The organism is Glutamicibacter sp. (genome assembly GCF_032154645.1).
Classification (GTDB): Bacteria; Actinomycetota; Actinomycetes; order Actinomycetales; family Micrococcaceae; genus Glutamicibacter.
In genome coordinates, this window is record NZ_JALDXV010000001.1 from 287460 (window position 1) to 401676 (window position 114217).

General features: G+C 61.2%; 105 protein-coding genes (2 of these 105 only partly in view). 67 read left to right on the forward strand and 38 right to left on the reverse strand.

Translation table 11 applies throughout. From position 1 onward, the window contains the following. Together RUH64_RS01320 and RUH64_RS01325 are read right to left on the reverse strand one after the other, a co-directional pair. Nucleotides 1-144, reverse strand: the 5' end (the start) of a protein-coding gene (locus RUH64_RS01320) for a response regulator transcription factor (protein ID WP_313810713.1). Its footprint begins 546 nt before the window's first position; the window shows 144 of its 690 coding nt (coding positions 1-144); the start codon lies at nucleotides 142-144; its stop codon lies off the left edge, out of view. After that, on the reverse strand, nucleotides 132-1409 hold the full coding sequence (locus tag RUH64_RS01325; protein ID WP_313810714.1) for a histidine kinase: 1278 nt from the start codon (nucleotides 1407-1409) through the stop codon (nucleotides 132-134). The genes RUH64_RS01320 and RUH64_RS01325 overlap by 13 nt, the downstream gene beginning before the upstream one ends. 146 nt (nucleotides 1410-1555) lie before the next feature. Between RUH64_RS01325 and RUH64_RS01330 the strand changes: the two genes are divergently transcribed. Next, entirely contained in the window at nucleotides 1556-2377 is an 822-nt protein-coding gene (locus RUH64_RS01330; protein ID WP_313810716.1) for an SGNH/GDSL hydrolase family protein, read from the forward strand. An 8-nt stretch (nucleotides 2378-2385) separates the two neighbouring features. On the opposite strand, the gene RUH64_RS01335 is transcribed toward RUH64_RS01330, so the two are convergent. Next, nucleotides 2386-2808, reverse strand: coding sequence for a VOC family protein (locus RUH64_RS01335; RefSeq protein WP_313810717.1), 423 nt, complete (start codon nucleotides 2806-2808; stop codon nucleotides 2386-2388). Between the two features lie 200 nt (nucleotides 2809-3008). Beyond that, nucleotides 3009-3431 (reverse strand): hotdog domain-containing protein, encoded by a 423-nt coding sequence (locus RUH64_RS01340; protein ID WP_313810718.1) that lies wholly within the window; start codon nucleotides 3429-3431, stop codon nucleotides 3009-3011. Nucleotides 3432-3619: 188 nt separating this feature from the next. Between RUH64_RS01340 and glsA the strand changes: the two genes are divergently transcribed. The 8 genes from glsA to RUH64_RS01380 all read left to right on the forward strand — a co-directional run bounded on the left by glsA (nucleotide 3620) and on the right by RUH64_RS01380 (nucleotide 9637). Continuing rightward, complete coding sequence (glsA, locus tag RUH64_RS01345; RefSeq protein WP_313810719.1) at nucleotides 3620-4645, forward strand: glutaminase A; 1026 nt, start codon at nucleotides 3620-3622, stop codon at nucleotides 4643-4645. Between the two features lie 13 nt (nucleotides 4646-4658). Beyond that, the gene (locus RUH64_RS01350) at nucleotides 4659-5207 is read left to right on the forward strand and encodes a hypothetical protein (RefSeq protein WP_313810720.1); all 549 of its coding nucleotides are present in this window, start codon (nucleotides 4659-4661) and stop codon (nucleotides 5205-5207) included. Between the two features lie 438 nt (nucleotides 5208-5645). Further along, the gene (locus RUH64_RS01355; protein WP_313810721.1) at nucleotides 5646-6200 is read left to right on the forward strand and encodes an alternate-type signal peptide domain-containing protein; all 555 of its coding nucleotides are present in this window, start codon (nucleotides 5646-5648) and stop codon (nucleotides 6198-6200) included. Nucleotides 6201-6213: 13 nt separating this feature from the next. Then, complete coding sequence (locus RUH64_RS01360; RefSeq protein WP_313810722.1) at nucleotides 6214-6813, forward strand: hypothetical protein; 600 nt, start codon at nucleotides 6214-6216, stop codon at nucleotides 6811-6813. Then, nucleotides 6810-7379, forward strand: coding sequence for a signal peptidase I (locus RUH64_RS01365; protein WP_313810723.1), 570 nt, complete (start codon nucleotides 6810-6812; stop codon nucleotides 7377-7379). The genes RUH64_RS01360 and RUH64_RS01365 overlap by 4 nt, the downstream gene beginning before the upstream one ends. Before the next feature lie 23 nt (nucleotides 7380-7402). Next, entirely contained in the window at nucleotides 7403-7984 is a 582-nt protein-coding gene (locus tag RUH64_RS01370) for a hypothetical protein (protein ID WP_313810724.1), read from the forward strand. Next, the gene (locus RUH64_RS01375; protein WP_313810726.1) at nucleotides 7981-8559 is read left to right on the forward strand and encodes a hypothetical protein; all 579 of its coding nucleotides are present in this window, start codon (nucleotides 7981-7983) and stop codon (nucleotides 8557-8559) included. Before RUH64_RS01370 ends, RUH64_RS01375 begins: the two co-directional genes overlap by 4 nt. A 1-nt stretch (nucleotide 8560) precedes the next feature. Further along, nucleotides 8561-9637, forward strand: coding sequence for a signal peptidase I (locus RUH64_RS01380; protein ID WP_313810728.1), 1077 nt, complete (start codon nucleotides 8561-8563; stop codon nucleotides 9635-9637). Here RUH64_RS01380 and RUH64_RS01385 read toward each other — a convergent pair. Continuing rightward, on the reverse strand, nucleotides 9634-10242 hold the full coding sequence (locus tag RUH64_RS01385; protein ID WP_313810729.1) for a TetR/AcrR family transcriptional regulator: 609 nt from the start codon (nucleotides 10240-10242) through the stop codon (nucleotides 9634-9636). The two genes, RUH64_RS01380 and RUH64_RS01385, sit on opposite strands and share 4 nt — an antisense overlap. Before the next feature lie 146 nt (nucleotides 10243-10388). On the opposite strand from RUH64_RS01385, the gene RUH64_RS01390 reads away from it, so the two are divergent. The 3 genes from RUH64_RS01390 to RUH64_RS01400 all read left to right on the forward strand — a co-directional run bounded on the left by RUH64_RS01390 (nucleotide 10389) and on the right by RUH64_RS01400 (nucleotide 14217). Continuing rightward, nucleotides 10389-11369: a nitrilase-related carbon-nitrogen hydrolase gene (locus RUH64_RS01390; RefSeq protein WP_313810730.1), complete on the forward strand. Its 981-nt coding sequence runs from the start codon at nucleotides 10389-10391 to the stop codon at nucleotides 11367-11369. Continuing rightward, nucleotides 11362-12384 carry an agmatine deiminase family protein gene (locus tag RUH64_RS01395; protein ID WP_313810732.1) on the forward strand — a complete coding sequence of 341 codons (1023 nt, stop codon included), beginning with the start codon at nucleotides 11362-11364 and terminating at the stop codon, nucleotides 12382-12384. Before RUH64_RS01390 ends, RUH64_RS01395 begins: the two co-directional genes overlap by 8 nt. Nucleotides 12385-12693: 309 nt before the next feature. Then, nucleotides 12694-14217, forward strand: coding sequence for an APC family permease (locus RUH64_RS01400; protein ID WP_313810733.1), 1524 nt, complete (start codon nucleotides 12694-12696; stop codon nucleotides 14215-14217). Between the two features lie 57 nt (nucleotides 14218-14274). On the opposite strand, the gene RUH64_RS01405 is transcribed toward RUH64_RS01400, so the two are convergent. After that, nucleotides 14275-15450, reverse strand: coding sequence for an FAD-dependent oxidoreductase (locus tag RUH64_RS01405; protein ID WP_313810734.1), 1176 nt, complete (start codon nucleotides 15448-15450; stop codon nucleotides 14275-14277). A gap of 103 nt (nucleotides 15451-15553) precedes the next feature. Between RUH64_RS01405 and RUH64_RS01410 the strand changes: the two genes are divergently transcribed. Beyond that, nucleotides 15554-16297, forward strand: a complete 744-nt coding sequence (locus RUH64_RS01410; protein ID WP_313810735.1) for a sulfite exporter TauE/SafE family protein — start codon at nucleotides 15554-15556, stop codon at nucleotides 16295-16297. A 28-nt stretch (nucleotides 16298-16325) separates the two neighbouring features. Then, complete coding sequence (locus RUH64_RS01415; protein WP_313810737.1) at nucleotides 16326-17498, forward strand: hypothetical protein; 1173 nt, start codon at nucleotides 16326-16328, stop codon at nucleotides 17496-17498. A gap of 386 nt (nucleotides 17499-17884) precedes the next feature. Here the strand turns inward: RUH64_RS01415 and RUH64_RS01420 are convergent, their stop codons facing one another. Both RUH64_RS01420 and RUH64_RS01425 read right to left on the reverse strand, forming a co-directional pair. Next, nucleotides 17885-19504, reverse strand: a complete 1620-nt coding sequence (locus RUH64_RS01420) for an amidohydrolase (RefSeq protein ID WP_313810738.1) — start codon at nucleotides 19502-19504, stop codon at nucleotides 17885-17887. A 14-nt stretch (nucleotides 19505-19518) separates the two neighbouring features. After that, nucleotides 19519-20727, reverse strand: a complete 1209-nt coding sequence (locus RUH64_RS01425) for an MFS transporter (protein ID WP_313810739.1) — start codon at nucleotides 20725-20727, stop codon at nucleotides 19519-19521. A gap of 114 nt (nucleotides 20728-20841) precedes the next feature. On the opposite strand from RUH64_RS01425, the gene RUH64_RS01430 reads away from it, so the two are divergent. Further along, complete coding sequence (locus RUH64_RS01430; RefSeq protein ID WP_313810740.1) at nucleotides 20842-21828, forward strand: LacI family DNA-binding transcriptional regulator; 987 nt, start codon at nucleotides 20842-20844, stop codon at nucleotides 21826-21828. Between the two features lie 330 nt (nucleotides 21829-22158). Here the strand turns inward: RUH64_RS01430 and ald are convergent, their stop codons facing one another. The 5 genes from ald to RUH64_RS01455 form a co-directional block, all read right to left on the reverse strand. Beyond that, nucleotides 22159-23271 (reverse strand): alanine dehydrogenase, encoded by a 1113-nt coding sequence (ald, locus tag RUH64_RS01435; RefSeq protein ID WP_313810741.1) that lies wholly within the window; start codon nucleotides 23269-23271, stop codon nucleotides 22159-22161. Between the two features lie 51 nt (nucleotides 23272-23322). Then, nucleotides 23323-24810 (reverse strand): NAD-dependent succinate-semialdehyde dehydrogenase, encoded by a 1488-nt coding sequence (locus RUH64_RS01440; protein WP_313810742.1) that lies wholly within the window; start codon nucleotides 24808-24810, stop codon nucleotides 23323-23325. Continuing rightward, on the reverse strand, nucleotides 24807-26108 hold the full coding sequence (locus RUH64_RS01445; protein ID WP_313810744.1) for an aminotransferase class III-fold pyridoxal phosphate-dependent enzyme: 1302 nt from the start codon (nucleotides 26106-26108) through the stop codon (nucleotides 24807-24809). Before RUH64_RS01445 ends, RUH64_RS01440 begins: the two co-directional genes overlap by 4 nt. A 108-nt stretch (nucleotides 26109-26216) precedes the next feature. Further along, nucleotides 26217-27113, reverse strand: a complete 897-nt coding sequence (locus tag RUH64_RS01450; protein WP_313810745.1) for a LysR family transcriptional regulator — start codon at nucleotides 27111-27113, stop codon at nucleotides 26217-26219. Between the two features lie 22 nt (nucleotides 27114-27135). Then, entirely contained in the window at nucleotides 27136-28032 is an 897-nt protein-coding gene (locus RUH64_RS01455; RefSeq protein WP_313810747.1) for a LysR family transcriptional regulator, read from the reverse strand. 143 nt (nucleotides 28033-28175) lie between these two features. Between RUH64_RS01455 and RUH64_RS01460 the strand changes: the two genes are divergently transcribed. The 10 genes from RUH64_RS01460 to rlmN all read left to right on the forward strand — a co-directional run bounded on the left by RUH64_RS01460 (nucleotide 28176) and on the right by rlmN (nucleotide 39665). Beyond that, the gene (locus RUH64_RS01460) at nucleotides 28176-29462 is read left to right on the forward strand and encodes a Xaa-Pro peptidase family protein (RefSeq protein ID WP_313810749.1); all 1287 of its coding nucleotides are present in this window, start codon (nucleotides 28176-28178) and stop codon (nucleotides 29460-29462) included. Then, nucleotides 29398-30633 carry a PLP-dependent aminotransferase family protein gene (locus RUH64_RS01465; RefSeq protein WP_313810750.1) on the forward strand — a complete coding sequence of 412 codons (1236 nt, stop codon included), beginning with the start codon at nucleotides 29398-29400 and terminating at the stop codon, nucleotides 30631-30633. The genes RUH64_RS01460 and RUH64_RS01465 overlap by 65 nt, the downstream gene beginning before the upstream one ends. After that, nucleotides 30630-31853 carry a M20 family metallopeptidase gene (locus RUH64_RS01470; RefSeq protein ID WP_313810751.1) on the forward strand — a complete coding sequence of 408 codons (1224 nt, stop codon included), beginning with the start codon at nucleotides 30630-30632 and terminating at the stop codon, nucleotides 31851-31853. Before RUH64_RS01465 ends, RUH64_RS01470 begins: the two co-directional genes overlap by 4 nt. Before the next feature lie 10 nt (nucleotides 31854-31863). After that, nucleotides 31864-33276, forward strand: coding sequence for an MFS transporter (locus RUH64_RS01475; protein WP_313810752.1), 1413 nt, complete (start codon nucleotides 31864-31866; stop codon nucleotides 33274-33276). 48 nt (nucleotides 33277-33324) lie between these two features. Continuing rightward, complete coding sequence (locus RUH64_RS01480) at nucleotides 33325-34074, forward strand: SDR family oxidoreductase (RefSeq protein ID WP_313810753.1); 750 nt, start codon at nucleotides 33325-33327, stop codon at nucleotides 34072-34074. Between the two features lie 263 nt (nucleotides 34075-34337). After that, nucleotides 34338-35453, forward strand: a complete 1116-nt coding sequence (locus tag RUH64_RS01485; protein ID WP_313810754.1) for a type III polyketide synthase — start codon at nucleotides 34338-34340, stop codon at nucleotides 35451-35453. A 3-nt stretch (nucleotides 35454-35456) separates the two neighbouring features. Then, the gene (locus RUH64_RS01490; RefSeq protein ID WP_313810756.1) at nucleotides 35457-36170 is read left to right on the forward strand and encodes a methyltransferase domain-containing protein; all 714 of its coding nucleotides are present in this window, start codon (nucleotides 35457-35459) and stop codon (nucleotides 36168-36170) included. Beyond that, nucleotides 36163-37269, forward strand: a complete 1107-nt coding sequence (locus RUH64_RS01495) for an NAD(P)/FAD-dependent oxidoreductase (protein WP_313810758.1) — start codon at nucleotides 36163-36165, stop codon at nucleotides 37267-37269. Before RUH64_RS01490 ends, RUH64_RS01495 begins: the two co-directional genes overlap by 8 nt. Nucleotides 37270-37646: 377 nt before the next feature. Then, on the forward strand, nucleotides 37647-38261 hold the full coding sequence (locus tag RUH64_RS01500; RefSeq protein ID WP_313810759.1) for a hypothetical protein: 615 nt from the start codon (nucleotides 37647-37649) through the stop codon (nucleotides 38259-38261). A gap of 105 nt (nucleotides 38262-38366) precedes the next feature. Next, nucleotides 38367-39665 (forward strand): 23S rRNA (adenine(2503)-C(2))-methyltransferase RlmN, encoded by a 1299-nt coding sequence (gene rlmN / locus RUH64_RS01505; RefSeq protein WP_313810760.1) that lies wholly within the window; start codon nucleotides 38367-38369, stop codon nucleotides 39663-39665. A 66-nt stretch (nucleotides 39666-39731) separates the two neighbouring features. Here rlmN and RUH64_RS01510 read toward each other — a convergent pair whose 3' ends face one another. Beyond that, complete coding sequence (locus RUH64_RS01510) at nucleotides 39732-40421, reverse strand: hypothetical protein (RefSeq protein WP_313810762.1); 690 nt, start codon at nucleotides 40419-40421, stop codon at nucleotides 39732-39734. A 174-nt stretch (nucleotides 40422-40595) separates the two neighbouring features. After that, a complete protein-coding gene (locus RUH64_RS01515; protein WP_313810764.1) occupies nucleotides 40596-40955 on the reverse strand; it encodes an SdpI family protein in 360 nt (119 codons plus the stop codon). A gap of 127 nt (nucleotides 40956-41082) precedes the next feature. Here RUH64_RS01515 and RUH64_RS01520 point away from each other — a divergent pair, with 127 nt between their 5' ends. The 11 genes from RUH64_RS01520 (at nucleotide 41083) to RUH64_RS01570 (ending at nucleotide 52597) form a co-directional block, all read left to right on the forward strand. Then, nucleotides 41083-41571, forward strand: a complete 489-nt coding sequence (locus RUH64_RS01520; RefSeq protein WP_313810766.1) for a carboxymuconolactone decarboxylase family protein — start codon at nucleotides 41083-41085, stop codon at nucleotides 41569-41571. Further along, the gene (locus RUH64_RS01525) at nucleotides 41568-42764 is read left to right on the forward strand and encodes an aminotransferase class I/II-fold pyridoxal phosphate-dependent enzyme (protein WP_313810767.1); all 1197 of its coding nucleotides are present in this window, start codon (nucleotides 41568-41570) and stop codon (nucleotides 42762-42764) included. The genes RUH64_RS01520 and RUH64_RS01525 overlap by 4 nt, the downstream gene beginning before the upstream one ends. Before the next feature lie 187 nt (nucleotides 42765-42951). Beyond that, nucleotides 42952-44454: an alanine/glycine:cation symporter family protein gene (locus RUH64_RS01530; protein WP_313810768.1), complete on the forward strand. Its 1503-nt coding sequence runs from the start codon at nucleotides 42952-42954 to the stop codon at nucleotides 44452-44454. Between the two features lie 135 nt (nucleotides 44455-44589). Further along, nucleotides 44590-45495, forward strand: coding sequence for a dihydrodipicolinate synthase family protein (locus RUH64_RS01535; protein WP_313810769.1), 906 nt, complete (start codon nucleotides 44590-44592; stop codon nucleotides 45493-45495). Between the two features lie 84 nt (nucleotides 45496-45579). After that, nucleotides 45580-46581, forward strand: coding sequence for a proline racemase family protein (locus RUH64_RS01540; RefSeq protein ID WP_313810770.1), 1002 nt, complete (start codon nucleotides 45580-45582; stop codon nucleotides 46579-46581). Continuing rightward, nucleotides 46578-47525 (forward strand): ornithine cyclodeaminase family protein, encoded by a 948-nt coding sequence (locus RUH64_RS01545; RefSeq protein WP_313810772.1) that lies wholly within the window; start codon nucleotides 46578-46580, stop codon nucleotides 47523-47525. The genes RUH64_RS01540 and RUH64_RS01545 overlap by 4 nt, the downstream gene beginning before the upstream one ends. A 27-nt stretch (nucleotides 47526-47552) precedes the next feature. Then, nucleotides 47553-48242, forward strand: coding sequence for a GntR family transcriptional regulator (locus RUH64_RS01550; protein ID WP_313810774.1), 690 nt, complete (start codon nucleotides 47553-47555; stop codon nucleotides 48240-48242). Nucleotides 48243-48245: 3 nt separating this feature from the next. Then, a complete protein-coding gene (locus RUH64_RS01555; protein WP_313810776.1) occupies nucleotides 48246-49412 on the forward strand; it encodes an FAD-dependent oxidoreductase in 1167 nt (388 codons plus the stop codon). After that, nucleotides 49409-49684 (forward strand): (2Fe-2S)-binding protein, encoded by a 276-nt coding sequence (locus RUH64_RS01560; RefSeq protein ID WP_313810778.1) that lies wholly within the window; start codon nucleotides 49409-49411, stop codon nucleotides 49682-49684. The genes RUH64_RS01555 and RUH64_RS01560 overlap by 4 nt, the downstream gene beginning before the upstream one ends. After that, complete coding sequence (locus RUH64_RS01565; RefSeq protein WP_313810780.1) at nucleotides 49681-51135, forward strand: FAD-dependent oxidoreductase; 1455 nt, start codon at nucleotides 49681-49683, stop codon at nucleotides 51133-51135. The genes RUH64_RS01560 and RUH64_RS01565 overlap by 4 nt, the downstream gene beginning before the upstream one ends. Nucleotides 51136-51139: 4 nt before the next feature. Then, nucleotides 51140-52597, forward strand: coding sequence for an aldehyde dehydrogenase (NADP(+)) (locus tag RUH64_RS01570; protein WP_313810781.1), 1458 nt, complete (start codon nucleotides 51140-51142; stop codon nucleotides 52595-52597). 202 nt (nucleotides 52598-52799) lie between these two features. Here RUH64_RS01570 and RUH64_RS01575 read toward each other — a convergent pair whose 3' ends face one another. From RUH64_RS01575 to RUH64_RS01595, 5 genes are all read right to left on the reverse strand, one after another. After that, entirely contained in the window at nucleotides 52800-53078 is a 279-nt protein-coding gene (locus RUH64_RS01575) for a hypothetical protein (RefSeq protein WP_313810782.1), read from the reverse strand. Nucleotides 53079-53324: 246 nt separating this feature from the next. After that, on the reverse strand, nucleotides 53325-54884 hold the full coding sequence (locus RUH64_RS01580) for a molybdopterin-dependent oxidoreductase (RefSeq protein WP_313810783.1): 1560 nt from the start codon (nucleotides 54882-54884) through the stop codon (nucleotides 53325-53327). A gap of 134 nt (nucleotides 54885-55018) precedes the next feature. Further along, on the reverse strand, nucleotides 55019-55822 hold the full coding sequence (locus RUH64_RS01585; RefSeq protein ID WP_313810784.1) for an anti-sigma factor: 804 nt from the start codon (nucleotides 55820-55822) through the stop codon (nucleotides 55019-55021). Beyond that, nucleotides 55822-56400, reverse strand: a complete 579-nt coding sequence (gene sigK / locus RUH64_RS01590; RefSeq protein WP_313810785.1) for an ECF RNA polymerase sigma factor SigK — start codon at nucleotides 56398-56400, stop codon at nucleotides 55822-55824. Before sigK ends, RUH64_RS01585 begins: the two co-directional genes overlap by 1 nt. A gap of 153 nt (nucleotides 56401-56553) precedes the next feature. Beyond that, nucleotides 56554-57243: a fasciclin domain-containing protein gene (locus RUH64_RS01595; RefSeq protein ID WP_396275967.1), complete on the reverse strand. Its 690-nt coding sequence runs from the start codon at nucleotides 57241-57243 to the stop codon at nucleotides 56554-56556. Here RUH64_RS01595 and RUH64_RS01600 point away from each other — a divergent pair. Together RUH64_RS01600 and RUH64_RS01605 are read left to right on the forward strand one after the other, a co-directional pair. After that, entirely contained in the window at nucleotides 57143-57358 is a 216-nt protein-coding gene (locus RUH64_RS01600; protein ID WP_313810879.1) for a hypothetical protein, read from the forward strand. The two genes, RUH64_RS01595 and RUH64_RS01600, sit on opposite strands and share 101 nt — an antisense overlap. A 196-nt stretch (nucleotides 57359-57554) precedes the next feature. Next, nucleotides 57555-58787 carry an FAD-dependent oxidoreductase gene (locus tag RUH64_RS01605; RefSeq protein WP_313810786.1) on the forward strand — a complete coding sequence of 411 codons (1233 nt, stop codon included), beginning with the start codon at nucleotides 57555-57557 and terminating at the stop codon, nucleotides 58785-58787. 71 nt (nucleotides 58788-58858) lie between these two features. Here RUH64_RS01605 and RUH64_RS01610 read toward each other — a convergent pair whose 3' ends face one another. From RUH64_RS01610 to RUH64_RS01625, 4 genes are read right to left on the reverse strand one after another with little or no spacing between them, the layout of a single operon-like run. Then, the gene (locus RUH64_RS01610; protein ID WP_313810787.1) at nucleotides 58859-59818 is read right to left on the reverse strand and encodes an ABC transporter permease; all 960 of its coding nucleotides are present in this window, start codon (nucleotides 59816-59818) and stop codon (nucleotides 58859-58861) included. A gap of 2 nt (nucleotides 59819-59820) precedes the next feature. Beyond that, the gene (locus RUH64_RS01615) at nucleotides 59821-60756 is read right to left on the reverse strand and encodes an ABC transporter permease (protein WP_313810788.1); all 936 of its coding nucleotides are present in this window, start codon (nucleotides 60754-60756) and stop codon (nucleotides 59821-59823) included. Between the two features lie 2 nt (nucleotides 60757-60758). Then, a complete protein-coding gene (locus RUH64_RS01620) occupies nucleotides 60759-62543 on the reverse strand; it encodes an ABC transporter ATP-binding protein (protein ID WP_313810789.1) in 1785 nt (594 codons plus the stop codon). 2 nt (nucleotides 62544-62545) lie between these two features. Beyond that, nucleotides 62546-64315, reverse strand: a complete 1770-nt coding sequence (locus tag RUH64_RS01625; RefSeq protein WP_313810790.1) for an ABC transporter substrate-binding protein — start codon at nucleotides 64313-64315, stop codon at nucleotides 62546-62548. Nucleotides 64316-64559: 244 nt separating this feature from the next. Here RUH64_RS01625 and RUH64_RS01630 point away from each other — a divergent pair, with 244 nt between their 5' ends. Both RUH64_RS01630 and RUH64_RS01635 read left to right on the forward strand, forming a co-directional pair. Next, a complete protein-coding gene (locus RUH64_RS01630; RefSeq protein ID WP_313810792.1) occupies nucleotides 64560-66899 on the forward strand; it encodes a M9 family metallopeptidase in 2340 nt (779 codons plus the stop codon). Nucleotides 66900-67235: 336 nt separating this feature from the next. Then, nucleotides 67236-67778 carry a dihydrofolate reductase family protein gene (locus RUH64_RS01635; protein WP_313810794.1) on the forward strand — a complete coding sequence of 181 codons (543 nt, stop codon included), beginning with the start codon at nucleotides 67236-67238 and terminating at the stop codon, nucleotides 67776-67778. Between the two features lie 204 nt (nucleotides 67779-67982). Here RUH64_RS01635 and RUH64_RS01640 read toward each other — a convergent pair whose 3' ends face one another. The 4 genes from RUH64_RS01640 to RUH64_RS01655 all read right to left on the reverse strand — a co-directional run bounded on the left by RUH64_RS01640 (nucleotide 67983) and on the right by RUH64_RS01655 (nucleotide 72838). Continuing rightward, entirely contained in the window at nucleotides 67983-69281 is a 1299-nt protein-coding gene (locus RUH64_RS01640) for an alpha/beta fold hydrolase (RefSeq protein WP_313810796.1), read from the reverse strand. Further along, nucleotides 69278-70495, reverse strand: a complete 1218-nt coding sequence (locus tag RUH64_RS01645; protein WP_313810798.1) for an amidohydrolase family protein — start codon at nucleotides 70493-70495, stop codon at nucleotides 69278-69280. The genes RUH64_RS01640 and RUH64_RS01645 overlap by 4 nt, the downstream gene beginning before the upstream one ends. Further along, on the reverse strand, nucleotides 70492-71943 hold the full coding sequence (locus tag RUH64_RS01650) for an aminopeptidase P family protein (RefSeq protein WP_313810799.1): 1452 nt from the start codon (nucleotides 71941-71943) through the stop codon (nucleotides 70492-70494). The genes RUH64_RS01645 and RUH64_RS01650 overlap by 4 nt, the downstream gene beginning before the upstream one ends. 139 nt (nucleotides 71944-72082) lie before the next feature. Beyond that, nucleotides 72083-72838: a helix-turn-helix transcriptional regulator gene (locus RUH64_RS01655; RefSeq protein WP_313810801.1), complete on the reverse strand. Its 756-nt coding sequence runs from the start codon at nucleotides 72836-72838 to the stop codon at nucleotides 72083-72085. Nucleotides 72839-73050: 212 nt separating this feature from the next. Between RUH64_RS01655 and RUH64_RS01660 the strand changes: the two genes are divergently transcribed. Together RUH64_RS01660 and RUH64_RS01665 are read left to right on the forward strand one after the other, a co-directional pair. After that, entirely contained in the window at nucleotides 73051-73407 is a 357-nt protein-coding gene (locus RUH64_RS01660) for a DUF2695 domain-containing protein (protein WP_313810803.1), read from the forward strand. Nucleotides 73408-73839: 432 nt separating this feature from the next. Continuing rightward, nucleotides 73840-73998, forward strand: coding sequence for a hypothetical protein (locus RUH64_RS01665; RefSeq protein ID WP_313810805.1), 159 nt, complete (start codon nucleotides 73840-73842; stop codon nucleotides 73996-73998). Nucleotides 73999-74658: 660 nt separating this feature from the next. On the opposite strand, the gene RUH64_RS01670 is transcribed toward RUH64_RS01665, so the two are convergent. Next, nucleotides 74659-75369: a VTT domain-containing protein gene (locus tag RUH64_RS01670; RefSeq protein ID WP_313810807.1), complete on the reverse strand. Its 711-nt coding sequence runs from the start codon at nucleotides 75367-75369 to the stop codon at nucleotides 74659-74661. Between the two features lie 277 nt (nucleotides 75370-75646). On the opposite strand from RUH64_RS01670, the gene RUH64_RS01675 reads away from it, so the two are divergent. From RUH64_RS01675 to RUH64_RS01690, 4 genes are read left to right on the forward strand one after another with little or no spacing between them, the layout of a single operon-like run. Further along, nucleotides 75647-76564 carry an ABC transporter ATP-binding protein gene (locus RUH64_RS01675; protein WP_313810808.1) on the forward strand — a complete coding sequence of 306 codons (918 nt, stop codon included), beginning with the start codon at nucleotides 75647-75649 and terminating at the stop codon, nucleotides 76562-76564. Continuing rightward, complete coding sequence (locus RUH64_RS01680) at nucleotides 76561-77316, forward strand: ABC transporter permease (protein WP_313810809.1); 756 nt, start codon at nucleotides 76561-76563, stop codon at nucleotides 77314-77316. The genes RUH64_RS01675 and RUH64_RS01680 overlap by 4 nt, the downstream gene beginning before the upstream one ends. Beyond that, the gene (locus RUH64_RS01685; RefSeq protein WP_313810810.1) at nucleotides 77316-78467 is read left to right on the forward strand and encodes a histidine kinase; all 1152 of its coding nucleotides are present in this window, start codon (nucleotides 77316-77318) and stop codon (nucleotides 78465-78467) included. The genes RUH64_RS01680 and RUH64_RS01685 overlap by 1 nt, the downstream gene beginning before the upstream one ends. Continuing rightward, complete coding sequence (locus tag RUH64_RS01690; RefSeq protein WP_313810811.1) at nucleotides 78464-79069, forward strand: response regulator transcription factor; 606 nt, start codon at nucleotides 78464-78466, stop codon at nucleotides 79067-79069. Before RUH64_RS01685 ends, RUH64_RS01690 begins: the two co-directional genes overlap by 4 nt. On the opposite strand, the gene RUH64_RS01695 is transcribed toward RUH64_RS01690, so the two are convergent. Beyond that, a complete protein-coding gene (locus RUH64_RS01695) occupies nucleotides 79066-79566 on the reverse strand; it encodes a DUF456 domain-containing protein (RefSeq protein ID WP_313810813.1) in 501 nt (166 codons plus the stop codon). The two genes, RUH64_RS01690 and RUH64_RS01695, sit on opposite strands and share 4 nt — an antisense overlap. 57 nt (nucleotides 79567-79623) lie before the next feature. On the opposite strand from RUH64_RS01695, the gene RUH64_RS01700 reads away from it, so the two are divergent. Further along, nucleotides 79624-80424, forward strand: coding sequence for an enoyl-CoA hydratase/isomerase family protein (locus tag RUH64_RS01700; RefSeq protein ID WP_313810814.1), 801 nt, complete (start codon nucleotides 79624-79626; stop codon nucleotides 80422-80424). A 57-nt stretch (nucleotides 80425-80481) separates the two neighbouring features. Here RUH64_RS01700 and RUH64_RS01705 read toward each other — a convergent pair whose 3' ends face one another. Continuing rightward, the gene (locus RUH64_RS01705; protein ID WP_313810816.1) at nucleotides 80482-82035 is read right to left on the reverse strand and encodes a long-chain fatty acid--CoA ligase; all 1554 of its coding nucleotides are present in this window, start codon (nucleotides 82033-82035) and stop codon (nucleotides 80482-80484) included. 116 nt (nucleotides 82036-82151) lie between these two features. Here RUH64_RS01705 and RUH64_RS01710 point away from each other — a divergent pair, with 116 nt between their 5' ends. Continuing rightward, nucleotides 82152-82994 (forward strand): VOC family protein, encoded by an 843-nt coding sequence (locus tag RUH64_RS01710; protein ID WP_313810817.1) that lies wholly within the window; start codon nucleotides 82152-82154, stop codon nucleotides 82992-82994. Here the strand turns inward: RUH64_RS01710 and RUH64_RS01715 are convergent. Then, entirely contained in the window at nucleotides 82991-83782 is a 792-nt protein-coding gene (locus RUH64_RS01715) for a GNAT family N-acetyltransferase (protein WP_313810818.1), read from the reverse strand. The two genes, RUH64_RS01710 and RUH64_RS01715, sit on opposite strands and share 4 nt — an antisense overlap. Nucleotides 83783-83885: 103 nt before the next feature. Here RUH64_RS01715 and fdhD point away from each other — a divergent pair, with 103 nt between their 5' ends. From fdhD to RUH64_RS01735, 4 genes are all read left to right on the forward strand, one after another. Next, nucleotides 83886-84716 carry a formate dehydrogenase accessory sulfurtransferase FdhD gene (gene fdhD / locus RUH64_RS01720; protein ID WP_313810820.1) on the forward strand — a complete coding sequence of 277 codons (831 nt, stop codon included), beginning with the start codon at nucleotides 83886-83888 and terminating at the stop codon, nucleotides 84714-84716. Between the two features lie 63 nt (nucleotides 84717-84779). Further along, the gene (locus RUH64_RS01725) at nucleotides 84780-87104 is read left to right on the forward strand and encodes an FdhF/YdeP family oxidoreductase (RefSeq protein WP_313810822.1); all 2325 of its coding nucleotides are present in this window, start codon (nucleotides 84780-84782) and stop codon (nucleotides 87102-87104) included. Nucleotides 87105-87211: 107 nt separating this feature from the next. Then, complete coding sequence (locus RUH64_RS01730) at nucleotides 87212-87964, forward strand: hypothetical protein (RefSeq protein WP_313810878.1); 753 nt, start codon at nucleotides 87212-87214, stop codon at nucleotides 87962-87964. Between the two features lie 195 nt (nucleotides 87965-88159). Then, on the forward strand, nucleotides 88160-89641 hold the full coding sequence (locus RUH64_RS01735; protein WP_313810824.1) for a nucleobase:cation symporter-2 family protein: 1482 nt from the start codon (nucleotides 88160-88162) through the stop codon (nucleotides 89639-89641). Nucleotides 89642-89718: 77 nt separating this feature from the next. Here RUH64_RS01735 and RUH64_RS01740 read toward each other — a convergent pair whose 3' ends face one another. Further along, nucleotides 89719-90267, reverse strand: coding sequence for a hypothetical protein (locus RUH64_RS01740; protein ID WP_313810826.1), 549 nt, complete (start codon nucleotides 90265-90267; stop codon nucleotides 89719-89721). A 539-nt stretch (nucleotides 90268-90806) separates the two neighbouring features. On the opposite strand from RUH64_RS01740, the gene RUH64_RS01745 reads away from it, so the two are divergent. The 5 genes from RUH64_RS01745 (at nucleotide 90807) to xdhC (ending at nucleotide 97740) form a co-directional block, all read left to right on the forward strand. Then, on the forward strand, nucleotides 90807-91292 hold the full coding sequence (locus tag RUH64_RS01745; RefSeq protein WP_313810828.1) for a nucleoside deaminase: 486 nt from the start codon (nucleotides 90807-90809) through the stop codon (nucleotides 91290-91292). 12 nt (nucleotides 91293-91304) lie between these two features. After that, nucleotides 91305-92810 (forward strand): NCS2 family permease, encoded by a 1506-nt coding sequence (locus tag RUH64_RS01750; RefSeq protein ID WP_313810829.1) that lies wholly within the window; start codon nucleotides 91305-91307, stop codon nucleotides 92808-92810. Nucleotides 92811-93083: 273 nt separating this feature from the next. Continuing rightward, nucleotides 93084-94556: an FAD binding domain-containing protein gene (locus RUH64_RS01755; protein ID WP_313810830.1), complete on the forward strand. Its 1473-nt coding sequence runs from the start codon at nucleotides 93084-93086 to the stop codon at nucleotides 94554-94556. Nucleotides 94557-94558: 2 nt separating this feature from the next. Continuing rightward, nucleotides 94559-96913: a xanthine dehydrogenase molybdopterin binding subunit gene (gene xdhB / locus RUH64_RS01760; RefSeq protein WP_313810831.1), complete on the forward strand. Its 2355-nt coding sequence runs from the start codon at nucleotides 94559-94561 to the stop codon at nucleotides 96911-96913. Further along, entirely contained in the window at nucleotides 96910-97740 is an 831-nt protein-coding gene (gene xdhC, locus RUH64_RS01765; RefSeq protein WP_313810833.1) for a xanthine dehydrogenase accessory protein XdhC, read from the forward strand. The genes xdhB and xdhC overlap by 4 nt, the downstream gene beginning before the upstream one ends. A gap of 78 nt (nucleotides 97741-97818) precedes the next feature. Here the strand turns inward: xdhC and RUH64_RS01770 are convergent, their stop codons facing one another. The 3 genes from RUH64_RS01770 to RUH64_RS01780 form a co-directional block, all read right to left on the reverse strand. Then, nucleotides 97819-98430 carry a DUF4822 domain-containing protein gene (locus tag RUH64_RS01770; RefSeq protein WP_313810835.1) on the reverse strand — a complete coding sequence of 204 codons (612 nt, stop codon included), beginning with the start codon at nucleotides 98428-98430 and terminating at the stop codon, nucleotides 97819-97821. 114 nt (nucleotides 98431-98544) lie between these two features. After that, on the reverse strand, nucleotides 98545-102999 hold the full coding sequence (locus tag RUH64_RS01775; protein WP_313810837.1) for an FtsK/SpoIIIE domain-containing protein: 4455 nt from the start codon (nucleotides 102997-102999) through the stop codon (nucleotides 98545-98547). Beyond that, on the reverse strand, nucleotides 102996-104057 hold the full coding sequence (locus RUH64_RS01780; RefSeq protein WP_313810839.1) for an RDD family protein: 1062 nt from the start codon (nucleotides 104055-104057) through the stop codon (nucleotides 102996-102998). Before RUH64_RS01780 ends, RUH64_RS01775 begins: the two co-directional genes overlap by 4 nt. A 144-nt stretch (nucleotides 104058-104201) precedes the next feature. Between RUH64_RS01780 and RUH64_RS01785 the strand changes: the two genes are divergently transcribed. The 6 genes from RUH64_RS01785 to RUH64_RS01810 all read left to right on the forward strand — a co-directional run bounded on the left by RUH64_RS01785 (nucleotide 104202) and on the right by RUH64_RS01810 (nucleotide 108225). Next, entirely contained in the window at nucleotides 104202-104489 is a 288-nt protein-coding gene (locus RUH64_RS01785) for a WXG100 family type VII secretion target (RefSeq protein WP_313810841.1), read from the forward strand. A 113-nt stretch (nucleotides 104490-104602) separates the two neighbouring features. Beyond that, nucleotides 104603-104917, forward strand: coding sequence for a hypothetical protein (locus RUH64_RS01790; protein ID WP_313810843.1), 315 nt, complete (start codon nucleotides 104603-104605; stop codon nucleotides 104915-104917). Nucleotides 104918-104938: 21 nt separating this feature from the next. Then, nucleotides 104939-106345, forward strand: coding sequence for a putative T7SS-secreted protein (locus RUH64_RS01795; RefSeq protein ID WP_313810845.1), 1407 nt, complete (start codon nucleotides 104939-104941; stop codon nucleotides 106343-106345). A 52-nt stretch (nucleotides 106346-106397) separates the two neighbouring features. After that, nucleotides 106398-107021, forward strand: coding sequence for a hypothetical protein (locus RUH64_RS01800; protein WP_313810847.1), 624 nt, complete (start codon nucleotides 106398-106400; stop codon nucleotides 107019-107021). Next, nucleotides 107003-107608: a hypothetical protein gene (locus tag RUH64_RS01805; RefSeq protein WP_313810849.1), complete on the forward strand. Its 606-nt coding sequence runs from the start codon at nucleotides 107003-107005 to the stop codon at nucleotides 107606-107608. The genes RUH64_RS01800 and RUH64_RS01805 overlap by 19 nt, the downstream gene beginning before the upstream one ends. Further along, complete coding sequence (locus tag RUH64_RS01810; RefSeq protein ID WP_313810851.1) at nucleotides 107605-108225, forward strand: hypothetical protein; 621 nt, start codon at nucleotides 107605-107607, stop codon at nucleotides 108223-108225. Before RUH64_RS01805 ends, RUH64_RS01810 begins: the two co-directional genes overlap by 4 nt. Nucleotides 108226-108285: 60 nt before the next feature. Here the strand turns inward: RUH64_RS01810 and purB are convergent, their stop codons facing one another. Next, on the reverse strand, nucleotides 108286-109692 hold the full coding sequence (purB, locus tag RUH64_RS01815; protein ID WP_313810853.1) for an adenylosuccinate lyase: 1407 nt from the start codon (nucleotides 109690-109692) through the stop codon (nucleotides 108286-108288). A gap of 136 nt (nucleotides 109693-109828) precedes the next feature. On the opposite strand from purB, the gene RUH64_RS01820 reads away from it, so the two are divergent. Beyond that, nucleotides 109829-110125, forward strand: a complete 297-nt coding sequence (locus tag RUH64_RS01820; RefSeq protein ID WP_313810855.1) for a hypothetical protein — start codon at nucleotides 109829-109831, stop codon at nucleotides 110123-110125. A gap of 2 nt (nucleotides 110126-110127) precedes the next feature. Next, complete coding sequence (locus RUH64_RS01825) at nucleotides 110128-111477, forward strand: hypothetical protein (protein WP_313810857.1); 1350 nt, start codon at nucleotides 110128-110130, stop codon at nucleotides 111475-111477. 15 nt (nucleotides 111478-111492) lie between these two features. Here RUH64_RS01825 and RUH64_RS01830 read toward each other — a convergent pair whose 3' ends face one another. Then, entirely contained in the window at nucleotides 111493-111876 is a 384-nt protein-coding gene (locus tag RUH64_RS01830) for a phage holin family protein (RefSeq protein WP_313810859.1), read from the reverse strand. Nucleotides 111877-111950: 74 nt separating this feature from the next. Between RUH64_RS01830 and RUH64_RS01835 the strand changes: the two genes are divergently transcribed. Both RUH64_RS01835 and pdhA read left to right on the forward strand, forming a co-directional pair. Beyond that, the gene (locus RUH64_RS01835; protein WP_313810861.1) at nucleotides 111951-113066 is read left to right on the forward strand and encodes a histidinol-phosphate transaminase; all 1116 of its coding nucleotides are present in this window, start codon (nucleotides 111951-111953) and stop codon (nucleotides 113064-113066) included. 122 nt (nucleotides 113067-113188) lie between these two features. Next, nucleotides 113189-114217: the 5' portion of a pyruvate dehydrogenase (acetyl-transferring) E1 component subunit alpha gene (pdhA, locus tag RUH64_RS01840; protein ID WP_313810863.1), read on the forward strand. It continues 102 nt past the right edge of the window; the window shows 1029 of its 1131 coding nt (coding positions 1-1029); the start codon lies at nucleotides 113189-113191; its stop codon lies off the right edge, out of view.

The following is a 114217-nucleotide window of genomic DNA, read 5'->3' on the forward strand; positions in this document are numbered from 1 at the left end:
GCTGTCTTGGTCGGCCTGCTCCAAAAAATCCATCAGCCCGCTGGTGTCCGGCAGGTCTGCCACCACCTGATGGCCGGTGTGGGCCAACAGGCGGACCAGCCCTTCGCGCAGCAGGACCGAGTCTTCGCAGATTAAGACGCGCATGGGACGCTGACCTCCAGTGCAGTGGGACCGCCCTGCGGGCTGTCGAGGGTGAATGTTCCGCCGGCTGCGGCGACCCTGTTGGTGATGCCGTCAAGTCCGCCGCCGGGGGTGATCCTTGCGCCACCGGTGCCGTTGTCCTCGATGCGCGCCCAGAGGGTGCGCTGAGCGTTCTCACCGGTGCGCTCGCGCACGGTGACCCGGCAACTTGACGCCCGAGAATGCTTGGCTGCGTTGGTCAGGGCTTCGGCGATGGCGAAGTACACCGCGGCTTCGGCATGGCGAGGATAGCGTCCGGCAAGCTGTACATCGAGCTGCACTGGAATGTGGGAGCGACCGGCGATGGCAGAGAGTGCTGCATCAAGTCCGCGGTCATCAAGCACCGAGGCGTAGATTCCCCGGGTGAGCTGGCGCAGCTCGGTAATTGCCGACTTCGTGGAAGCGTGCGCCTCGGCTACCAGGGCCTTTGCCTGCTGCGGGTCGGTATCGATTTGCTGGTGGGCGAGCCCCAGGGTCATTGCCACCGACACCAATCGGGGCTGGACGCCATCGTGCAGGTCGCGTTCGATGCGGGTGCGCTCAAGCTCTGCTGCACGCATCGCCCCTTCACGCTGCACCGTCGTGGTGCGTACGCGTTCGGTCAGCTCTGTCTGCAGGGCGCTGGTGCCGACGATCGACACGGTGATGACGCGGTGCAGGAAGATCATTCCCACCGCCAAGGCGGCACCGAGAATCGCCACGAGGAACATCCACGGGGCATCGCTGGCAGGCACCGTCAATCCGAACGGTCCGCTGATGCTTTCCGATTCGGTCAACGGGGCAAAGGAGGTGATGCTCAGGCGGATCATCCATTCCAGTCCGCCCAGCATCGTGGTGCCGAGGAAACAGGAGACCGCGAAGCTGCCGAACGCAGCCCACATCCTTCCATGCCCGAGATTCTTGAGCAGCGAGCGGACCCACGCGCCAAAGCCGGGCGCCTGCTGACGGATCCAGTAGAGGTCCGGAACTTGCAGCCGGTAGAGGTCTGCGACGCGTCGGACTTCCATACGGGCGGTGCCGAAGACGACGTAGAGCAGACCCGTGAGAAGTATCAGGCCGAAGCCCAGCAGGAACGTCAACGCCACCCCGGCGGCGAACCATGCGGCAAGCACCGAAATAAATACCATGCCGAAGGTACCCAGGGCTGCCATTTGAAGGAGGGTGGACCATAGTCTCAGGCCCGGCCGAGCTGGCAGCATGCCCGGGTGTCCCTGCTGTGTTGAAGTCATATCTCAACCCTAATCAGGGCCGTAAACTTCGAACACCGAGGGTTCCGTAGTAGTTAATTATGGAAAACCCGAAACCCCGCACGGATTCACCGGCAGTTTGATTTTCGTCAACGAGAAAGTTGCAAACCTTACCTAGCCTGAACCCCATGGGCAGACTATTTGTTGCGCTGGGTGATTCCTTTACCGAAGGCGTGGGCGACTGGGAAACACGCCTGCCCAATGGGGTTCGCGGCTGGGCCGACAGGGTTGCCAAGCAGCTGTCGAAAATCGATCCGAGTTGGCAATACGCGAATCTCGCACTGCGCAGCCGGCGTCTGGACGGCATCGTTGATGAACAGATTGATGCGGCGATTGCGATGAATCCTACGGTGATCAGCTTCTACGCCGGCGGCAACGACATCCTGGAACTGCGGCAGGACATGGAGAATTTTCTGGACCGCTACGAGGCGGCGGTGGACCGCTTGGCTGCCAGCGGGGCACAGATCCTGTTGTTCACCGGTTTCGACATCCCGGTGCATCCGGCACTGGCCCCATTTAAGCGCCGTAATTGGAAGTTCAACGATCGCGTTCGGCTGATTGCCGCAAAACATCCCAAGTCCGTCGTCTTGGTCGATTACTGGTCTTGGGATATCTACCGCGATCACCGCATGTGGGATGTGGACAAGCTGCATATGAACCGCGCCGGCCACCGCTACATGGCCATCAGAATTCTGGAAATCCTCGGGGCCAAGCATCAACTGGTCTTTGAACCTCTGGGACTTTCCGAACGCATGGGACCGATCCAGATGATGCGGCGGGATGTCGAATGGATGCAGCAGTGGGTGCTGCCGATGTTCGGGCGCCGACTGCGCGGGGTGACCTTGGGGGATGAGCTTGAGCCGCGCTGGCCGACTCCGATCTACCCTGCGAAGGGCATGAAAAAACAGTTCCGCAGACGCCATAGGGCGACTGCGGAACTGCATAGCTAGGAGCTGACCTACGCGCCCGGGTTTTCTATAGCCTCAGGGCTCATCCATGCGATTTCCCAAACATGGCCGTCGGGGTCCTGCACGGCCGCCTGATACATGCCCGGGAACGGTTCGTCGGCGGGGCGGTAAATTTCGCCGCCGCCCGCCAGGGCATTGGCAACAAACTGGTCCACACCTTCACGGGTCTCGGCGGAGAGAGCGTTGAGGCATTCGCGCCGCCCGCTACCGGTGACAGCAACGTCGCCGTTGACTAGGAACCCTGAGAAGAATTCCTCGCGCAGCACCATGACGAGGATGTTCTCCGCAATGAACCATGAGGTTGCGTTTTCATCGGAGAAGGTGTCGTTCTTGGTGAAGCCCAGGGACGAGTAGAACTTATCTGCCCGATCAAGGTCCGACGTCGGGAGATTGACGAAAATCATTTGACTCATGAATAGTCCTTTGCTGTGGCCAGACGGCGCTTATGAGGTCGGGCAACACTCTGCTAGAAGAACTCGTCGAGCGCAATGCTTTGGGGGAAATTGGTTGTTAAAGTTTTTCGCCCATTGTCTAAGCAGAAAATTGCAAAGACAACGGGCGAAGAAACAGCTCAATCCAATATTTGGAGCGGCTGAGGATATCGGAGGTAAACCTAGATCAGTGCCTTGGTGATTTCCAGCGGGATGCGATCCCGGGTGTAGGTGATCTGGTCATAGCCGTGCGGCTGTGGTTTGCCGTCTTCGCCCATGTTCACGAAGACCAATTTTTCGATGGTCAGGATGGATTCCTGGGTAAAGATGTTGCGAACCTCTGCCCGCAGGGTGATTGAGGTGCGGCCAAAGTCGATGGCCGTCAAACCCATTTCAATCAAATCACCTTCGCGGGCCGAAGCGATGAAGTTGATCTCGGACATGAACTTGGTTACTACGTGCTTGTTGCCCAGCTGGATGATCGAGTAGATCGCCGCTTCTTCGTCAATCCAACGCAGCAGGCTACCGCCGAACAGCGTGCCATTGGCGTTCAAGTCTTCTGGGCGAACCCACTTGCGCGTGTGAAAAGTAATACCCTTAGCCATAGAAGAAATGCTAAGTCAGGCAAGCCTCGCATTGCAGTAAGCTCCTGCACAATGTCGGTGAAAACACATGTGACGCAACCGTTGCAGTTCAGAGCGTTAACCGTGAGAAAACGCGTGTCAACTTGGGTCGTTGTTGATAGTGTCAATGCGTTGGCGAATTGAACGTACTAGCGGAGAAACAGGTGATCATGAGCTACACCTCGGACGGGAATGAAAGCATTCCTACCGATTTCGATGACGTTGTCCAGCAGGTATCCACCGGTACCCTGGCACATAACCGCATTGACGAGCTATTGCTTGAAGCTCATGACCGCTATGCAGATGTCGACGACGGTCTGCTGGCCCACTACATTCCTGTACTCGGCCAAGCCAATCCAGAAACATTCGCCATTGCCATGTCCCACGTCGGTGGTTCGCTGCACGGTGTAGGGGACTGCCAGCACCAGTTCTCCATCCAGTCGATCTCCAAGATGTTCGTCTACGCGCTGGTACTACAAGAACATGGGCATGAGGCGGTGCACGAGCGCATCGGCGTGAACAACACGGGAATGTCGTTCAATTCGGTGATGGCAGTTGAACTGAACAACGGGCATCCGATGAATCCGATGGTCAACGCTGGCGCCATCGCGACCACCGAAATGATCCCCGGCAAGAGCTCAGCCAAAAAGTGGGAGAACGTACGTGAGGGCCTGTCCGCCTTCGCCGGACGTTCCCTGAGCCTAGACGACGAGGTCTACGAATCCGAGTCCGAGGCGAACGAACGCAACAAGGCGCTAGGACGGCTCCTCAAGAGCTACGGCCGACTGGATGGAGATCCGCTGAACGCGGTGGACGTGTACACCAAGCAGTGCTCGTTGAACGTCACGGCGAACGACCTTGCGGTGATGGGTGCAACGCTCGCCGATGGTGGGATCAACCCGGTGACTGGCCAGCGAGTAGTCAGTGCGGATGTCTGCCGCGATACCCTGGCTACGGTCGCCACCAACGGATTGTACGAACGCTCGGGAGACTGGCTCTTCGAAATCGGAATCCCGGCGAAGTCCGGGGTGTCGGGTGGCATCGTGGCGGTGGCTCCGGGCAAGGGCGCGATTGGCGCGTTCTCGCCTCTGCTGGACATGGCAGGCAACTCGGTGCGTGGGCAGCTTGCCATCGGCCATCTGTCGCGAGCCATGGGATTGAACCTCTTCGCATCCGCACCCGAACGCGGGCACTGATCGGGTGCTCCCGGTGAATCTCTTTGGGAAGGCGAAGCGCGAAGTTCAGCAGCTGCGACGGGCGCTGTTCACGGAACGGTTGAAGAAGATCGAACTTGCTGCGCCGGAGAACTCAAACCTCGGGCCAGCTGAATGGAACATCAGCAGGTGGCAATCCGATCTTATGGGGTTCGCCAATGACGGAGATTTCAAGAACCACTATGTGGTTGTCGAGGTTCAAGATCTTCCAACTCTTGAACAGAAACGTGAAATATCTTCCGAATGGGTAGAGCCGACGAGGGCTCAAATGTTTGCCGCAGCTACTGGCTATTGGGCGGCATTCCTGCGCAGCACGGAATCTCAATCAGCTCAATCCTCGTCTCATACCGAGCGGATGTTCGATACCCTCGACGAACTACACCAGTTGCTCAATCCGTTGAATATCATCTGGTATCCGGCGCTTCAAGCGGACAGCATGCTTGACGGGGTAGGCTTCTTTTCGCCCGACTGGCGGTGTGGAGCCGAACCGTTACCCCCGACAACCGTTATTCCGGGCGCTGAGTTGCAGGCCCCGTATCGATGAAGTTAAAGCGACACCGAGAAGCTTTCGCTGAACGGAGTCTGCGGAATTTTTGAAAGATACGCACTCTCGTGAAAGTTTGGGGATCTCCGCTCCTTGGGAACTCACGGACAGTGTGTGGACGTTCGTTAGTTTTCCTGCTCCTTGAATTTTATTTATTAAAATTAATTACTATTTTCATCGGAATATAGATTTGTCTCGAATGTAACAATGCTAATGGTTGAAGGAATACTATTCTGGCGATAACGCAATTTCGTCTCTGGCAAGTAGATAGCTGTCGATCGAATAGTCCACAGTTGATAGTTACCTGCGGTGGCCCATCGAGTTCTTCTGAGCTTACGAAGGTTGTGATGGTTTAGTAATCTATTGACCTTAAATAAGTGATGCGCTGTACTGGAAGGAGTGTCAGCGGGACACACTTATCTTGAGGATGCATTTCTTATGAAGAAAGTAACCAAAGCGACTATTGCCGCGGTAGCTGCCGGCGCATTGCTGCTGGGAGGCGCAGGAACTATTGCACTCTGGCAGAGCACCGACACTGTTGATGCAGGACAGATCAACACAGGACACCTAAATCTCACCCTCGGTGCCGACGGGCAGTGGAGCGACGTCAGCGATGCTGCTGCACCGGAACCAATTGCCAATGTGTCGGAGTTCAAGTTGGTTCCAGGCGATACGGTCAAGTTCACCCAGACCGCCAGCATTGCCGCCGCAGGAAAGAACCTGCAGGGAGCCCTGACTGTGGGAACGCTGGACGCCATTCCTGCGTCATTGACTGGCCAGGTCACCGTGACTGTCGACGCGGATGCGAGCGCTGCAGGGCTGGAGAAAAACGGGAACGTCATTTCCTTTGCCGACGAGGGCAACTACAACGTACCTGTCAGCATCACCGTAGCGTTTGCCGAAGGGACTACCGGTTCAACACCGTCGTCCACCATGGACCAGAGCATTGACCTCTCCAACCTGTCATTGACACTTGATCAGGTGCGCCCATAAGCAGACTGTTCTCGTGAGAGTAATGCCGAAACAGCTTAAAGTTCTCTTCGTCGCGGCCGTGATCCTGGTGCTTGGTTTGAGTGCGCAGGGCACGGTCGCGTCGTGGCGCGTCAATAATGAAATTGACGCCGGCGCGATGACGACAGGATCTTTGAAGCTGATGCTGGCATCCGGAGGTCAGAGCAGCGCCACTTTGAACTTCAGCCAATTGGAGGAGAGCAACATTTTGCCTGGAAAGTTCGCTCAGGCACCCTTGGAAGTTCTCAATACCGGTTCGGTGGACCTGAGCTACAACCTCGCGGATGCTGTGAGCGCCCCGGCCAATGCTACTGCGGCGGACAGGTCGCTTGCTGAGCAGAGTCTGCTGTCAATCTATACGGGAATGAACCCGCAGGATTGCGCCGCCGACGCGGCCCTCACCGGTCAACTTCTTTATTCCGGACCACTCGGAACCGGTGCGAAGTTCGGCCAGAACCGAGTCCTCGCAGCCGGGCCAGGGGCAAGCTCTGCTGAATCTCTTTGCGTCCGCGTGGCGCTTCCTTCGAATGCTTCACAACAAGCCTCCGGCGGAAAGCTCAGCCTCGTCCTGAGATTTGTAGGGCAGCAATCGTGAACACCTCAACGCGGCGACAGCACCACGGCAAGCGAGCCAAAACAGGGGTCTTCTGGTGGATCGGGCAGATCGTTTCTTGGCTTGCCCTGTTCGTCGTTGTCCTACTGATCGCGGTGATGATTGTGGTCCCGAAGATCGGCGGGGCCGCAACCTACACCGTGCTGACAGGATCCATGCGCCCCACCTATCCGCCAGGGGAGTTCATAGTGGTCAAGCCGGTGCCCTTCGACCAGATTCAATCCGGGGATGTAGTGACCTATCAGTTGGAATCCGGAAAGCCGGCGGTCGTGACGCATCGAGTTGTAGGCATTGATGTGAAGGTCGACGGCAGCAAGCGGCTGATAGCGCGTGGAGACGCGAACAACGTTGATGATGCACCGGTGCAAAGCGAACAGGTGCGGGGCCGGCTTTGGTACTCGCTGCCGTGGTTAGGTTATCTGAATTCGGCCCTCACCGGACAGCAGCGTACCTGGCTCACGTGGACAGCTGTTATCGGTTTGTCTGCCTATTCATTGGTGATGTTTACCGGCGCAATTCGCGATCGCCGTAAGCAGGTGAAGTCGTGATTCTTCGGGCGAGGCTGAGCAAAATGGGTGTTGGTACTGCGCTAGCCATGGCTGCCGTTGGCATTACCGCCGTGCCGAGCGCGGCAGACGAGGTCGAGCATGATTCATTTAGTTTCAGCACAGATGGACGCAGCTTTACCCACCACCCGGCTCCAATTTTTGACGATGCGGTACGGATGATTCCGGGGGACCGGCGTGTTGGAGGGATCTGGATCCGCAATGATCATTCAGCTGGGGTAGAAATGGCAGTGACTCCCAAGGTCTTGGAGGAAGAATCAGCATTGCAGTTCACGACCATCGGAGAGTCGAGCTTCCGGCTAGCCCCGCAGGAAAAGACTTGGATTGCACTGCAGGTCGAGTTGCCGAAGGGCGCCGGGAACCTGTCGGCTGGCAGGACCGAGCTACTGCAACTTCAGGTGAGATTCAGTGAACTTGCCGCCGAGGGCGAATCACCTTCGCCTACTCCAGATCAACTGCCTGATACCGGTTTTGGGTCCTGGCCGCTGTTCGCGGGCCTGGCGCTGGTGGTCGCCGGAATGGTCGGCCGAACGATCCTTAGCCGCATGAGCGGCGCCAATTCCAACGAGGAAGGAAGCCACCAGTGAGCAACCGATCGACAAAGATTAAGGCGTTGCTGTCCTTGGGCCTGCTCGCTGGCTTTGGAACTGTGACCACACTTGCTGCCTGGACTGGCACCGCAACAGCAACCACCAGCATTACCTCCGCGACGGTGCAGTTGGGCGTGGGAGCCAACGCCACGTCCGCAACCACCAGTACCTACACCGTGCCGCTCTCAGGCACCGCTTGGTATCCGGGATCAAGCGCCGCGGCCCTGGTGACGGTCAAGAACAACAGTTCGGTGGCGGTCTCCTACTCCATGCAGGGTGCCATCACCGAGTCCTCCCAATATGAATTGGGGAAGGCAATGCAGGTCTCGGTGCGCAGCGGGGGAACCGTCACCGGCACCGCCCCTGCAGCAACATGCACCGGCGGAACGTCTGTTATTTCCAAGGCCGCCGGAGCGGCATTCGACGCGCCGGTCGCCAGACCCACCCAACTAGCACCCAATGGGTCGGAATCTTTCTGCGTGCAATACACGCTGCCCACGACCGCGGTCAGCAATTTGCAGGGCGTGACGACAAAGATCGACGTCGTCTTCACCGCTTCGGTCGGGTCATAAGATGGTCGGAAAAAGAACAACATTCCAATCGGCGGCGCTGAACGTCGGTGCCGTGCTGGGAGCCGTGTGCCTGATCTTTGCCCTGGCCGCGGTGCTCTTTGGACTGAAGCCACTGATATTCGTCAGCGGTTCAATGGGCCCGACGATTCCCACCGGTGCGCTTGGCATCGCGGTGCCGGTAAACATAGATGAGGTCGCAGTCGGGGATGTTGTTTCGGTCCAGACCAGCGAGGATGTGCGAATTACTCACCGGGTGGTCGAGGTTCTGCCCGAAGGCCTGGTGCTGAAGGGCGATGCCAACCCGGTTGCCGACCTGCAACCATATCACGTTGCTTCGGTCGAGAAGCTGATCTTCAGCGTTCCTTTGCTGGGCTATGTCGTGTCCTGGATGAGCCAGCCGTGGGCGTATTTTCTAGGTGGGCTGCTGTGCGCCTACCTATTATTTGTGGCTTTCGGTTCCACGGGGCAGAAGAAGGGGCCCTCCGGCGGCGGCAACGGTGGCCCTCAGGGAAAAAAGAGCAAGGGCTCTACAGTACCCCGCGCATCCGGGAAATCGGACGCGACCAAGCCCTCGGCTCTGGGGCGAGTAGTGCTGATCGGCGTGCTCGCCTCCTGCTTACTCGGTCTGGGACTTATGGCTCCCTCGCCTGTTTCCACCGAGGCGGCATTCTTGGGCAGTGCAAGGGCCGCAGGATCTCCGCAGGCGGCAACGCTCGCGCCGCCAGCCAACGTGACCTGCACGAATGTTCAAGGCAACGGCGAAACCATCAGGTTCAACTGGGGAACGACGGGAATTGCTCCCACGGGTTTCACGGTGACCGGACAGCTCAACGGAAGCTCAACGGTCAAGAGTGAAGCTCTGGCGGCTTCTGCGCGCAGCTACAGCACGAGCATCACTTCCAGCAACAGCCTGCTTGGAGCACTGCTTGACCTATTGGTTGGTTTCGACCGCACGTTCACCGTGGCCATTTACGCAAATTACAATTCTTGGCAGTCGGTGCCGGTGAGCTTCACCCAGGTCCATGCGACGGCAGGACTCCTGGGCGCCAACAAGAGGTTGACCTGTACTCCGCACTAGGAACGGGGGATGGACGACAGCCCATCGAGGATGACGTCCAGGCCCAGTGTGAACGTCACCTCGGCGCGTTGCTCCATGGGCAGGCCCGCATCAAGCGCTTCCTTGAACTGCTGGCTTGAGGTGTCGTCTGCCTCCCACACAAGTTGTGGAGCGGCGGCGTCCAGTGCCGAACCGAGCACGAAGGAATCGACAATCGTGATTGCCTGCAATCGCTGCGCGGCCCCGAAGCCTGCCTGCGCGAACGCCTCGGCCAGCGCGTCGTAGACTCTCAAGGTGGTGCGGTCGCGCACCGTATGGCTGGTGAGCAGCGGGATCAGCCGCGGGTGCTTTGAATAGGAGTTCCAGTAGGCGGTGGCGATCAAACACACCGTCTGCTGCCAGCTTTCGCTCTCGCCCTGCGGCAGTTCGATGGCGGACATGGCCCGTCCGCGCATGAGCTCAACGATCTCATCCTTGCCCTGCACGTGGTTGTAGAGCGATGAGGCGCTGACGGAAAGCGCCTTGGCCAGCTGCGGGAGGGTGAATTCACCGTGCTTGTCTACCAGCGTCAGCGCGGCCTTGGCGATGACGTCGGTATTGAGCTTTGGCTTTGAGGGGCGTGCCATGGTGAAAGCGACCTTCCTGGAATTCTGTCTGATTAGAGCATATCGAACTTAAACGAAAAACATTCGTTTTAGCCTTGCGCGAGCGGCGGAACACTGCCTATAGTTTTAAACGAATCTCATTCGTTTATTTTCTTGGAGAGCACCCCATGAAGGAAGTACTCGCACTTTCGGCCCCCACCTCGCTGGCCCGTGTCGACGCACCTGAGCGCGGCGAAATTACCATTGCGCTGGTCCAGCACCGCTGGCATGAAGATCCACAGGCGCTGCGCGATGAGTTGGAAGACGGCATTGCCCGTGCCGCCTCCCACGGTGCACAGATCGTCTACCTGCCAGAGGTTACGCTGAGCAAGTACCCGGCCTTCGTGGTGCCGAACCCGGAAGCCGCCGACGAGACCGCCGAAGATCTCGAGACCGGCCCCACCGTGGCCTTCGCCCGTGAAATGGCTGCCAAGTACAACCTGCACGTGCACATCTCGCTGTTCCGCAAGGCTCCCGCCGAGGATGGCCTGGGCCTGAACACCGCAGTGGTCGTCTCCCCGGAGGGCGAGATCGTCGCGCTGACCAACAAGCTGCACATCCCGCGCACCGCCGGTTACTACGAGGACAAGTACTTCCGCGAGGGTCCGGCCGAAGATCCATACCCGGTCCACAAGATCGAGGCCCTGGGCGACCTGGCCATGGGCCTGCCGACCTGCTGGGACGAATGGTTCAGCGAGCCGCCGCGCATCTACTCGCTGGCGGGCGCCGACCTGCTGGCCTACCCGACCGCCATCGGCTCCGAGCCTGACCATCCGGACTTCGACACCGAACCGCTGTGGCGCCAGACCATCATCGGCAACGGCATCGCCAACGGCCTGTTCATGGTCGTTCCCAACCGCTGGGGCGACGAGGGCGCGCTGACCTTCTACGGCTCCTCCTTCATCTCCGACCCCTATGGCCGCGTGCTGGCCCGCGCCCCGCGCGACGAGTCGGCGGTGCTGGTGGCAACCCTTGACCTGGATGCCCGCCGCGACTGGCTGACACTCTTCCCATTCCTGCGCACCCGCCGCCCTGAAACCTACGCGGCGATGACCCAGCAGCGCAATGACTCGGCCTTGGGCGAGCAGGAGGAAGGTGCACATGTCTAAGTTCTTCATGCCGGCCGAAACCGAGGCGCATCAGCGCATCTACATGGCCTTCCCCTCAAGCGGCTACACCCTGGGGGACACCGAAGAAGACGCTGAGGCGGCCCGCACTACCTGGGCCAACGTCGCCCGTGCGGTGGCAGCCTTCACCCCCGTGACCATGGTGGTTGACCCGTCGGCCGAGGCCGACGCCCGCCGCCACCTGGGAGATGCGGTGGCCTATGAGCTGCACGAGCTGGACGACGCGTGGATGCGCGACATCGGCCCGACCTTTGTGCGCGATGAAAACGGCGCACTGTCGGCCATCGACTGGAACTTCAACGGCTGGGGCGCCCAGTCATGGGCGGCCTGGGGCAAGGACTCGAAGATCGCCGCCGCGGTGGCCGGCCTCGAGGACACCACCCGCGTACAGGCGTCGATCACCAACGAAGGCGGCGGCATCCATGTGGACGGCGAAGGCACCATGCTCGCCACCCGCAGCGTGCAGCTGGACCCGGGGCGCAACCCGAACGCCACCGAGGCTGACATCGAGGCGGAATTTGCCAAGCAGCTCGGCGTCTCCAAGGTCATCTGGCTCGATCGCGGCCTGACCCGCGACAACGAGGAGTTCGGCACCCGCGGGCACGTGGACATTGTGGCCTGCTTCCCGGCTCCCGGTGTGGCGCTCTACCACGACCAGCAGAACCCGGAGCACCCGGACTTTGAAATCTCCGCCCAGGTGCGCGCCACCCTGGAAGCCGCGGTTGACGCCAAGGGTCGCAAGCTGCAGCTGATCGGCGTTCCAGCGCCGAAGACCCTGCGCGACGAGGAGGGGTGGGTGGACTACTCCTACATCAACCACCTGGTTACCAATGGCGGCGTGATTGCCTGCTCCTTCAATGATGAGAACGACGCGGTGGCGGCCAAGATCCTGGCTGATGCCTATCCGGGGCGCGAGGTCGTGGCGGTTGACGCCACCGAGCTCTACGCTCGCGGCGGCGGTATCCACTGCATTACCCAGCAGGTGCCTGCAAACTAGCGGCGGCTGGAAAACCTCACCCAGAATGCCCCTGAGCTACTGCAGCTCGGGGGCATTCTGCATTTAATTTTCTGTGTGCGATTCCTGTGCCGGTTGCCGTGCAATGCGGCGGTGAGGTGTGCCTTTTAATGACGGGTCGTGGAGCGTTGGTTCCTTTAGGCCCCGGATATATGAAAGTCGTTCATTTTTCCCTTGCGTGAGAGCTGGGTCACTCTCTATCATCTTAAATGAATTTCATTCGTTTTAGTTTCTGGAGGGTTCAATGATGGACGCACTCGCGCTCTGCGCCGAAGACAAGGCACCGGTGATATGAACGGCGGCACCAAGACCAGCACCCTGAGCACCAGCCCCGTCACCGAGACCGGCAAGGGCCTGACCGCGGGACAGATCGGCCTGTTTACCGCGATCGTCATCGGCGTCTCCACCATCGCACCCAGCTATGTGCTGGCAAGTACGCTCGGACCCACCGCCGAGGCGGTAGGCACCCACCTGCCGGCGATCTTCATCCTCGGCTTCATCCCGATGTTCCTGGTGGCCCTGGGCTACCGCGAGCTGAACCGCGCGATGCCGGACAACGGCACCACCTTCACCTGGGTGTGGCGGGCCTTCGGGCCGCGCGCCGGCTGGATGGGCGGCTGGGGCATGCTCGCCGCAAACATCATCGTGCTCTCAAACCTTGCAGGCGTGGCGGTGGACTTCTTCTACCTGTTCCTCGCGCAGCTGACCGGCAATGATTCGCTGGCCGAGCTCGCCTCCAACCCGTGGATCAACGTGGCCACCTGCCTGGTGTTCATGTTCGGGGCCACCTGGGTCTCGGTGCGCGGCCTGCATGCTGCCTCGCTGGTGCAGTACCTGCTGGTTGGATTCCAGGTAGTGCTGCTGGTGTGGTTCTCCATCGCCGCCTTCGCCAAGGCCGCCCCGGCCGTCGACTTCTCCTTCGAGTGGTTCAACCCGATGGGCATTGACTCCTTCTCCGCCATGGCCATCGGCCTGAGCCTGTCGATCTTCGCCTTCTGGGGCTGGGATGTCTGCCTGTCAATGAACGAGGAAACCAAGAACGGCGAGCGCACTTCCGGCCTGGCCGCAGGATTCACCGCGGTGATCGTGCTCGGCATCTACCTGCTCACCTCCGTGGCCGCGACCGTGTACGCGGGCGTGGGGGACACCGGGCTGGGCCTTGCCAATCCTGACAGCATCGGCAACGTGTTCGCCTCGCTGGGCGGCCCGGTGCTCGGCCCGGCGGCGATCCTGCTGTCGCTGGCCACCCTCGCCTCCTGCGCCGCCTCGCTGCAGTCCACGATGATCTCGCCTGCCCGCTCGATGCTCGCCATGGGCCACCACGGTGCGCTGCCCGAGGTGTTCACCCGGATCCACCCGAAGTTCGGCACCCCGGCGTTCTCCACGATCGTTGCTGCGGTGATCTCCACCGTGTTTTATGCGCTGATGCGCTTCGTCTCCACGAACGTGCTCAACGATACGATCCTGGCCCTGGGCATGATGATCTGCTTCTACTACGGCATCACCGCGTTCGCCTGCGTCTGGTACTTCCGGCACACGCTGTTCGCCTCGGCGCGCAACTTCTTCACCCGCGGACTGGCCCCGCTGCTGGGCGGCATTGCCCTGGTGGCGGTGTTCGCACAGACCATCATCGACTCGCTGGATCCTGCCTACGGTTCGGGCACCGAGATTGCCGGCATGGGACTGGTGTTCCTGGTGGGCGCCGGCATCCTGCTGCTCGGCGCGGTGTTCCTGATCGGTGCACGCAAGCGCCGCTCGGAGTTCTACAGCTCACGGCCTGAAACCAGGTACCTGAAGGTGGAGGAACACTCCTAAACGCCGCTTCATCCCGCATCTGCCGTTGCTTCTCTCGGCGGATGCGGGATGCTGCATTTAAGCCAGCCCAGCCTGGGCCCGCCGGTTGAGGAAGATCGGGGTGTCGATGGTGCGTCCGGCGCTGAATGCGGGAATGGTTCCGGTGCGGCCGCTGGCCAGCAGGGCAAGGTGTTCGCCGATGGCCGGGACGAACTTGAAGCCCTGGCCGCTGAAGCCGGCGCCCACGGTGACCGGGCCGAAGCGGTCGAGAATGAAATGCTCGTCCTCGGTGTTCGCATAGGTGCAGGAGACCGGTTCGAAGAGCTGCGGGTCAACCCCCGGCAGCCAGCGCGCGGCATAGTCCTGCAGCGCGGAAAGCTGTTCCTCGATCACCAGGTGCGGGCGGTGTTCCGGGTCGATGACCGCTCCCGAACCGTGCCATCCGACCTTGATGCCTTCACCCGGGGTGTGCATTCCGTACACCGGGGCGAAGACCCTTGAGCCGGTCCTCCGCGCCGGATCGAGGGTGTGGTTGAATCCCGGCCAGAAGGCATCGCGATCCTTCAGCGCAAAGTGCACCGGATGCTCCTCGGTGACGTGGATCCTCGGCAGCTCAAGGGTGGTTCCGAGCAGAGCCTGCGTCCACGCACCAGCGGTGACAACAACATGCCGCGCGGTGATCATGTGCTCGCCGGAGGCATCCTGCACCGTGACCGAGGCCAATTCGTCGCCGAGCACCTCGATGCGCAGCACCCGGGCTCCGTGCCGGATTTCGGCGCCATTCGCCGCGGCCAGCTGCTGGAAGGCACTGACCGCCTTATCGGCGTTGAGCTGTCCGCCCTGCGGTATATACAGTGTTTCGGTTTCAAAGCGCATTCCGGAGAAGCGCTCCTGCGCCTCGGAGATGCTCAGCAGTTCGCTGTCGAACCCCGCTCGACCCAACACCCGGTGGATGACCCGCTGGCCGGGAACGTCGCCGTGGTTGACCAGTCCCGTGCGGTGCAGCAGCTGCACCCCTGCTTGCTGCGACACTTCGTCCCAGAGCAGCTGCGAGCGCTGCAGGAAGCGCACATATTCGGGGTGGTCATAGGCCGGGTTGAAGTTGCGGGTGCTGCCGTGGGAGGCTCCCTGCACGTGGCCGGGATCAAACCGTTCAAGCAGCACCACCTCATGGCCGGCCGCAGCAAGGAAATGGGAGGTGGCCGAACCCATGGCTCCGCCGCCGATGACCAGATAATCAGTGTGTGCGCTCATGAACCAAGCCTATTTCTGGATGCCGAAAATTTTCCATTCGAAGACTATGCACCATCTCGACTAACGTAATAGTGGTGAGTTTTTCAAGGGAATCGGAGGCCGCGTGGATCAGGCAGTACATCTAGGCGCAGTGTTTGGCCTTGCGGCTGCAGTCTTCCTCGGCGCATCCACCCAGCGGATCTCCGGGATGGGCTTCGCTATGGTTTCATCGCCGTTCATCGTCATGGCGCTGGGCCCCTACCACGGCATCATGGTGGTGAACTTGCTCGGCGCCTTCAGCAGCCTGCTGATCTTCCTGCAGGTATTCAGGCAAGTCGAATACAAAAAGGTTGCACTGCTGCTGATCCCCGCCGTACTGATGACCTTCCCCGGCGCCTGGGTTGCATCATGGATGGATGGGCCGTGGCTGTCCATTGGCATCGCCATCATGGTGATCCTGGCACTGGGCTCCAGCTTCCTGATCCGCAACCTGCCTGCCGCGCAGAGCAATGGGCTGGCCATCGGCGCCGGTGCCGTCTCCGGCTTTATGTCGGTGACAGCCGGAGTGTCCGGGCCTGCCATTGCCGGCTACGCGGTGGCAAGCCGCTGGCCGCAGTCGAAGTTCGCAATCTCCGTGCAGTTGTACTTCCTGGTGGTGTCCTCCTCCTCGATCATCGCCAAGGGCGGCATCCCGGACCTATCGCTGGCGCAGTGGATCGCCTGCGTCGGTGCATTGATCCTGGGCATCTTGTTGGGCAACTTCCTAGCACCCAAGATCCCGCCGAAGTTCAGCCGCGCCTTCGTCGTGTTCGTCGCCTTCACTGGAGCGATCAGCCTGCTGATCAACGGAATCCTGAACCTGAACTAGACCAGGTACCCGTGGAAGAATGAGACCCGTGCAGTCACCAGTAGAAAAGAACCTCCGGGCCAAGCGCATTTCAGAGCTAGACATTGAACGCTATGCGCTGTGGGCGGGCCTGTTCTGTGCGCTCTTCGGCCTGAGCACGGGGCTGATTATCTTTGCCGGGCAGCGGCCGGCGCTCTTCGGCGGGCTCTCGGTGGGAAGCGTTGCCTCGGTGACCGCCGGGGTGTCGGCCGGCACCGCCAGCGCCTATGCGTTCCGCCGGCTGCTGCGCCACCGCGAAACCTGGCTGCGGGACATCCCCAAATGGCGGCAGTACGTGGTGGGGCTGGGCCTGGTCGTGGTGCATGTTGCCAGTACGGTGATGATCACGCTGGTCGTCTCCTACTTGTTCCAGCAGGCTTTCTTCGGCCTTCATATGGATGTGCTGGCGGCCTCGCTGTCGGTCGCTGCAATTTCGGGGCTGAGCGCGTACCTGTCGCTGGTGGCTACCGCGCGCACCAACGCCGAGAACCTCTCGATCGTCCTAGGCATCTATATGGCCGCCGGGGTGCTGATCAGCATGCTGCTGGCCGAAAACCAGATCTGGTGGCAGGGCATGTTCTCCACCCTTGGCACCTCTGGTTCGGGAATGGGATCCTTCTGGACCTTCAACACCACCATGGTGATCTCCGGACTGGTGCTCGCCGCCTTCGCAGAATTCCTCACCCGCGACCTTGCAGTGCTCTCGCAGACCTACCGCTGCCGGCCGAGCCTTGAACGCTACCCGATGATCCGCAGGCTGCGACCCCGCCCGCGCGTGGTGCGCTGGTGCCTGATCGCGGTGTCCATTGGGGTGATCGGTGTGGGCAGCATCCCGATGGACCTTGCTCCGCAGGTGCATTCGGCCTTCGTACAGCTTGCCTCCGGTGCCATGGTGATCCTGCTGCTCGGAACCTGGGTACTGCTGCCCGGGCACCCGGCGGTGTTCCACCTGATGTCGCTGTCTGCGGTGGGTGCGCTGTGGCTGGCGTTCTTGTTGTGGAACTCCTGGGGCTACTACAACCTGACCGGCTTTGAACTCTCTGCGGTGGCGATCCTCTTTACCTGGATTTCGGTGTTCATCCGCACCACCGCGGCGATGATCAGGGACCGGCAACGGCCGCATCGACCACACGCGGGCGGTGTCCAAGATCCATACCTGAACAAGGACAAGCAAAACCACTAGCTGAATTGTTGGTAGTTGCTGGTGCGAGCCTAACTGGTAGGGGAGATATTTGTTCCGCGGCTCCGGGACGGCTTATTTCCGACAGACCTGCTGAGTCGAAAGGAGAGTGCCGGCCTGAGAAATCAGGCCGGCACTTTCTGCAATTGCTTCGTCATGAACGAGGAATTTTGCGTTGTTCGAGGCAACTTCCAGTGATATTGCCGTAGAAAGTATGAACAATCATGGCTGCCATATATATGTTTTCCGCGGTATCAAGATGGCCGTAGGAAACGATGTTATTGTCGCTTCGTGACACCTGCTATGCATAGACCGTAGTGGATTGGTCGTGAGCCTTTAGGCGCTGCAAAGTAGTAAACCATCTTCTGAGGTTCTGCGAATGGTGGGGTCTAGTTGATTGCGGCCGACTGCTTGAGCTTTTTGGTGTCTTTCCCTTTGATGAATGTCGTCAGTACTTCGATGTCGGCGATGCTTTGTCCGGTTTGCTCTAGTGGGTCCTGTGCGAACACGGTGAGGTTGGCGTACAAGTCAGTGGCGAGGGTGCCTACGCTATGTTGCAAGTTGGATGCGCGGGCCGCGTGTGAAGTATAGCCTTCCAGTGCTTGGAGGACGTTCAATCCTTGATCCGGTTGTACTGGTGCCACCTCGGCCTTGCGTGCAGGACGACGCAGAATTGAATCAGACATCATTTCTCGCGGATCGTAGGGGGTGATGGGCCAGTCGGACCCCAGCGCCAAGGTGGCTCCGGATTCTCTTAGGTCGCGGCAGCGCCAACCGTGTTCGGCCCGTTCGGCGCCCAGACGTTGTGACCAGTTGTCGCTTTGGTCGGCTTTGGTGTGGTGGGTTCCGTGGATCGGTTGCATACTAGCGGCGACACCCAATTGGGCGAAGCGTGCAACCGTCTCATCCGGGATGGTTTCGATGTGCTCGATGCGGTGGGCTGCCAGACCGCGATTTTCGCCGAGTTCTTCAAGGCAGTCGAGGACGAATTCCACCCCGCGGTCGCCGATGGCGTGGGTAGCGGTACTGACGCCGCGGTTGGCAAAGAATTTCAAAGCCTGGCGGTAGTCGTCGGTGTTGGTCCAAATGGATTTGGTTCCTTCACCGAAGTGGTCTGGGCGTTGCAGCCAAGCTGAGCCGTTGTCGATGGTCCCGTCGATCATGAACTTGACCCCTTCGATGCGCCAGCGCCGTCCATGGGTTCCTTGCAATGCGGCCAGCTGCTCCCACTGAGGCGCCTTGGTTCCCGGGTGGATCATGGGCGAAAAGCGCAGTTCGATGGGCAGCTCATGATTCTCCTCAATCCACTGCACTACTTCCAATGCCGGTGATTCCAAGTCCAAAACATGGGTGGCGGTCAGGCCGCAGGCGGCCATGTCTTCGAGCCGTTCAAGCAGGCGTGTGCCTATTTCAGGGATAGATTCCTCTGGGCAGTGGGCAAGCACCGTAGCCATAGCGGCAAATTCTAGTAAATAGCCGGTGGGTGCACCGTCAGAATCTACTCCTACGGCTGATTCGTCTTCAAACATTTCGGCGCCGGTCAACCCGGCGGTGGCGATGGCAGTGGAGTTCACTACCGCCGAGTGGCCGTCGCGCATTCGCAGGAATGCGTTGAAGTCGGCAGTGTATTCGTCGAAAACGCGGCCGTCGAATTGTTCGGTGAAGATGTTTGGATCCAGGCCCCAACCCATAAGCCAAGCGCCTTTCTCGGTCCGTGCGGCTTGTTCGGATAGTGCGGTGCAGACTTCCTCGCGGCTTAGGTCTGTGAGGTTGATGCCGCGGGTCCAGATGGTTCCCATTACAACGTGAGTGTGTGCATCGATGAGGCCGGGGGTGACGACTCCGTTGATGCTGATAATTTCGGTGTCGGAATCCGCGAATTCGGCAGTGTCGTTTGTGGTGCCAAGCGCCAGAAGTTTTCCTTCGGAGATGGCTAGGGACTGCACCGAGGTGCCGGCGAGGGTGTGGATTTTGGTTGCGTTGATGATCAGATCAGCTGCGTTTTTCATAGTTACGTGTCTTTCTAGCTGTTCACTGCGGCATTGGTTTGCCGGGCGGTTGTGGTTCTTTCGTTGTGCTGACAACGGCGGGCGATATAGGCAATGACGAGTCCAAAGATGACTGCCGGAAGGCAAACCAGTAGGGCGTAGGCGCTGAATGTCATGGTCGGTTGCAACCGACCGCCTACCATGGGGCCCAGGGCGATCCCGATCACGTAGATGCTGTTCACGAACACTCCTGTGCGTCCGGAGATGTCGATGCTGGAGGCCAGTCCGAGAACGAGGATCACGATGGCGATATAGACGATGCCCCAGACCACGATGGAAGTCATGTAAACCCATGGGGTCGTAGTAGTGATCATCAGATATTTGGTGATGGTGCTGACGGCGACGATGCCCAGGATGGATGCCGGGCGGCCGAACTTCTTTAGTGCTAGTGGGGCGAGCACAGTTCCAAGTAAGCCACCAAGTACCTTGTAGGCCAGCATGGACGTGGAGGCTTCTTCGCTCAGTCCAGCGTGGATGCCTAAGACGGCAGAGGTCAGCGAGTAGACCATGTCCTCGGTCATGGACCAGGCACCGAAGGCTAATGCGAGGACGATGCCTACAGGGCGCAGGGCGGCGACGCGGTCGGTAGGCTCGGAGGATTTGTGGCTGAGCAGTCCTTGCGGCATGTTCGGCAGGCCACGTACCAGTGTGGCTCCTACTAGGCCCAAGATGCATAGAACAACGAAGACCTGGCGCAGGTCGTTGAAGTAGATCGGTGCGAGTAGAAACAGTGCCGAGACCGCGGCCCGATTGATGACGGCTACGACAGTGGTGGCCCGGTCCGGATTCTCGGTGGAGGACACTGCTGCCATGCTGGCAGCTCCCATGACGCCGCAACCTGCTCCGGCAATCAGTAGACCGATGCAGACCCCAGCCGCTGTGTAGAACAGGGCTGCTGTGCCGAAGCCAGCCACCATGGCAGCGATGCCGATCAGGGCAATCAATGCACGGCTGCGGGTTGCGACGAAGAGATTAGAAATCCACATGGCCGCGACCGAGGCTAGGGACATTCCGGTGGCAACCAGTCCGGCGTTGCCTAGGCTGAATCCCAGATCGTTGGTCATTCCGGACATAAATACCGGGACGAAGTTTGCGGCCACCAAAGAAATGACGCCGCTGCCAATGAATCCACCGATCACCTTGGGCGTGAGTCTGGCACGGTTTGATAGAGAAGAGGTGGGCATGTGGTTCTCCTGCGAGTCTTTATGCTGGAACGTTCCAGCAATATAAAATTGTGACTGCAGTTACAGCTCGCGTCAAGAGTCAATTCCTAAATTGCGCTTGCGTAGACTGATGCCATGGAGAAAAAACGTGTGACCATCGTGGACATTGCGAAAGAGATCGGTGTCTCAAAAACTCTGGTCTCCAACGCACTGCACGGCCGTGGCCGCGTCTCCGAAGAGACCCGCACAGCAGTGCTTCAAGCTGCTGCAAGCATGGGGTACGTCTCCAATAAGGCCGCCCAGCAACTGCGTGCGGACAAGTATGGAACCATTGGGCTGGTCATCCCTAAAGATGTGCGCTCCTTGTCCTTCTACATGCAGTTGGTACTCGGAGTTTCCGAGGCCTGTGCTCAGCGCAAAAGCAATCTGATGTTGTACACGAGCGTCGACGAAACATCCGAAGTGACCCTCAATGCCCCGGTGGACGGGGTGATCATTTGCGACCCCACCTCGCGGGACCGCACCATCGAGCAAATGGCTCAGGAAAAAATTCCTGTCGTCACCGTTGGCAATGTCGATGCAGAACAGGCGGAGAAGATTTGCGGAACCGTCAGTATTGATTATCAGGAATGCATTGGACGTATTTTTGAAGCGGCCGAACGCACAGGTGAATTGAGCTCGGTTTTCTTGGTCGGTGCGAGTCTGGAGCAGAAGCCCATCTGGGTCCAAGAGATCAGGGAAGCATTCTCTGCCCAAGCTGCGCAACGTACCGTCCAAGCTCACCTGCACGCAGTACCTGCTGCCGCCGGCACGGAGTTGGACGGTGTTATCGACGCCATGATTGACAGCGCACCTCAGCTGGTAGTCGTTGCTTATCAAGGATTAGCTTCTTCTCTGCGCAAAGCCTGGCACTCCCGCAGCGCTGCCGAGCAGACTCTGCCGTTATTCGCTGCACTGCCTGGAGATCCAATCAGTGACGCGGCGGATCCGGACATCATCAGCGTGGATCTCGGAGCCGGAGACTATGGAGCCGCTGCGGTGGATCTGCTGGACGTGGTGCTCGGCTCTGATAAGCAAGAAGTTCTCCATCGGCAGCTGTTGGCCCAATTTAACGCGCACTAGCTACGATGCGATGAAAAGCCGAGACCAGCAGCTCGCCTAATCTCCAAATACAAAGTCTCTTCAACTTCTTGAGTAAATTTATTCTGCTCTATTTCTCTCTATGATCCACGCCTCTAACGCAAACTTGGAAAGGACTCTCAACGGAAACAATGGCAATGAGACGAAAATTTGTCCGCTGATCTCTGGTGTCCTGCGGAAAGAAAAGGGTTCGGATGCGGCAACTGGCACTGTCGAGCGACAGTGCCAGTTGCTACGTCTTCACTTGTAACTCTAAGGGGTGCCTACCAACCTAGGTCCTCTGTTCGGACACCTCATGGGCGAGCAACAAGCTCAGACCAGCAGCGATGATGATGTGGTGTTCGGCAAATCTGCGAAAGCCGTCGCCACGCCCGGGTAGACAATGTATCCGTCCTTCGTATTGACGCCTTTCGCCAACGCAGGATTCGATTCCAGTGAAGCCTCGACGCCTTGATTCGCCAATTGCAAAACGTACGGCAAGGTGGCGTTGGTCAGGGCCTTGGTCGAGGTCTGGGGTACGCCGCCTGGCATGTTAGCCACGCAGTAGTGGCGGACCCCGTCGACTTCGAAGATGGGATCCTGGTATGTCGTGGCGTGCGAGGTTTCGAAAGCTCCTCCTTGGTCGATGGCCACATCGACCAGCAATGATCCGGGCTTGAGCAGACCGAGCTGTTCACGGGTCACGACCTTCGGAGCGGCCCGCCCTGGTATAAGCACGGCACCGATGACCACGTCTGACTGAGCTAATTCGCTTTCCAGGGTCAGCGGATCGTTCATCAGCACGCGAGCGCGGTTGCCTAACAGGTCATTGAGCTGGCGGATCCGGGCTGGCGACATTTCAAGAATGGTGACCTCCGCCTGCATGCCGAGAGCCAGTTGTGCAGCTTGAGTGCCTACCACGCCGCCGCCGATGACCAGTACGCGGCTCGGGGCGACTCCCGGTGAACCGCCCAACAGCTTTCCTGGACCGCCTTCCGGGCCGGTGAGGTAAGTGGCCGCCGCATGGGCGGCCAGGCGGCCAGCGATTTCGCTCATCGGGGTCAAGAGCGGCAAACCGGTGTGGTCTTGGACAGTTTCGTAGGCAATTGACAGGGTTCGAGCCTGCAGCAGGGCTTCAGTCAGCGGACGATCTGCCGCCAGATGCAGATAGGTGAACAGTACCAAGTCCTCGCGGAGGAATTGGTACTCGCTGGCGATGGGCTCCTTGACCTTGACCAGTAATTCGGCCGCTGCCCAGGCCTCGGCCTGATTCACGAGGATCGCTCCAGCAGCGGCGTACTGCTCGTCGCTAAAGCCGGCGTTGGCTCCGGCGGCGAATTCGACGCGAACCGTGTGACCCTCGGCAATTAGTGCGGCGACCCCGGCTGGGGTGATGGCAACGCGCTGTTCTGCGGGCTTGATTTCTTTGACAACGGAGACGTGCATCGGTGGACTCTCTTCTCTGGTAATGCTGTGGACCTGAATGTCCATGAACAATTAGCGGGTGGAACGGCGTGAAATATTGTAGAAACGGATGGACTGGTATTCTTCGAGACCTTCACTGGCCCCTTCGCGGCCCAGTCCGGACTGCTTGACACCGCCGAATGGTGCGGCGGCGTTGGAGGGGACGCCCTGATTGATGCCCACGATGCCGGTCTGCAATCGGTCGGCGACATTCAAAGCACGGTCCACGTCCTGGGTGAATACATAGCCGGCCAAGCCGAACTCGGTGTCATTGGCCCAGTCCAGCACCTGCTGTTCGCTGTCAAAGCGGCGGATTGCGGCGATCGGCCCGAAAATCTCCTCACGGGAGACCCGCGCCAGCGGGGCGACATGGTCCAGCACTGTCGGGGCGTAAAAGTGCCCTGCCTCCGAGTAGCCATGCCCGCCGACCAGTAAGTGAGCGCCGCCGTTGAGGGCATCCTGGACCAGCTCCTGCATCTGATCCACCGCCCGCTGATCGATCAGCGGGCCGAGCTGCGCGCTGTCGCTCAGTCCGGCTCCGACCTCGACCTCGGCAAAGCGGCGGGCCAGTTCGGCGGCGAACTCATCGGCGATGCCAGACTGCACGTAAATCCGGTTGGCTCCGATGCAGGATTGACCGCCATTGCGTAGCTTTGCTGCGATCGTACCCTCGATGGCCCGCTCGAAATCGGCGTCGTTGAATACCAAGAGTGGAGCATTGCCGCCTAACTCCATGGAACTGCGCAGCACATTCTTCGAAGCGAGTTCCAGCAGCGTGCGGCCAACTGGTGTGGATCCCGTGAAGGAAATCTTTCGCACGCGCGGATCGGCGAGAACCGCTTGGCTGAAGGCGGCGGAGCCAGAGGTGGAAACCACCTGAATCAGGTCTTCGGGGACTCCTGCTTCCACGGCCAACTTTACAGCGTAGTAAGTGGTCAGCGGTGTCGCGGTCGCCGGCTTGATGACGACGGGGCAGCCTGCGGCCAGCGCGGGGGCGATCTTGCGGGTGGCCATAGCCAACGGGAAGTTCCAGGGAGTGATCAACACCGCCAGGCCCACCGGGGCGCGGCGGGTGAGGATATCAGCTCCACCGTCGGGAGCTGGCTGGAAATTACCGCCAGGGCGGACCGCTTCCTCTGCATACCAGCGCACGAAGTCGGTTCCGTACTTCACCTCGCCACGGGCTTCGGCCAGCGGCTTGCCCATCTCCCGGGAGATCAGCTTGGCGAGCTGATCGCCATGATCGATGAGCAGCTCGTACCAGCGGTGCAAGATACTGGCGCGGTGCCTGGCGCTCTGCTCGGCCCAGGCAACCCCGGTCGTTTGTGCTCGGCCCACTGCGGCGAGCGCTTCCTCCGGCGTCGAATCGGGCACGAAGGCGATCTTCTCACCGGTGGATGGATCGTGGACTGCGATGCCTGAGGCAGGACCGTGCAGGGCGGCGATGGAGGAATCGGCATCGGCGACATATTGCGGGTTCGCGGCCAGCGGCCTGGTGCTGTGCTGAACAGTCGTGTTCACTTGCCGCTCCTAGCGTCGATGGCTTCGCCGATGGCGTTGATGAAATTGGACAGTTCAGCCTCGGTGACGATGAATGGCGGGCTGATTTGGATGGTGTTGCCGCGCAGTGGCCGGCCTATGAAGCCCAGTTCGACCAGGTCGTCGCAGATCTGCTCAGCGGAAAGTGATTCGTGCAGTGAGACGCCGCCGAGCAAACCAGCGCTGCGCACCTCGGTGATCGCTGCGCGACCGGCGGTTAGGGCGTCGAGCTCGCGGCGCAGCTGCGGGGCGAGCTGCGCCACCCGGTCCACGAGCTGTTCGCGCTCCAAGAGCTCCAGATGCTTTAGCGCCACTGCGCTGGCTGTTGCGTGTCCGGCATAAGTGGCCCCGTGTCGGAAGATCGGAGTGTCAGGGGAATCGACGTAGAACGGCTCCCAAATCCGCGGTGCGACCATGACCCCGCCCAGCGGTGCGTAGCCGCTGGTCACGCCCTTGGCGAAGGTGATCATGTCTGGTTCCAGGCCGTAGTATTCGGCCGCGAACATTGTGCCCATGCGGCCAAAGCCGGTGATGACCTCGTCGAGGATGAACAAGATGTCTTTCTCGCGACAGATCCGGGCGATGGCTTCCAGATAGCCCGGAGCCGGAGGGTTGACCCCGCCGGTGCCCTGTACGGCCTCGGTGACGAAGGCCGCGATATTTTCGGCCCCGATACGCTCGATGGCCTTTTCGACCTCGGCCGGGTCGTTGAAGCTGACGCGTGCGGTTTCCGGTACCAACGAGTCGCTGCCGTAGCCTTCGCGGTTGAATTCAAGTCCCGCAATGGAAGTGCCGTAGGCGTGCAAGCCGTGGTAGGCGAACTCGCGGGAGAGGATGATCTTCTTAGTGCCGCGGCCTTCGCGCTGCCAGTGTCTGCGGGCGAGTTTGCAGGCGACGTCGATAGCGTCAGAACCGCCCGAGTTTAGGATGATCTTGGCGCGTTCGATGGGGCTGAGCTCTGCCAGCTTTTCGCCCAGCGCTATGGCCTTGTCGTTCGAGTAGCGAGCGAAGATGTGATAGGTCTCCAGCTGCAGCATTTGCTCATATGCGGCCTGCGCCAGCTCGGCGTTGCCATGCCCGACATTCGCGTGCCATAGTCCGGCGGTGCCGTCGAAGAGCTTGCGGCCATTTGAGGTGTAGAGCCAAGCTCCTTCGCCGCGCTCGATGACCAACTGGCGTCCGTTCACGGTAGGAGTGTGGGCCTGAGCTGGCCACAGGGAGGGCGCGTCCAGAATGTTGTTGGTGGGGGAGTCCGACAGGGCCAGGTCGTTGGCGGTCATGTGGATCCGCTCCTTTCAGATACTCGATCAGTGGTGTTGAGTACCAATTTAGGAAGCAAATCCCGTTATGAAAAGCGATAGATCTAGACAGTTTTATGTCAGTTTTACTTACAGTTTGTCGACATGCCGAAGTTCGTCTTCTAAGGCTTGCCGTACGGCTGTAAGGGCCAGGTTGCGCTCCGATCCCTTGCGGGCGATGAGCAGTAGGGTGCGACGTTGGTCGGCAGGCAACCAGTTGCTTGGCTGCAGCCGACTGCCTGTTTCGGCAATGAGCATGTCCGGCAGGAAGGCAGCCGCCAGTCCGCGTTCGACCATGCGCAGATGGAAGAGTACGTCCGAGGAGACATGTAGAACTCGTGGTTCGAAGCCACGTTCCCGGCACATCCGCAGGGCCCATTGCGCGGCGGCGGATTCGGCGGGCTCCATGACCCAAGGAATGGTCGCGGCAGCCTGCTCATCGGAGACTTCCAGCCCTGCCGGCAGGTAACCGCGGATCGGGTCCTGCCCAAGAATCGTGGTGTGCAGGCCGTTGGCGCTGCCCGAAGAGGTCCCGGGGAAAGAGTCCGTGATGATCGCGTCAACCTGTCGAGAGGCCAACCGTACGATGGCGTCTTCGGGTTCGTAGCGCTGGATTCGTACTTCGAGGTCGGGATGCTCTTGGGCGATGCGCACCAGTGCAGCGGGGATAACCGCGCGGCTGATGCTCGCGAACGCCGCAACGGTGAACGCACCTTGAGCTCGCCCATGGGAGGCGGCCAGATCTGACTCAGCCTTTTCCATGGCGGCGAGCACCGTTTCGGTATTTCGTACCAGTTCGCGGCCCGCTGCGGTCAGTTGTACATTGCGGCCCGCGCGTTCCAATAGCTTGACGCCCGTTTCTCGTTCCAGCAGGGAGAGCTGCTGGGAGATGGCTGAATGGCTATAGGACAGGCTTCGCGCCGCGGCGCTCATGCTGCCGTGCAGGCTGACTTCGCGCAGCAGGCGAATGCGATTTAGATCGAGCATGGTTCTCCTTTGGGGCGTGCGCTTAACGGGCAACGTCCTGCAAGACCTGCAGGAAGCTCTTGGCGGCCGGTCGGAGGTTGCTGCTGCGTCGGCCTACGGCGTGGATTTCGCGGAACATCGGAGGCGCGTTCAGCCCTGCCGGCGGCTCAAACCGGGTGATGTTTCCGGGGCGTGGGCCGAAACTGTTGAAGACCATTTGAGGTAGGAACGCCGCGGCTACCCCGGCGGCAACCAGTTCGCAGTGCAGCCGAGGATCGGGGGAATCGAAAAGCACCCGCGGCTCGAAGCCCAGCGCTCGGCAGTAGTTGCGCGAAAACACATAGGCATCGGTGCCGCGCGGTTCGAAAGCCCAGTTCAGTTCCGCCAATTCAGCCACCGAGGAAACCGGATGCGGCAAGTAGATGTCCAATTGGTCGGTCGTGACTAAAGTGCGGACGAGTCCGGAATCGGCACGGCGCGGCACGTGGGTGAACTCGTCGACTATCGCGATGTCCGCCCGACGGCTGGTTACCGCATCCAATGCTTCGCTGGGTTCGAGCTGCGTAAATTCAATGGCCACGTCAGGGTGGATTGCCGCCATACTCCGCAAGGTTTCGGGTAGATAAGTGCGCGCGAAGGTACTGAAGGCCGCGAAGCGGATGACGCCCTGAATCCGGCTGCGCCGGTTTTCCAATTCGGCGCTGGCCGTTTCGAGCAGCGACACTGCCTCATCCACACGGGCAATCAGTTGCTGCGCGGCAGGGGTGAGTCGGATGCTGCGCCCCACCTGTTCCAGTAACGGCAGCCCGGCTTCCGCTTCCAGCTTGGCTAACTGCTGGGACACGGCCGAGGCGCTGACGCCAAGCATGCGCGCGGTGCTGGCGATGCTTCCGCGCAAGTGCAATTCCCGCAGTAGCGTCAGTCTCTTGAAGTCGAGCATGCGGTTCTCCTTACTGGGCGGGGTTTGCGGCATTATCCGTAAGTTCTACTTAACGATACGAACAAGATTCACCTACTTTATCTGATAGAACGTCGGTCATATGGTTTAGATCACACGAAAAACTCCATTGATCCGCAAGGAGCATGAAAACCGAAATGGTGCAGCCCTCAGCAGGCCACGTCAGCCTGGAAATCGCCGAGTTCGCAATCCGCCAGCAACGAGTCAAGGAGCGCATGGCCGAGCAAGGCTTAGAGCTGTTGCTAATCACCGATCCTGCGAATCTGAACTACTTGACTGGTTATAACGCTTGGTCGTTCTATACAGCGCAGATGCTGGTGCTGCCCCTCGAAGGACAACCGCTGCTTTATATGCGCCATATGGATGCCCGGGGCGCACACCGGACTGCGGTCGGAATCAACCCGCATCGGATCTTCGGGTATCCCGAGGAACTGGTCCACCAACCCCAAGCTCACCCCGGCGACTGGGTTGCCCAACATCTGCGGGACTGTGGCTATGGGCGAAAGCTCGCAGTTGGCTACGAAGGAGATTCACACTTTTTCTCCGTCCGCATGTACCAAGCACTGTCAGCGACGTTGGGCGAATGGGAACTGCGCGAATCTCGCGAACTGGTCAATTGGGTCAGGCTGATCAAGTCTCCCTACGAGATCGAGCTGATGCGCATTGCTGGCAAGGTCGCCTCGCAGTCCATGCGTACCGCTCTCGGTGCGCTGGCGCCGGGCAGGCCGCAGAACCACGTAGCCGCTGAGATCATGGCGGCACAGGCCCGGGGTGTAGCTGGCTATGCAGGGGACTACCCCTCGATCGTGCCGATGCTGCCCACCGGGGCAGGAGCAGACACGCCGCATCTGACCTGGAACGAAGACCCAATGCCGGCCGATGCCCCGATCTCCATTGAGCTCGCCGGGGTGCATCGACGCTACCACGCGCCGATCGCCCGCACCGCGGTGCTGGGCAGGCCGAGCTCATCGCTGCAGCGGGTGGCCGCGGCGACCATCGAGGGCATCGAGGCAGCCTTCGATCAAGTTCGCCCGGGAGCGACGCCTGACGAGGTCACTCGGGCTTTCACACGGGTGATCAACGCCCGCGGATTCGAAAAGGAATCTCGGCTGGGCTACTCGATCGGCGTCGGCTTCCCGCCGGACTGGGGCGAACGAACGATTAGTTTCCGCAGTGGCGAATACACGTTGTTGCAGGAGAACATGACCTTCCACTTGATCGCGGGCATGTGGCTCGACGGCTTCGGCTTCGAGGTTTCCGAACCGATCCGGGTGGCGGCCAACGGCATTGAATTTCTCGCCGACCTTCCTCGTGAACTGACCATCATCAATCCAAGGAGCTTTACCGATGACTACGCAATCTTTTCTGACACCAGTTTCAACGCGGCTTGCAGCCCGAGCCAGCCAGCTTAAAGGCTCGGTGATTGATTCTTCGACCTCGCTGCTTGCCAGCCAGACCCACGATATCGTCCGGTTTGCCATGGGTGCACCCAACGCGGAACTGATTCCCGAAGCCGAGCTGGCAGAACTCTACGGACAGCCGACTGAGGGACGTTACGACTACGCTGCCACCGAAGGCAATCCTCAACTGATCGAACAGATCGTCGCCTATCAGGCACGGCTGTCTCGGCATATCGACGCAGAGCGGATCCTTGTCACTACAGGAGGCATGCAGGGTCTGGACATCGCATTCAAGCTCATGGTGGATCCTGGAGACCTTGTCATTGTCGAATCCCCGACCTACACCAATGGCATAGCCACGGCGTTGAGCTATCAGGGACAGATCCTCGAAGCACCGGTAGACGACGACGGTTTGGTGGTGGAGGCGCTACCGGGGCTCGTCGAAGCTACGGGAAAGATCCCCAAAGTCATCTATGTGATCCCGAACTTCCAGAACCCCTCCGGGCGGACCATGAGCAAAGCTCGTCGGCAGAAGCTGATCGAACTCGCCGAACAATGGGATGCCTTCATCATCGATGACGATCCCTATGGGGCGTTGCGCTTTGCCGGTGAGTATGTGCCAGGCTTCGACGAGCTGAGTCCGGGCAACCAGCGCATCGTATCGGTGCGCACCTTCTCCAAGGTGCTTGCTCCTGGTCTGCGGGTGGGCTGGATTGAACTGGACCCTGCGCTACGCGCCCTGGCAATCAGCGCCAAGCAATCCATGGATACCTGTACGAATGCCCCGCTGCAGCAGCTGGTGGCCGACTACTTAGCTCAGGGGCGCCTAGAAAGCCATCTCGAGACGCTGCGCAGCGTCTATGCTGAACGCAAACAGGCCATGGTGCAGTCGCTACAGCGCACTTTCGGCGACCAGGTGGAAACCACTGATCCGGAAGGCGGTTTTTTCCTCTGGCTCACGCTGCGCGGCCGTTACGCGCAGATCAATACGGAAGAGCTTTTTCCACTCGCCCTCGAACATGGGGTCGCCTACATTCCGGGCCCAGCTTTCGCGGATTCCGGTACTTTCACCGATGCGCTGCGTCTGTGCTTTGCGACCTCCACGCCTGCGCGAATCGAACTGGGCGTCCAACGGCTGCACGACGCCTTGGAAGCTATGCTCCTGCGCGGTGTTGCAGTATGAGATCAGCGATGGCGCCGGCCAACGAACTGGAGCATTCGGTACTGGCACATGTCGACCGGGAGCAGATAGTGGAGATGTGCGGTCAGTTGATTCAAGCGTCAAGCGAGAATCCAGGCGGCACCGAAGAACGAACAGTGTTGCTTCTGCAAGGCGTGCTTCAAAATTTGGGAGCCACGGTGCATCTTCAGCAGGTGGAGCCGGGACGGCCTAACCTGATTGCCCACCTGGGCGGGGGAAATGCCGGTGGCGGCGTGCTCTTTCTGGGTCACAGCGATGTGGTGCCAGCGGGCAGCGGCTGGGATGCCGATCCCTTCATGGTCCGACGTGAAGGGGACCGGCTGATAGGCCGCGGCGCCACGGATATGAAAGGCGGCCTGTCTGCAGTCATCGCGGCCATGGCCGCGGTCAATAGACATGCGCCCCATATCCCTTTGACCCTGATCTGCACCGTGGATGAGGAAGCCGATGCACTCGGGATCGAGAACTACATCAGCTCCGTTGACGGCACGCCATATTCCGCGTGCATTGTTGCGGAACCGACTGATCTGACGGCGATCATCGGGTGTCGTGCTGCAGCGAATCTTCAGGTGCAGATCAGCGGGGCCAGCGCGCATGCCGGACGTCCGGCGGATGGCGCCAGCGCCATCGAAGCCGCGGCGGAGCTGGTGGCTCTGATCGGGGATGACAAACAGCGGCTGGCGGCTGAGCCGCACCCGGTGCTTGGTCCAGCTACCTGGAATGTGGGAACCCTGAAGGCGGGGCATGGGACTTCAATCGTTCCGGATCACGCAGTGTTGGGTGTCGACCGCAGGCTGCTGCCTGGTGAGGATCCTCAGCAAGTCCTCGACGCCCTACTTTCTGCAGTCCGGAACCGGATTGACGGCACCGAAACCCTCGATGCGCGGAAGCTTCAGTTTCACGGGTCCGTAGAGATGTTCATGCCCGGATTCCTGACCGAGCCCCAGGCTCCGTTGGTGCGGCGGGTCTGTGCGGCGCTGCAGGACCTCGGGGCAGCAGGCGAGCACGGAATCTGGACGGCTTCTTGTGAAGGAGGCTTCATTGCCGAGCACCACCATGTGCCTACCGTGGTGCTTGGGCCCGGTGAAATCAATACGCAGGCGCATCAGCCCAACGAGAGCGTGTCCATCAGTGATCTGCACACCGCGGCGTGCGCCTACGCGCTGATCGCCCTACGCCAGTACGAAACATCCCAGAGCTAAGGATCAGCCAATGACTACCCACGCACAGTTGCCGGCGATCCGCTATGAAGCGGAATTCACCGCAGCAGAAAAGAAACAGGCCCGTCAATCGGTGGCTGGCTCGGCCATCGGAAATGCCATCGAGTGGTTCGACTACGGAATCTATGGATACCTGATCGTTTACATCTCTCAGTTGTTCTTCACCTTCGGGGAAAGCGACGGTGCGGTGCCGCGGATTCTGGCCTTTTCAACCTTCGCAATCTCGTTCATCGTGCGTCCTCTGGGAGGCATGGTATTGGGGCCTCTAGGCGACCGAATTGGGCGCCGCACCATCTTGATCTTCACCATCGTGATGATCAGTTTGTCGACAGCCTGCATATCTGTGCTTCCGACCTTCGAGACAGCAGGCTATATGGCTCCCGCGCTGTTGGTGCTGCTGCGGATGATCCAGGGATTCTCCGCCGGCGGCGAATATGCCGGCGCAGCGGTCTTTATGAGCGAGCACGCGCCGGACAACAAGCGCGGTAAGTACGGGTCCTTTCTCGAATTTGGAACACTGGCTGGATTCAGTGCGGCAGCAATACTGTGCACCGTACTGACCATGGCAGTCGGCGAAGACGGAATGATGGCGGGATGGTGGCGCCTGCCTTTCGCGCTAACTCTGGTGCTGGGGGGCATCGCCTTGTGGATGCGGCGGCATCTGGAAGAATCCGAGACCTTCACCGATGATGCTGGCAAAGACAATGCCGTGCATTCGGCGCCTCAGGCCCTGCGTTCACTGCTGCTACGGTACCCGGGGCAGTTGCTTAAACTCTTCGGCTTCATCGTGTTGGTCAATGTGGCCTTCTATCTGGTTCTGACCTACATGCCCAGTTATCTGACTGCCACGTTGGGTCACGATGCAACGCAGGCGAACCTGACCCTGGTGCTTATCCAACTGATCATGATGGCGCTGATCGTCCCCCTTGGAGCTTTAAGCGACAGGATCGGGCGCAAGCCGCTGCTGCTTACGGCAAGCATAGGATTCGTCGTGTTGTCGGTTCCTGCAGTGAAGCTGCTGCAGACCGGCGGGCTCTGGGGCCAAATTGCCGGCATCGGTACCCTGGGGTTACTGTTGGTGACTTTGCTATCCACGATTTCCTCCACGCTGCCCGCACTATTCCCTACATCGGTGCGATACTCCGGCTTCGCGATCGGTTACAACCTGTCCACCGCGATTTTCGGCGGCACCGCTGCAGTGGCCAATGAAGCGATCATCGGAGCTACCGGCAACGAACTAGTTCCCGGCTGGTATCTGATGGGAGCAGGCATCATTGGACTGGTGTCGGTGTTGACCTTCCGAGAAACCGCGGGACGGTCGCTGCGAGGAAACGTGATCCCCGGCAGCGATGACCAGTTGCGACTCGAACGCGGAGAAACCCTGATCGGCCGGATCAACCGATAATTCGGCGGGATAACGAACTGCCCCGCAGACTCACAAGGAGAGACATTTATGGATTCGAAGCGCGTTGCCTTGGTGACTGGCGCAACCTCAGGAATTGGGATCGCCATTGCCCGGCGTCTGATTAAAGAAGGGTTCTTCGTCGTGATCAGCGGAAGGAGCACCGAGCGCGGCGGGGCGGTGGCTGCGGAGCTCGGCGACAGCGGTTGCTTCATCCAAGCCGATCTCACGCAGCCCGGCGCTCCACAGCGTCTAGTTGATGCGGTAGTGGAACACACCGGGAAACTCGATGTGCTGGTCAACAATGCGGCCATCGACCATATCAATTGGATTCTAAAAACGCCCGAAGAAGAAATCCGCGAGGCGTTCGAAATCAACACATTTGCCGCCATCTACTGCCTGCAGGCCGCAGCGCGGATCATGGCCGCGGCCGATGGTGGGTCCATCATCAACATCACCTCTCGTCTAGCGAGCATCGGCGTTCCGACGATGAGCCTGTACAGCGCAAGCAAGGGCGCGATGCTGGCGCTGACTAAAGCTGCATCAGTTGAGCTGGCCGAAAACAATATCCGGGTCAACGCCGTCGCACCGGGCATGACCAGGACTCAGATGTTCGAGGACTGGCTAGCTTCACAGGACAACCCCGAAGCGACCGAACGCGAAGTCTCAGCGGCAATTCCGCTGGGAAGAGTCGCGCTCCCTGAGGACGTTGCCGGAGCTGTTGCTTATTTCGCAGATCCACGGAACAGCTACATCACGGGAACTTCGCTCCCGGTAGACGGCGGGTATTTGGCCAAGTAAGCCAGTGCCGGCTGCAGACTGCAAGGGTTTGGCACCGAATTTCCATTGGTGCTGAACCCTTGCAGCCGTAGCTGCTGGGGCTTTGTATCGTACTGAAGGCTAGCTGGCACCGAGGAAAGAACCTGCTGATCGCATTCGATGACGTATATCCTCACAGGCCTTGCAATCTTTGAACCACGTACGGCCCCGCCAACGGCTGCCGGGATCACTGGTAATTCACCCCAGCTATTCCCGTCGCGGGCAACACGTCGTAGGCTCGGGGCATGCCAGTGACGATTCGCACGATTCAGACCAGCACACCTTCCGTGAAGCTTGAACAGAACGACATCCGCGATGTCTTTGCGGCCCAGGAACACCTGACGCGGCTGGGCCAGCGGCTGATCCAAACTTCCTTTGATTCAGCGGCGATCAGCACGCGCTACAGCTGCGTCACCGAGTTCGACCTGAACACGCCCGCACCGCAACAGCCGCTCTTCTACGACCGCTCCACCGGTGCCCTGCTTTCACCGAGCACCGGGGCGCGCAACCAGCACTATGTACAGCACGCGCCCGACCTCTTCATTTCGACGGCGCGCAGTGCCCTGGAAGCCTGTGAAGACCTGTCACCCGAGGACATCACCCACGTCATCACGGTGTCCTGCACTGGCTTCTACAACCCGGGGCCCGACTATCAGATTGTCCGCGAACTCGGATTGAAGCCAAGCACGGTGCGCCACCACCTGGGATTCATGGGCTGCTACGCGGCCTTCCCGGCGCTGCGCGCGGCCAGGGATTTCTGCCTGGCCGACCCGGAGGCGAAGGTGCTGGTGGTCAGCGTGGAGCTGTGCACGCTGCATGTCCACAGCTCGAATGACCCGGACACCATCATGGGCTCCGCGATATTCGCCGACGGGGCGGCCGCTGCCATCGTGTCCAGCGGGGAGTATCCGGGCCTGGTAATCGACGATTTTCAGACCACGCTCACGCCGGTGGGGGAGGACGCCATGGCCTGGAACATCGGCGACAACGGCTTCGAGATGGTGCTGGGCACCTACGTCCCACACATCATCGACGAAAACATCACCGACGCCCTGCAGCCCCTGCTGCGCGGCGGCCAGCGCGAGTTGAACGCATCCGAGATTCCCCACTGGGGCATCCACCCCGGAGGCAGGGCCATCCTTGACCGCATCCAGAAGAGGCTCGACCTCAGCGACGAGCAGCTGGACCCGGCCCGCAGGGTGCTGCGCGACTATGGCAACATGTCCAGCGCCACCGTCCTGTTCGTGCTGAAAGACATCGTCGAGTCGGCGTCGGCGGCACAAGGCGAAAAGGTGTGCGCCATGGCTTTCGGCCCGGGACTGACAGTGGAAACCGGATTATTCACGCTGGCGCGGGAGTAGCCGATGGGCGCGCTACAGCGAGATGATGCCGCGCGGGAGGAGATGGACCGGCCCGACTGCGATGCCTTGCTGCTGCGGCGCACCTATGCCCAGTTCCCGTTGGTGAACCGTGCAGTCAGCGGGTGGCGGAAGAACTATGAACAATTCATCCGCCCGGTGCTGCGCAAACAAGGACACAGCAGAATCCTCGACATCGGCTGCGGCGGCGGAGATATCGCCGTGAACCTGTACCGCTGGGCGCTCGCCGACGGGCTGCAGGTAACCGTGTGCGGCATCGATCCGGATCAACGGGCAATAGATTTCGCGCGTGCGGCGGGCCGCCGCCGCGGAATTCCCGAGTCGGTCGTGGAGTTTCTCCCCGTGGGAAGTTCGCAGCTGGCAGCCGACGGGGAGCGCTTCGATGTGGTGCTCTCCAATCATCTGCTGCACCATCTGACCCCGTCCGAGCTGCAGCAGCTCATGGCGGATACCGAAAAGCTGTGTCCGGCGGTGGCCCTGCACAGCGACATCCGGCGCTCTCGGCTGGCGCTGGTGCTTTTCGGGGCAGCCACCCTGCCGCTGGCTGGGACCTCCTTCATCCGGCGCGACGGGCTGGTTTCCATCCGCCGCAGTTTCACCGCCGAGGAACTCGCCCAGAGGGCCCGCCCAGGGTGGGAGGTCGAGGCGGCCAGCCCCTACCGCAACCTGTTGATCTGGCGGTCCGAAAGCGATGGATGATGTAGCAATTATCGGGGCCGGTCCGGTGGGCCTGTGCCTCGCGGTGCTGTTGGCCCAGCGCGGAAAGAGCGTTCGCGTGTTCGAGCAGCGCAGCGCGCCAAGTTCCCATTCGCGGGCCATCGGACTGCATCCGCCGGCGCAGAGGATTCTTGATGTGGCGGGGGTAGGGCGGCAGGCGCAGGAACAGGGCGTGCCGATCATGCGGGGCCTTGGCATTTCCCGCGGCCGAATTGTGGGGTCCATGGATTTTGGCGTTGTCGGCGGCAGCTACCCACAGATCCTCTCCCTGCCGCAGGCCGCGACCGAGGATCTGCTGCGTGAGAGGCTAGCCCAACTGGCGCCCGGGGCATTGTCGGTCGGCTGCGCATTTGAACGGGTGTTGGACGCCTCGGAGCCCCACGTGGAATTCACCGCAGGCGGCGCGACCCACAGCGCACGCTGGCTTGTCGGCGCCGATGGGGTGCATTCAACGGTCCGCACCCAGTTGGCAGCGGCATTTACGGGCAAGGAGCACCAAGACCACTACAGCATGGGAGATTTTCCCGATGCCACGGATCTGCGGCACACGGCGGCGTTGTTTCTCCACTCTTCGGGCATCGTTGAATCCTTCCCGTTGCCCGGCGGCCTGCGCAGATGGGTGGTGCGCACCGGGGGCGGCGGGCCGAGCCGGGGGACCGCTCAGCAGCTTGCCCAGGACGTGGCGCGGCGTACCGGCTTCATAGTTGATCCAGAAGACTGCAGCATGTTCAGCGAATTCGCCACAGCCTCGCGCTTTGTCTCTTCCATGGTCCACGGCCGGGTAGTTCTGTTGGGTGATGCTGCCCATCAGATCAGTCCCATTGGTGGTCAGGGCCTCTGCCTGGGTTTGGCCGATGCGCAGAGATTCTCCGAGGTCGTCGCCGGAGTGCGGCAGGTTGAGGGTTTTTCGACAATGCAGCTTCGGGCCGCCCGTGCTGCGGCGCACCGGGCGCGGCTCAATATGTTTCTGGGCCGCCCCGTTCCTTCCTGGATGCTTCCGCTGCGTGATGCGGTGTTCCAATTGGCGTCGTCTACTCCGCGCATCCATGATGCGGTAGCCAGAAGCTTCACCATGTCCTGAGCGCAGTGCGCCAGCGGTGGATCACAGATCCATTACAGGCTGAGCACGGCCCGATGACTGGTGCGTTGCGCGCCAACTTCACTGCCGACCCCTGCTGCCCATGGCGGCTGTCCATCGATGCTGACTAGTTGAAATGGCTAGATCAGTTTTCGCTATTTGGTGCCGCCGGTGGCGCTGGCCGGCAGCTTGCACCTTGGCGAAGTAGCAGCTGACTGGTAGTCATGGCGTGCGGCGGGCCAGTACAGCGGCATGTCGTGGCATAACACTTGGATAACCATTATTTCCATCTATGGGATTAAAGGTATTTGAGCCGCACACTGGTTGGGTCCTCACACTTTATGCACCACACGCATGGTGCGCAGAAAGGAGAACCAATCATGGGAAAAAACAGCAGAAGCCTAGTGGCTGTCGTCGGCGTCGGGGCCTTAGCGGTCGCTGCGGTACCGCCTGCCTCGGCAGCCGCAGCGGAGAAAACCGCCAGATCGCTGATGGAAGCCGAACAGCCGGTTATTGGTGAAATGGAGGGTTTTGACGGCAATGCGCACTTCATTTCATTCATGGCAGGCAACACCGGAAAGGGCGACCTAGCAGTAGTCAACTTCGACTGCCTCGAAGGTGCTCCACCATCGTGGGACTCCGACAGCGGATGCGAAGTCTTGGATATCGTCGGCATGTATGGATATAACCTCGATGTCGACATCAACAAGAAATTGACCTCAGGAACCCTGAGCGGAGAGTTCCAGGTGTATCTCGGTGAAGCAGAGGATGGCTCACCGATCTGGGGCAAAACCTACAACGTCGATGTAGTCATGAAAGGCTACGGCGAAGTAGAGAGGACCGACGATCGACAGGAAGGATATAGGGACCTGCGTAAAACTCGCTCAGCGAACGTTGAATCGGGAACGCTGCACGATTCCGAGCTGGGTCATGAATTCGATTTGACGGGTGCCGAGGGTGCGCTGCTGCGTCAACGGACCTGGTCGCAGTACTGAAAATAACTTCACTGCCCCGGTGTTCTTCTCCGAGCACCGGGGCAGTGCTGTGCGTGCCCAAACTCACCGAGAGATCTAAGCGAATACATGAAACAATGGATGGTGATGACTTCCAGCAACTCCACCACACTTTCCGCCGACGAGCGCAAGGCCCTGCGTCAAGAGCAGGCCGCCGCTCAGCGCGCCCAGCAGCTGCGCATTTCCAAGTCCCGCGCCGAGGCCGAAGGCCGTGCGCAGGTAATCCCGACGGCTGAAGGCTGGAAGCAGGAAATGGGTGCCGACGGCCGCCCCGAACTGCAGTTCTCCACCAAGCGCCGCGTTTCGCAGCCGCCGGTGCACCTTGCAGACCTGACCCTGGCAGAACGTCAGGAGAAGCTGAAGGAACTCGGACTTCCGGCCTTCCGCGCCAAGCAGCTGTCGGTGCACTACTTCCAGCACTACACCACCGACCCCGCCAAGATGAGCGATCTGCCGAAGAACGGCCGCGAGGAACTGGTCGACGCCATGTTCCCGAAGCTGCTCACCGAGGTCAAGCGACTGACCACCGATGACGGCAAGACCATCAAGTTCCTCTGGCGCCTGTTCGACGGCTCGCTGGTCGAGTCGGTGCTGATGCGCTACCCGAACCGCATCACCCTGTGCATCTCCTCGCAGTGCGGCTGCGGCATGAACTGCCCGTTCTGCGCCACCGGACAAGCGGGGCTGACCCGCAACATGTCCACCGCCGAGATCCTGGACCAGATCGTCCAGGCCAACCGCGTGATCGCCGAAGGCGGTCTGGGCGGACAGAAGCACCCGGATGAGCGCGTGGGCAACATTGTGTTCATGGGCATGGGTGAACCACTGGCCAACTACAAGCGCGTCATGAACGCCGTGCACCGCATGGTTGCCGAGGTTCCGGAGGGCCTGGGCATGAGCGCCCGCGGCATCACCGTTTCCACCGTGGGTCTGGTTCCTGCAATCCGCAAGCTGGCCGATGAGAACGTTCCCGTCACCTTTGCGCTGTCGCTGCACGCACCGGACGACGAACTGCGCGACGAGCTGATCCCGGTGAACTCCCGCTGGAAGGTCGACGAGGCACTGGATGCCGCCTACGACTACTACGTGAAGACTGGTCGCCGCGTCTCCATCGAATACGCGCTGATCAAGGACATGAATGATCACGAGTGGCGTGCAGAAATGCTAGCCAAGAAGCTCAATGCCCGCGGCCGCGGCTGGGTGCACGTGAACCCGATCCCGCTGAACCCGGTGCCCGGTTCCATCTGGACCCGCAGCGAATCTGACATCACCTCGAAGTTCGTGCGCCGCCTGGATGAGCTGGGAGTTCCCACGACCCTGCGCGATACCCGCGGCAAGGAAATCGACGGAGCCTGCGGCCAGCTGGCAGCCGACGGCGACAAATAGCACCAAAGTTTGAGGGACGGATCAACTGATCCGTCCCTCAAACATTTTTAGTTGTGGCCCTCGACCCTACTTTTCCACGGTGATCTTCAGATCCTTGGACTCTTCCTTATAGGTTTTGTCCCCGTCCTTCATGGGCAGGCGCTGGTAGGTTGCTGTCAGGTTGTCCAGCGTTGGATTCGGGACGTAGTAAAGGCACCATCCCTCGGTGCTTTCGCCCTGGCGAACGTCTTCCATGGGGTCGATTCCGGCCTTTTCCATGGCCTTTTTCTGCAGGCTATTGGTGTCGCCGGTGGGAGTGCTCGAATCTGCGGAAGACAGTCGGGTGTTTGAGCAGGAGGTTCCATTGAAGTACTTGTCGCCGGCGCTTGCCTTGTACTTGACGGCGACATAAGTATTGTCGCCAGGCGCCTCGGCGAATTCCCCTTCGCCGGTGAAGCCCATCGCGACCCCGGTGACCTCGAATTCGTGGTCCATGACGGTGTCGGTGTAGCTAGGGGAGCTTGCCTTGTAGATCTTGAGCTCGCCGGAGTCGGCCTGAGCTGATTCGGTGCTCGATTCGCTTGCCGATCCGGTGGCGGAGGCGGTGCTGTCGGTTGCCGAGGCCTCAGCGGTTGACGACTCGGTGGCGGTTGAGCTGACGGTCGGCGAAGGGGAGGTGCTGTCCTCGGACTGGTTGTCTGAACCTGAACAACCTGCCAGAGCCAACGCCGAGGCGACGGCCAACGATGTGAATCCTAGAACTTTCGTACTTTTCATTCTTCCTCCAACGAGCGAGATCGCACTTCAATAAATCATCCGAATGGATGGAAGTGACAGGTTGATCTTACACAACGTGGAGCGGCGAATCATACATTTTGAGGATGTATTAATTACGAGGGATTTATGCCGAGTTGGCTGTCGCAAAATATGCGCAGGTCAGTGGGTGAGTGCTTATAAATATTCGCTTCCTGCCGCCCGTAGGGCAGAGGTGATTGCCGTGCCAAGACCGATGATGAAGCACAGTATTTCGACGAGGATCATGAGCGGACTCAGCGTAAAGATCGCGATAGAGGACAGGAGTGTTCCGATGAATCCAAAGAGCGAGGGCCTGTAGGCCGCTTCATGGCCAGCTTGCCAGGATCTGTCGGAGGCCAGTAGCGACGGAAAGCGATACCCAAGCAGGTGATTTCGCGTCAATCTTCCAGCGGCCGCAGACCGGCAGGTAACAGTGGAGAAAAGGAGCACCAGCGGCATGATCATGATCAACGGGAAGAGTCCGCTTGGAACCCGCACCTTACCCGCCAGCTTCATCGTTGTGCTTCGACTAATGCCACGGTACACCTGCTGGTAGTAAATAGGCTGTGGAAATGAACTGCAGGTTTTGGTGCAGGTGAATGCTAAATGGGTGGAACCTCCGACCGGCAGGTAAGGTTCAGATATGGCAGTCTCAGACCCACTATTTCTCGACAAGACCAATCCCGAATTGTGGAACTCCATTGGCAAGTTCGCCAAACAGGTCACCAAGTCATACCAGGCAGCGGGTATCAGCGACCGCACCGCTGAATTGGTCAATCTCAGGGTGTCACAGATCAACGGCTGCGCATTCTGCCTAGACCTGCATGCCCGGCGCGCGCTCGAAGCCGGAGAGAGCATGCAGCGAATCAATCTGCTGCGGACCTGGAACGAATGCGGCGGGCTGTTCAATGAGGAGGAATGCGCCGCACTGGCCATCGCCGAGGCCGCCACCGACCTGCCAACTCCAGAGGAGCGTATTGCAGCAGTGGCCTCAGCGCGCCTGGTACTCAACGATGAGCAGGTGGCCGCCATTCAATGGATTGCTGTGGCAATGAACGCCTTCAACCGTGTATCGATTCTCTCCCGCCACCCCGTGAAGGAACGAGAGCTGGGGGAATCGGTCGGAAAATGAAGGTTTCACAGCGCGGCCAGGTGCCTCCCTTCGAGGTGATGCAGATCGTCGAGGAAGTAGCAAGACTGCGCGCGGCCGGTCACGACGTCATCTCGCTGTGCGTGGGCGAACCCGGAGGCGGGGCGCCCAGCGCTGTCAACGAGCTGGCGTCGCGGCTACACGGTGAGGATGCCGATTTCGGATATACCGCTACCGCCGGTCTGCAGGCGACGCGTGAAGCTCTGGCAGCCCATTATTCTCGAACCTATGGGGTCGAGGTTCCCGCAAAGAACTTCGTCATGACCACGGGGTCCTCGGGGGCGTTTCAGCTGGCATTCCTTGCAGCCTTCGACGCCGGGGACAAGGTGGCGTTGGCCCGACCCGGCTATCCCGCCTACGCGAATATTCTTGGAGCACTGGGGCTGGAAGTCATCGACATTCCCACCGGTCCCGCGCAAAGATTCCAGCCCTCCGTAGAGCTTCTTGAGCAGGCCTGGGCCGAGCATGGACGCTTCGAAGGCCTGATAATCGCCTCGCCGAACAACCCCACGGGAACCATGTTCAGCGCTCGGGAGCTGGAAGAACTGAGCTCATGGTGCGTGAAACACCAGGTGCGGATGATCAGCGATGAAATCTACCACGGGATCGAATTCGTTCCCGACCGCCGCGGCCACACCTCGTGGGAGTTCACCGATTCCTCCATCGTCGTTTCGTCATTCTCCAAATATTGGGGGATGACCGGGTGGAGGCTTGGCTGGATGATCGTTCCCGACCAATTGTTGCCAACGGTGGATGCGCTGGCCTCAAATCTCGCGCTGTGCGCTCCGGCCCCGGCGCAGCGCGCGGTCATCGCCGCCTTTGAACCGCAGAGCATCGCCGAGGCGCAGCGGCGCGTGGAAGAGTTCGCCAGAACCCGCGAACTGGTACTGGCACATTTGGACAAGCTGGGCATCGAGCAGGCGGCCCCTGCCGATGGGGCGTTCTACCTGTACGGGAAGCTGAGTGAACCGCTCCTTGAGCACTTCGGCAGCGCTGGCCAGTTCTGCCGCGCCGTCCTGGATACGGCCTTTGTGGCATTGACTCCCGGGGGAGACTTCGATCCCTTCGAAGGACAGCACTTCATCCGGCTGTCATTTGCCGCCGGATACGACCGTGTGGCGCAGGCACTGGACCGCGTCGACACGGTAATTCGCAGGTCACTACCCATTTCCTAGCGATCACGCTGGACCATCTTGAAGAGCCAACTGCCCGAGCGGCGGTTGGCTCTGGCGTTTTAAAGAATCTTCTGGGGACCATTGTCAGCATCAGTAGTGTTATGTACCATTTTACATTGTTGTGATCCAACTTACTTTTCAAGCGTCTTACCTCGATGCGACATCTTCGAATGCTCAGAGGAAATCAATGGAAACACTTACCGCGATCAGCGACGGACTATGGAACCCCATGGCGTATTTCGCCTTGGCTGTGGGGTTGTTCTTCACGATTCTTACCTACGGAGCCCAGTTTAGGCTGCTGCCGCATACGCTGACACTGATCTTCAAGCCCAAGGTTGACGACGCGGGCATCGCACCACTTCAAGCGCTGCTGCTGACTATCGCCTCGAGGGTCGGCGTTGGAAATATTGCCGGCGTTGGAACCGCCATCGCTGCCGGGGGACCCGGTGCGCTGTTCTGGATGGTGGTCTGCGCGCTGCTCGGAGCCGCAAGCTCCTTCGCCGAGTCGTCCATGGCCCAGGTCTTCAAGCGGAAGATCAACGGTGAACACCGCGGCGGCATGCCCTTCTACGTCAAATTTGGTCTGCGCATCAAATGGCTGGCCGCGGTGCTGGCAGTCATGACCGCCGTCGGCTACGGTCTGGTCTTTCCCGGGGTGCAGTCGAACAACATCGCCGCCGGCATGAAAAACGCCTTCGGAATCTCCCCGTGGGTCAGTGCCGTAGTGGTCACCGGAATCCTCGGCGTCGTCATCTTCGGGGGCACCAAGCGACTAGTCAAGGCCGTGGACCTGATGGTTCCCTTTATGGCGCTGGGCTATATCCTCGTCGCCCTTGTGGTGGTCTTTGCCAACTTCACCCAGATCATTCCGGCCCTGCAGTTGATCCTTGAAAGTGCCTTCGGCCTGCATGAAATCTTCGGCGGCATGGCGGGTGCCGCGGTTGCCTGGGGTGTGCGCCGCGCGGTGTTCTCAAATGTCGCCGGTGTGGGCGAGGGGACCTACGGCTCGGCCGCCGCCTCGGCAAACCACCCTGCCACCCAGGGTCTGCTGCAGGGATTCTCCATCTTCATCGACACCGTCGTTGTCTGCTTCGCCACGGGCATCATGATTGTGATTACCGGCTCCTACAACGTCTTCGCCTCCGACGGCAGTGCGGTCGTTGAAAATCTTCCGGGCGTTGAAGCTGGCGCTGGCTACACCCAAACCGCGGTGGACCAGGTGCTCCCGGGCTTTGGCCCAGGGTTTGTTGCAATAGCGTTGTTCTTCTTTGCCTTCACCACGCTCGTGGCGTTCTTCTATATTGCCCACACCAATCTGGTGTTCCTCTTTGGGAGGGAGCCGGGGAAGGTGATGTCGCTACTGCTCAAGGTCGGCATGCTCGCCATGACCTTCTACGGCTCGGTGGAATCCGCGGCCGTGATTTGGACGCTGGGCGACATCGGCTATGCCTCACTTGGCTGGGTCAACATGGTGTGCCTGCTCTTCCTGGCACCCATCGTGCGCAAGGTGATCCGAGACTATGACCGTCGGCGCAAGCTGGGTGGGGAGATCCACTTCGACCCGCGCCCACTGGGCATTCATGGGGCGGAGTACTGGAAGGTGCGCGCCATTGAGCTTGAGCGCGGCTACGCAACCACCGAACACGCGCCCCTGATGGAGGGTGAGCGTGGCGATGGGTTCAGAAGCTAGAAAATATTTAGCTTTTTCTATTGCACTGTAAAATTGTACATAGTACCTTTGGTGTAGCGGATCACAACGAAACTTCAGGTGGCGAGGTCTTACCCCACCGTCCGCAGCACGAACTTCATTGAAAGGAAGAACAAGATGTCTCAGAGTCGGAAGCCATGGCAGGGTGTACACGTTGCCTCCTCGCTGCAGTTCAACGACGACTTCAGCATTGACTACGACGGCTTCGCGGAGCACGTGGCATTTTTGGCGGCCAACGGCTGCGACGGCATTGCACCGAACGGTTCGCTGGGCGAGTACCAGGCGCTGAGCGAAGAGGAGCGCGCCCGCGTCATCACCACCGCCATCGATGCAGCACCGGATGGCTTCACCGTCATGGCAGGCATTGGCTCCTATGGCGGCCTGCAGGCCCGCCACTGGGCCAACCAGGCGGCGGAAGCTGGGGCTTCCTCGGTCATGTTGCTGCCGCCGAACATCTACCGCGCCAACGATGACGAAGTGGTGGAGCACTACCGCCTGGTCGCCGAGGTGGGCATCCCGGTGGTCGCCTACAACAATCCCATCGACACCAAGGTGGATCTGACCCCGAAGCTGATCGCCCGCCTGTTCGAGGCCGGCTACATCGTCGGCGTCAAGGAATTCACCGGAGATGTGCGCCGCGCCTACGAGATCAGCGAGCTGGTCCCCGAGCTGGACCTGCTGATCGGCACCGACGACAGCGTGCTTGAAATGGGCGTCGCGGGCGCCGTGGGCTGGGTTTCGGGCTACACCAACGCCTTCCCGCAGACCATGATGGAGCTCTACCGCCTGTCCACCAGCGGAGATTTGAACGACCTGGAGCAGGCCAAGTCCCTGTATCGTGAGTCGCACTCGCTGCTGCGCTGGGACACCAAGACCGAATTCGTTCAGGCCATCAAGTTGTCCATGGATCTGGCGGGCCTGAAGGGCGGCACCTGCCGTCCGCCGCGCGGTCCGCTGAGCGCCGAGTACCACGCTGCGATCACCGCAGACACCGAGGCGGCCCTGTCCCGCGGCTACAAGTAAAGTGCAGTACAGCTAAGCAGGTGCCGCGGGGAATGAGAATTCTTCGCGGCACCGGCAACGCCCAATCTATTTCGAAGGACTTCAATGCGCACCACCCGTGTATTCCACGCCGTTGATTCCCACACCGAAGGCATGCCCACCCGGGTCATCACCGGGGGAGTGGGAACCATCCCGGGCAAGACCATGGCCGAACGCCGGCTGTGGTTTATGGAAAACAGCGATCACATCCGCAAACTGCTGATGAATGAACCACGCGGCCACGCATCCATGAGCGGGGCGATCCTGCAGCCTCCCACCCGGGAGGACGCAGACTACGGCGTGCTCTACATTGAGGTCTCCGGCCTGCTGCCCATGTGCGGACACGGCACCATCGGCGTGGCCACGGTGCTGGTGGAAACCGGCATGGTTGAAGTGGTTGAGCCGGTCACCGAGATCCGGTTGGATACCCCGGCGGGCCTGGTGATCGCCTCGGTGCAGGTGGAAGACGGACACGCAACGGCCGTCACCATCCGCAACGTGCCATCCTTCGTGGACCGGCTGGATGCCACGGTCCAGGTTCCCGGCTTCGGGCAGGTGGGCTACGACCTGGCCTTCGGCGGAAATTTCTACGCGGTGGTGGACCTGGAATCCCTGGGCCTGCCCTTTGACCGCGAGAGCAAGCAGCAGCTGATCGAGGCGGGCCTTGCCATCATGGAGGCGATCAATCAGCAGGACGAGCCGGTGCACCCGGAGCGCGGCGACATCCGCGGCTGCCACCACGTGTACCTGAAGGCACCGGGCTCCACCGCCGAACACTCCCGCCACGCGATGGCCATCCACCCGGGCTGGTTCGACCGTTCGCCCTGTGGCACCGGAACCAGCGCGCGCATGGCGCAGCTGCACGCCCGCGGCGAACTGGCGCTGGAGGCAGACTTCATCAACGAGTCCTTCATTGGTTCGCAGTTCACCGGCCGGCTGGTCGGCACCACCACCGTGGGGGATAAGGAAGCGGTGATCCCCACCGTCACCGGCCGCGCCTGGGTCACCGGCACCGCCCAGTACTTCTTGGATCCCACCGATCCGTTCCCGGAAGGATTCATCTTATGAGCCTGCCCTACCTCGACGCAGACACCCTGTACTCCCAGATCAGCCCCGCCACCGCGGTGCAGATCCTCGGCGATGCCCTGGCCGGAGGGCTGGATCCGGAAGCCGATTCGCCGCGGCTGTTCGCGCCCACCCAGCGCGGAGAATTCCTGATCATGCCGGCCCTGGGCGCCGCACGCAACGGCGTGAAGGTGCTGACAGTCGACCCGCAGAACACCGCCGTGGGGCTGCCGAAGATCCAGGGCTCTTACCTGCTCTTCGACGCCGCCACCAGCGCGGTGATCGCGGTGCTCGACGGGACCGCACTCACCGCACTGCGCACCCCGGGCACCACGGTGCTGGCGCTGCGCGAAATGGCCAGGGCCACGCAGTCCTTCAGCGACGCGCCCCTGATCTTGGTCTACGGCACCGGCATCCAGGCGAAGAACCATATCCGCTACGCCCACGCGCTGTTCGAATCGGCCCGGTTCGTGCTGGTGGGGCGCGGCTTGGACAAGGCCCGGGCCGCCGCGGCGGAACTGGCAGCCGAGGGGATTGCGATCCGCGCCGAGCAGGAGCCTCAGATCGAGCAGGCGGATGTGATCATCTGCGCCAGCTCCTCACCGGATCCGCTGTTCGACGGATCTAGGGTCGCCGGCCACGCCCTGGTGGCGGCCATCGGCCAGCACGGGCTGGAACGCCGCGAACTCGACGCCCAGCTGATGCTGCGTGCCGAGGTGGTGGTGGAGGGTCGGGCCTCGGCGCTGCGCGAAAACGGCAACACCGTGGACCTGCACGCGGACGGGGCATGGCATGCTGCGCCGCCAGTGAATCTCAGGGAGCTGGTGGAAGGCAAGTTCACCCGCACCCCGGGCAGGCCTGCGGTCTACACGGGGGTGGGCATGGCCTGGGAGGACCTGGCGATGGCCAGTGCCGCCGTCGATTTATGCAATGTAGCATTGCAGTAACTCGATAGTACCTATGGATGGGGAGCCATGAACGCCTTAGCACTGGAACCACTGAACGAGCGCCGCAGCCTGCGTGACACCGTGGCCGAAAAACTGCGTGCCGCCATCATCTCAGGCGACCTTGTGGAAGGACAACTGTACTCTGCGCCGGTGCTGGGCGAGGCGCTGGGAGTCTCCGCCACCCCGGTGCGCGAGGCGATGATGGACCTGACCCGCGAGGGCCTGGTGGAGACCATCAAGAACAAGGGATTCCGTGTCACCGGAATGACCGACAAGGAACTTGAGGACATCGCGGCGATCCGCCTGCTCATCGAACCGGAAGCCACCAAGCTTGCGGCGCAGAACCACAAGGCGGCCGACATCGCCAAGCTCACCGCAATGGCCCAGGAGATCATCGCGGCGGCGGCGGCGGATGACATCGACGGCTACCTCAGCGCGGACCGGGATTTCCACCACGAACTGATGGGACCCTGCGGCAACGCCGAACTGGTCGAGCTTGCCACCAGCTACCGCATGCGCACCCGCCAGTACGGGCTGAAGTCGCTGATGCGCGAACGCAAGCTGACCACCATGGCCGCCGAACACCTGGACATGGTCAAGCTCATGAAAAAGGGCGACAGCGACGCCCTGCACACCTTATTGATCAAGCACATCTCGCACGCCCGCGGTTTCTGGAATGTCGGAGACCCGAACGACGAGGTCAAACCCAAGGAATAGTGAATGGCACAAGGCAGTGACGTTCTAGTCATCGGCGCAGGAATCATCGGCAGCGCCATCGCCTACTTCGCGGCCCGGCAGGGGCTGAGCGTCACGGTGGTGGACCGGGCAGGCCCGGCCTCCGGCACCAGCTCCAAGTGCGAGGGAAACATCCTGCTGTCCGATAAGGAACTGGGCCCGGAGCTTGAGCTCTCACAGTACTCACTGGGGGTCTGGAAGAACGACCTGGCGGAATTCGCGCAGCTGTGGGAATTCGAAGCCAAGGGCGGCCTGGTGGTCGCCTCCAGAGAATCTTCCATAACCTCGCTGGACCGTCTGACCGCCGCCCAGCGCAGCAACGGAGTCACCGCCGAAATCCTTGACCGCGACCAACTGCTAGACGCCGAACCGCACATCAGCCCCGAGGCGCTGGCCGCCGCCTACTACCCGCAGGACAGCCAGGTCCAGCCGATGCTCGCAGCCTCCTGGCTGCTACGCCTTGCCTGCGATGCGGGAGCTCGATTCGTTCCCAACGCCCAGGTCACCGCGCTGCGCAGGGAGCGCGGACGGGTGGCTGGGGTGCACACCACCGCCGGTCACTTCGCCGCAGACAACATCGTGAACGCCACCGGAACCTGGGCCTCGAACATCGCCGAACTGGCCGACGTGCAGGTGCCGGTGAACCCGCGCAAGGGCTTCGTCATGGTCACCGAACCGCTGCCGCCGAAAATCTTCCACAAGGTCTACGCCGCCGAATATGTGGACAACGTCGGCAGCTCCGATGCGGGCCTGCAAAGCTCCCCGGTGGTGGAGGGCACCCCCGCCGGCTCCATCCTGATCGGCTCCAGCCGCGAACGCGTGGGCTTCGACGGCTCGGTGAACCTTGAGGCACTCAAAGCAATGGCGAACAACGCTATCAACCTCTTCCCCTTCCTGCGCGATGTCAAGATCCTGCGCCACTACCACGGCTTCCGCCCCTACTGCCCGGACCACCTGCCGGTGATCGGCCACGACGAACGCGCCCCGGGCCTGTGGCACGCAGCGGGGCATGAGGGAGCGGGCATCGGCTTGTCGGTGGGCACCGGAAAGCTGCTGGCCCAGGCGCTGGTAGGCACAACCACCGATCTCGACCTCAGCCCCTTTGCACCCCACCGATTTTCCAACCAGCCGTTAGTGAACCAGGAGTCGTGAAGCCAGTGCAGCATCCCATCACCCTGAACATCGACGACGCCCAGCTCACCGTCGAGGCCGGCACCACCGTGGCGGGTGCCATGATCGCCCACGGCATCACCGCTTGGCGCAGCACCCGCAAGAACGAACGCCCCCGCGGGCTGTTCTGCGGCATCGGCGCCTGCTTCGACTGCCTGGTCACCGTCGACGGTCAGCCGAACCAGCGCGCCTGCATGGTGCGGGCGAGCGAAGGCCAGCAGGTAGACACTCAGACCGCCAAGGAGCGCCCATGAGCCCCATAATTCATGTGGCAGTCATCGGCGCCGGACCCGCGGGGCTGGCGGCGGTAGCCAACGCCCTGGCCCACGGCGCGCAGGTGACCTGCATCGACGCCAACGACCAGCCCGGAGGCCAATACTGGCGCCACCGATTGGAGCAGCCCGGGGCGCCGACGGACTCCACCGGACACCACGACTGGTCCACCTACCTGTTGCTGCGCGCAGCCTTTGATCAGGGCCTCGCCGAAGGAACCCTGACCCACCTGCCCAACACCCAGGTGTGGATGGCGCAGCAGCAGGAAGATGGGCGCATCACCCTGCAGCTGACCAGCGCCACCGCCGCCGGAGCGCAGGCACAGGTCGCCGCCCTGAGCGTCGACCGGCTGGTGGTGGCCACCGGCGCCTACGACCGGCAGATCCCCATCCCCGGTTGGGATCTTCCCGGGGTCATGACCGCCGGGGCCGTGCAGGCGCTGATCAAGGGACAGGGGGTACTCGCGGGCCAGAAGGTGGTGCTCGCAGGCACCGGGCCCTTCCTGCTGCCAGTGGCCAGCAATGTTGCCCATGCCGGCGGCACCGTGGCGGCCATCTGCGAATCGGCCGACCTGAGCGGATGGCTCAAGCACCCCACCGCCCCGCTGGCCGTCCCCGCCAAGGGCATCGAGGGCGCAGAATATGCCTGGGACCTGCTGCGCCACCGCATCCCCTACAAGCGCCGCACCGTGATCACCAAGATCCACGGCACCGACACCGTGGAAGCCGTCAGCATTGCCCGCACCGACAAGACGGGGAAGATCATTGCCGGAAGCGAAGAACGCATCGAGAACGTCGACTGCGTGGGTCTGGGCTTCGGGTTCACCACGCAGCTGGAACTGCTCACCGCCTTCGGCGTGGCAACCCACGTAGATGTGGACGGATCCCTGGTGGCAGACGTGGACGAGTTCCAACTAACCAGCGGAGCCAACATCCTCGCCGCCGGAGAAGTGACCGGCATCGGGGGAGCTGCGCTCGCCGTCGCGGAAGGCACGGTCGCGGGATACCGCGCCGCTTTGCACGCCGGGCAGGCCCCGCAGCGAAGCGAGGTGGCCAAGGAGCTGAAGACCATCTCTCGCCACCGCGCCTTTGCCCGCGCCATGCACCAGGCCCACCCGGTGCCCGACTACTGGGGCGAGAACCTGGAAGCGGATACCGTGGTGTGCCGCTGCGAGGAGGTCACCGCCGGGGAAATCATCCAGGCCCGCGACGAGCTCAAGGCAGTCGATGCCCGCAGCATCAAATCCACCACCCGCGCGGGCATGGGCTGGTGCCAGGGAAGGGTCTGCGGCTACGCCGCCTCCTGCCTTGCCACCGGCGGCGACAAGCACGAACGCTTTGCCCACTCCGTGGCCAACACCTACAAACGACCCGTCTCGATCCCTGTTCCCCTGGGCGAGATCGCAGACCTCGAAGACTCACCGAAGGAGTAGCACCATGCCACAGACCACCATTGAACAGACCTCAGCCGCGCAGCTGGAGCAGATCCTCGACGGCGCCCAGCAGGCCAGCGAGCAGTGGGCGCAGACCCCTGCTGCCGAGCGCGCAAGGATCATCGAGCACGCCGCCGCTGCCCTGGAAGCCGCCTCCGATGCGCTGGTGGCCCTGGCCATCGAGGAAACCAACCTTCCCGAGGCCCGGCTGCGCGGGGAGCTGAAGCGCACCGCATTCCAGCTGGAATTATTCGGCGAAACCATCCGCGACGGTGCCTGCTTCGATGCCCGGGTGGACCACGCGGATGCGCAGTGGCCCATGGGCGCCGCCCGTCCGGATCTGCGAAGGATCCTGATCCCGGTGGGCCCGGTGCTGGTCTTCGCCGCCAGCAATTTCCCCTTCGCCTTCTCGGTCGCGGGCGGCGACACCGCCTCCGCCCTGGCCGCGGGCAACGCCGTCGTGCTCAAGGCGCACTCGGGCCACCCGAAGCTGTCGCAGGCCACCGCCTCCATCTTCGCCGCAGCGCTGGAGGAAGCCGGGGCGCCCGAAGGAATCTTCTCGGTCATCTTCGGCACCGCCTCGGGCGGCGCCGCCATTGAAGATCCGCGGATCAAGGCCGCTGGATTCACCGGGTCGATCCCCGGAGGCCGCGCCCTCTTCGATAAGGCCAACGCCCGCCCGGAGCCGATTCCGTTCTTCGGCGAGCTGGGCAGCAACAACCCGGTCTTCGTCACCAATGCAGCGGCGGCGAATAATGCCGAAAGCATCGTCGACCAGTTCATCGGCTCCTTCACCATGGGCGCCGGCCAGTTCTGTACCAAGCCGGGCACACTGGTGGTTCCCGAGGACTCCAAGTTCACTCAGATTCTCGCCTCCAAGGACCTGCCAGCGGTTCACAAGTTGCTCAACGATCGGATCGAAGCCGGCTACCTGCAGACCTTGGCAGAGCTGAAGAGCCACGACGGCGTTGAGGTTCTGGCCCAGCATCCAGAGGCCGGCAATGACCAGATCCAGCCGACATTGCTGGTCACCACCGGCGAACAGCTGCTGGCCGACCCGCAGGCCCTGCAGGAAGAATGCTTCGGCCCTGCCGCTCTGGTCGTGACCTACAAGGACGAAGCACAGTTATTGGAGATCGCCCGCTCCTTCTCCGGACAGCTCACCGCAACGATCTGCGGCGCAGACGGCGACAACGTGGCGCAGCTGCTGTTCATTCTGCAGAACAAGGCGGGCCGCGTGCTGTGGAACCAGTGGCCCACCGGCGTCTCGGTCACTTATGCCCAGCAGCACGGCGGGCCCTACCCGGCGTCCACCGTCGCCAACTCCACCTCGGTGGGAACCGCTGCAATTACCCGTTTCCTGCGCCCGGTCGCCTATCAAGGCTTCCCACAGAACCTGTTGCCTGCAGCCCTGCAAGATGGCGCCGCAGGTGCTCAGCTGCTGAACGGTCAGCGCCGGTAGCACGCGAATATTTAATTCGCGGATCGAACGGAAAACTTTCGGCATTGTCGTTCCGCGTCGGATTCGTTGAAGCGAAGCAATAAGAGAACAGCTCTCCAGCAGGCGGTGGAGAGCTGTTCTCTTGGTGGGTGGTGGTGCCATCCAAGATGAATCAGCAATAACTTCACTTGGGACGGCCCGGAGTGCGGTCAAGGCGTACCGCTTAGTAAGTCCTGACTGTCACGGAGAATTTCCAAACATTTGGTCCGACGCGATTTCCATTGCGGTCAGTGTCGTAGAAGATAAAGCACTGGCTTGCCCTGGTAAAGGAAGAATTCATGGTGAGGCGTTTGGTGTTGCATGTACTGTACGTCTTGTAATCAGTGGGGTAGAGATAGCTGTAATTGGCCTGAGCAGGTAATGCCACGGCGGTCAGGCCGCCAGCGGTGAGGGCGAAAGCGGCTGCCGAAACGGCAATACGCGTGAGGGATTTCTTGAACATGGTGAGGTGCTCCAGAACATGGTGGTCGAGGTAACAGGATTAGTATAACCATGAGTTGGAATAATTGGGTAGGGGTTTAGGCAGCCAGCGCCGTCGCTGTCATGGCTGGCCGCCAACTCCCGTTGGCTTCGGGCCGCAGAGCCGTCAAAGAGATCAACGAAAGATTGAGATTGTCGGGACGGTGAAAATTATCGGCCTCACAGCCCTGGCGATGGAAGGACGCGGAGCAAGATATGTTTTCCAGAGTTATTCAACGCTGAACTGAAGCCGATGCCATCCGGAGGATCCATTGGGAGCCGGCGCCGCGGGAACGTCGGTTTGGAGCTCGCCTTGGCTATTTGTCGCCCGAACCGTCGCTGTGTGATTGCCCGGGGTCGCGCCGTTCCACTCGTAGCGCCATTGGCGCCAGGTATCGGCCGAGACATCGGTGGACAGGTCGGCCTCCTGCCATGGACCGTCGTCGATGCTGATTTCAACCTTGGAGATCCCGACATGCTGTGACCATGCTGTTCCGCCGAAGACGACGGTACCTGACGGAAGTTTGGCGAAGGAGCGTGGAGTTTCTATGCGCGAGGACATCTTGATCGGCCCCTTTTCCGACCAGCCTCGGGTGGTCCAATACGCGGTCTTGTCTTGGAACCTCGTCACCTCAAGATCGACGACCCATTTGGTGGCCGAGACGTAGCCGTAGAGCCCCGGCACCACCATTCGCACGGGAAACCCATGTTCCAGCGGCAGCGGCTCGTCGTTCATGCCAATAGCCAAGAGTGCTTCACGATCATCGGTGAGCACTTCAAGCGGTGTGGAGGCGCTGAAACCGTCAATGGAAGTTGAGAGCACCATGTCGGCTCCGGGGAGGGGCTTGGCCCGCGCCAGCAATTCTCTGATCGGGTAGCCCAACCACTTGGCGTTGCCTATCAGGTCGCCGCCCACTGGGTTCGAAACGCACGTCAACGTCAGATAGTGCTCCACAAGATCCATGCCCAGCAGCTCATTAAAATTCAGCGAGAACTCTTCTTCGACCATGCCGTGGATTCGAAGCGTCCACTGCTCGGGATCGATGTTCGGAACCGAAAGCGCAGTATCGATGCGGTAAAAGTCATTGTTGGGCGTGATGAATCGTGAGACGCCGGGAACGTTCAGGTCAGCACCGCTGGGCAGCGGAGCAGCCTTCACTTTCGCAGGGGGCAGTCCCAGCGCGGATCGCGCCGTCTCAGCCACCTTGCGGGCTCCGCGAAGTGCTTGTGTGGCTCCAATCGCAAGCAGCCCTATGGCCACAGACCCGGCAGCCCCGAGCATGAATTGTCTGCGGGAAACGGCGCTGTCAGCTGAACGATCCTCCGATGTCGGCGCGTTTCGAGCGGCAAGACCTGTCAGAAACTTGAGAGTGCCGAGCCCCAAAATTGTTCCGATGACCGTTGGGATCAGGTCTTGCGCTGTTGTTGCCGAACGGCTCATAACTGCGGCGCTCAGAATTGCTGCCAACACCAGAACCAGAGCCATGCCAGCTGCCAGACTACGCTTTGCGACTAGACCGACGACGGCTGCAAGAAGTGCAGCGACCAGAGACAATACGACGAACAAAAAGAGTTTGTCATTGGTGCCGAAAAGGCTGATGGCTTGGTCTTTGACCCACGCTGGGGTGAAGTCAATGATCGTCGAGCCCAGAGCGACAAGGGGTGCCGACGCGGTGCCGAAGAACGCAGACACCGCCTGGGCAGTAGAAAAAAGGACGAAGGCGGAACAGATACCCGCGAGCGGGTACATCCATGGGTATAAGGATTTTTTGGTTGTTGCCTGGCCCATGTTGTTCAACCCCCACGGCTGGATGCTGCGTGTTCGGACTTGATTCCTAAACACCGGATGACAGTTGTTCGGAGCCATCTGGCGCTTGGATTGGATCGATCAGCGAGTAGTTATCCTGAGTGGCTCCCAGCGGTCTACAGCGTTTGTATCATGATCGGCTGGGTCGTCGGGGCCTTCGAGCCAGAGGCAGGCTCAACGGTGATGCCGAAATGTGTGGCATCCTGCATTGGATCGGTGACCATCATTGTCCCCGTTGTATCTGAACCATCGATCATGCCTGCAGAGGTTGCTCCCTTTTCGGAGATCAGCCACAGTTCATAGGCTTCACCTTCGGGAAGTTCTGGCATATCGGCGGTCGACACTGCCATGAGCCCCGAATCAGCAGAATACGTGATCCTCACCGTTCCGCCTTCTTCGAGGGTTTGGGATTTGGACTTCATATCAGGAGCACTCATGATCTGCATCATGTCGTCTCGTTCATTGCTCATGGTCTGCATCTGAGCGTCGAGTTCCTTGTGCTGCATGTTGAGATTCCAGGCGACAGCACCCAACGCGCCGGCGGCAAGGAGCAAGACGCCTGCAGCCAGGGCAAAGAACTTCTGTGAATTCCCGCTTGATGCCTTTGATGTTGAGTTGTGTTTTTCTGCGTTGGCTGAGGGCGTAATTGATGTTGCGGCCACAGAGTCAGACCGCTCTGAGGTGACCGCCGGAAGTTGCTCCACGTTCCGAATTGCGTCCATGATGCTTGCCTTGAGCCGTTCAGGGGGCTGCACTGCAGGGGCGGCAAGGCTCAGATGGGCGGCAGTTTCCTGAAGGTCCTCGATTTCCTGACGGGCCGGATCGCTGGTGGAGGCGATACGCAACACCTGCTCACGTTCAGCATCGCTCAGCGCGTTCAGGGCGAAACTGCTCAATAGTTCATGCTCATTTTTATCCATCACGCGACTCCCATCAGATCTCGTAATTTCTTCATCCCGTCACGTATTCGGGTCTTAACGGTTCCCACTGGTAATTCCAGGTGCTCGGCGATTTCGAAATGCGTGAGTCCACTGAAATAGGCAAGGTAAATAGCGTTGCGCTGCGGTTCAGTGAGTTGGCCCATGGCTTTGATCATACGGTGGCTCTCATCCAAGAGAACCACGTGATCTTCCAAACCGTCGTAGCTTTCTTGGAAGTTTTGCACACCGATTTTAAGGTCGCGTTCCCGGCTGGCCTGACTTGAACGAATTCGGTCGACGGCGCGACGGTGCGCAATGGTCAATAGCCAGGTGACAGCCGAAGAACGCTCAGGATCGAAGCGAGCAGCGTACTGCCAGGCCTCGACGAATATTTCCTGGGTGACTTCTTCGCTTTGGGCTTCATCGCGCAGCAGATGTCGGACCAATCCAAAAACCCTGGGGGCAAGACGATCGTATAGCTGCACGAAGGCCTCTGCGTCCGACTGGGCAACCTGAATTAAAAGATCCTCCGCTGTCATGGAACCCGCGGAAGGTTCGCTTGATCGATTCGGAATCATAGGCTCAAGGGTCTCACACTATCTGGGATCACTCGCTGAGTTCAGCGAACTCGGATAATAGTTCTTCTGGCCGAGCAAACAGATGCAGGGCATGAGCAGCCGTTGGCTCCGACAGCTCATGCCCCAGCATCTTTGAGTTCTGCTGCTGTGCGGCTACTTCGGCGGCATTAACACCGCATCTACCAGATACACGGTGGCGTTTGCGGTCTGCACTCCGCCGCAAATGACCTTCGCATCGTTGACCATGAGGTCGTCGCCGCTGCCGCTGATCTTCACCGAGTCGCCCTCCACGGTTTTCAGGTCGCCTTTCAAATCCTCGGGCGAGATCTGACCTGGCACGACATGGTAGGTCAGCACCTTAGTCAGCATGTCGGAATTCTCGGTGACAGACTTCAAATCTTTCTCGGGGACGGCTTTGAATGCATCGTCGACCGGTGCGAAAACGGTGAACTGATCGCCGTTCAACGTGTCGACAAGGTCGACATCCTTATTCAGTTCTCCTGAGACCGCCTTGGTCAAGGTGGTCAGCAGTGGATTATTGGAGGCTGCGACGGCCACCGGGTCCTTGGCCATGCCGGCTACGGAACCGGCGCCTTCGGGAACGGCCTTGGCATAGGCGGCACAACCGTCGCCGACCAGATCGGTAGACGGATCCATTGCCGACTCGGAAGCCATCATCGATCCTTCAGACATTGATGAGCTGCTTGGCGCCATCTCTGACATTGGCGATTCACTGTTTTGCATGGAATCGGTGGAACTGTCCATCGAGCAAGCGCTCAAACCGAAAGCGGCCACCGCTGCAATCGAAAGAAGCCCTACCATTTTGCGTTGCGTGCTTTTCACGTCGATCTCCCTGCCTCGCGACCCTTGGGGTCAGTCGGGTTTCCAAACCGTGAAGCTTGGACTGTCATCAGGTGTTCGGGGCATGAAGCACTTTGGATTGGGATTTGCTGAATAATTTTTGAAACTCCACTGACCCAGGCGTCGGGGGACGTCGTGCATAGTCCACGTGAGATCACTGCCAATGAAGTTCGAGTGATGATTTTTCCTACCTAAATTGCAGCTGGGTTGCTCTGAGAATATGGCTGTCGATCATAGGGTTGAAGCGAAGGGCACTATCGGTGGAGTCATCGAGATACCAAGTGAGGAATGGTATGGCGAATCAAGACCTGATCCTTGAGAAGGACTGCGTGATTGCTGGGGGAGGCCCGGCCGGGATGGTTCTGGGCTACCTTCTTGCCCGTGCCGGGCTGAAGGTCTCCGTGCTGGAGAAACACGAAGATTTCCTCCGCGATTTTCGCGGAGACACCATCCACCCGTCGACCATCGGGCTGCTGCGGGAGCTTGGCGTCGTGGATCGATTCCTTGAACTTCCGCTGTCTCGAGTCACGACAATGGATGCTGTCATCGACGGGAGCAGATTCACCCTGGCTGATTTCTCGAAGCTGAAAAAGCCAGAGAACTTTCTGGTCTTTGCCCCGCAGTGGGACTTCTTGAATTTTCTTGCCGCAGAGGGCGAAAAGCTCGATGGGTTTGATCTGCAAATGAGCACCACGGCTACCGACCTTATCGTTGAGTCGGGGAAAGTCGTCGGTGTTCGAGCATCCAATGCGCGGGGGCTGACGACGCAGATTCGGGCAACGCTTACCGTCGCTGCGGATGGACGAAGCTCCATCCTTCGTGAAAAGGCAGGGCTGACTCCCGTTGATTCGGGCGCTCCGATCGACGTGCTCTGGTTCCATCTGCCCAAGCCGCAGGATCCACCACCTGCCACGCTGGGGTACATCTCCACCAAGGGTATGGTGCTGACCCTTGACCGTGGCGACTATTATCAGGCAGGAATGGTCATACCCAAGGGGCACTTTGAGCTGGTGCAGGCCCAAGGGATCGAATCGTTCCGTGCGGGGATCGCCGCCGCTGTGCCGCACCTGACTGATGTAGTGCACACGCTGCAGAGCTGGGAGCAGATTAAATTACTGTCGGTGCAGATCAACCACCTGGAACACTGGAGCAAACCCGGCTTCATCGCCATCGGCGATGCGGTCCATGCGATGTCACCCATGTTTGGGGTCGGGATCAACTACGCCATTCAAGACGCGGTGGCGTTGAGCAATGTCATCTCCCACGAGCTGGCCCGGGGAAGGGCACCGGGGGAAATCCTTGCACAGCTGCAGCAACGCCGCGAACGACCGGTGAAGAAGATGCAGCGCCTGCAGCAGTTAGGGCATCGGGCGATCGCCCGCGTCACCAGCGCTAAAGGCGAGCGCGTAGCGCCCCGACCGCTCGTTGGTCTTCTGCGGCTGTTCTCCCCGTTGATCCGGCGCTTTATGCCGCGATTCATCGGCTACGGGTTCCTCCCCGAGCACTACCGTCCGGACGCGCACTGATCCAGCAGGCAAATGCGGCGGCGCGGACGGCCCTTGTGGGGCCGCCCGCGCCGCCGCGCCGGTTTGATTGCCTAGGCGGTGCGCACGCGCGCATCCAGCCGGGTGTAGGCGATGTCCACCAGGATGTTGGCCACCGCGACGAACAGCCCGCCGAGCAGCACCACCCCGATGATCACCGGACGGTCCTGGGTCTGGACCGCCTGCACCGCCAGCGCTCCGACACCCGCCAGGCCGAAGACTTGCTCGATGACGATTACGCCGCCGAGCATCACGCCGATGTCGATGCCCAGCTGGGTGACCAGCGGTGTCATGGCGCTGCGGAATGCGTGCTTGTAGATCACCGAATGCTCGCGCACGCCCTTGGCGCGGGCGGTGCGGATGTAGTCCTCGCCGAGCACCTCCAGCATCTGCGCACGGGTCAGCCGTGCGTAGACCGCCGCGGTGACTAGGGCCAGGGTGATCCACGGCAGGATCAGGTGCCAGGCCCACTGGACCGGACTCTGGGCCAGCTCAATGTATCCGCTGGGCGGGAAAAGCAGGAAGCCTGCCTTGGCCGGCAGCGAGTACAGCGTGTAGAGCAGGATCATGCCCAGCACGAAGGTCGGGAAGCTGATGCCCGTCATGGCAAAGCCCTGGCCGAGCCGATCGCGCAGGCTTCCCGGGCGGCGGGCGGAGGCGACGCCCACCGGGATGCCGATCAGCAGCCACAACACCATCGCCCCGGCTACCAAAGACATGGTTACCGGAAGCCTGTCGAAGATCAGCTCGGTGACTGGCTGCTGGGAACGGTAGGAGTAGCCCAGGTCCCCGTGCAGCAGCCGGGAAGCGAAGTCGAGGTACTGCTGGTACAACGGCTGGTTCAAGCCGAGGGTGTCGCGGATCTGCACCAGCAGCTCCTCGGTGGCCTTGTCTCCGGCGATCGCCCGGGCAGGGTCGCCTGGGGCCACGAAGAAGAGCAGGAACACGAACAGGCTGAGCATCAACAGCACCAGCAGCCCAAAGCCGAGGCGCTTGAGAAGGAAGAAGAACATGCTTACTTTGCCTTTCTACGCGTGCGCGGATCCAGTGCGTCGCGCAGCCCGTCGCCCAGGACGTTGAACGCGAGGGTGGTCAGCAGCAGGGCCAGGCCCGGGAAGAGCACCAGCCACCATGCGGTGAGGTAGATCGAATTGCCAGCGGCTTCGGCGAGCATGCCGCCCCAGCTGGCATCCGGCGGGACGACACCCATGCCCAGGAATGACAGGGTCGCCTCGAAAACGATGGAGCTGGGGATCATCAAGGTGGTGTAGATGATGATCGGGGCCGCCAGGTTCGGCAGGACGTCACGGAAGATGATCCCCCAGTGCCCGGCGCCAAGGCTGCGGGCCGCCTCCACGAATTCGCGTTGGCGCAGGGCGATGACCTGTCCGCGGATCACCCGGGCCAGCGAGGTCCAGGAGAAGAAGACGATCACCGCAACGGTCAGCGGTAGGCTCGCGCCCAGCACCGAAACCAGCGCCAGGGCAGCGAGCAGGAAAGGTACCGACATCACAAGGTCGATGCAGCGGCTGAGCACCGTATCCACCTTGCCCCCAAAGTAGCCGGCGATCATGCCCACCATGATGCCGATGGCTGCCGCGGCCATGGATGCCACCACGCCGACGATCAACGAGACTCGCGCGCCATAGGCAAGGCGGACCAGCACGTCGCGGCCCAACTGGTCCGCGCCCAGCCAGAACTCGGCGCTCGGGCCCACCGGGATGCCGGCCGGGGTCAGCCCGGTGTCGCGGAACTGGTCGTTGGGCGGATGTCCGGTGATGCCAGCTAGCACCGGGGCCGCCAGCGCGAACAGCACCAGCAGCGCCAGGAAACAGGCGGCGAGCAGCGAGGCACGGTCCTTAAGCAGGTAGTCGACGGTCATGCGCAGCGAACTGCGCTGCTTCACCGTCGGGGCGTCGGCCGCGGCGGTGCTCAGTGTTTGAGCGCTCATGATCAGCTCCTTGCGCTGGCGGCCAGCAGGGTCTTGGTAAAATCGGTCTGCGGGTTCTCGTAGAGTTCCTGCGCCGTGGCAAGCTCGATGATCCGGCCGCGGTCCATCACCGCCACCCGGTCTGAAATATGCCGCACCACCGACAGGTCATGGGAGATGAAGATGTAGCTCAGACCCAGTTCGCGTTGCAGATCTGAGATCAGGTTCAGGATCTGCGCCTGCACCGACACGTCCAGCGCGGAGACCGGCTCGTCGAAGAGCACCACCTTGGGCTTCAGGGCCAGCGCCCGGGCGATCCCAATGCGCTGGCGCTGCCCGCCGGAGAATTCAGAGGGGAAGCGGTTGTAGTGCTCCGGGTTCAGGCCCACCAGGTCCATCAACTCGCAGACCCGCGACTTGAGCTGCTCGCCGCGCAGGTCCGTGTGGATCATGAACGGGTCGGCGATGATCGAGCCTACGCGGCGCTTGGGATTCAGCGATCCGAAGGGGTCCTGGAAGACCATCTGCACCAGGTGGCGGGCCTGCCGCCAGGATTCGGAGTTCGGTTTCCCGAGCTCTTCCCCCTCGATCAACACGTCCCCGCTCTGCGGCTGCAGCAGGCCCGCGATCACACGGACCAGGGTGGATTTGCCGCAGCCGGATTCTCCCACCAGCCCCAGGGTTTCTCCCGGGAATAGCTGCAGGTCGACGCCCTTGAGCACCTGTACCTGGCGTTTGTGCGGCCAGGAACCTGCGGTGAAGGAGAGCTCGATGCCCTTCGCGTCGATGATCGGCGCGGCGCCCGCTGCCTTGGCCTCGGTGCGTGCGAGCACAGGTTCCGGCTGGGCTAGCTCGGTGTCGGGGTAGAAGCAGGCGGCGAGCCTGCCCTCACGGTGTTCGGCCAGCGGCGGCAGCTGGGTGTGGCACTGCTCGGTGGCAAGTTCACAGCGCGGTGCAAAGGCGCAGCCCGTGGGCGGGATCAACAGGCTGGGTAGCGAACCCTCGATCGGCCGCAACCGGTGTTCGGTATTCTGCTCCGAGGGCGTGGCAGCCAGCAGCCTGGCGGTGTACGGGTGTGAGGGGTTGGTGAACACCTCGTTGGCTGCCCCACGCTCCATACAGGTACCCGCATAGAGCACCATCATCTGGTTCGCCACCTTTGAGACCACCGAGAGGTCGTGGGAGATCATGATGACGGTGGTGTTCAGTTCCCGCTGCATGGAGCTAAGCAGGTCCAGGATCTGCGCCTGCACCGTGGAGTCAAGCGCGGTGGTCGGCTCGTCGGCAATGACCAGCTCGGGTTCAAGCAGCAGCGCCATGGCGATCATGATGCGCTGGCGCATGCCGCCGGAGAACTGATGCGGGTAGCTTTCAGCCCGGCGTTCTGCGTCCTTGATGCCCACCTTGCGCATCATGGCGATGGCGCGGGAGCGGGCCTCGGATTTGGACACCTTGCGGTGGGTGGTGATGGCCTCCATGAGCTGGCTTCCCACGGTGTACTGCGGATGCAGGGAGGAGAGCGGGTCCTGGAAAATCATGCTGATCTTCGCCCCGCGCAGCCTGCGCAGCTCTTCGGCGGGCAGCCCGATCAGGTTCCGCCCGTTGAACAGCGCCTGGCCGGTGAGCTTGGCACCGGGGACCAGCCCCATGATCGCCTGCACCAGCACTGATTTGCCGGAGCCGGATTCACCGACGATCCCAAAGAAGTCGCCTGCTTCAACCGTGAAGCTGACATCGCGCACCACATGCAGGGTGCCGTCGGCGGTGGGGAAGGAAACGCTGAGGTTTTTGACTTCAAGCAGCGCCATGACTAGTCCTGCAGCCAAACGTTGGTCCAGTCGCCCTGGGTGGCCATGGCGTAGGGCTGGAAGTTCTGCACGCGCTTGGAGTGGTAGAGGCGGGAGGTGGGGGCTGCCACCGGCACGACGATGGAGTCGCCCATGACAGTCTCATCTACCTGCTCCCACAGCTTCTGGGCCTTCGCCTGATCCGATTCCTGAACCGCCTGGGCTGCCAGCTTGTCGGCTTCCTTGTTGTCGTAATCGGTCAGGTTGAAGGTGTTCTCGGTGCCGTTGTAGGTGTATAGCGGCTGGAACACCGAGCGGGCTGCTCCGCCCTGCCAGTCCGGGCTCCACCCCATCGGCGCGATATCCCACTTGCCGGCCTTGGTGCTCTCGTGGTTGGTCAGGTACTTGGTGTAGTAGTCGGTGGGGCTGACGGGGATCAGCTCGATCTTGATGCTAGCCTTTTCAAAGCCTGCCTGCAGGGTCTGGGCAATCTGAGGTTCGATGTCCTTGTTGCGGTATGGCATCTTCAGGGTGATGCCCTGAGGGTAGCCGGCCTCAGCCAGCAGCTGCTTTGCCTTTTCAGGATCGCCCTTGTGGTCAGGGGTTGGATACAGGTCGAAGTCGTGGAAGCCGAGCACGCCGGGGCCGAAGATACCGTTCTGGACCTTGGCTACCGAGTCTCCGCCCAGCGTCTGAACTACCGAAGCCTTGTCAGTGGCGTACTGGATGGCCTCGCGGACCTTTTTATCCGCTAGGGCGCCGCCGTTGCTCGGGGAATCTTCGTTGATCCACAGGAAGGGGTTGACCGCGCCGGAATTCATGGTGGAGAAGTTCGGGTCCTTGGTGGCTGCCATCTGCGCTGCTACCGACGGCGCCAGGCCGGTGTCGAATGACATGTCGAGGGTGCCTGCCTGCATCTGCTGGGTGACTGCATCGGCGCTCAGTCCCATGGTCATCTCGATGGAGTCGACGTAGGCATGGCGCAGGGTGTCGGTTTCAGGCTTCCATGCGTCGTTGCGCACCAGCTTCAGCGACTTGTCGGCGGTGTATTCGCCCACGGTGTAGGGGCCCGAGGAGATGAAATTCTTGCGGTACTCGGGGGAGTCTGGCAGGTAGTCTAGGACTTCTTCCGGAGCTGGGCTGGCAGTGGCAAGGGTCAGCATGTAGAGGAAGTCGCCGGCAGGGACGTTGAGGTTGAACTCGACGGTGCGCTCGTCTACCGCGCGCACGCCGGGAAGCTTGGCGGAGTTGATGTACTCGGCCATCGGCTTGGGCAGCGGCTTGACCTTGGCGAAGCCCGCGCAGTACTCGTCCATGCCAGTCAGCAGCGACTGGAAGTAGCCCAGCAGCGGGCTGGAGCGGTAGGGGTTGCACAGGCGCTTGAAGCCGCGCACCACGTCGTCGGCGACGATCTGGCGTGGGCCATCTGGGGTGTCCCAGTTGGCTCCTTCCTTGATCGTGAAGGTGTAGGTCTTGCCGTCGTTGGTGGCTTCCGGCACTTCTTCGGCAAGGTCTGCCTTGACTTGGATGCGGGTGTTCTCATCGGTGGAGGACTCGTAGTTCAGCAGCTGGCGGTTGGTGGCGCGCACAAAGTTCTGGGTCGGCACGTAGGTGATCAGCGCCGGGTCAAGATGGTCGTTGTCGCCGTTGCTGCCGACCTTCAGGGTGCCGCCGACCTGGGCTTCGCCGGTGGGCTGGGAGCTATTGCCCGATTCGATGGCGCAGCCCGAAAGCAGCAGGGCGGAAGCTGCGAACAGCGAGAGCGGTGCCAGTAGGCGTTTTTGCGGTGTCATTGGGTCCTCCGTGGTATGTGGGTTGGGTCACAAAAGGGTGGTCGAAATCAAGGTTAGTGCCATTGCACTGTTACTGGGAGGTGTTGGCGAAAGATTGCGCGGCGTAAACCCGACGTCGCTGACGGGGTCTCGTCAATTGCTCAAAAACCATTGCAGGGGCCAGTTGCCGTGCCCTAGCGTTCAACGTCATGGGGCCGTGATGCACGTCGCATTTACGGAAGTGAATCTATGAAAGAGGAACTCAATGCAGGGTTTGTCATCATCCGCACCGGCGCGGCGCATCGCCGCAGCGGTGTCAATTGCCGTTCTGGGGCTGTCGCTCACCAGCGGCATCGCACCGGCGCTGGCCGAAAAGCCGACTGCCGACCAAGGCTCCGAAAAGGCGCAGTCCATTGAGGCCCCGAGCTTCATCCAGGGCGAGTACTCGCCGGAACTTGACCCGGTGCTCTCGGACAAGGACGCGCCGCGTCCTCTGGTGGACATGAAGCTGGTTGAGAAGAGCCAGAAGGACAAGCAGAAGCTGGAAAAGAAGCAGCTGAAGTCCAAGAAGAGCAGCTCCGGCCCCGAGGCATCCCTGGGCGCCGCCGGGGCCTGCGACTCGGGTGCCATCGCGAACCAGAGCGGTTCGGGCCTGGTTCAGGCCGTCAAGGAGGCGGACTTCAACTGCGTGAACTCGCTGTTCAACGCCACGGGAGCCACCGCCAAGGACCTGTTCAACCAGGCGGACATGCTCACCGTCGCCCAGGCGTTCATGGACGACGCGGCGAACTACGACGGCAGCAACTCGGCCTCCACCCTGCAGCTGGTGCTCTACCTGCGCGCAGGCTACTTCGTGCAGTTCTACCAGTCGGACACCGTGGGCGGCTACGGTCCGGAGCTCAAGGCCCTGGTGGGTGACGCCCTGGAGAAATTCTTCGCCAACCCCAAATCCAAGGCCCTGAATGAGGACAGCGCCCAGGTGCTCGGCGAGGCCGTCACACTGATCGACTCATCTGAAAACAACGCCCGCTTCCTCAGCGTCCTGGTGGACCTGCTCCAGGGCTTCAACGCCGAGCGCGAGGCCAGCTGGAACTTCCGCAACGCCACCAACAACGTCTTCACCGTGCTCTTCCGCGGCCACCAGTTCGACGGCTTCTCCGAGGCGGTAGCCGCCAACCCGCAGGTCCTTGACACCCTGCACAAGTTCGCGGTGGACCACCTCGATCTGATGGGCACCGAAAGCGACTTCCTGGTCGCCAACTCGGGCCGCGAACTCGCCCGCTTCCTGGGAGATGAGCAGCTGAAGCCAACGGTCAAGCCAAAGGTCATCGACCTGCTCTCCCGCACCTCGATGACCGGAGACACCGCCAAGCTCTGGGTGGGTCTGGCGGACATGGTGAACTACTACGACGAGGGCAACTGTTCGGACTACGGCACCTGCGACCTGTCGGACAAGCTGCGCACCGCGGTGCTCAGCCAGAACCGCGAATGCAGCCCGAGTATCAACTTCAACACCCAGTCGGTGAGCACCGACGAGTTTGGCGAGTCATGCACCTCGCTCAAGGCACAGGACGAGTACTTCTACAAGGCCGCCGGCACCAAGACCCCGGTGGCCGATGACGTGAACACGACAATCGATGTGAACGTCTTCTCCTCCAGCAGCGACTACCAGACCTACGCTGGCGCCATCTTCGGCATCGACACCAATAACGGCGGCATGTATCTGGAAGGCGACCCCAGCAAGGCGGGAAATGAACCAGCCTTCATCGCCTACGAGGCCGAGTGGCTCAAGCCCACCTTCCACATCTGGAACCTGAACCACGAATACACCCACTACCTCGACGGCCGCTTCGACATGTACGGAGACTTCGGCGCGGGGCTGACAGTGCCCACCATCTGGTGGGTTGAAGGTTTCGCCGAGTACGTGAACTACGGCTACCGGGGCGAGGACTACACCGCGGCGAACCAGCTGGCTGCACAGAAGACCTACAAGCTCAGCGAAATTTTCGACAACACCTATGAGAACAGCGGCCAGGACCGCATCTACCGCTGGGGCTACCTCGCGGTGAACTTCATGCTGAACAAGCACCCGCAGCAAATGCAGACCATCCTGAGCTACTACCGCACAGGCAAGTGGCAGGAATCCCGCAACTACCTGAAGAACTCGATCGGCACGAACTACGACGCCGAGTTCTCCAACTTCCTCGACACCTGCGCGGCCGGCAACTGCAAGCCGCCGGTGCCTACCGATCCGGTCGACCCCACCGATCCCGAAACCTGCCCGGAGACCACCGGCCAGGCGCTGACCTCCGGCTGCACCGCGAAGAACCTTTCGGGCACCAAGGAGAACCTGAACTACTTCTACATCTACGTTCCCGAGGGCACCGCGGAACTGCAGATCAACACGAGCGGCGGCACCGGCAACGCCGACCTGTTCTACAGCCCCAGCAACTGGGCAGGACCGAACAACCACAACTACCGCTCCACCGAGTCCGGAAACAACGAGTCGATCACCGTCCCGAACCCTCCGGGCGGCTACAACTACATCTCCCTGAGCACCAACGACGTCTACTCGGGGGTGAGCCTGAAGGCAACCACCCGCTAGCTAGCTGACTAATGCCCCGCTCCTCAAGCGAATACATCGCTTGAGGAGCGGGGCCTTTGCTTTCTCAAGGGAGGGGCGAACGATCGGCAATGCCGAGAACTCTCATCTGCTAGATACAGACAAATGTCGAGTACCACTGCCGAGAAGCAAAGAGCTGCCTCGTTCAGCAACCGGCTGGTGGAGGGTCGTTCGGCATTCCTTCTCTGACAGGTCGACATGTCATTTATTTTCTCCAGACCGAATCCCTGTGAAAGTCCTGACACTTATCGAGGCCAGTTGGCCTGGCGGATAGGGTCACCCTATCGATGCCTCTTCTCCTGACGAATGGAATGAATTATGGCTACGGTGATTGTGCATGCCACCATCACTCTGGATGGCTATATGGCTGATCCCGACGGTGGTGTGGATTGGATGTTCGGACGTCCTGCCGCACCCGAAGACGACTTAGTCGTTGCCTCTGTTATGAGTAAGATCGGCTCCATTGTTGGCGGTGCAAACAAAACGCAGACGGTTGAGGACGGCGAGGTCCCTTATGGCGGCATGCTTCAGGTGCCGATATATCTGATGACGCATACAGCCACGGCGCCGGTGGAGCGCGACGGCATCACGTACACATTTGTCGTTGATGACATCGCAGGGGCTGTTGAGTCAGCCAAGCAGGACGCAGGCGACGGTTTTGTCAGTTTGTTGGGCGGGAAAATTTCGCGGCAGTGTCTTTTGCTTGGACTGGTCGACGAGCTTCACCTTGATATTGTCCCCGTGTTGCTTGGCAATGGCATTTCACTTTTTTCAGGTTTGGGTCAACGTATCGAACTTGAACGAATGAAAACTTCGGCTTTCGCGAGCGAGACCCACCTCATCTATCGCGTCCTTCGCTGATTTTTGTCCTTTACATTCCACAGTTACGCCCGTGTCCCGCGTCCGGTCGCTATGAAGCATGATGTGTGGAAACTTGCAGGCTTCAATCGTTTGCGGCTCATGGCCCCTAGCCGAGGTCCGGCCGAAACTCGACCGCCGCAACGCAGACGGCGGCCCGACCAGTTTGGTCGAGCCGCCGTTCATCGGGGCCGCAAAGATCACGCCTCAGGCCTGCAGCGGACCGCCAACGGCATCCAGGTTCTTCAGCAGGCGACGCAGAACAGATGGATCGTTGATTCCGTCGTGTTCATGCTCGTTGGTCACCCAGGCATGTAGGTTTCCCACCTTTGTTGCGGTGTCCAGGGACAGCCCGGCATCCACATACATGTCGTCGTGGTAGACGGCGGCGGCGATCGGCACCTGATTGGCGGCCAGCTGTTCGCGGTCGTAGATCTTCCGGTGGGTGCGGCGTGCGGCCAACTGTTCCACCGCTGGCAGGAAGGGCCTCAGGAGCTTGGTTTCCTCGAAGGTCCAGCGGAACATCATCTCCCCGGTGAACAGCAGCGGCTGCTCCTCCAGGGAGAACTCCGGATGCAACTCCAGCTCCGCCTGGGCCGCGAAACGGCTTGCACCGTTGGCCCCGTCGCCGTAGATGTCTTCCTGAAGCACCGCGAACAGCGGGTTGGAAGCGAAGCTGGTGCGGTTCTGCACTTCCTGCAGCAGGGCATTGCTGATGACGGTGCCGTCCCCTGTAAGTTCAAGCAGCCAGTGCAGGCGCTCGAAGCCAGGCCCCATGCCGAAATCGATGCCCAGCGACTGCAGCCGGCGCACCGTGAAGCGGTCGCCGTCGGGCAGGAAGTATTCGCCTTCGGACAGGGTGCGGACAAGGTTCGCTACACGTTGGCGGTCGGAGGGATAGAGCCGGTAGAACTTCTCGTTCTTGGCCCGCACCCGGTGGATGGTGCGCGCATACACCGAGGCGGCGCAGGGGTTCAGGCTGGGCAGCCCGCCGGTGATCAGGCAGCCGGCCAGCGCCTGAGGGAAGAAGCTGAGGTAGGTCAGCGTCAAGAACCCGCCGTAGCTCTGGCCTAGGGTGACCCATGGCTTGGAATCGTAGCCGTGGATGCGGATGGCCTCCGCATCGCGGATGATCGAATCGGCGCGGAAATTCTCAAGGAAGGCCGCGCCCGCTTCACCGGAGTCGAAGCCCTCGATGACCTGTGTGGTCACCGGGGTGGAGGCGCCGGTGCCGCGCTGGTCCATGAGGATCACGCGGTAGCGTTCGAGCGCTACCGACAGCCAGCCCGTGTCCCCGAGGGGGCGCGGCCCGGCCCCTCCGGGACCGCCCTGCAGGTAGATCATCAGCGGCAGTTCTTCGTGTTGGCGGTGGGCGGCGACCACCTCGCGATAGAACACGGTGATGTGCTCTCCGGTGGGGGTGTCCCAGTTCAACGGCACCTGTAGCGAGTAGTCGCGAAAATGCCTGCCTGCCACCGTATAGCTGTCGTTCAGGGTGGGGTTCATTTCACCCCTGCCAGCAGGTTCAGCGCATCGATGCTCGCGGCGCCCGCCTGGATGACCGTGCGGTGCTGGTTCTCGGAGACCAGATAGTCAAGGTTCTCGCGCGGATCCCCGTCGAGGACCAGCAGGTCGGCCAGCTTGCCGGCGGTCAGCTGGCCGATCGAGTCGTTGCCGATCAGCTGAGCATTGACCCAGGTGGCCGAGTGCAGGGTGTCTGCCACCGAGGAGGCGGCCGCCTGCAGGGCCAGTCCATGCAGCTGCTCGTCGCCCAGCTCGCCCATCAGGTCGCTGCCGAAGCCCACCTTGACCCCGGCCGCAAGCGCGTGGCGCACAGCCTCCTGCCCGCGCTCGAGCACGATCCGGTTCTTCTGCTGCGAGACCTCGGCCAGGCCGAGTTCGTCGCCGCGCGAATCCATGGCCGCATAGGCGGCAAGGGTGGGGACCAGGAAGGCGTCATGATCGGCCATGAGCTTGGCGGTGTCTGCGTCGAGCAGGTTGCCGTGCTCGATGCTGCGCACCCCGTTTTGAACCGAGTGGCGGATGGCAGGCACCGAGTAGGCGTGCGCGCAGACATAGGAGCCGCGGCGGGCGGCCTCGGAGGTGAAGGTGCGGATCTCCTCGGGGGAGTACTGAGGGATTTCCAACGGGTCGGTCAGCGAGATGACCCCGCCGCTGGTCATGATCTTGATGGCGTGCGCCCCTGTGCGGAAGGCATCGCGCACCGCAACGCGCAGGGCGTCACAGCCGTCGACGATCCGGCACATGTGCCCGTGGGTGAAACAGGAGTCAAGGTGCGCCTCGCGCGGGTCGCCGTGGCCGCCGGTCTGGCTGAAAGCTGGCCCGGTGAAGTAGTAGCGCGGGGAGGCGAAGAGCTTTTCATCGATGGCCCGGGCAAGACCCAGGTCTCCGCCGGCCACGTCGCGCACGGTGGTGAAGCCGCGGCGCAGCGCATCGGCCAGCCGGTGTGAACCTGCCAGTGCAGAGTAGGACAGCGGACCCAGCTCGTTGTCCATCCCCTGCAGCGCCACGGCGTAGGCGTGGAAGTGGGCGTCGATCAGTCCGGGCATGACGCAGCGTCCGGCGGCTTCGATGACGGTGCCCTCGGACTGGTCGCCGACTGCGGTGATCACGCCGTCGGTGACGGTGATATTGGTTGGGGCGTCGAGGAATTCCTGGCCGTCGAAGACCAGCGCGTTGGCCAGCGTATAGGTGCTCATGCGTTGGCTCCGACCATTGCCTGGTTCATCCAGTTCTGCAGGCCGGTGGCATCCAGCGGCAGTTCTTCCGAGAGGTTCTCGTAGCCGTCGGCGGTGATCAGCAGGTCGTCCTCGATGCGCACGCCCAGGCCGCGCAGCTCCGGCGGGACCAGCTGGTCGTGGGCGTGGAAGTAGAGGCCCGGCTCTACGGTGAGCACCATGTTCTCCTCCAGCGCCGCGCCCTGGTAGTCCTCGTAGTGGGAGTGCGAGCAGTCGTGCACATCCAGGCCCAGGTGGTGGCCCACCCCGCAGACCAGCCAGCGGCGGTGCTGCTGTCCGGCGGGGGAGAGCGCCTCATCAACTGAGACCGGCAGCAGGTCCCAGTCATGCAGACCCTGGGCGATGACCTCCATGCAGGCGAAGTGGAAGTCGCTGAAGGAGTTGCCGGGGGTCAGGGTGGCGAGGCCCGCGCGGTGCGATTTTTCCACCAGGTCGTGCACCAGGCGCTGGGACTCGGAGAAGGAGCCCGCCACCGGGAAGGTGCGGGTGACATCCGCGGTGTAGCAGGAACGTTCCTCAACGCCCATGTCCAAGAGCAGCAGCTGGTCTTCGCGCACCGGTCCGTCGCAGCGGGTCCAGTGCAGGGTCGGTGCGTGGATGCCTGCGCCGATGATCGTCGCATAGCCCGGGCCGTTGCCGTAGGTGCGGGCCACGCGGTCGAAGGTGCCCTGCAGCCAGCGCTCGCCGCCTTCTGCGATGGACTGCGGGATGGCCGCCAGCACCTGGCGGAACCCCTCCACGGTGTGGTCCACCGAGGCGCGCAGCTGGCCGATCTCCCAGGCGTCCTTGACCATGCGCAGCTGCGAGAGCACACGGCGCAGGGCAGGAGAATCAGCGGCGTTCAACTTGGCCAGCGCGGAGGCCGGGGCGGCGCCGCCGGCGGCGAATCTGCCTGCGCGCACCGCCGAGTCGAGTTCGGTGATCGAGCGGACAGGGATGCCCAGCGCCGCGCTCCACTGGGCGGTGTTGTGGCTTGGGCCTACCCATAGTTCGCCGTGGATGGCGTTGGAGAAGAAGTCTGCGGTGCCCGGGGTGAAGGGCACCGGCATGAACAGCTCGAAATCGTGGCCGTCGCTGGTCGGATGGCCCAGCAGCACCGCGTCCTCGATCTGTGCGTTGATTAGGTAGACGAAGTCGGAGTGCGCACGGAACTCGTAGTAGCAGTCATTGGAGCGCACCGGTGCGGAACCCGCGAAGACCATGATGCCCTGTCCGGCGAAGGCTGCAGAGAGTCTTTCGCGGTGGGCGGCCGCCGCTGCCGCTGCATCCTTGGCTACCGGTGCCGGCAGATCTGGCGAAGCCCATCCGGTGGCCATGAAGTCTACAAACGGCTGGCTGTTTGCCAGGCGGGGGATGGCGTTCTCCCCAGTGACCGGTGCCGGCATGGACTTGGGCAGTTCTGCACTCATGTTGCTGGTGCTCCTTTGACACGTATGAACTTGCTGGATGCAGGTTCAAATAAGGAACCTGCACCCCAAGCTTTTCATGTCCGGCGCCGCCTCGGAGTACAAAAGTGCTGTCGTAAAACCGACACGTCGTGAACTGCGCTTAGTTTTCCACGATCAGGTGCTGTGCGCTGATTGCTCCGAGCTGGAAGCGGCTTGCAGCTCCGAAGTTGCGCTGCAGATTCTGGATCTTGCGCTGCACTGTACGCACGCTCACGCCCAGGGCGCGGGCCACCGATTCGTCCTTCTGCCCGGCGGCGAGCAGCCTGAGGATCTGCACTTCGTCGTCTTCAAGCAGGGTGCCGGATTCAAACTTGCGGTTGCTCACCTGCAGTGCGTTGTCCCAGACCTTGGCGAAGGCATCGTTGATAAACGGTGCAAGCACCGGTGAGGTCATCTGCACCGCCAGATGTTCGGCACCGGAGTGCGGAGTGGAATGGATGATGAACTCTTCACGGTCGCGGATCAAGATGCGCGTGGTGACGTTGGTGGAGACCCGTGCCTGCTCTCCCTGGCGGACCGCCTCAAGCATGGCCCGGGTGAATTCCTCGTGTTCGAAAACCAGCGGGTCGTACACTACCCGGAATCGAACGCCGCGCTTGAGCGCTGCGGGTTGGGAGCGGGACTGGGCTTCCGAATTGTTGGAGTGCGCTCCGCAGTCCAACGCATCAATCGAATACACGGCCCGGTCCTGCATATCGTTGAAGGTGTCGATCAGGTCCCGGCGGGTGTGGATCAACCGCAGTGACAGCCCTTCGATCTCTTTGGCAGGGGTGGCGCCGTTGCCCGGTCGGTGGCGTAGATCATCGGCCAGCGAGGCGAGCTGCTGCGAGATTAAAAGCAGGGAGTCGGCATCCATGTAGCGCAGGGACCTTCTGATAGGGAGGGTGATCGTAATTGAATGATGACACAGAAACTTCAGGCGGACTCATCAGGGAATCAGGCTGTTTTACGACAGCGATGTCGTAAACGCGACGCTCGAGTTTTCCCCAACTGGCGCACCGATTCGGTGGACTGCCCGATGGCGGACAGAAGGTGGACTTCAACCGAAGCACTCTCAAGGAGAAGACGATGGTCGAACTGCCGGATCCTGTGGATCATGAATGCCTGCCCTGCTACCTGTATCGGGTGGGCAGCAACAACCCCTGCTACGGGGACTTGCGGGCCCTGAAGAATTATCGAGACCTGAGCGCGCCGCGGGCGACGGCGCTGGAAAAGAAGATCATGCTGCTCGGCGGCTGGTGTGATTGCGAGGTGCTGGCCAATGCATTCCGGCCGATCACCAGGGAAGCCGCCTTTGCGGTAGACCTCGAGAAAGAATTGGTCTGTAAAGGAACACGCCGCGGCAGCATTCAACCCTGTGAACAGTGGGTGATGCGCCGCGGCGTGCAATGGGGAGGAGGAAGGTTCAGCTCCCGTAGTGCCTAGAAAATAGCATTCGAATGAGAACCAGAAGCATGTATATTCGTGATACTCCCCAGCGAGTTTAATGTTGTGGAGTAATCGAATGACTCCTCGTCCGACTTTCGAGAGTGTCGCGTAAATGACAGGTACGACGATCTTCTTCGAAGCGAGTTGCGAGATACAGCCGCGAGAACCGTGATCGCTTGAACTTTCAAGGTTCCTATGCCGGTATGAAGGGTGACTAGTGAGGCGACTCGCAACGTATGGATTGTGAGCCTAGTGGCGTCTTAATAGAAGATGTTTCATTAATTGAGATGATTTGTTCATGAATGCGAATGTTCCGTACCTGCGGGCAATTAGAAGCAGCGACCTCAATTTGGATTCGTGGGCGGCACGTGCACGTCGGTTTGAATCGTCCCGGGTTTCTTGCCGCTTTCTATTGAGAGAATGGAACACATGCCCAAGCAGTACACCGCTGAAGTCAAGGCCCGCGCAGTCACCTACGTCATGGACCGGCTGGACCGATACAAATCGGTCTACGGTGCCTGCCAAGACCTTACACCCAAGCTGAGCATCGGCGCCGAGACCCTGCGCCGGTGGGTCGTCCAAGCCTAGGTCGACGCCGGGGACCGCACCGGACCGGCCAGTTAAGAACTCGCCGAGATCAAAGCGCTCAAAGCCAAGGTCAAGGACCTGGAAGAGAGCAACGAAATCCTCCGGCAGTCAGCGATTTTCTTTAGCTAAGGGAGCTCGACCCTCGCCGGACCTAATCACCGAGTTCATCGACCAGCAATGCGAGTGCGGCTACGCAGTCGAGCGGATCTGTCAGGCCCTGACCACTCAAGGACTGCAGGTCTCTGCGCGCACTGACCGCGGCTGGAAACAACGCCAGCCGGCCTCCCGTACCATCACTGACGCCCAGATCCTCAACGTCCTGCACGATTTGCAGCAGCCTGATGGGAAGTCTGGCAGGTCTAAGTCTGAGGTGCTATACGGGCGACGGAAGATGCGGGCTTGGATGCAGCGTAACGGCTTCCCTGAAATCTCGAAGCACACCGTGGACCGGCTGATGTGCGAGGTAGGAAGGAAATCTGGTCAGGGCGGATTCTATTGGTCGTTGCAACTCTTGAAAGTTCAGGCGGGTTTCAACGACCGTTAGAATTCGCTGTCCATAAAACAACACGCCGCGGCAGCATTCAACCCTGCGAACAGTGGGTGATGCGCCGCGGCGTGCAATGGGGAGGCGGAAGATTCAGCTCCCGGAGTGCCTAGAAATTAGTCTTCGATGGAGTTCTTCTTCTTGGAGCCGCCGCGAGCCTTGAGCAGCTCGACGCCGATCGGAATGACCGAGATCAGCACGATGGCGATGAAGATGATGTCGATGTTGTTGCCAACCCATTCGAACTGTCCGAGCCAGAAGCCCAGCAGTGTCACGCCGATGCCCCACAGGGCGGCGCCGATCAGGTTGTAGATGACGAAGGTGCGGCGGTTCATCTGAGCTACGCCGGCGATGACAGGCACGAAGGTGCGCACCACTGGCACGAAGCGTGCAAGGATGACCGCGCGGCCGCCGTACTTGGTGAAGAACTCGTGGGCGTGCTCGACATTCTTTTGCGAGAAGAAGCGGGAATCGGGCTTCTTGAAGATGGCAGGACCGGTCTTGCGTCCGATGAAGTAGCCGGTTTGATCACCGGCGAAGGCACAGATGAAGATCGATGTGGCGAACAGCCACAGTGGAATGTGGATGGTGCCGGTGGCGATGAGCATGCCGACGGTGAACAACATTGAGTCGCCCGGCAGGAAGAAGCCGACCAGCAGGCCGGTTTCGGCGAAGACGATGCCGCAGACCAGCAGCAGCACCCATGGACCCAAGGCCGGATCGTTGAGGAAGACCGCAGGATTCAACCAGTCAGGCAGGAAGGCGGCGCCGATGGTTGGGGGCGCCAACTCGGTCACTGTCGAAAGAAAAGAAGAATGATCTAGCACGGTAGAAGCCTACGGGATTTCGCTGTGAGTTCGCCCGTGCGCAACGGTGCCCCCGGGGCTGCAAGAACCCCGAGAAGTCGGGCGGTACCGCCTTGACAGGTGTATTTGCTGAAGCTGGACGGCCCATGAATGTGTGCATAGCGAAGCCATGGAAATTGCAGTGGGTAGCCAAGCTCACAAATATGACACCCAGTGTTCCTTACCCATGACAATCGTCATGCATAAGTCATGACAATCCGCTCTTCGCAGGGCAGCTGAAAATCATCAGACTTGAATTATGGAAACACTGAACCGAACCGAAGCAGTATCGCTGACTGGTTTGCACAAGACCTTCACGACGCCGCGCAGCAAGGTCGAAGCGGTGCGCGGGGTTGATCTGGACATCTACACCGGACAGATCGTCGCACTGCTCGGACCGAACGGCGCAGGCAAAACCACCACCGTCGACATGATCCTCGGACTCTCGCAGCCCACCTCCGGGACCCTTCAGGTGCTCGGGCTCGATCCGCATAAGGCGGTCTCCTCCGGCAGGGTCTCGGCGGTGCTGCAAACCGGCGGCCTGCTGCGGGACATGACGGTCATTGAAACCGTGTGCGTCATCGCCGCCATGCACCAGCGCAGCGAACGCGTTGCCGAGGTAATGGAACGCACCGGGTTGACCGAGATCGCCAAACGCCGGGTGGGCAAGTGCTCGGGCGGCGAGCAGCAGCGCATCAAGTTCGCACTGGCGCTGCTGCCGGATCCCGACGTGCTGATCCTCGACGAACCCACCGCCGGCATGGACGTGATGGCACGCCGAGAATTCTGGGCCACCATGCACGAGGAAGCCTCGGGCGGACGCACCATCATCTTCGCCACCCACTACCTTGAAGAAGCCCAGAACTTCGCCGAACGAACGGTGCTGATGAGCCAGGGCCGCATCGTCGCCGACGGGGCGACCGAGGAGCTGCGCAAGCTCATTTCCGGGCGCACCATCAGCGCCACGCTTCCCAGCGAACAGGCGGTGGCCCGCGCCCAGGGATTCGACGCATCGATCAGCATCGCCGAACGCAATGGTTCGCGCATCTGGTTCAAGTGCGCCGACTCCGATGCCTTCGCCAGGGCGCTGCTCACCGAGTACGGGGCCTGGGACCTTGAAATCTCCGCCCCCAGCCTGGAAGACGCATTCATCCAACTGACCAAGGACGCATCATGATCGCCACCTATATCCGCGTTGAATTCGCACGGCACATCCGCGACGGCTACAACCTGATCTTCGCCCTGCTGCTGCCGGCGGCCATGTACTTCCTCTTCGGCAACATCCCCAGCTACACGGACCTGGATCTAGGCAGCGGCAACGTGAAGTTCTACCTCATGGTCTCCATGGCGGCCTATGGGGCTGCGGTCAGCACCGTAGCCATCGCGGGCACCGTTGCCACCGAAACCATGCAGGGCTGGGGCCGGCAGATCGCCCTGACCAAGATGCCGCCGGCGGCCTTTGTTACCAGTAAGATGATCGTCGCCGCCACCGTGGCGGCAGCTTCCGCGGCGCTGGTGTTCGCACTGGGCGCGGCCACGGGGGCGCGGGTCACCGAGGGCTGGATCTGGACCGCGAGCTACCTGATCATCCTGGCCGGAGCCATGATCTTCGCCTGCTACGGCATCGGCGTCGGCATGGTCTTCAAATCCGAATCCGCGCTGGGCCTGGCCAGCGGACTGATGGTGTTCTTCGCCTTCTTCGGCAATGTGTTCATGCCATTGGAGGGAGGCATGCTCGACGCGGCCCGCTTCACCCCGATGTACGGCTATGTGGCGCTGGCCCGCTACCCGCTGCTCAAGGATATTCCCGCCGGATACGACATGGCGCCGGATGCATTGTGGATCCCAGTGGCTAACCTTGTGGCATGGGCATTGATCTTCGCAGTCTTCGCCGTCGTGGCAACACGCAGGGCCAAGGCGCGCCAGTAATGCAATCCGAGAACCACCCCACCGCCCTGGAACAGGCCCGCTGCCCGATCGACGAGGAGCCCGCCTTCTGGGACAAGTGGGGTTGGCTCGTGTCCGGGGTCTGGATCATCTTCCTGATCTTCCCCGTGCTCGACCTGCTGCTCGACGACTATTCGCTGTCCACCAGGATCATCGGGCTGGGCCTCGTCGCCCTGTTTGCGGCGGTCTACCTGCGAGCCTACGCCCAATACAGCCGCGTCGTCGGCGAGGGCGGCACCACCGAGGCCCGCGCACTGATCTACTTCGGAATCCTCTGGGCCATCACCCTGGCAGGAATCCCGGTCATCGGACTCACCGCCATGGGAGTCTTCCCGTTCCTGACCTCCTACTCCGCCTTCCTGCTCACCCGCAGGGTCACCATCGCCACCTATGCGGTGGTGACGGTGCTGTGCTTTGCGCTGCCGATCATCTTCAACAACTTCATGGACCTGATCTTCCTGATCGGTCTCAACCTGGTGCTGATGGTGGTCTACGCTGTCACCGTCGCCGCCATCACCCGCTCCTCCGCCGCGGAAAAGATCCGCGCCGACTACCTGCTGGTCGCCGAGCAGGAGCGCGTGGCAAGGGACGTGCACGACGGCATCGGCCACTCGCTGACAGCCCTGAACCTCAAGGCCCAGCTGGCCCTGCGGCTAATGGACGCGGGGAAGTACGACCAAGCCCGCGGCGAACTGGAGCAGCTCAGCGATCTGGCGGTCAACGCCCTGGACTCGGTGCGCACCACGGTGCACGGGCTGAGCCGGCAGGACCTTGGCACCGAGCTGAGCGAACTGCACAAGTCCTGCGAGGACAACCACATCCGTTTCACCGTCATTGGCCAGGTGGAAGACATCCCGCAGGCCTGGCGCTCGCACATCGCGTGGATCCTGCGCGAGGCGGTGACCAACGTGCTGCGCCATGCCCACGCGGGCTCGGTGGTGATCAGGCTCGACCCGCACTCGGTCAGCGTGGACGACGACGGCGACGGCCTGCAGAACAAGGCCAGCGGCCACGGCATTCGCGGCATGGCCGAACGCGCACGCCTCTTCGGTGCAAGCGCTACAGTGGGAGCATCCGAACTGGGCGGAACCCGCGTCCACGTGGCGTTCTCAACGAGAAACGAGAAATCATGATCAAGGTGCTGATCGCAGATGACCAGCATCTGGTGCGCGGGGCCCTGGCGGCCCTGCTGAACCTGGAAGAGGACATCGAGGTCGTAGCGCAGTGCGCCGACGGTACGGAGGTGGCTACGGCGCTGGACGCCAGCGGAGCCGAGGTGGCGCTACTGGATGTGCAGATGCCGCAGCTCGACGGGCTACGCACCGCCGAACTGCTGCGGATGAGCCATCCGCAGGTCAAGATCCTGATCGTGACAACCTTCGACCGCCCGGGCTACTTCCGCCAGGCCTTCGAAGCGGGAGCCAGCGGCTTTTTGGTGAAAGACTCGCCGCCCGCAGAATTGATCGCGGCGGTGCGCCGGGTGCACCGCGGCGGCAAGGTGGTGGATCCGGCGCTGGCAATCCTCAGCGTCGAGTCAAGCTCAAACCCGCTGACCGAGCGAGAACGCGAAATCCTATCGCTGGCATCCGCCGGGGCACCGGTTTCGCAGATCGCGCACAGCGTGCACCTTTCGGCGGGCACCGTGCGCAACCACCTGTCCAACGCCATCGGCAAGACCAACACCACCAACCGCATCGAGGCGGCGCAGGCGGCCAAAAGGATGGGCTGGATCTAACGGGTGGAAAAGTGCACGATGACCCCGATCATCCACACCGAGGAGGCAAGCAGCACGCAGCCGAACTCGATCACGATCCCCAGGCCCATGGCCTTCAATGCCGCCACCGAGGAACCGGCAGCCCCCTGAACGCTGCCGTGTCGCAGAGACTCCCCGATGAACAGGCCCGCGGCGAAACCGATAAACAGGCCGAGAATCGGAATGACGAAGGCACCGATGACCGCGCCGAGCAGCGCTATCAGAATGGAACCGGTGGGCACCCGATGCTCCTTCAACTTCCTGCCGGTGAGCACCGCCGAGGCGGACCAGCCGAGCACCGCCAGCGCCGTGCCCAGACCCGCCGCCCACCAGGCAGCGGGCGAACCAAGCAGCCAGGCCCAGCCCAGCAGCGTGAGAATTGCCAATAGCGAGCCTGGCAACACCGGAAAAATCGTTCCCAAGGCCGAGACGGCCAAGAGCAAACCGGCGATAATCGTATAGACAATCTGTGCATCCACGTAGCCAAGTGTGGCACGGTGGGCTTTCGAGGACCTAAGCGAAGGACAGTGAGCATCATGAGCACAAACCCAGAGCCGAAAATCTGCGTGCACAGCCAGTCGGGCACCGCTACCGTCGTCATCCAGAACCCAGCCCAGCGTAATGCGCTGACCAAGGACATGTGCCTTGAGCTGGTCGGTGCGCTCGCCGGGCTCGCCGCCGATCCAAGCGTGAATGTTGTGGTGCTGCGCGGGGATGCGGGAAATTTTAGTGCAGGCATCGCCATCGACCAGATCCATCAGGTGCTCTTTGAGCGGGACATCGATGCCCAGCTGGTCAACCACCTCGACCTGCTGGACCATATGCTGCGCGAATGCCCCAAAGTCACCATCGCGGCGGTAGAAGGCTTGTGCTTCGGCGGGGCTTGGCAGGTGGCGGCGGCCTGCGACATCCAGCTTGCCTCTGCGGATGTGGACATTGCCATTACCCCGGCCAAGATCGGGTTGGTGTTCCCGCGTCGGGGCATCGAGCGGCTGGTGCAGCGCGTGGGAGAGGACCGAGCGAAATACCTGCTGCTCACCGGCGCCAAGATCACTGCCGCCCAGGCAGACGACTGGGGTCTGTTCACCAAGGTAGTTCCGGCGGAGGAATTCGAAGAGCGTCTGGAAGAGCTGATCGAGCAGATTTCAGCGAATTCTCCCTACGCGCTGACCCGGATGAAGGAAGCCATCGGCCTGTCGGCCCGCGGGGTGGACACCCCAGCGCACGATCAGTGGTGGGAATCGCTGTGGGAGGAGAACGCGGCAAACCCCGACCTGGTCGAAGGTCGGGAGGCGTTCCTTGAACGGCGGGCTGCACGCTTCGGCGGCGTGCGCTAACCGGCGAGGCGGATGCACCCGTCGGGGTGCATCCGCCTCGCCGGAGACGCTGTTGCGCTACTTCGTGGAGTGCTGGGCCACCAGCTCGCGCTTGAGGATCTTCCCGCTGGGACCCAGCGGGAATTCCTGCACGATCTCGATGATGCGCGGGTACTTGTAGGCGGCGATCTGTTCGCTGATCCAACTGCGGATGGCTTCCGCATCCAGGGTGGAGCCTGCCTGCACGGTGACCGAGGCGGCGATTTCCTGGCCATGGGTCTCATGCGGAACGCCATAGACCGCTGCATTTGAAATCTCCGGATGGCTGATCAGTACCTCTTCGACCTCGCGCGGGTACACGTTGTAGCCGTTGCGCAGGATCATATCCTTGGTGCGGTCGAGGATGCGCACGTAGTCGTCGTCATCCTTGGTGCCCAGGTCCCCGGTGCGGAACCAGCCGTCAACCACCGCTTCCTTGGTGGCTTCCGGTCGGTTGAGGTATCCGGCAAAGAGATTGTGGCCGCGCACCACGATTTCGCCCAGTTCGCCGCGGGGCAGCAGCTTGATCGTATCGGGGTAGGCGGGGTCTGCGACCTCCACGTCAATGCCCCAGATGGGGGTGCCGACGGTGCCCGGCCGAGGGGTCCGGCCGACATGGTTGAAGCAGGCCACCGGCGAGGTTTCGGTCAGACCGTAGCCCTCGTGGATGGGGGCGCCGAAGCGTTCCTGGAAAGCGGTGAGCACCGAGACCGGCAGGGAGGCGCCGCCGGAGATGGCAAAGCGCAGGTTCTTCGGTGTATCGCCGCGTTCCTTGCCGGCTTCGAGCAGGGCAACATACATGGTGGGGACGCCGAAGAAGATGTCGATATGCTCATCGAGCACCAGATCCAGGGCGCCGGCGGCGGTGAACTTGGGCAGCAGCATGATTTCCGCGCCCACGCGCAGCCCAGCGTTCAGCACGGTGGTCTGCCCGAAGGTATGGAAGAGCGGCAGTCCGCCGAACAGCCTGTCGCCGCGGCGCATGTCAATGGTGTCCAGCAGCAGCGTGTTGGTTTGCTCGACCAGGGCGATGTGTGTACCCAGCGCACCCTTGGGCTTGCCCGTGGTGCCGGAGGTGTAGAGGATGGTGGCGATGTCTTCGGGATGCCGCGGCAGGTAGGTGTCGATGGGTTCTGCCTCGGCCGCCAAGTCTTCTAACCGGGTGCTTCCCAATTCTGCCGGTGCCAGAACGCTGAGCGTCTCGATGCCCGAGTTCGTTGCACCTGCGGCGCCCTCGCCCAGCAGCGGTGCGGCGCAGATCAGCAGCTTCGCCCCCGAATCTTCAAGCACGTAGGAGATCTCGTTGCGCTTGAGCAGCGCGTGGATCGGCACGGCAATGGCACCCAGGGAAAGGATAGCGTAATAGACCCGGGCGAAGTCGGTGACATTGGGGATAAGCACAGCTACACGATCCGATTCGCCGATTCCCCTCTCGCGCAGTACGCCGGCGTAGGCTCGTGTTTCCTTCCAGAGGTCGCCGTAGCTGGTGCTTTGACCGTTGACGGTAATTGCCGGCAGATCGCGGTGGCGTGTTGCGCTTTCGGCGAGGATGGCGGCTACGGACAGCGTGACGTTCGACGTCGAAGAAAGCATGGGTGGCTCCTGGAATCAGCGCATTATGCGAGTGTGTGCTGTGTCACAAATAATCTTAGTGGAACTGCGTCTCATTTCAAGGGATCAAGTTTCGCCTTGGGGGAAACCTTCGAAATTTGGCATTGCCCGGGGCGGGCGGCAAGCCTAAACTCGGCCTTAAGGGCTGGATCATTAACGAAATCAGGTTCGTGATGCAGGAATTTGAGACACCGGCGGGGGAGCCGTGTTGGGTAGATCTGCTGACCAGTGACGTCGAGCAGGCGATTGAATTCTATGGTGCCCTGTTCGGATGGAAGCCCGCCGAGGGTTCGCGCACCGCGCCCGTGGTGGAAATGCGGCTGGAGGGGAAGGCGGTGACCGGCTTCCTGCACAATGACAGGCCCCAGCAATTAGATGATGTCTGGACCACCTACCTGAATGTGACCGATGTTCATGCCGCTGTCTACTCGGTCAAATTGCACGGCGGCACGGTGTATCTGGAACCTACTGCGACGGAGCATGAGGGCATCGTGGCGGTGGTGGGCGACCCCAGCGGCATCGGCGTCGGCCTGTGGCAGTCGCTCCATCCCATCCTGACCACGGCAACCGGCAGGCCGGGCACGAGGATCTGGAATGAGCTGCACACCACCGCCTTCCCGGTGGTCACCCGCTTCTACCGCGACGCACTGGGGTGGGAGCTGTTCCCCATCGCCGACACCGACGATTTCCGCTATCAAAGCTTCAGGCAGGGAGCCGAGGCCAAGGCGGGAATCTTCGACATCTCCGGTCAGGAGCATCCCGACCCCGGGTGGCGGACCTACTTCGCCGTGGCGAATGCCGACGCTACGGTGGAACTGGCGGAAAAGCTCGGCGCGCAGGTTCTGCGCCCCGCCACCGATTCGCCCTTCGGGCGTATGGCAGTGCTCAAAGACCCCACCGGTGCCGAATTTTCAATTATGCAGACCCAGAAGCCACGTTAGGGCCTGGTCCACTCGTAGGGGGTGGTGGTTGAGACCTTCAGCATCCCGTTGCGTTCGAGGATCGGGCGTGAATATTCGGTCGAGTCGCTGTGCACGTACCGGTAGCCCGAATCCAGGGCCGACCGTGCGCGGGCGGAGGTCAGCGCCCGGTAGATGCCCTGGCCGCGGAACTCCTTGAGCACCGCACCGCCCCATAGCCCGGCAAATTCGGTGCCGCGCACCGGCTCCAAGCGGCCGGCGCCCACCATGCGCCCGTCGAGGCTCGCCACCCAGAGCTCCATGCCGTCGTTGGTTGCCAACCGGGCGCTGAGCGACTGGGCGATGCGTGGGTCGTAGGGTTCCTCGAAGGCGTCGAACAGCATGCTGCTCATGGCCACCACGTCCCCGGGGCTGCTGATCTTGCGCAGTTCAACGCCTTCGGGCAAAGGGGCCGATGAGACCAGCGATTCCATAGGGCCGATCATGATCGATTCCGGTTCCTGGGCTGTGAATCCGTGGGCCTTCAGCTGCTCATCCAGGCCCGGGGCCACATCGTGCCCGCGGGTCTTGAACTCGACGCTGGTAATCTGCGGCTGCGCCTTGAAGTACTCCAGTGCGGGTCCCACCAGCGCGACCAGGGGAGTTGCCTCGGTGCCGTCGAAATGCGGATAGGTGATGAACCCCTGGCCGCCGGAGAAGGTGACAAGGCGTAGTGTTGACAGCGTTTCCACGTGCAGGGCGCTGGGGGTTTCCGCGTCGGTGCGAAGCTGCTGATCGTAGAGATCCAGGTACTCTGCGGTTTGGGTCATGAGGAAATTCTAAGATTAATTCGTAGTAGTGCGTCGATTCTTTGCGCATCAGATATATCAGTGACACACTCGGAACAATCAGGATTGTAGGCAAGGGAGCACAATGGGACGCAAGATCGTCCGCCGGCGCGTAGTCCGCGCGACTCGAGACGGAGTGACTCGGGTGCGGGAAGAGAAATTGGCAGGCGAGGAGCCCCTGGAAATCCGCTTCGGACATACCTCGTTTACCACGTCCATGCGCACCCCGGGCGATGATTTCGACCTGGTAGCCGGCTTCCTGCTGGCCGAAGGAATCGTCAGCAAGCCCGAGCACCTGGTGGCCATGCGCTACTGCATGGGAACCGATGAGCAAGGCAACCAGACCTACAACGTCATCGAGGTGCAGTTGGGCTTCGGCGCGGTGCCGCCCGATATGAGCACCGCCCGCAATGTGGTGACCAGCTCTGCCTGCGGCATCTGCGGCACCAATTCCATCGACGAGGTCCGCAAGAAATCCACCTTTGAACTGGATTCCTCGATGGGACGTCTCACCTTGGATACGCTGTTGAATATGCCAGATACCCTGCGCGAATCCCAGCAGCTGTTTTCCTCCACCGGAGGCGTACATGCAGCGGGATTGTTCTCAACCTCCGGTGAACTGCTGATCCTGCGCGAAGACGTGGGGCGGCACAATGCGGTGGACAAGGTACTGGGTGCTGCGCTGCGTGAGGGGCGGCTTCCGCTGCAGGAGACGGTGCTGCAGGTATCCGGGCGCGCGTCATTTGAATTGGTGCAGAAGGCAGCCATGGCCGGGATTCCGGTGCTGACGGCCGTCAGTGCACCGTCGTCGCTGGCCGCTGATTTGGCCGACGAGGCGGGGTTGACGCTCGCCGCATTCTCGCGGGGGCACAGCGTGAATATTTATACACATGCGGAACGCGTCGTCAGCGCGTAGCATTAGACTTATATATCAGTGACGCGGGTCACGAAATCTGAGCCGAAAGTATGGAGGACCGTTATGCACCGCCCCGCTCCCGAGCAGGATATTAACGAAAACGACCTGAAGGTCAGCGAGCCAGCGCATGCCGCCGCGGGCCTGAAGGCGGTCATGGTCTCCATGGAACGCGGCTTCGTCGAGGCGGGTCCGAGCCGAACCCTGCGTTCGATGCTGCGCGTGAATCAGCACGATGGCTTCGACTGCCCGGGCTGCGCCTGGCCCGAATCCATCACCGGCAAGCGCAAACCCGCAGAGTTCTGCGAAAACGGCGCGAAGGCCATCGCCGAAGAGGCCAGCGCCCGCACCGTCACCCCCGAATGGTTTGAGCAGCACCCGATCTCCATGCTGCGCGACAAGACAGAATACTGGCTGGGCAAGCAGGGGCGCATCACCAGCCCGATGATCATCCGCGAGGGCGAGACCCACTACACCCCGATCAGCTGGGCGCAGGCGTTCTCCACCATCGCCGAGCACGTGCAGGCGACAACCCCGGACCGCTGCGTGTTCTACACCTCCGGGCGCACCGCCAATGAAACAGCGTTCGTGTATCAGCTGCTGGCGCGATCGCTGGGCACCAACAACATGCCTGACTGCTCGAATATGTGCCACGAATCCTCGGGCACCGCGCTGAACCCGACCATCGGCATCGGCAAGGGCACCGTCTCACTGGAGGACTTCGACCACGCAGAGGCGATCTTCGTCGTCGGCCAGAACCCCGGAACCAACCACCCGCGCATGCTCTCCGCCCTGGCAGACGCCCGCAAGCGCGGGGCCAAGATCATCGCCATCAACCCGCTGCCGGAGGCCGGCTTCTTCGGGCTCAAGGACCCGCAGAGCGTCAAGGGCCTGCTGCTGAGCAAGCCGGAACCGATCGCCACCGACTTCCTGCAGATCAAGGTCGGTGGCGACCTGGCACTCTTCCAGGCCTTCGGCCACCTGCTCTTCGAGTATGAAGAGCAGAACCCGGGCAGCGTGGTGGACCGCGAGTTCATCGAGCGCGCCACCGACGGCTTCGAGGCGTACCGCGAAGCACGCAAGAGCATCGACTGGGAGGCCACCGAGGCGGCCACCGGCCTGACCCGCGCGCAGATCACCGAGATCGCCATGGTGCTTGCCAAGTCCAAGGCAACCATCATCTGCTGGGCGCTGGGGCTGACCCAGCAGCCGCACTCGGTGCCGACGCTGAAGGAAATCATCAACCTGCTGCTGTTGCAGGGCAACTTCGGCAAGCCCGGCGCGGGCGCCTGCCCGGTGCGCGGCCACTCAAATGTCCAGGGCGACCGCACCATGGGCATCTGGGAGAAGCCCAGCGAGGCGCTGTTGAAGGCGCTGGACGCCGAGTTCGGCATTCAATCCCCGCGCGAGCACGGCTACGACTCCACCGAAACCCTGCACGCCTTTGAAAGAGACGAGATCGACGTGTTCGTCTCCATGGGCGGAAACTTTGCGCTGGCGAACTCCGACACCGAGGCACTAGAGGCCGGCATGCAGCGCGCCAAGCTGACGGTCCACATCTCCACCAAGCCGAACCGCTCCCACGTGGTGCACGGCAAGACCTCGCTGATCCTGCCCACCCTGGGCCGCACCGACAAGGACGACAAGCATCCGGGCGGGGCACAGTTCCTCTCGGTGGAGGACTCCATGTCGGTGATCAAGTCCACCCGCGGCCGGCTGACCCCGGTCTCCGAGCACCTGCTGGCAGAGCCGGTGATCGTGGCCCGCATGGCGCAGGCGATCTTCGGCGACGACCACCCGGTGGATTGGCGCGCCATGGCCGACGACTACGACGTCATCCGCGACCACATTGAACGGGTGCTGCCAGGCTTCGAGGACTTCAACACCCGGGTGCGCGAGAAGAACGGCTTTGTGCTGCCCAACCCGCCGCGCGACACCCGTTCCTTCGCCACTGACATCGGCCGCGGGCGCTTCACCGTCTCGGACTTCGAGGCGCTTGAAGCCCCCGAGGGCCACCTGATTCTGCAGACCATGCGCTCCCATGACCAGTACAACACCACGTTCTACGGTTTGGACGACCGCTACCGCGGCATCAAGGGCGGACGCCGGGTCATCCTGATCAACCCGGAGGACCTTGAGGCCACCGGATTCAAGGACCGGGACCTGGTAGACGTCATCTCGGTGTTCCAGGGCACCGAACGCCGTGCGAACCGTTTCCGACTGGTCTCCTACCCGACGGCCAAGGGCTGCGTCGCCGCCTACTATCCGGAGGCCAACGCCCTGGTGCACAGGGACCTGGTGGCCCGCGAGTCGAACACCCCTGGCTTCAAGGCAATGATGGTGCGCTTCGTTGAGCACACCCAGGACCCGGGCCCGACGCTGAACAGCTGATCGAGCAGTTGCGGGGCATTGGGAACTCATCGAGGCTGCCGGGAGTTAAGCAAGGCATATCGATGAGTTCTATCTCGTGAACCGACCAAGGAGTGAGCGCAGTGGGAATGTTCGACAAATGGATCCGCAAAGGCCAGCAGCTGGCTGGTGATTATCTGCGCGAGCAGCAGAACAAGCCAAGCAACAACAACCGCTCCGGCGGCGGGTACCAAAACCAGTCAAATGGTTACGGCTTCCAGAGCGAATCCAGTGGTTACGGGTTCCAGAACCAGCCCTTTGGTAGCGGCTACCAGAACCAGCCGCAGGCTCCCGCCCCAGCGCCGAATGCGCACTACGGACAGCAGGCATCCGCCGAAGACCGTGCGGCGATTGAAAAATACCGCTACATGCTGCGCACCGCTCCTCCTCAGGATATGGAGCGCGCTCACGCCGAGGCGTTCGCGCGGCTTACCCCGCAGCAGCGCGGCATGCTGTACACCGAGCTGTCGGGTGAACTGCCGGCCTATGAACGCCCAGCCAGCGACAAACCCGAGGACCTGGCCCGCGCGGCAACTCGAGCCGAGGTGTCAAAGCCTGGATTCATGGAGAAGATTCTCGGTGGCGGATCGGGCCGAGGCCGCATGGCTGGAGGCGTGGCGGCCGGAGCTGCAGGTGCCGCGGGTGGACTTGGCCTCGGGCTGATGGCAGGCGTGGCAGCGGGATTCGTCGGCTCGGCCATCGCCGGTCCGCTGCTTGAGGGCTTCTCCGGCCTCGGGGAGCAGGTGGCCGGTGCCGCCGAGGGCTTCGCAGATCAGGGCGGCGGGCTCTTTGGGGACGTGTTCGGTTCGGCGGACGAGGGGTTCGGAGGCTTCGACTTCTAGGCACCCGCTCTCACAGCCGCCTATGCTACGCAGGGAAAGAATAGCCAAGCTAAGCGCTTGACGTGATGCACCTCGCTTGTCACGAAGGCCCTGTGGTGGATTTGGCCAACCAAAGTACGTCAGACTTAAAGGATGTCGCGCTTCGTCATTGCATCGGAGCAGTCACTCGAATCCCACTGACGACGGAGGTCACCCATGAGCGCTGCCGAAAGCACTGCAGCCCCAAGCACCAGACCCGAGGATGAACGGCTTCCCTTTGGCCGTACCATCGCCTACGGATTTCAGCATGTTCTGACCATGTACGGCGGCATCATCGCCCCACCGTTGGTGATGGGCGGCGCCGCCGGCATGGACACCGCGCAGATGGGTGTGCTGGTGGCCAGCTGCCTGTTCATCGGCGGTCTGGCGACCTTCCTGCAGACTCTCGGTATTCCATTCTTCGGAGCCCAGCTGCCGCTGGTCCAGGGTACCTCCTTCTCCGGTGTTGCCACCATGATCGCGATCCTGAACAAGGACGGCGGCATGCAGGCGGTCTTCGGCGCGACCCTCGCCTCCGGCGCCATCGGCATCCTGCTGGTGCCGTTCTTCGCCAAGCTGCTGCGCTTCTTCCCTCCGGTGGTGACCGGCACGGTCATCACCATTATCGGTATGTCGCTGTTCCCCGTCACCGCTGACTGGGCCATGGGTGGCGCCGGCGCAGAAGACTACGGTTCGCTGAAGTACATTGCCCTCGCGGCGATCACCCTGCTGATCCTGCTGGCACTGACCAAGTCCGGCGTGCCGGCATTGGCGCGCCTTTCGATCCTGCTGTCCATCGTGCTGGGCACCATCGTCGCGTTCTTCATGGGCCTTGCAGATTTCTCTGGCGTGATGGAGGGCGACATGTTCGCCTTCCCCACCCCGTTCGCCTTCGGTCCTCCGATCTTCAAGGTCGGCGCCATCATCTCCATGATGATCGTGATCCTGGTGACCTACACGGAAACCACCGCAGATATGTTGGCGGTTGCCGAGATCACCGGTTCCAAGGTCGACCCGCGCCGCGTTGCCAACGGCCTGCGCGCGGACATGCTCTCCTCCACTGTCGCCCCGATCTTCAACACCTTCACACAGTCGGCCTTCGCTCAGAACGTCGGTCTGGTGGCGATTACCGGTGTGAAGAGCCGCTTCGTGGTGGCCGCCGGCGGCGGCATCCTGGTGGTCCTGGGCCTGTTGCCGGTGTTGGGCCGCGTGGTAGCCTCCATTCCGGCTCCGGTACTGGGCGGTGCGGGCATCGTGCTCTTCGGCTCCGTGGCCGCGGCCGGCATCCGCACCTTGGCCAAGGCCAAGGATGACAACATGAACATGGTCATCATCGCGACCTCGCTGGCCTTCGGCAGCATCCCGATGGTCAAGCCCGACTTCTACGACCAGTTCCCTGACTGGGTGGGCACCATCTTCCAGTCGAGCATCTCCTCGGCAACGATCATGGCCGTATTGCTGAATATCATCTTCAACGAGTTGAGCTTCGGCAAGAAGAAGACGATCTCCCCGCGCACCATCTACAAGTACCAAATGGATGCGCTCTCCGACGGCGACAAGGTCGTCGACGGCAAGTTGTTCGACGGCCAGGGCCTTGAGGTTCGGGTGATCGCCGAAGACCACGGTCAAGCCGGCGACAGGCCGATGCCGCCGCTGTAGCAAGACCTGCACGTCGATGAAGCCCGCCGTTTCCCTTGAGGGAAACGGCGGGCTTCATGCATCTGCGGCTGGGATGATCAGTCGGTGAATTTCGCCTCTACCACAGCGTGCTTGTCTCCGTTTGCGGCGGTTTCATTTAGCACCCGCAGCTGCAACACGGAGTTGTCCTCGGTGTTCCTGTACGTGACGAAGACCGAGCCGGCTCCCGCATCCTGCGCCGTGCGATCCCAGTTGGGTCCACCCTGCGGTGCGTGCTGCTTCAGCGCAGCGATGACATCGCTTGTGGCCAGCTCGCTCATCTGTGCTTCGCGTCCGGCGCCCCAGGCTCGAACCAGTTCATCGGCATAGTCCACCGCATCGGTGGGAATGGCGGCCATTGACGTTGCCGTAGGGCTGGACGGCGCCGGCGTTGACGATGGTGCAGTGGATGAGGCTGGCGCAGCTGATGCCGTCGGGCTGGGCGAACCGGGCGAGGCGGTAGTCGGCGCCGGCGTCGCCGGGGTCGACATGGATTCGGCAGGGGAGGGAGAGCTGGGTTCGGTGGAGCTGTTGGAGCATCCGGTCAACAGCAATGCGGCTATGGAAATGCCGCCGATGGCTGCCAACTTTCCTGATTTGGTGGACATGAGATCCCTCCATGGGCAAACTCGCGGTTGTAGTTATCAGGTGACCCGGCCCTGCAAGCAAGCCGCCCCAAAAGGTGCGCCCGAGATTCATGGTCCTCCATCTGCCGCAGGGGAACAATGAATTTCACCAGACGCTGAAGCGATACACAGGCATCATCGAGATTGCGCGCAGAGCGCGTCAAGCCCCGGCTAGTCGCCGCACGGATGCCTTCTGGGCGGTGCACCAGTTTCGGCGTGATGTAAACAGTGGATATGGGGACGGAGGAAGATTCCGAAGGCATGCTGATGTCTATATATTCCCCTTTGCGCATGTTAGTAGGGTGCTCCTGCGGTCGCGTAGGTGGACTGTACCCAAAAGAAAACTGTGGCCTGGCTCACGTATTTAGTGCTAGCCTCTTCTGTGTCTAAGGCGGGCACCCGGGAATCGGGTCGCTATCTACCTGGCGTGTACTGATGGAATCAGCAGATAAGCGATGCGTCAGCCAGGTAGTGTTTTCTAGCTGTGCGGCGTGCTTATCCGAAAGCTTTGAGGAGCTACGATGCACGAAACGACAATCGGCCAAAACTATCTGGCAATGGCCGTAGAAATCGCCACCCGAAATGTCCACAATCAGGGAGGGCCCTTTGGCGCCCTGATTCTGGCGCCCGACGGGCAGATCTTTGAAGGGGTCAATCGCGTTACTGCGACCAATGACCCCACCGCCCATGCCGAAGTGGTGGCAATCCGCGCCGCCGCCAGCGGACTGGGTACCTTCAACCTCAGCGGCTGCGTGCTCTACACCAGCTGCGAACCCTGCCCGATGTGCCTGGCCTCGGCGCTGTGGGCGCGCGTTGAACGCGTGGTCTTCGCCGCGGATCGCCATGATGCCGCGGCCGCGGGCTTCGACGACGCGGTCTTCTACGACTACTTCGACCCGGACTCCGACAAGGCGTTGATGCCTGTTGTGCGCGATGCCCGGACCAATGACATCCGACTGCAGCCATTTGCTGCGTGGGATGCCTTGGAATCACGCACCGACTATTAGGCGGAGCGAATCATGACTGCGAACCAGACGCGTGTTGGCGCCGCGCAGCTGCCGCCCGAGGGGCGGACTTCCGAACCACCAAACAGCGGCCCGCGCCAGCTGATTGACGGATTCTTCAAAATTACCGAACGCGGCTCAACACTAGCCCGCGAATTCAGGGGCGGGGTTGTCACCTTCTTTACGATGGCCTACATCGTGGTGCTCAACCCGCTGATCCTCGGTGGTTTCAGTGCCGACGCGGCACCGGTGGACGTCGCGGGAGGCTGGCTGCCGGCCGGCCAGGTCGGGGCCATGACAGGCTTGACCGCAGGGGTGTTGACGATCTTCTTCGGGCTCATCTCTAACCTGCCCTTTGCACTGGCCGCGGGCCTGGGCATCAACTCCTTCCTTGCGGTGTCGGTGATCCAGGACGTCACCTGGCCTGAAGCCATGGGCCTGGTGGTCATCAACGGCGTGCTGATCGTCATCTTCGGTCTGACGGGCATCCGAACGGCGATCTTCCATGCGATCCCCAAGGACCTGAAGGCTGCGATCACCGTGGGCATCGGTTTGTTCATCACCTTCATCGGCTTCGTCGACTCCGGGTTTGTGACTCGAACCCAGGGCGGACCGCCGGTGCAACTGGGCGATGACGGATCGATCGTCTCGATCCCCACCATCCTGTTTGTGATCGGCCTGCTGATCATGGGCGCATTGGTGGCCCGAGGGGTGCAGGGGGCCATCCTGATCGGCATCATCGTCACCACGGCGATGGCAATGCTTGCAGAAAACATCTTCCACATCGGCCCTGCAAGCGCCGATAATCCCAACGGATGGCACCTGAACACCCCGGTGCTTTCGGGGCAGATCGCCTCGGTTCCGGACTTGAGCCTGGCCGGAGACTTCGACCTGTTCGGATCCTTCGCCCGCATCGGCGTGCTGGCGGGAACGATGCTGGTATTCACCCTGGTGTTCACCAACTTCTTCGACGCCATGGGGACGATGACCGGACTGGCAAAGAACGCCGGCCTTGCCCGCAAGGACGGTACCTTCCCTCGGTTGAAGTCGGCATTTGTCATCGAAGGCATGGGTGCTGTGCTCGGCGGCATGGGCTCGTCCTCGTCGAATACCGTCTACGTGGATTCGGCGGCGGGCATCGGCGAAGGTGCGCGCACGGGGCTCGCCTCGGTAGTCACCGGCGTGCTGTTCCTCGGCTCCATGTTCTTCACCCCGTTGACCTCGATGGTCCCCATCGAAGTTGCGGCGGCGGCACTGGTGCTGGTGGGAACGATGATGTGTGCACAAATTCGGGAGATCAACTTCAAGAAGTTCTCCAGCGCCATGCCGGCATTCCTGACGCTGATCACCATGCCACTGACCTACTCGATCGCCAACGGCATCGGAGCCGGGTTCATCGCCTGGGTCTTCGTCAACACCGCCGCCGGGCGTGCACGCAAGATCCACCCGCTGATGTGGGTGGTTGCCATCGGGTTCCTGGTGTACTTTGCCCGCGGACCCATCACACTCATGCTGAGCTGACCAGTTCATAGTGGGGCCATATGGTCCCCGAATATGATACAGTTCACATTCGATTCGGTTGTTGCAACCGGGAATCTAGACCTTCTTGGAGGACCCGCGATGGGTGGATTTGAAGTATGGGCGAAAGGACAGATCGCCCACGGAGAGTAGGGGCCGCTGGGCCCAAGGGCCAACGCACAGCCCGCGCCGTGGCGCGCGCGGCGCGGGCAACTATTTTTCTATTCATCCATTCAACATGCACCCGTACTACCCGGGTGTAGGAGGTACGAGGCCATGAGTGCCCCGGAAACAACCGATACCCGATGTGTCATCACCGTGAACGGCAAGGCCGTTGAATTCACTTCATCCCCGCACACCAATGCACTGGATTTTCTGCGTGGCACGGGGCTCATTGCGAGCAAGGAAGGCTGCGCCGAAGGCGAATGCGGCGCCTGCTCGATCCTCGTAGCCCGCCCTGACGGCGAGGAAGGCTCACGCTGGACGGCGCTGAACGCCTGCCTGCTGCCCGCCGCGGCGCTCGACGGCCAGGAAGTCATCACCGCCGAAGGCCTGGGCGACGAAGCAAACCTGCACCCTGTCCAAGATGCCATGGCCGCCGCCGGCGGCTCCCAATGCGGCTACTGCACCCCCGGATTCATCTGCTCCATGGCCGCCGAATACTACCGGCCGGAACGCGGCGACGAAGCGGAGCAGGAAGGCGAGCACCAGTGCGGCCCCAACGGCTTCGACCTGCATTCGCTCTCCGGCAACCTCTGCCGCTGCACCGGCTACCGTCCGATCAAGGACGCCGCCTACTCGCTGGGCAGCCCCACCCAACTCGACAGCCTCGCAGAACGCCGCGAACACCCGGCCCCGGCGCCCGCCGCCACCGACCTGCACCGCGCGGACACCCCCGAAGGACAGCTGGGGCGCTACCGCCGCCCCACCAGCCTGAACCAGGCACTTGAAATCCTCGCGGAAGAACCCGAAGCCCAGCTGCTGGCGGGAGGCACCGACTGGGGCGTCGAGGTCAACATCAAGGGCGTCCGCGCCCGCAACCTGATAGCCATCGACCGCCTTCAGGAGCTGCGCCGGATCAGCTTCACCGACGAACATGCAACCCTCGGCGCAGCCTGCACCCTGAGCGAACTCGAACGCCAGCTGGCGGGGCGCATCCCGCTGCTGGGGCAGCTGTTCCCGCAGTTCGCCTCGCGGCTGATCCGTAACGGCGCCACCATCGGCGGGAACCTGGGCACCGGTTCCCCGATCGGCGACACCCCGCCGGCGCTGCTGGCGCTGGAGGCCGAACTGGTGCTCAGCTCGTTGGCAGGCGACCGCGTGGTGCCGCTGTGCGACTACTTCACCGGCTACCGCCAAACCGTGCGCAAGCCCGGGGAGCTGATCAGCGCCATCCGCATCCCGTTGCCTCTGGCGCCGATGACCAGCTTCCAGAAGATCGCCAAGCGCCGCTTCGACGACATTTCCTCCGTGGCCATCGGCTACGCGGTGCAGGTGGACGACGGCATCATCACCCGTGCAAGCATCGGGCTCGGCGGCGTGGCCGCCACCCCGCTGCGCGCCAGCGCCACCGAACAAGCGCTGGTCGGCAACGCCTGGAACCTTGAAACCATCCGCGCCGCGGCCGCAGTCATGGCCACCGAGGGCACCCCGATGGACGACCATCGTGCCAGCGCCGGCTACCGCAGCGCCATGCTGGGTTCCTCCCTTGAAAGATTCTTTGCCATGAACCTCAAGGAGGTGCGCTAATCATGAGCCAGCTCTCCCAAAGACCAGCAGCATCAATCGTCGGCGAATCCCACCCGCATGAATCTGCCAAGGCGCATGTCACCGGCTCTGCCTATTACACCGACGACCTGGTGCACCGGTTCACCGGGGTGCTGCACGCTTTCCCCGTGCAGTCCACCGTGGCACACGCCAAGCTGCTGAGCGTCGACCCCGCCCCCGCACTGAAGATCCCCGGGGTCGTGGAAGTCATCACCGCCGCCGACATTCCGGGCGTGAACGACCAGGGCGCGAAGCATGACGAACCGATGCTGCCCACGGATGAAATCATGTTCTACGGCCAGCCCATCGCCTGGGTGCTGGGCGAGGACCTAGAAGCCGCCAAGGCGGGCGCCGACGCCGTGGCAGTTGAATTCGAGGCGCTCGAATCGCTGGTTACCATCAAGGACGCCATCGCCGCGAACAGCTACCACGGCATCAGCCCGGTCATTGACAAGGGCGATATCGACTCAGCCTTCGCCGACGCGGCCCATACCTTTGAAGGGGAGTTCGAATTCGGCGGACAGGAGCACTTCTACCTGGAGACCCAGTGTTCTCTGGCCTATGTGGATGAGGGCGGGCAGATCATGATCCATGCCTCCACCCAGCACCCCACCGAAACCCAGGACATCGTCTCCCACGTGCTGGGCATCGACGCACACAACATCACCGTGCAGGTCATCCGCATGGGCGGCGCCTTCGGCGGCAAGGAAATGCAGCCGCACGGCTACTCCGCGGTGGCGGCCCTGGGCGCTCTGAAGACCGGGCGTCCGGTGCGCGTGCGCCTAGACCGCACCCGCGACATCACGATGACCGGCAAGCGCCACGGCTTCCACGCCGTGTGGAAGATCGGCTTCGACGCAGAAGGCAAGATCCTTGCGCTGGACGCCACCCTGGTGGCCGACGGCGGGTGGAGCCTCGACCTCTCCGAGCCGGTGCTCACCCGCGCCCTGTGCCACATCGACAACTCCTATTGGATCCCCAACATCCGGGTCCACGGACGCGTCGCCAAATGCCACAAGACCTCGCAGACCGCCTTCCGCGGATTCGGCGGCCCGCAGGGCATGCTGGTCATGGAAGACATCCTCGGCCGGGTAGCCCCGCAGATGGGATTCGATCCGCGCGAACTGCGGGCCAAGAACTTCTACGAAGACGGCCAGGACACCCCCTATTACCAGCCGGTGCGCCACCCGGACCGCATCCGCAGCGCCTGGGACCAGGCGCTGCGGGATGCGGATATAGCTCGCCGTGAGGCCGAGATTGCCGAATTCAACGCGAACAATGAGCACAGTAAGCGTGCGTTGGCGTTGACCCCGGTCAAGTTCGGCATCTCCTTCAACCTCACGGCGTTTAACCAGGGCGGTGCGCTGGTGCTGGTCTACAAGGACGGATCGGTACACGTCACCCACGGCGGCACCGAAATGGGCCAGGGCCTGCACACCAAGATGATGCAGGTCGCCGCCACAGCCCTTGGCGTGCAGCTGTCCAGCGTGCGGATCGCCCCAACCCGTACCGACAAGGTGCCTAACACCTCCGCCACCGCTGCAAGCTCCGGCAGCGACCTGAACGGCGGCGCCATCAAGGACGCCTGCGAGCAGATCCAGGCACGGCTTGCCCAGGTCGCGGCGGGGATGCTCGGAGTTCCTGCCCACGAGGTGAAGTTCCACCGCGGCGTGGTCACTGGGCTGAGCAACGGCAAGACCGTCAGCTGGGAGGAAGTGGTTCGCACCGCCTACTTCCAGCGCATCCAGCTTTCGGCCGCGGGCTTCTACCGCACCGAGGGGCTGCACTGGGATCTGAGCACCATGACGGGTTCGCCGTTCAAGTACTTCGCCTATGGCGTTGCGGCCAGCGAGGTAGAGGTCAGCCGGTTTGACGGTTCCTACACGCTGCGCCGTGTTGACATCGTCCACGACGTGGGGGATTCGCTCTCCCCGCTGATCGATCTGGGTCAGATCGAGGGCGGTTTCGTCCAGGGAGCCGGCTGGATGACCCTGGAGGATCTGCGCTGGGACAGCAGCGACAGGCCCACCCGCGGGCGGCTGGCCACCCAGGCCGCCAGCACCTATAAAATCCCAAGTTTCTCCGAAATGCCGGAGATTTTCAATGTGTCCCTACTGGATAAGGCCCATGAAGAAGGTGCAGTCTACGGTTCCAAAGCCGTGGGCGAGCCGCCTTTGATGTTGGCCTTCTCGGTGCGTGAAGCCCTGCGCCAAGCAGCTGCCAGCTTTGGCCCTGCAGGGCACAGCGTGGACCTCGCCTCCCCAGCAACACCGGAGGCGATGTTTTGGGCCATTGAAGCTGCCCGCACGGCGGCGGCTGGACACCAAGCTCGGTCATGAGCTGGTTGGATGAACTGCTGCGCTTGCGCGCGGCAGGGCTGCCATCCGTGATGGTCACGGTGAGCGCGGTGCGCGGACACGCACCGCGCGAAGCCGGGACCAAAATGATTGTCAGCCAAGAAACGCTGAGCCACACCATTGGCGGCGGCAACCTGGAGATGGTGGCCATCGACCGCGCCCGGCAGATGCTGAGCGAGGGGGCCACCGAACCAGAAGTATTGAACCTGAGACTCAACGACAAGGAGCGCAGCCGCTATGGGCGGCAGTGCTGCGGGGGAGAGGTGAGCATCTTGCTTGAACCAATGCCGGTGCCGCCGGTGGTGGCGATCTTCGGCATGGGGCATGTGGGGCAGGAGCTTGCCCGCATCCTCGCCCGGCAGGACATCGAACTCTATGTCAGCGATTCGCGTCCCGAACAGATTGAATCGCTGGAATTCCTGCAGCCGGCCCAGGCACGAATCCATCCGGTGCCCGCACTGTTGGGGGAGGAGCTGATCGGTACGCTCCCGGCCGCGGCGCATGTGCTGATCATGACCCACGACCATGCCGAGGACTTCCACCTGTGCGATGCGGCGCTGGCCCGCGAAGACCTGGGATCCATCGGGTTGATCGGATCAAGCGCCAAATGGCGGCGTTTTGAAAAGAACCTGTCGGCCGCGGGGTACGCACCCGAAGCAGTAGCACGGATCAACTGCCCGATCGGAATTCCTGAACTAGGCGGAAAGCACCCTGCCACCATCGCGGTGAGCGTTGCCGCCGACCTGCTGCAGCGCTTTGCCCTCAAGGCGCCGGTGCATCAGATCAGCCAGGGCCGCGCGTCTGTCTGACAGGCACCCGCCCGGATACTGAAATGGCCGCTGCGGCTCCCTCCAAATGGGAGCAGCAGCGGCCATCGGCGCGAGTGCTTAGTGCTGGTTGCCGTTGTTGAAGTGGTAGCCGCCCTTGCCCTGGTTGCCCTGGCCGTTGGCGCCTGGACCCTTGGCATCGGTGCCCGGCTCAACGTGGTTGGTCTTGGTGTGCACGATGTCGTAGTAGACGCTGGTGTCTGCTGCGTTAGGGAATACGCGGTAGGTGAAGACGTTCTTGGTCAGCTCGGTGATCGGAACAACGCGCTGGAACAGGACGTCGCCTGCATCGTTCTTGGCGTTGATCCAACGCTCGGTGCCTTCAGCGTTCACGGTCCAGTCGCCCTTGAGCTTCGGGCTGTTATCCAGGTTGTACATGGTGTAGGTGCCGTCAGCCTTGAAGTAAGCCCAGCCAACGAAGTTGGAGACTGCTGGGTTATCCAGGGCTACGCGGTTGCCGTCTTGGTCAACTGCGCTGGTGGTCTTCCATGGGGTGGAAGCCAGGGTCTGCGAAGGAGTCAGGTTCTTCCAAGCAGAAGCGGTGGTGGAAACGAAGCCGTCCTGGTTGGCTGGGGCTGCGTTGGCTGGGGCAACGGTGAATGCTGCTCCGGCGGCAACTGCCACTGCAACGCTGGACATGACTAAACGGCGGGAAACTGAGGAAATGTTCATGTCTTCAAATTTACGGATCGCCAAAACCGCGCACATCATCCGTTTGGCTATACCTGCGGTGGCTTGATGGCAGAGGCCGGCAGCCGTGCTGCCGGCCTCGCAGGGTGAAGCCAACTACCCTTCGACCAGCGGCACGTGGACCAGCGTACGTTGGCCGTTTTGAACCATGAAGCCGCGTCCGACGGGGAATTCGTGGCGTTTGACCCGGGGGAACGGCACCTTGAAGATCGAATCGCCATCGTAGGCATCCGGCTTCAGCGCAATGCCGTGGCGGCTCGACTTCAATTCACCGAGCAGGCCGAAGCTGGAGGAGAACTGGTTGATGTCTCCGTCGGCAATCAGGAAGTGGTCGCTGCGGTTGATCGCTTTGATCAGTTCCTTCAAAGGACGTTCGGCATCAGAATCGGCGAACTCGGTCATGTTCTCCACGACGAAGACCATCTTGCCCGGCATCGAATCGTCGCTGACGAGGTCGAGCATGTCCTTGGCAAAGCGGCGCGCCTCCTCCGGGCCGTTGGCTGTGCCGTGCCAGGTGCGCCATCCGCGCAGTTCGGCCCGGCGGCCGCCCAAGTGGAAGAACTGGGTTCCCGGGTGCTGCCGGTCCAGGGCGTTGACCATGGCACGCAGGGTGTTGGTCTTGCCGCTCTGCGGCGGACCGACCACCACGAAGGTGCCGATGGGTTCAAAGCCGATGGGGCCCAGCGTCGTATCCGACAGGCCGATGACCGGCAGGCCAGCGGCCTGATCGGGCAGCTGCGAGGCGTCGAAGGTCAGCGGCAGCGACTTCACACCGGCTGCCTGCGGGGCGCCGGAACTAATGAGCTCCTGGGCCCAGGCGGTGGTCAGCGTGGTCTGTTCGGCGACGTTGGCGGTGCCGCCGAGCACCGCGATCTGCGCCTCGTGGCCCTTGATGATCGCACGGCCCGGGACGCTGCGCTCGTTGAGCACATCCTTGGGTGCGCCGAGCACGTTGTAGGCCTGCTCGTCGGACATGCGTAGCACCACGCGCTGGGTGATGTTGGCGCTGATCGCGGTGGGGACCGCGCCGAAGCGGTCCGCCGTGGCGACCACGTGGATGCCCAGCGGGCGGCCCTCGCCAACGATGCGCATGAAGACCTGGTAGAACTCGCCGCGGCCGTGGCCCAGTTCCCAGTCGTTGCGGAAGGCGCCGAAGCCGTCGATCAGCAGGAAGATGCGCGGCTCGTCCACCTGCCCGGTGACCTGGCGGTACTCGCTCAGGTTCGCGGTGCTGGCGGCGGCGTAGCGTTCGGAGCGCTCATCGAGCTGCGCTGCAAGGTTGCGGAACACACGCTGGATCCGCTCCACGTCGTCGCCGCCGATCACGGCGCCCACATGAGGCAGCTCGGAGAGCGAACGCAGCGAGCTGGTGCCGAATTCAAGTGCGTACACGGCGGCGGTGCCGGCCGCGGGGTTGGCGCCGGCGGCGATGGCGATGCTGCGCAGGGCCGCCGACTTGCCGGAGCCCGAGGTGCCGTAGACCAGCAGGTGGCCCTCGGTATCCGGTTCAAAGTACGCGGTTTCCTGCGCCTGGTGCTCGGGGATGTCCGCCAGTGCCAGCGGGATCAGGCTGTCCGAATCCGGGGCCAGCTCGCGCAGGTCGATGGTGGCTGACAGGTCATCGAGCCACGGGCGGCGCGGGGCGGGAATCGCTGCCTGATGGGAGGCGGCGATGAAGCTGTTCACCAGGCGCTTCTGGTCGTTCGGGCCGTTGTTCTCCTCAACGTTGGGCAGGTTGGCATCCGGCTGCTCCCACACGCGGGTTCCGCCGAAGCGCAGGTCCTCCACGCGCACCTCGGCAGCCTCGGGCTGCTCGGTGGTCCAGCCGCCGGCATAGCCTGACTGGAAGGGGATGAGGCGTCCGGGGCCGGTTTTGGCGATGCCGCGGCCGGGCAGCGACGGGTCGAAACCGGCGGCCACCGGGTCCTCCACCACGTCGTTGGAATCCGCGGCATCTGCCATGCGCAGCGCCACGCGCAGGTTGGTGTTGGCGCGCAGGTTGTCCTTGATGACGCCGGCCGGGCGCTGGGTGGCCATGATCAGGTGGATGCCCAGCGAGCGGCCGCGCTGGGCGATGTCCACCACGCCGTCCACGAACTCGGGCACCTCGCCGGCCAGCGCCGCAAACTCGTCGATGACCAGCACCAGGGCCGGGGGAGTCTGCGGGTCCTGGCGCTTCTCAAGCTCCAGCAGGTCCTTGGCCTTCTTGCGGTGGAAGAGCTTTTCACGGTGGTGCAGCTCCGCCCGCAGGCTGGTTAGCGCACGGCGCACCAGATGTGGGGAGAGATCGGTGACCAGACCGACGCAGTGCGGCAGTTCAACGCAGTCGGCGAAGGCCGAACCGCCCTTGTAGTCCACGAAGAGGAAGGTCACGCGGTCGGGGCTGTACTCGGCGGCCATGGCCAGCACCCAGGCCTGCAGGAACTCGGATTTGCCGGAACCTGTGGTGCCGCCCACCAGTGCGTGCGGTCCCTGGGTGCGCAGATCAAGGCTCATCGCATCCGGGGAGCCCTGGCCGATGAACGCGCGCAGCGTCCCGGCGCGCTTGAGCCGCGGCAGTGATCCTGCAGCGGCATTGCGGTTGATCACCGAGTTGTTCTGCCGCCAGCGTTCAACCACGGCAGAGGAAGATTCGGCCAGGTCGGTGCCCAGGATGCGCAGCAGCGAAACGGATTCGGGCAGGTCGGAGGAGTCGGGGATCAGCGAGCTGGAATCCACGATGGGCGAGAGCCTGCGGGCAAAGTGTTCGGCGTTCTGCGCAGAGACGCCCTCCACCTGAACCTGGTGGATCTGCTCACCGGCGCGCACCCAGGCGACGGTGGCGTCGTCCAGCCCCTGGCTGACGTCAATAAAGGTGCGGCAGGAGGCGGGCAGGGACTCGACGGTGGGGGCCACGAAGATCGTGAAGATGCCCACCGCGGGGCCGCGCTCGATCACCTGGGAGAGGCGGGCTCGGTCCACCGGGGCATCATTGGTGACGAAGAGGACCAGGGACAGGTCCTTGGCAAGGTTTGACTTGCCCTGGTTCTCGCCCACCTGACCACCTAGTTCCATGGCGGTCTCCGCCGTCGGCAGCGGACCGCGGCGGTCGGAGGTGTCCTGGCTGCGCCGGGAGATGATCTCCTCCAGCGCGTTGAGCAGCACGGTGCCGGAGGTTTGGGTGTCCGCCAGGGCAAACTGGGCCAGCGGGGAGCGCGGGCCGGTAGCGTGGGGCAGCCACTTGAACCATTCAAGGTCGCCGGTCCACGCGGGGTCGATCAGCGCCGCGGTGCACAGCTCGTTGGGTGCGTGCAGGCCGAAGAGCTGCACCGCCAGCCCGCGCAGCGCATCGGCAGACTGCAGGCGCGGGCCAGCAATGCCGATGGCGCCGCAGGAGGGCAGCAGTTCGATGATCGGCACGTCGTCGATCATCTGGTACTTGGCCCGCAGCTGTTCCACGCGCTGCACGTAGTCCTGCAGGCCGGAACGGTCGGTCAGCTCGGTGACGGTATTGCGGCTGGGGGCACGGCCGGAGCCAAGGCGCACCGAGAGGAAGTTCCAGTGCTCCGGGCGCCGGGTCCACAGCAGCGGGCCTAGGGATTCGGCCTGGGAGAACACGGTGGCGGTGGCGGGGGCCTCGCTGCGCCGGTGCTCGCGTTCGGACTCTTCTCCGGAAAACAAATCGTCTTCCAGCTGCTCGAACTGCCGCTCGAAGGTTTCGATTTCCTGGCGCAGCTTGTTGTTGCTCTGGGTGCGCTGGCCGATCAGGTTGCCGAGCATCATCAGCGGGGACACCAGCACCACGATCAGCGACAGGGCGCGCTGGGTGAAGGAGAAGATGGTCAATCCCATGATCAGCGGGGCAAAGATCATCGGCCAGGGGAACAGGCGCGGCGAGGCCTCCTGCGGGATGGTCGGGTGCTTTAGTTCTCGACCCGGATAGCGGACCTCCACACGCGGGGAGCGGTTGAAGCTGATCGAGCCGCCCTTTTCATAGACCGGGGCCTCGCCGTCGGGGGAATCCAAGAGCTCGAAGTACACATCGGTGGCGCCCAGGGTGATCAGCTGCCCGGGAATGACCTGCAGGCGCTGCACCAGTCCGCCGTCGACAAGGATGCCGTTGGCCGAGTTCAGATCCACCAGCTCGATGCCGGAGCCCACCTCGATGCGCGCATGCCGGGTGGAGACCATCCGGTCGTTGAGGTTCACCGTGCAATCCGCCGAACGTCCCACCATCGAGTTGCCTGCCGGCAGCGCGAAGGACATGCCTGCATCCGGCCCGCTGACCACGCGCAGCACCGCGGCGGCGGCCTTGTCTGACTCGAAGACATCGGAGGCAGGGACCACCTCGATGGTGAAGCCGGAGCCTATCTCCGCCTCGGCCAGCGGGGTCTGCGGGTCAAGCTGAACCGGGGCGGCGCCGGCGGAGCTGGTGAGCAGCGTGGGGCTTTCCGGTCCCTGCTCGCCTGCCAGTGCGCGTGCCGCATCGGCGACGGTGGCGGTTGAATCATAGGTCAGCAGGACGTCGGTGGTGCTTGAATCGTGGCGTCGAAGTGTTGCCTTGATTTTCACTGCGCGGTCTCCTGGTAGGTCATAAAGAAGGTTCGGCTGCCAACCAGCACCTGGTCGCCCTCATGCAGCGGGATGCGGACATTGGCCGGCACCATCTGGAAGGGGCCGGAGGCGGTGGCGACCTGGGTGCCGTTGCTGGAGCCGAGGTCCATAATCCAGACCTCGCTTCCCTCTCCGCCAAATGCCAGGTGGGTCTTGGACAGCATGCGTTCGGGGTCCTTCAGCGGGATCAGCAGGGCGTCCTGCCAGGAGGCCTCGGCCTGCGGGGAACGCCCGATCAGCCCCGAGACGGGGATCGGGAAGATCGAACCGTCGTCGAACTCAAGCACCGGGCGGCGGTTGATCTTGACCTCGATGCGGGGTGTCGTTTCGGCTACCGGGGCGGCCTGCCAGTCGCTGTTTTGCGCGCCGACAATGCCTGCGCTGGAACGTGGGCGGGCAATCAACTCGGCTTCGTCGTTTTCATCCTGCACGGAAGCGGTGCTCAGCGTGGCCAGATGTTCGGAGGTGTCCCGATCGGGGCGGGTCAACAGGTACTGGGCGCGGGAGAGCACCCGGGGGTTCGTCGGGTCGATGCCGCTGCGGGTGTCGACCACCCAGATTCCCATGAGCTGATCCAACCAGCTGCGTCGATTCTGCTTGTCAAAGATATTTGAAAAGAGCAGCAGCAAGGGGCCGATCACCGGAATGACATTACTGAACAGCAGGATGACCCCGGCGGTAACAACACGGAAGAACCCGGGAACCGAATAGTCCTCCAAGCTGACGGCACGCAGGCGCATCGCAGATTTGCCCGGCGAACTTCCTGAACGGCTGTTCATCATCAGTAAAACAATGAGATAGACCAGACTCAGCAGTCCACTGATCCCCATCAAGACCCCAGGGACCAGCGAGAGCTGCCCGGTAATTTTCAAGACGACGAAGCCAATGCCAGCAGGTAGTAATGCGAGGAGCCAAATGGCGTAGTCAATGACGTATGACCACAACCGTAGGCGGATGCTTGAGGGACGCATTCCGAGCTCGTAGGCCTTGGTTAAGGGAGAAGCGTGGACGTCCATAGGTCCTTTCTACGGTATTAAGGCATCGACACGCCACGGGGAGATCTCCCCGTGGCGGATGGCGATTTATCACATTATCGTATCTTTCTGTACAAACTTATGACGGTCCGACTGCGGGCCCTCCGACCATAAAGGAGATGACCGATGACTGATTTCAAGGCTAGCTACGGTGAAATGGAAGCTATGTCCACCAAGCTGGACACCGGCCGCGATGACCTGGACGGCGTACTTGACCAGCTGGAGTCCGGCGTGGACAAGCTGTTGGGCGAGGACTTCGTGACCGAACACGCCTCGGGACAGTTCGGCGAAGGCTACAAGGATCTTCAGGCTGGCCTGAAGCACGCTTTCGACGGGATCAATGACATGGCCACCGCTCTGCGCGACATGATGACTCAGATTCAGGACACCGACCGCGGTATGGCCGGCAAGTAAATCCTGTGATTGGAGCTGTGGCCGCTTCGGCAGTACCGGAGCGGCCGCTTTCCTGCCCACACAGTCTGCAATTGCCGTCGTAGAAGTACCTGGAGAGAAGGTGTCGTTACCCAGTGGGCGATGAAATTTACTTGGCTCGCTTAGATGAGATCATTGCCGATCTCGGTGCCAGCATCAAAGACTTTGAAAATGCTTCCGAAATTACCAAGAACATTGAGAGTGCAGTTGGCAACCCCAAAGGCAAAGGCGACCTCAAAGACCGGGTCGGCGACTTCGAAAACGATTGGAACGATACTCGTGACGATCTGGTGGAAAAGCTCGACGGTGTTCATACAAATCTAAAAGACATTCAAAAGGCTTTCCAAGAGTGGGACCTTGAGACGAAAAAAGCATTCTTGAACTCGCGTGAAAAAGATACGCCGAAGTAGACGAAGAGGAAGTACGTAGTCATGACGTTGCAGTCACCGGAAACCGGCGAAACCCTAGAACTGATCGAGGGGAACGCCGGGGATATCCATCAGCATGGAGTTAATCTAATTACCTCCGGCGAGGCAATGGACCGTGCAGCCAATCGTTTGGAAGACATCAGCAGTGGCACCTCAGATTTGAAATCTGAGGCAATTACCAAGGTACGCGAATCTGCAGAAGAGGTTTTTCCGGAGCTGCGCAAGGCGGCCATCCGCTATAACCTAACTGGCGAAGCCTTGAAAACCTATGCTTCGGCGTTGGAAGACGTCCAAGGGATATTTCCACTATGTACTGCTCGAGGCGGTATAGATAATTATGCTTCGTTGAGCACACTGATCAGTGACATCGAAGAGGCAAATACGAATGCAATTTCGAAGCGGAATTCAGAAGATGAAGCCAACGATCTCGTCTCCGAACACGATGGATTTCTCGGTATGGGCGAAGGAACGGATGAGCAGAAGAAAGACGCGGCAGACGGCCTAAAGAAAGCAACCAAGGCACGAGAAGACGCCGAGGATGAGCTTGATGAGCTTTGGGGAAAATTCGACGCCCGGGTGTCCTACTGGGAGGACGCTTATGACAACGCGGTTAGTAGCATCGAGGATGCTTTCGAGGCTGCGGATAACAATGATACTTTTCTTTCGACTCTGACAGATATTCTTACAGTCGTAGGATTGGTTCTTGCCATTGCGGCTATTGTGATCACTTCACCGGTCTCGATCTGGTTTGCATTGGCTGCTGTAGCCGTCTCCGTTATCAGCCTGGCAATTGAGATTGGCAAGTTTATGGTCGGCGATGGTGACTGGGGTGACCTGACTTTTGCAATCATTGGGTTGATACCCTTTGGACGCGTGGTCGGCAAAGTATTTTCCGGTATTGGCAAGGGAAGTAAGGGACTAAAGGGTTTCTTCAAAGCCATGGGTAAGAGTCCGACAAAGCAATCTAAAGGCATCGTACGAAGTTCGGTTAAATCGACTGCTAAACGACCCAAAAAGGCAAGAATCAAGGGAAACGCCCATCAGCGCAGAAATGCAAGGGTGGCCAACCGAGCGAAGCAGGGCAAGTACAGGCAGTCTCATTCCAAGTTGAAAGACAAGTATATTTCCGGGTTCGATGAGTCGTTTTCAAAGAGTCGGTGGAAGATGACCGTGAGTTACGTTTTGGAAAACGACGCAGCCAAGCAACGAGCGCTGGCTGAGTACGTATTGGAAAATCCGAGGGGCTTGAGCAAACAAGCGGAAGCTTGGGCTAAGAGTGTCCAAGCTGAAGCGAATCAAGAAGCGCTAGTGTCTTTGTACTATTCGATGGGTCTGATTGTCGTGAGCAAGAGTATCGATATGGGACAAGAGTTAATGGAGAATTTGACAGAGCCGAGCAAGTCGAAGTGATGCGCCTCTTCCTGATAAGAAACAGTGAAAGAGGCAGGGGAAAATGATGACAATGCAGAGTAAATTGGAATCTGGATCGGCTCGCAGGGGTATTGGATATAGCGTGCTATTTCCACCGGGGTGGAGGGAATTCAAAACCACCGTCGAGTTTGAGCATGTATTTATCAAGCTCGTCACAGCTGAAGCCAAGTCTGCAGGACGTGCCGACGTAGTGCTGATACTGCGTCAGAAGATGCATGAAATGTTTGAACAACTTCGCCGCCGTGGCGCACTAGGATTCGCAATTCCAATGAACAAGCTCACGGGCGGTTTTTGGCCTGCATCGCTGATCGTGACGCCGTTGAAAGTGGGAACCACAGGTAAGCTGTCAGACGCCGTGGGCCGGGCAGCCGGTGGGAATACGGTGGATACCGAAAGAATCGATGGAGCCGATTGGTATCTTTGGAAATCGAGTTATCGGCCTGAAGAGGCGTCAGAAATTCAGAACCACGGCCTGAATATGGTGGTTCCGCGTCCCTTGCCTGACGGCACGGTCGATCCTGATCCAACGGCAGGACTCTGGCTTTTGTTTTCGTACGCCGAGATAAACGGAGTGATGGTCGAGGAAGAAGCCGATCAGCTACGTGAGCTTGGACTAGCAATTCTAGGAACTTTTAAATGGGAGACGGTCCAGTGATCACCTATGAAATTGACGTCGACCTAGAAACTTGGATTCCAGTACCACGCGAATTCCCAGATGAAGATTTTGCTACGGCAGAAGAATGGGCCGATGATTTAGCTGAGGCTGCCATTCGGAATGATGATGCTCTTCGAAAAACTTATCGTCGGCTGGCATTGGAAGTAGCCAATAATCAGTTTGAGGAATCATCGCATACATTCTGGTACTCACCGGAAGACGGTCATGCATTGGGAACGGCTCATCTGACAGTTTTTGAAGATGAACCGGAAGTGAATTTGAGCGAGTATGCACGACCAGAATATGAGTCCGTAACTCCTTTGCAATTGGCGAAATTTGATTCTGCTGTTTTCGGTGAAGTAGTGCAGGCTGCCAGTACGATCGCCTCCGGTCCTATCGCACACGACGATCTCACGATGTCTGCGGCAATAGGTCATATTAGAACGGTCGGGCGGAGTCATGGATTTCTTTTTGTGCTCGAGGCTTACGATGCGGACCTAGCCACCCTTGGTTTCATGATGGAACCAATGGTTGAGCTATTCGAAACTGTAACTTTCGGCGAGGAAGACGAACAGGATTCCGCGTGAGTAAGTCAGTTAGAAATTCGGCTGACAGCATTTGGTTCATTTCTCACCGCGAGTATCATCGGCCAAGATTGCGTCGGAGCACATACCTTTTAGGAATCGGTATTGCTCTTTCGTCGCTTGGCTACTACCTGATTAGCAGTGATCTTCCTGATATGTCCTCACGCCGTCCACAGGTAATTGCGCAGTGGACTCCAATGGTTGTAGGCCTGGCCACTTTGATTTTTGGGACTATCGGTGCAGCTACCGCGTTCAGCGGCCTTCGACGCTCCAGTTCACAGGCGATCGACTTAGACTTTGGAGAAAACGGCATTACGGTGCGCGGCGCTCACTTTATCCCGTGGACAGAGATTCGTGCGGTCACAAGCGTTGAATACCATAATGATGCGAAGCTCAAACTGCTGTGGGACGACTCGGATCTGCAACGCTCTTTGCTCGTCGAAGTCAATGATGGCGCGGATGTACCGCACCGGAAAATCATTGATGGAAAACCCTGCATCAAGATCGATCTCCTGCGCTACCCGGCGGCGGAGTACTCGAAACGCTATGAAGCGGCATTGGCGCAGTTCACCCGACATAGAATTCCCGTCGAGCACAAGAAGAAGTGGAAGCAGACCTAGCTCGTGCATGACAAAGGCCGCTAGTCCGAATTACGGACTAGCGGCCTTCTTGCTTGGTGCTTACTTCAGGTGGTCTACCAGCTGCGAAGCGATGCCGTTGTAGGTGCCCGGGGTCAGCGACTGCAGACGAGCCTCTGCTTCTGCGGACAGACCGAGCTCACCGACGAATTCCTTCAGGCGGGCCGCATCCACGCGGTGGCCGCGGGTCAGGTCCTTCAGACGCTCGTAAGGGTTGTCCATGCCTTCGACGCCGGCGATGGCCTCGGCGCGCATGACCATCTGGATGGCCTCGGCGAGGACCTCCCAGTTGTGGTCCAGGTCGTCGGCCAAGACTGCCTCGGCGACGTCCAGACGATCCAGGCCCTTGGCGACGTTGGAGATTGCCAGCAGCGAGTGGCCGATGGCGGTGCCGATGTTGCGCTGCGAAGAGGAGTCGGTCAGGTCGCGCTGCCAGCGGCTGGTGACTAGGGTCGAGCCCAGTGTGTCCAGCAGGCCGTTGGAAATCTCCAGATTGGCTTCTGCGTTTTCAAAGCGGATTGGGTTGACCTTGTGCGGCATGGTCGACGAACCGGTGGCGCCTGCTACCGGGATCTGTGCGAAGTAGCCGATGGAGATGTAGCTCCACACATCGGTGCACAGGTTGTGCAGGATGCGGTTGAAGCGTGCGATGTCTGCGTAGACCTCTGCCTGCCAGTCGTGGGATTCGATCTGGGTGGTCAGTGGGTTCCAGGTCAGGCCCAGGTGCTCGACGAAGGACTTGGAGACCTGCTGCCAGTCGGCGGTTGGAACCGAAGCAAAGTGGGCGGCGTAGGTGCCGGTGGCGCCGTTGATCTTGCCCAGGTACTCGGTCTTCTCGATGCGGTTCAGCTGGCGGGTCAGGCGCCATGCGAGCACAGCCAGTTCCTTGCCCAGGGTGGTTGGGGTGGCCGGCTGGCCGTGGGTGCGCGAGAGCATCGGCACGTCGCGGGAGTCCTCGGCCATTTTGGTCAGCTGGGCAACCAGGTCGCGAGCTGCCGGCAGCCATACCTGCTGCACGCCGCCCTGCACGCCTAATGCGTAGGAGAGGTTGTTGATGTCTTCGGAGGTGCAGCCGAAGTGCACGAGCGGCTTGAGGTGTCCCAGGCCGATTGGCTCAAGGCGGTTGGCAATGTAGTACTCCACTGCCTTCACGTCGTGAACGGTCACTGCCTCGATCTCGGCAAGTTCCTTCACGGAGTCTGCGTTGAAGTCGGTGACTATCTTTCGCAGGGCTGCCTTCTGCTCATCGGTGAACGGAGCGGTGCCTGGAAGTACGGAGTTATCGGTCAGGTGGATCAGCCATTCAACTTCAACGTGAATGCGATCGCGGTTCAGGGCCGCTTCGGACAAGTAGTCGACCAGCGGAGCCACGGCGGCGCGGTAGCGTCCGTCGAGGGCGGTCAAAGCCAGCGGTTCATTAGCAAGGGAAGTGCGCGCAATCTCAGCCATGTCACTATTCTTTCATCCCTTGTGCCCACATCACACTTTTTACGCTGTCGCCAATCCACAATCTGCGTCCAAACTGCTCCGAAGGAAGCGCGGTACCAGCATCCTGAAGGTCCACCGGGCGTAGACCGGTTCATCAATGGCACAGCTCAAAGGGGCAATCATGATGTTTCAAGCAACACTGGATTCGGTGGCCTTTCAACTGTCAGATACCAAGAAGACCACACGCTTCGCCATTGGCCAGCTATCGCAGATCAGTGCGTTGACTTGGCGATCTCAGGCTGGGCAGGCATTCAGTGCACAGGTAGGGGAGCTGTCGGGGCGGCTCGAAACCCTCGTGTCGGCGCTGCTGGAGGCGGAGTCTTATCTTTCGCTGGCCCGCAACGAGATTTATGCGCTGGAAGCGCAGATTAATGCCGAGCGGATGGCCAGTTAGTCATGGGATATGACGTCAATTACAACTCGGTGGATTACGCGGAATCACAGGCGATCTGCCAGAGCGTTTATGCGCAGCTTCAGGACATTGAGGGGGCGCTGCTGCGGGCGGCGGTCGACGCGGACCGATGCCACAGCGAGGTAAGCATGCAATGCGCTGACGCGGGGGTCTTTGCTCGGAGCTACTACGTCTCGTTGCTGGCCGCCTCGCTGCGCACCAGCTACCGGCAGGCAAGCGAAGCAGTGCTTGACGCCCGGAGGCTTACCGAGCGTGTCAGCGCTGCAATTGACAACTATGAATATTCTGAGGCGCTGATCGAGAAAATGGTGCTGGCCGCCTCCTGGGAACGGTTCGGCAAGGAGTTCTTCACGCAAAGTATCAATAATGCGAACAGGCCGCCGACCGAAGCCATGCAGACGCTGCTGCGCATGTTTATGGTTCTCAATCCATGGAACATCGTTGTTACCGACAACGACTCCCAGAAATTGGTGACCGAAACTACCCGTGAACTCACCGGTGTCATGGAATCAATGGGACCGGAAGAAACGATCGAGCTGACAAGGAAGCAGGCGCCCGAAACCATTGAAATCGATGGAACGTTGGATAGCTACACGCAGCTGCATCGGCTGCTCAACGACGGGGGAGAAGGCGAGCAGAGCAAGTTCATTATCGCGCAGGTGGATCCGGAGAAATATGTGGTCATCATTCCCGGAACTCAAGATGGGATGGGCGGCCCCAACCCCTTCGACACCATGGGCATCGTTGACGCCTTTGGGCGAGATTCGCAGGACTATGTCGGGCCGATTACTGAAGCGCTGGAGTACTCGGGAGCAGGGCCAGGTGATGAGGTGATCGTCTCCGGCTATTCACAAGGCGGCATCCATGCTGCCAACCTGCTCAAAAACAGGTTGATGCGCAAGAAGTTCAAGATGACCAAGGCGGTCACGTTCGGCTCCCCGATTGGCGGGATCGACCTGCCACAGGAAGTTAGAACGCTGTCCATCGAAGACGCGAAAGACATGGTGCCGGGAACCGACGGACGAAGCAACAAGGCCAATGAACGGCAGCTGACGGTGACTTTTCAGGGTCCCCGAGAACAGATCAAGGACAGGCTTCCGCAAGACGGGCTTTTCGGCGCCCCGCATTCACTGACCAATTATGAAGACCACGTGCGTGAGTTGGTTCAAGAACCAACTCCTGAGGTGAGGGAGCACCTATCGCAGTTCTCACTGCCCACAGGACCTCTACTCTTTAGGCGCTTCACGATTGAGCGCCGGAAGACGGATAAAAACAAGACGAAGCCCAAAGAACAACGGCGGGACAATCTGAATCAGATTGCCCCGCCGCATTAGGAAATTAGTTTTCGACTACTTGTCTCGTGCAACGAACAGGCCGAGGACCGCTGAAACGATGGAAATGATGATCGTTCCCACGATGGCGTCCCAGAAGAAGTGGTCGATACTCAGCGTGGTCGGGGTGAACTTGGTGATCCAGCTGGTCAATGCCAGCATCAGCGCATTGATCACGATGGTGAACAAGCCAAGGGTCAGGCAGGTGATCGGCAGCGACAGTACCTTGACAATGGGGCGGACCAAGGCGTTGACGAGGCCGAAAATCAGTCCGACGACAAGGTAGGAAATGATAAGTCCGACGGTGCCATCGCCTGCAGACGTAATGTGGAGCCCAGGCACAACCCACACCGCGGCGGCCAGGGCCAAGGCATTGATGATGACTCTAAGTAGGAAATACATAGACAAACTTTCTCACATAAATCTGAGCTGGTGTTGTAAGCACGCTGCGTATTTTCGGGACTACGCTTTGATGTATGACTGAGAACCCTGTGACCCAAGATCAGGTGCAGCCACGTCCAATCGTTGCACGCCTGCCAAAGTACGCCGCTGGAAAGCCTCCGGTACAGATCGACGGATTGACTTCCTATAAGTTGTCTTCGAATGAGAATCCGTTCGGACCGCTGCCGCAGGTGCATCAGGCAGTCATCGATCAGTATGCGCTGAACCGTTACCCGGACCCTCTATCAACCAAGCTGCGCGGTGCGCTGTCCGAGTTCCTGGATGTTCCTGCGGCAGATATTGTCACCGGAGCCGGTTCCCTCGGTGCTCTGGTTCAGATTTTGAATACCTATGCGGGTCAGAACGAAGACGGCGTTCAGGACGAGGTGATCTTCGCTTGGCGTTCCTTCGAGGCCTACCCGATTTTGGTGCAGACTGCCGGGGCCCTGCCGGTGCAGATTCCACTGCTGGAAGATGGGCGCCACGATCTGGATGCGATGATCGAAGCGATCAACGAGAACACCTCGGTGATCCTGCTGTGCACCCCGAACAACCCGACGGGCCCTATCTTGACTCAGGACGAGGTGGATGATTTCATTGCCCGCGTCCCGCGCAATGTGTTGATCGTGCTTGATGAAGCGTATATCGAGTTCGTCCGGGATGAGCGTTCGGTCGACGGGCTGAAAACCTACAGGGCGAACTCGAACGTCATCTTGCTGCGCACCTTCTCCAAGGCCCACGGTCTTGCCAACCTGCGTGTTGGCTACTCGGTGGCGCATCCTGAAATTACCGACAACCTCCGTGTCATGGCAACGCCCTTTGCTGTTTCTTCCGTTGCCGAAGACGCTGCTGTTGCTTCCTTGGCACATATGGATGAGGTGCTCGCCCGGGTTGATTCACTGGTTGCCGAACGAGAACGCGTGGTTGCAGCCCTTGTCGAACAGGGGTGGAAGATCCCAACAACGCAGGCGAATTTCGTCTGGCTGCCGTTGGGCGAGAAGACTGCGCAATTCGTTGAGCGAGCCGAAGAGTGCGCCCTTTCGGTGCGTGGATTCACCAATGAAGGCGTGCGCGTTTCCATCGGCGAGGTTGAAGCAAATGATCGCTTCATTCAACTGTGCAGCGAATCACTTGATTTGGCGCAGGGCTAAACGGGGCGATTTTCTCGCGTTTTAACAGGCAAACACTATAGGCTTGGAAACTGGACAAGCCACTATATGTCCCATGCGGAATGTATTCCGGGTGGGGCATATTTATGACCAAAGGAAGATTTATGACGCGTGCTGCGACCGAGGAGGACCTGGTTCAGATCCTGACGCCGGATGGACAGCGGCTGGCCCATGAAGTCTACGACGCCTATCTGGGTGACGTCGATGCGGACATGCTGCGCAGCTTCTACCGCGACATGGCGCTGACCCGCCGCTTCGACCAGGAAGCCACCGCCCTGCAGCGTCAGGGCCAGTTGTGCCTCTGGGTTCCGGTGCGCGGCCAGGAAGCAGCACAGATCGGTTCGGGGCGTGCAACCCGCCCGAACGACTACATCTTCCCTACCTACCGCGAACACGGCGTTGCGCTGACCCGCAATGTCTCCTTCTCGGAAATGCTGCGCCTGTTCCGCGGCATCTCCGGCGGCGGCTGGGATCCCCGTGAAAACAACTTCCACATGTACACGATGGTGCTCGCGGCCCAGCTGCCGCACGCGGCCGGCTACGGCATGGCGTTGAACCTTGAACAGCATGGCTGGGACGAGGCGAAGCGCGCCGCCGAGGGTGATGCTGTGGTTGCCTACTTCGGCGACGGTTCATCCACCGAAGGTGAAGCCCACGAATCAATGGTCTTCGCCAACTCCTTCGATGCGCCGGTGGTGTACTTCTGCCAGAACAACCAGTGGGCCATCTCGGTGCCCTTCGAGGTGCAGTCGAAGGTGCCACTGGTGCAGCGTGCTGCGGGCTACGGTATGCCCGGCATCCGCGTGGACGGCAACGACGTCCTTGCGGTGCTGGCAGTAACCCGTTGGGCCCTGGAACATGCACGCAGCGGCAAGGGCCCGGTCTTCATCGAGGCGGTCACCTACCGACTCGGCGCCCACACCACGGCGGACGACCCGACCAAGTACCGCCTGAGCGATGAAGAAAAGGCTTGGGCGCCCAAAGATCCGCTGATCCGCCTGGAAACCTACCTGCGCGATCAGCAGCTGGTAGACGACGCATTCTTTGAACAGCTGGGGCTCGACGCCGACGCCATGGCCGCCAAGGTCCGCGAGGATGCCATGGCCTTCCCGGTTCCGCCGCTGGCCAAGTCC

Excerpts from the sequence above, each read along its gene's own strand:
- RUH64_RS01325 (WP_313810714.1), bottom strand. The coding sequence starts at position 1,409 with ATGACTTCAACACAGCAGGGACACCCGGGCATGCTGCCAGCTCGGCCG.
- RUH64_RS01330 (WP_313810716.1), top strand. The coding sequence starts at position 1,556 with ATGGGCAGACTATTTGTTGCGCTGGGTGATTCCTTTACCGAAGGCGTG.
- RUH64_RS01335 (WP_313810717.1), bottom strand. The coding sequence starts at position 2,808 with ATGAGTCAAATGATTTTCGTCAATCTCCCGACGTCGGACCTTGATCGG.
- RUH64_RS01340 (WP_313810718.1), bottom strand. The coding sequence starts at position 3,431 with ATGGCTAAGGGTATTACTTTTCACACGCGCAAGTGGGTTCGCCCAGAA.
- glsA (WP_313810719.1), top strand. The coding sequence starts at position 3,620 with ATGAGCTACACCTCGGACGGGAATGAAAGCATTCCTACCGATTTCGAT.
- RUH64_RS01355 (WP_313810721.1), top strand. The coding sequence starts at position 5,646 with ATGAAGAAAGTAACCAAAGCGACTATTGCCGCGGTAGCTGCCGGCGCA.
- RUH64_RS01370 (WP_313810724.1), top strand. The coding sequence starts at position 7,403 with ATGGGTGTTGGTACTGCGCTAGCCATGGCTGCCGTTGGCATTACCGCC.
- RUH64_RS01380 (WP_313810728.1), top strand. The coding sequence starts at position 8,561 with ATGGTCGGAAAAAGAACAACATTCCAATCGGCGGCGCTGAACGTCGGT.
- RUH64_RS01385 (WP_313810729.1), bottom strand. The coding sequence starts at position 10,242 with ATGGCACGCCCCTCAAAGCCAAAGCTCAATACCGACGTCATCGCCAAG.
- RUH64_RS01390 (WP_313810730.1), top strand. The coding sequence starts at position 10,389 with ATGAAGGAAGTACTCGCACTTTCGGCCCCCACCTCGCTGGCCCGTGTC.
- RUH64_RS01395 (WP_313810732.1), top strand. The coding sequence starts at position 11,362 with ATGTCTAAGTTCTTCATGCCGGCCGAAACCGAGGCGCATCAGCGCATC.
- RUH64_RS01400 (WP_313810733.1), top strand. The coding sequence starts at position 12,694 with ATGAACGGCGGCACCAAGACCAGCACCCTGAGCACCAGCCCCGTCACC.
- RUH64_RS01405 (WP_313810734.1), bottom strand. The coding sequence starts at position 15,450 with ATGAGCGCACACACTGATTATCTGGTCATCGGCGGCGGAGCCATGGGT.
- RUH64_RS01420 (WP_313810738.1), bottom strand. The coding sequence starts at position 19,504 with ATGAAAAACGCAGCTGATCTGATCATCAACGCAACCAAAATCCACACC.
- RUH64_RS01425 (WP_313810739.1), bottom strand. The coding sequence starts at position 20,727 with ATGCCCACCTCTTCTCTATCAAACCGTGCCAGACTCACGCCCAAGGTG.
- RUH64_RS01430 (WP_313810740.1), top strand. The coding sequence starts at position 20,842 with ATGGAGAAAAAACGTGTGACCATCGTGGACATTGCGAAAGAGATCGGT.
- ald (WP_313810741.1), bottom strand. The coding sequence starts at position 23,271 with ATGCACGTCTCCGTTGTCAAAGAAATCAAGCCCGCAGAACAGCGCGTT.
- RUH64_RS01445 (WP_313810744.1), bottom strand. The coding sequence starts at position 26,108 with ATGACCGCCAACGACCTGGCCCTGTCGGACTCCCCCACCAACAACATT.
- RUH64_RS01450 (WP_313810745.1), bottom strand. The coding sequence starts at position 27,113 with ATGCTCGATCTAAATCGCATTCGCCTGCTGCGCGAAGTCAGCCTGCAC.
- RUH64_RS01455 (WP_313810747.1), bottom strand. The coding sequence starts at position 28,032 with ATGCTCGACTTCAAGAGACTGACGCTACTGCGGGAATTGCACTTGCGC.
- RUH64_RS01460 (WP_313810749.1), top strand. The coding sequence starts at position 28,176 with ATGAAAACCGAAATGGTGCAGCCCTCAGCAGGCCACGTCAGCCTGGAA.
- RUH64_RS01465 (WP_313810750.1), top strand. The coding sequence starts at position 29,398 with ATGACTACGCAATCTTTTCTGACACCAGTTTCAACGCGGCTTGCAGCC.
- RUH64_RS01470 (WP_313810751.1), top strand. The coding sequence starts at position 30,630 with ATGAGATCAGCGATGGCGCCGGCCAACGAACTGGAGCATTCGGTACTG.
- RUH64_RS01475 (WP_313810752.1), top strand. The coding sequence starts at position 31,864 with ATGACTACCCACGCACAGTTGCCGGCGATCCGCTATGAAGCGGAATTC.
- RUH64_RS01480 (WP_313810753.1), top strand. The coding sequence starts at position 33,325 with ATGGATTCGAAGCGCGTTGCCTTGGTGACTGGCGCAACCTCAGGAATT.
- RUH64_RS01485 (WP_313810754.1), top strand. The coding sequence starts at position 34,338 with ATGCCAGTGACGATTCGCACGATTCAGACCAGCACACCTTCCGTGAAG.
- RUH64_RS01490 (WP_313810756.1), top strand. The coding sequence starts at position 35,457 with ATGGGCGCGCTACAGCGAGATGATGCCGCGCGGGAGGAGATGGACCGG.
- RUH64_RS01495 (WP_313810758.1), top strand. The coding sequence starts at position 36,163 with ATGGATGATGTAGCAATTATCGGGGCCGGTCCGGTGGGCCTGTGCCTC.
- RUH64_RS01500 (WP_313810759.1), top strand. The coding sequence starts at position 37,647 with ATGGGAAAAAACAGCAGAAGCCTAGTGGCTGTCGTCGGCGTCGGGGCC.
- rlmN (WP_313810760.1), top strand. The coding sequence starts at position 38,367 with ATGACTTCCAGCAACTCCACCACACTTTCCGCCGACGAGCGCAAGGCC.
- RUH64_RS01510 (WP_313810762.1), bottom strand. The coding sequence starts at position 40,421 with ATGAAAAGTACGAAAGTTCTAGGATTCACATCGTTGGCCGTCGCCTCG.
- RUH64_RS01515 (WP_313810764.1), bottom strand. The coding sequence starts at position 40,955 with ATGAAGCTGGCGGGTAAGGTGCGGGTTCCAAGCGGACTCTTCCCGTTG.
- RUH64_RS01520 (WP_313810766.1), top strand. The coding sequence starts at position 41,083 with ATGGCAGTCTCAGACCCACTATTTCTCGACAAGACCAATCCCGAATTG.
- RUH64_RS01525 (WP_313810767.1), top strand. The coding sequence starts at position 41,568 with ATGAAGGTTTCACAGCGCGGCCAGGTGCCTCCCTTCGAGGTGATGCAG.
- RUH64_RS01530 (WP_313810768.1), top strand. The coding sequence starts at position 42,952 with ATGGAAACACTTACCGCGATCAGCGACGGACTATGGAACCCCATGGCG.
- RUH64_RS01535 (WP_313810769.1), top strand. The coding sequence starts at position 44,590 with ATGTCTCAGAGTCGGAAGCCATGGCAGGGTGTACACGTTGCCTCCTCG.
- RUH64_RS01540 (WP_313810770.1), top strand. The coding sequence starts at position 45,580 with ATGCGCACCACCCGTGTATTCCACGCCGTTGATTCCCACACCGAAGGC.
- RUH64_RS01545 (WP_313810772.1), top strand. The coding sequence starts at position 46,578 with ATGAGCCTGCCCTACCTCGACGCAGACACCCTGTACTCCCAGATCAGC.
- RUH64_RS01550 (WP_313810774.1), top strand. The coding sequence starts at position 47,553 with ATGAACGCCTTAGCACTGGAACCACTGAACGAGCGCCGCAGCCTGCGT.
- RUH64_RS01555 (WP_313810776.1), top strand. The coding sequence starts at position 48,246 with ATGGCACAAGGCAGTGACGTTCTAGTCATCGGCGCAGGAATCATCGGC.
- RUH64_RS01565 (WP_313810780.1), top strand. The coding sequence starts at position 49,681 with ATGAGCCCCATAATTCATGTGGCAGTCATCGGCGCCGGACCCGCGGGG.
- RUH64_RS01570 (WP_313810781.1), top strand. The coding sequence starts at position 51,140 with ATGCCACAGACCACCATTGAACAGACCTCAGCCGCGCAGCTGGAGCAG.
- RUH64_RS01575 (WP_313810782.1), bottom strand. The coding sequence starts at position 53,078 with ATGTTCAAGAAATCCCTCACGCGTATTGCCGTTTCGGCAGCCGCTTTC.
- RUH64_RS01580 (WP_313810783.1), bottom strand. The coding sequence starts at position 54,884 with ATGGGCCAGGCAACAACCAAAAAATCCTTATACCCATGGATGTACCCG.
- RUH64_RS01585 (WP_313810784.1), bottom strand. The coding sequence starts at position 55,822 with ATGGATAAAAATGAGCATGAACTATTGAGCAGTTTCGCCCTGAACGCG.
- sigK (WP_313810785.1), bottom strand. The coding sequence starts at position 56,400 with ATGATTCCGAATCGATCAAGCGAACCTTCCGCGGGTTCCATGACAGCG.
- RUH64_RS01600 (WP_313810879.1), top strand. The coding sequence starts at position 57,143 with ATGGAATCGGTGGAACTGTCCATCGAGCAAGCGCTCAAACCGAAAGCG.
- RUH64_RS01605 (WP_313810786.1), top strand. The coding sequence starts at position 57,555 with ATGGCGAATCAAGACCTGATCCTTGAGAAGGACTGCGTGATTGCTGGG.
- RUH64_RS01610 (WP_313810787.1), bottom strand. The coding sequence starts at position 59,818 with ATGTTCTTCTTCCTTCTCAAGCGCCTCGGCTTTGGGCTGCTGGTGCTG.
- RUH64_RS01615 (WP_313810788.1), bottom strand. The coding sequence starts at position 60,756 with ATGAGCGCTCAAACACTGAGCACCGCCGCGGCCGACGCCCCGACGGTG.
- RUH64_RS01620 (WP_313810789.1), bottom strand. The coding sequence starts at position 62,543 with ATGGCGCTGCTTGAAGTCAAAAACCTCAGCGTTTCCTTCCCCACCGCC.
- RUH64_RS01625 (WP_313810790.1), bottom strand. The coding sequence starts at position 64,315 with ATGACACCGCAAAAACGCCTACTGGCACCGCTCTCGCTGTTCGCAGCT.
- RUH64_RS01630 (WP_313810792.1), top strand. The coding sequence starts at position 64,560 with ATGCAGGGTTTGTCATCATCCGCACCGGCGCGGCGCATCGCCGCAGCG.
- RUH64_RS01635 (WP_313810794.1), top strand. The coding sequence starts at position 67,236 with ATGGCTACGGTGATTGTGCATGCCACCATCACTCTGGATGGCTATATG.
- RUH64_RS01640 (WP_313810796.1), bottom strand. The coding sequence starts at position 69,281 with ATGAACCCCACCCTGAACGACAGCTATACGGTGGCAGGCAGGCATTTT.
- RUH64_RS01645 (WP_313810798.1), bottom strand. The coding sequence starts at position 70,495 with ATGAGCACCTATACGCTGGCCAACGCGCTGGTCTTCGACGGCCAGGAA.
- RUH64_RS01650 (WP_313810799.1), bottom strand. The coding sequence starts at position 71,943 with ATGAGTGCAGAACTGCCCAAGTCCATGCCGGCACCGGTCACTGGGGAG.
- RUH64_RS01655 (WP_313810801.1), bottom strand. The coding sequence starts at position 72,838 with ATGGATGCCGACTCCCTGCTTTTAATCTCGCAGCAGCTCGCCTCGCTG.
- RUH64_RS01660 (WP_313810803.1), top strand. The coding sequence starts at position 73,051 with ATGGTCGAACTGCCGGATCCTGTGGATCATGAATGCCTGCCCTGCTAC.
- RUH64_RS01665 (WP_313810805.1), top strand. The coding sequence starts at position 73,840 with ATGCCCAAGCAGTACACCGCTGAAGTCAAGGCCCGCGCAGTCACCTAC.
- RUH64_RS01675 (WP_313810808.1), top strand. The coding sequence starts at position 75,647 with ATGGAAACACTGAACCGAACCGAAGCAGTATCGCTGACTGGTTTGCAC.
- RUH64_RS01680 (WP_313810809.1), top strand. The coding sequence starts at position 76,561 with ATGATCGCCACCTATATCCGCGTTGAATTCGCACGGCACATCCGCGAC.
- RUH64_RS01685 (WP_313810810.1), top strand. The coding sequence starts at position 77,316 with ATGCAATCCGAGAACCACCCCACCGCCCTGGAACAGGCCCGCTGCCCG.
- RUH64_RS01690 (WP_313810811.1), top strand. The coding sequence starts at position 78,464 with ATGATCAAGGTGCTGATCGCAGATGACCAGCATCTGGTGCGCGGGGCC.
- RUH64_RS01700 (WP_313810814.1), top strand. The coding sequence starts at position 79,624 with ATGAGCACAAACCCAGAGCCGAAAATCTGCGTGCACAGCCAGTCGGGC.
- RUH64_RS01705 (WP_313810816.1), bottom strand. The coding sequence starts at position 82,035 with ATGCTTTCTTCGACGTCGAACGTCACGCTGTCCGTAGCCGCCATCCTC.
- RUH64_RS01715 (WP_313810818.1), bottom strand. The coding sequence starts at position 83,782 with ATGACCCAAACCGCAGAGTACCTGGATCTCTACGATCAGCAGCTTCGC.
- fdhD (WP_313810820.1), top strand. The coding sequence starts at position 83,886 with ATGGGACGCAAGATCGTCCGCCGGCGCGTAGTCCGCGCGACTCGAGAC.
- RUH64_RS01725 (WP_313810822.1), top strand. The coding sequence starts at position 84,780 with ATGCACCGCCCCGCTCCCGAGCAGGATATTAACGAAAACGACCTGAAG.
- RUH64_RS01730 (WP_313810878.1), top strand. The coding sequence starts at position 87,212 with ATGTTCGACAAATGGATCCGCAAAGGCCAGCAGCTGGCTGGTGATTAT.
- RUH64_RS01735 (WP_313810824.1), top strand. The coding sequence starts at position 88,160 with ATGAGCGCTGCCGAAAGCACTGCAGCCCCAAGCACCAGACCCGAGGAT.
- RUH64_RS01740 (WP_313810826.1), bottom strand. The coding sequence starts at position 90,267 with ATGTCCACCAAATCAGGAAAGTTGGCAGCCATCGGCGGCATTTCCATA.
- RUH64_RS01745 (WP_313810828.1), top strand. The coding sequence starts at position 90,807 with ATGCACGAAACGACAATCGGCCAAAACTATCTGGCAATGGCCGTAGAA.
- RUH64_RS01750 (WP_313810829.1), top strand. The coding sequence starts at position 91,305 with ATGACTGCGAACCAGACGCGTGTTGGCGCCGCGCAGCTGCCGCCCGAG.
- RUH64_RS01755 (WP_313810830.1), top strand. The coding sequence starts at position 93,084 with ATGAGTGCCCCGGAAACAACCGATACCCGATGTGTCATCACCGTGAAC.
- xdhB (WP_313810831.1), top strand. The coding sequence starts at position 94,559 with ATGAGCCAGCTCTCCCAAAGACCAGCAGCATCAATCGTCGGCGAATCC.
- xdhC (WP_313810833.1), top strand. The coding sequence starts at position 96,910 with ATGAGCTGGTTGGATGAACTGCTGCGCTTGCGCGCGGCAGGGCTGCCA.
- RUH64_RS01770 (WP_313810835.1), bottom strand. The coding sequence starts at position 98,430 with ATGAACATTTCCTCAGTTTCCCGCCGTTTAGTCATGTCCAGCGTTGCA.
- RUH64_RS01780 (WP_313810839.1), bottom strand. The coding sequence starts at position 104,057 with ATGGACGTCCACGCTTCTCCCTTAACCAAGGCCTACGAGCTCGGAATG.
- RUH64_RS01785 (WP_313810841.1), top strand. The coding sequence starts at position 104,202 with ATGACTGATTTCAAGGCTAGCTACGGTGAAATGGAAGCTATGTCCACC.
- RUH64_RS01795 (WP_313810845.1), top strand. The coding sequence starts at position 104,939 with ATGACGTTGCAGTCACCGGAAACCGGCGAAACCCTAGAACTGATCGAG.
- RUH64_RS01800 (WP_313810847.1), top strand. The coding sequence starts at position 106,398 with ATGCAGAGTAAATTGGAATCTGGATCGGCTCGCAGGGGTATTGGATAT.
- RUH64_RS01805 (WP_313810849.1), top strand. The coding sequence starts at position 107,003 with ATGGGAGACGGTCCAGTGATCACCTATGAAATTGACGTCGACCTAGAA.
- purB (WP_313810853.1), bottom strand. The coding sequence starts at position 109,692 with ATGGCTGAGATTGCGCGCACTTCCCTTGCTAATGAACCGCTGGCTTTG.
- RUH64_RS01820 (WP_313810855.1), top strand. The coding sequence starts at position 109,829 with ATGGCACAGCTCAAAGGGGCAATCATGATGTTTCAAGCAACACTGGAT.
- RUH64_RS01825 (WP_313810857.1), top strand. The coding sequence starts at position 110,128 with ATGGGATATGACGTCAATTACAACTCGGTGGATTACGCGGAATCACAG.
- RUH64_RS01830 (WP_313810859.1), bottom strand. The coding sequence starts at position 111,876 with ATGTATTTCCTACTTAGAGTCATCATCAATGCCTTGGCCCTGGCCGCC.
- RUH64_RS01835 (WP_313810861.1), top strand. The coding sequence starts at position 111,951 with ATGACTGAGAACCCTGTGACCCAAGATCAGGTGCAGCCACGTCCAATC.